Genomic DNA, 115,343 nt, shown 5'->3' with positions numbered 1-115,343 from the left:
GATAATTGATTACTCGAAAAATTAATGCCGGAGAAACCTTTTTCCCTGATAACCGTGTAGAAAAATTTCCACAACCCTTTTTCTACAGGCTCACTACAATATTCTTAAGAATCAACAGGAGCACCCGCGTATGAGACTCTCGGTCGAACGCCTCACAAAAATCAGCGAACAGGACAGGCATGATTTGGCCTATATCTGGCCACACCAGAATTTCGACGCGCTGGAACGCGACCTGAACCATGAACATCGTCTGTTCGCCGCCCGTTTTAACGACCGTTTGCTGGCGGGCGTTATTGTTGAAATCGACAGTAACAGCGACAGCGCGGAACTGACCGACCTGCAGGTCAGAACCTCCACCCGGCGGCATGGTGTCGGCAAGTATCTGGTAGAAGAAGTGCTACGTGCCTGCCCCGACGTTAAGGAGTGGTGGCTAGACGCCGCCGACCATGCGCTAGTCAGCGAAGCGGTGATGGACACCTTCATGCAGTCCTGCGGATTCTATCCAGTATCCGGCGGCTGGGAATATGTGGTGAAAAGTAACGAAGAAAAATAGTGGCAAGCAGTACGTCATCTGACGGTAAAAACAAAACGACCGGGCGGCTTGCGGCTGTCCCGGTCGTTTACGGTGAATAATGCGTTAGTAGCTATGCAGCGTTACGCTTCAATGGCCGCGCGCAATTTCTTCATGGCGTTCTTTTCCAACTGACGCACGCGTTCAGCGGACACGCCGTAATGATCAGCCAATTCCTGCAACGTAGACTTATTGTCATCATCCAGCCAGCGAGCACGGATGATATGCTGGCTGCGTTCGTCCAACCCTTCCAGCGCATAGGTCAACTTGTCCGCCGCATGGGTTTCCCAGTTGTCCTCTTCAATGCCATCAGCAAAGTCGGAAGATTTATCCTGCAGGTACAACATCGGCGCCATCGGCTGGTTTGGCTGTGCGTCGTCTTCCGGCGTTGGATCAAACGTCATGTCCTGCGCGGCCATGCGGGATTCCATTTCACGGACATCCTTGCTGGTCACACCCAGTTCACGCGCCACCAATTCCACTTCGTCCTGATTAAACCAGCCCAGACGCTGCTTGGTTTTACGCAGGTTGAAGAACAGCTTACGCTGCGCCTTGGTGGTCGCCACCTTGACAATACGCCAGTTACGCAACACGTATTCGTGAATTTCGGCCTTGATCCAGTGCACAGCGAACGATACCAGACGAACACCAACATCCGGATTAAAACGGCGCACCGCTTTCATCAGACCGATGTTACCTTCCTGAATCAGGTCAGCCTGCGGCAGGCCATATCCAGAATAGTTACGGGCAACATGAATCACAAAACGCAGGTGTGAAAGAATCAGCTGCTTAGCGGCATCCAGATCCCCGTGATAATGCAGCCGTTCTGCCAGCGCCCGCTCTTCCTCTGCCGTCAGCATCGGATAGGCATTGGCGGCACGGATGTACCCTTCCAGACTGCCCTGGGGAACTAAGGCGAAAGTTTGCATATCTTTGGTCATTCCACCCCTCTCATAGATCATTCAAATCGTTACGCATCATCAAACAGCATACCGATAATTGCTGCACTTTCTGTGCCGTCATCGACACCTGTATCTAAAAACCGGTTCAATACGGGTTAGAGTGTGATTGACTGCACAAGTTCCACCATTTTTATCCATCTTATTTTACATATCAAGATGGGGATGTTGTGGCATACGGGCTGGCTAAAGGAAATCAAGCAAGGAAGGCATGTTGCAAGAACATCAATATAAAACAGCAGTAATATGAAAATCCCTGTATTACCGATGCATTACGCTTCCCTCGCCAGTGCACCACACCACCGAGGGAAGAGTATACCAGAAAACATCCAGCCCGGACGGCAATGCAGATTATTCCGGTGTAAAACGGCGTAAATGTTGTACTGTCGCCAGCCAGGCGGCCAGCCAGCCAATCATCACGGCGATGAGAATCAGCAGTAACGTCTCATCCCAGCCCAGACCGCGTACCGTAAACGTGGTGCCAAATACTGCTGCTACCTGCGTCACCGCGCCGGACAGTTTCCACACCAGCGCTTGCGACAAAATCAGCGACAAGATAGCGCCGCAAAACCCCAGCAGCGCGCCACCATGCAGGAACGGTCGCAGAATGAAGCCATCAGTAGCACCGATCAGTTTCATCACATTGATGGTTTCGCGGCGGCTGAAAATACTTAACCGCACGCTGTTACCGATCACCAGAAATACCGCCGCGACCATCAGAATCCCAATGGTAGCCGCTATCTGGCCCACCAGCCCGGTCAACGCGACCAGACGAGAGAACCAGCTGTCGTCCATGCGGACTTCAGCCACGCCCTGAACGGCAGCGATGCGATCGCGCAGGGTGTTGAGCGTCTGGTTGTTCTGAAAACTCAGTTTGGGCGAGACGACCGCCACCGCAGGTAGCGGATTCTCCTCCAGCATATCCAGCGCGCCGCCAAAGCCAGACCAGTTGCGGAACTCGCCCATCGCCTCGTTGCGGGACAGGTAATTAACCTTGTCTACGCCTTCTTCCGCCTTGATCTTGCCAATCACCGCCTCGGCGGCGTTGTCGTCCAACGACTTGTCCAGATAGACCGTCAATTGCGGGGTGGGATACCACTGCGACGCCGCCTGACTGACGTTTTTCCACACCAGATAACAGATGCTGGGCAGCGTGAGCGAAATGGCGATCACCATGATAGTCAATAGCGTCGCCAATGGCTGACGCAGCATATCACGCAGCGTATTAGCCCAGGCATAGCGCCACTGCTCCTGCCAGCCACCTTGCAGAGAACGGGTTTTGCTTCCGGCTCGCTGTGCACGAGAATTATTCGCCATCGTGACCTCCCAACATGCGCCCTTGCGACAATGTCAGCACCCGGTAATGGCGGCGGGCGATAAGCCCGGTATCGTGCGTGGCCATCAACACTGTGACACCCACGCGATTAAACTCTTCAAACAGGCGCAAAATACCCTCGGACAGTGCATCATCCAGGTTACCGGTCGGCTCGTCCGCCAGCAGCACCGCCGGTTTGTTCACCACCGCCCGAGCGATGCCTACACGCTGCTGCTCACCGCCGGAAAGCTGAATCGGGTAACTGCGTGCTTTGTCGAGCAGCCCGACTTTATCCAGCGCCGCCGACACCCTACGACGGATATCTTCGACGCTGGCACCGGCAATAATCAGCGGCATAGCGACGTTTTCATACACCGTGCGATCCATCAGCAAATGATGATCCTGAAAGATCATGCCGATCTGCCGACGCAAAAACGGCACCTCACTCTTTTTCAGACGGCTGATGTCGTGACCGCCGAACAGGATGTGGCCCGCACTTGGGCGCTCAATCCCGCAAATCAGTTTCAGCAGGGTACTTTTCCCCGCGCCAGAGTGACCGGTCAGAAATACCATCTCGGCCGGGCGGATATGAAAGTCCACCCCTTGTAACGCCTGGCGGCCGCCGAGATACGCCTTACTGACCTGCTCAAACCGAATCATCCGTTTTAATCCTCACGGGCAAACAGGGCTTCAATAAAATCATCCGCCTTGAACGGCCTTAAGTCATCGATACTTTCCCCCACCCCGATGTAACGGATGGGGATACCAAACTGATCGGCGATGGCGAAGATCACCCCGCCTTTGGCGGTGCCGTCCAGTTTGGTCAGCGTAATGCCGCTCAGCCCAACCGCTTCATTAAACAGTTTGGCCTGACTGACGGCGTTCTGACCGGTGCTGGCGTCCAGCGTCAGCATTACTTCGTGTGGCGCATTTTCGTCCAACTTCTTCATCACGCGCACGATCTTCTTCAGTTCTTCCATCAGGTGCGATTTATTCTGCAAACGCCCGGCGGTATCGGCGATCAGTACGTCGACGCCACGCGCTTTAGCAGCCTGTAACGCATCGAAAATCACCGAGGCGGAGTCCGCACCGGTATGCTGCGCCACCACCGGCACATTATTGCGCTGGCCCCACACCTGCAACTGCTCCACCGCCGCTGCACGGAAGGTATCGCCCGCAGCCAGCATCACCGACTTGCCCTGCGCCTGATACTGCCGCGCCAGCTTGCCGATGGTAGTGGTTTTACCCACGCCGTTGACGCCCACCATCAAAATGACGAACGGCGTCTTGCTCTCTATATCCAGCGGCGCATCCACTTTCGCCAAAATGTCGCTCATTTCCGTTTTCAGCAACGCGATCAACGCCTCGGCGTCTTTCAGTTGCTTACGGCTGGCATGTTCGGTCAGCCGGTCGATAATTTTACGGGTAGTTTCCACCCCGACGTCGGCGATAAGCAGTTGCTCTTCCAGCTCGTCAAACAGTTCGTCGTCAATTTTCTTGCCGCGAAACAGCCCGACAAATCCCGACCCCAGATTCTGGCGGGTTTTCACCAAACTGCGCTTCAACCGGGCGAAAAAGCCCTCTTTGGTTGGACGTTCCTGCTCCTGCGACACCACCGCAGCAACCGGGGTAACCACTGCTTCAGGCTCCGGCTCGGGCTCAACATCGGCTTCCGCTTCCGTGTTTGCCTGCTCGTCAATAGCAGGAATAACAGGCTCCACTACAGTTTCCGGCTGTTCAATCGGCGTCGGTGAGATCTCTGCCGTGTCTTCAATAATCGGCTGCGCCGCTGGCAACAACGCTTCCTCGGTTTCAGCCTGCGCAGTTTCAGCCAACGTATTATGCGGCACCGGCTGTTCCGGCACGTCACCGTGCGAGTGCGGCACCAATTCCGGGGCAACGGACGTTGCATCATCCGCCTGCGACGTTGTTTCCGGTGACGGTTGCGGTTGTTCGGTTTTATCCTCGTCCTGGCGTCCTAAACCCAGCCAGGAAAAAAATCCGCGCTTTTTCTCTTTCGCCATCGTGTAATTGCGCTCCTGCCACCCAGTGCGGCTAATCAGTAACCAATAGAAGTCAATAAAACAACGAGTTTAACACTTTCCCGCCGCCAGCAACACGCGCCGGACCACCCGCGAGAGCGACAATCTCCGTAACCAGGTGTGTCAAACCCAGGCTATATCCAGTGATTTGAGCGATTTTTCCGCGCCGTCTCCCATTAGCGGCATCTTTACATTTGCTACACGGGTCGGCACCGTTAGAATAACGCTTCATCAAATCCGGCGGGCCACCGCCGGTACTTCATTTCAGTAAAATACAGGCTATGGCAAAACATCAAGCGACATCCGCTCCCGGCCAAATCCGCATCATTGGCGGTCAGTGGCGCGGCAGAAAACTCCCCGTTCCGGACAGCCCCGGTTTGCGCCCCACCACCGACCGCGTACGCGAAACCTTGTTTAACTGGCTGGCACCGGTGATTGCGCAATCTCGCTGTCTGGACTGTTTTGCTGGCAGCGGCGCGCTGGGGCTGGAAGCACTGTCACGTTATGCCGCTCACGCCACACTGCTGGAAGCCGAACGCAACGTGGCGCGTCAGTTGACACAAAACCTGTCGCTGTTGCGCGCCGACAACGCCGAGGTGGTGAATGCCGATACGCTGCAATGGCTGGCTAAACCGGCTCCGGCACAGCCTTACGACGTGATATTTCTCGACCCGCCGTTTCGCCGCGGTCTGTTGGATGACACGCTGCGGTTGCTGGAAACCGGCGGCTGGCTGGCAGAAGAAACCTGGATCTATATTGAAACCGAAGCGGAAAACCGCACGCTAGCCATCCCATCCACCTGGACATTACATCGGGAAAAAACCGCAGGGCAGGTTTCCTACCGCCTTTATATCCGTCACGCACCCGACGCTACGCCAGGAGGCAGCGATGAGCATCTGGATTAACCTTGGCCGACTATTGATGTTGGGGGTATGGGGATTTTTGGTTATGAACCTCATTCATCCGTTTCCCCGCCCGCTGAATATTTTCATGATCCTGGCGATGGGATTCATGCTACTGATGCATGGCGTGCAGTTCCTGCTGCTCAAAGCGAGCCAGCCTAAAGACGCACCGCCGCTCAGCGGGCTGCTGCAATTGCGCATCTTTCTATTTGGGGTATTTGAATTGCTGGACTGGCAGCGTAAACAACCGACGCCACCGCGCAGGCGGCGTTAAGCGGCACCTACGTAATCCAGGAAAGCGGCGGCGCGATACCGCACAGCGCCGCCGGGCAGGTCAGGGCTTTTTACCCAGTAGGGAAGGGAAATGGGTCACGTTGTCGCCCAGTTCTGAAATACGTGCGCTATCGCGTTCACGCCCGGTCACAGCATCAATACGAATGACCGCCTGCAACGGAATATAGCTGCGGTCAACACCGGCAAACTCCGTTTTCAGTTTTTCTGTGGTCGGGTCAACCAGCACGGCGGATGGGTTGTCGAAAACAAAGTCGGCGATTTCAATAAATCCGAACAGATTGCTCTGCACCAGCTCACGCACATACAACTGATAGTTCTTGCCGTTATTCATGAACTGAATGCGGTAAAGTACGGGTTCATTGCTCATTAAAGATTCGTCTCCTCCGACAAACGCCGGGTAGTATTATTCCGTCACAAAAACTGGCCGCTAACATAGCATGAAGCCTGGCTACCCGCAGCTCCACGCAGGCAGAGAAAGATGGCCAGAACGGCTCCGCACCCGTTCTCCCCAGGAACCGCCGACTATACTTAGGCTGGCTGCACCCGATTCACCCCAATTAAGGATGCTGTATGCTTTGGTCTTTTATTGCCGTATTTTTTTCCGGCTGGCTGTATGTCGATGCCAGTTACCGTGGTCCAGCCTGGCAGCGTTGGCTGTTTAAACCCGTCACCCTGCTGCTGATGATGCTGATGGTCTGGCAAACGCCAATGCTCGGCATTCCCGGTTATCTGGTCGTGTTGGGGCTGGCGGCGACGCTGGTCGGCGATGCGCTGATGCAGCTCTCCGGCGATCGACTGCGCTTTGCGCTGTCGGCCTATCTGGCATCGCACCTGCTCTACACCATCAGCTTTTTCGCCTCCCGGCCATCACTGGGGTTTTTCTGGCCACTACCGCTGGCACTGATGATTCTATCAGCGTTGCTACTGGCACTGCTGTGGTCGCGGCTGGAAGCGGAACGCCTGACAGTCACCGCGTTGGTGCTGGTGACCGCCATCATGACGTGGGTAGCGGGAGAACACTACTTCGCACTGGGAAACGAATCCAACTTCTCGCTACTTGCGGGTGCACTGCTGTTATTTGCCGGTCATGCCATCTGGCTGGTAAACCACTTTCGCGTGAACGTCCGTGCTCATCAGGCGCTGGTTGCTATCTGCTACTTTGGCGGTCACTTCCTGATAGTGCGTTCGCTTTATATCTAGCCACGATGGCCTTCCAGGTTGACCGGAGGGCCGTCAGCCGGTGGTCACGCGCCTTTGCGCAGCAGGTAACGATAAGGCAATTGCTCGGTCACCTGCGCCAGCAGCTCATGTTCCATGTAACGGCAAAAGCCGGGAATATCGCGGGTAGTTGCCGGATCATCGGCGATAATCAGCAGGGTTTGCCCTGCCTCCATTTGGCGCACCGCCTTGCGCACCATCATTACCGGTTCCGGGCAGCGTAACCCCTGAGCATCCAGAGTGCGGTCCGGATTAGCGAAAATATCGGTCATTCAGCATCTCATTACAATTTCGAACACTTGCGGCTTAGTTTACGCTTCCCGCAAAGGGGGGCAAGCCGTGCGGTTTGGCCAGTCATAATAAACGGCTCATCACGCGCACAGGCAGTGAATATCAAGGTAAACTCCAGGCTATCAGGCTGGTTTATCGCCCTACGATAGGCATCACTCTCCTCTTTCGTTGTGGTCAGTTAAGCCTTTGCGAATAACACGGATAACCGGGGCATCGCCTAACGATTGCAAAGCCACAACAACGCGGTATGATGCCGACACGTTAGCGTTAAAAAGACGCATATACCCTAAATAATTCCCGTTACAGCATGACAGCAACCGTATGAATTCCCAGTCACTGATGGCCTCAGTAAATGACCGGGATAAGACAGTGCGGCCAACACAGCAGCAACGGGAAGAATGGCGGGTATGACGGGGCAATTTGTCTGGGTTCCCTCACCCCAATAACCAAAAAAAGGTCACATTATGTTTCAGTTTTCCGCACAACAGCGGCTGACAGCGCTGTGCTGGCTATCCCTCTTTCATATTCTGGTGATTATCTCCAGCAACTATCTGGTTCAGCTGCCAATTACGCTTTTCGGCTTTCATACCACCTGGGGCGCATTTACTTTCCCATTCATTTTCCTGGCTTCCGACCTGACCGTCCGAATCTTCGGTGCCCCGCTGGCACGTCGCATTATTCTGACGGTCATGGTGCCAGCGTTGATCGCGTCATATCTGGTTTCATCCCTATTCTACAAGGGTGAATGGCAGGGATTTGGCGTGCTGAGCCAGGTCAATCCCATGGTCGCGCGTATCGCTGCCGCCAGCCTGATGGCCTATTTGCTGGGCCAGATTCTCGACGTGCACGTCTTCAACCGTCTTCGTCAACTCAAAGCCTGGTGGGCGGCACCTGCTGCTTCTGCGGTGCTGGGCAACCTTAGCGATACGGTAGCGTTCTTCTTCATCGCCTTCTATCGCAGTTCAGATCCGTTTATGGCTACACACTGGACGGAAATCGCTACGGTGGATTATTTCTTCAAGATCGCCATCAACCTGATTTTCTTCCTGCCGATGTACGGCGTACTGCTTAACATGTTGCTGCGCCGTCTGAGCCAGCCGGGGAGCAACGCGCCGTACCAGGATCAGACCGCCTGATGCGTCGTTTCCGCTCATAAGCAGGACGTCGGAATAACCGGAAAAATTGCCTTCCTCTACCTGATTCGGGAGCAAGACAGGGACTGTAATAACAAAACGCTTGTTTTTACGCCCCGAATCAGGTGCCATAGCGCCACATCTGTTTTTGTTCGTGATAAAGAAAGGATACCCATGCCAAATTTAGCGAAATATATCGGTATTGGTCTGCTGGCCGCCACGCTGGCCGCCTGCGACGGCAACAGCGATAAAAAAACCAACGCGTCGGCCGCCAGCCCCGCGGCGGAAAAAACCACAGAGCAGAACGTGTCTCTGCTCTCCGGCAAACTGACCTTTACCCTGCCAAACGGCCTGAGTGATCAGAGCGGTAAACTGGGTAATCAGAACAACAACATGCACGTCTATGCGGATCAGAGCGGCCAGAAAGCCATCATCGTGATTGTCGGTGATGACACGCCGTTAGACCTACCGGCACTGGGGCAACGTCTTGAAGAGCAGCAACGCGGGCGTGATGCCAGCCTTCAGGTGTTGGGTAACAAAACGGCCGAGATCAACGGCCATCAGATTCAACAACTGGACAGCGTTCTGACCAGCAATGGGCAGAAAGCGTTTTCATCCATCGTGCTGGCCAAAACAGACAATCGACTGCTGACACTGCAAATCACGCTGCCTGCGGATAACCTGCAACAAGCGCAAGCCGACGCGGGTAAGGTAATCAGCACACTGAAGCTGAACTGAATCACCGCACCGCTTCCCCCCGCCGCGCCGACACCGGCTGTCGGCGGGATTCTGCTCACACCGCGCTTACACCGCGCAGTCCACGCTGATATAGCCGCGCCGTCAGCAACAGCCCAACCAGCGCCAGAGCCGCCGCCGCCAGATAAATGGCATCAATATCGGTATAAGCCATCATGACACCAGCCGTCGGCCCCACTACGCCTAGCGACAAGTCAAGAAAGATGGTGTACGTCGCCAGTGCGCTACCCTGATTCTGTGCCGACACCGCCTTGACTGCCACCACACCCAGCGCCGGGAACACCAGCGAAAATCCGGCACCGGCGAAAAACGCGCCCGCTTCCGCCATCAGCGGATGCGATGCCAGCCATACCAACAGCAGACCGGCACCTTCGACAAGAAAGCACACCAGCGCAACTCGCAGGCCGCCAAAGCGGTTAATGACATTCGGGAACAACAACCGGGTGCCGACAAAGGCACAACTGAACAGGCTCAGAGTCAACGCGGCCCCCTCCCACTGACGACTGGCGTAAAACAGGGTGATAAATGTCGAGATCACGCCGAACCCGGCGGACGCCAGCGACAAAATCACGCCGTACAGCCAGACTTTGCCGAGCACTTCGCGGAACGGCAGCTTCTTACCTGGCGTCACCGTTACCGCCGGACGAGGCAACGCCAGCAGAATCGCCGAGCCAGCCACCAGCACGATCACGCCGGCCAGCAACCACAGCCCACCCAGATGATAAATCCATACCCCCAGCGGCGCGCCAATCGCCATCGCACCGTAGGTCGCCACGCCGTTCCACGAAATCACCCGGCCAATATGCAGCGACCCAACGACGCCGACGCCCCATAAAGTTGCGCCGGTGCCAGCGAAGCTCTGCCCAACACCCAGCACCAGACGGCCGACGCACAACAGCGCCAACGCCAACACCGGCGAACCGTCATTCCAGGCCGCCAGCGCATAAAATACGCCGCTCAGCAGCACACCAGACAGCCCGAACACCACCACCTGCTTCGGCCCTTTCTCATCCGCGTGGCGACCGGCTCGCGGGCGGCTGAGTAGAGTAGAAAAGTACTGCAGGCTGATCACCAAACCGGCCCAAAAGGCACTAAAACCAAGCTGTTCATGCACATAGCCCGGCAACACCGCCAACGGCAACCCAATGTTCAGATAGCTGGCAAAGTTAAACATCACAACAGACATGATGCGCAGGTTTAGACGTAAGCCGCCGGGAGAAGGCTTAGGCGGTGTAGATACAGGCGGTGTGGCAGCTGGCATGGAGAAATCGGCTCGCTTACGGGTCGCGTCGACGGGCGAACGCGGCGGACATGTTGAGATTCTGAGTATAAACAAGACACTTGCGTCTTTCAGCACCAATTATCGAGCGCCATCATCCGGCGTTAGCCGCTACACCTTTACGCTTATATAACAAGGCGGTATCTGCGTTATACTCAGCAGGATACGTCGTTCAGGAGAGACTGTATGCCTGTGAAGCCCAACCCGCCACGCCCGTCAACCGAACAGGGCACGCCATCCGGCGCTTCCCATCAACGGTTCAGGCATTTAGCAGGCTGGCTGCACCGTATCAGGTCAATGCCCGTTGTTGCCCACTTTATCCGCGCGGGAGATCGTTTTAACGACCGGATGGGCAATCAGTTTGGTGCCGCTATCACCTACTTTTCGTTTCTGTCACTGATTCCGATCCTGATGGTATCGTTCGCCACGGCAGGGTTTGTGCTGGCCTCCAACCCTGACCTGCTGACCGGCCTCATCAACCGTATCGTCAACAGCATCAGCGACCCGAGTCTCGCCCTCACCCTGAAGAACACCGTGAATACCGCAGTGCGACAGCGTACTACCGTCGGGCTGACGGGTCTGCTGATCGCGCTCTATTCCGGCGTAAACTGGATAGGCAACCTGCGGGAGGCGATTCATGCCCAGTCGCGTGATGTGTGGGAACGCCAGCCACACGAGGAAGAGAAAATCTATCTGCGCTACCTGTGGGATTTTCTGTCACTGATCGGGCTGCTGCTGGCGTTGGTGATCACGCTGTTTCTCACCTCAGTGGCCGGTAGCGCGCAGGCGACAATCGTGCGTGCTCTGGGGCTCGGCGGCATTGATTGGCTGCGCCCGGTGATGACGCTGATTGCGTTGTCTATCTCCATCTTCGCCAACTATCTGCTGTTTTTGTGGATATTGTGGGTACTGCCACGCCATAACCCTCGGCGTGGACCGCTGTTGCGCGGCACGCTGATGGCGGCTATCGGCTTCGAGGTACTGAAATTCGCCATGACCGTGGCACTGCCTCAACTGGCAACCTCACCTTCCGGGGCCGCATTTGGCTCCGTGATCGGCTTGATGACGTTTTTCTATTTCTTTGCCCGCCTGACGCTATTCTGTGCCGCCTGGATCGCCACGGCGGACCCAAAAGCAGTTCTCAACACGCAGACGCCGCTGTCCGGTGCCTGACACTTACAGCCTATCAACAGGAGCAACCATGCCTTTCGTCAACATTCGTATCACTAAAGACGGTGCCACCGCTGAACAAAAAAAGCAGTTGATTGCTGGCGTAACCCAGCTGCTGGTGGATACGTTGGGAAAAAATCCGGCCACTACTGTGGTCATCATTGATGAAGTGGAAACCGACAACTGGGGCATTGGTGGACAGAGCGTGACCGAACGCCGCCAGCAGGCTTCATAACCGGAAACACAACGTATCAATCAGCAACTGTCCCCTAAGGATCGGGATTACAACTGGTTTTCCCGATCCACATCATGAAAAAATAAAACATCGTTTCATCACTATTGACTCCATGCCGTGTAATGTTGAGACTGGCGCTAGTTTCCTTTGGTTCACCTTCTCTTTTTACAGGTCAGCTGTCATGACGACGAAGAACATTGCAATTATTGGCGAGTGCATGATTGAACTGTCACAGAAAGGCGCGGATCTTAACCGCGGTTTTGGTGGCGATACCCTCAACACTGCCGTCTACATCTCCCGTCAGGTAAAACCGGATGCGCTTGGTGTGCATTATGTCACCGCACTGGGTACTGATTCCTTCAGTAGTGAAATGATGGCTGCCTGGCAAAAGGAAGGGGTCAAAACCGACCTGATCCAACGTCTGGACAACAAACTGCCGGGGCTGTATTTCATCGAAACCGATGCCACCGGCGAGCGTACCTTCTATTACTGGCGTAATGACGCCGCGGCCCGTTACTGGCTGGAAAGCCCAGATGCCGAAACCATCGGCCAACAACTGGCGCAGTTCGATTACATCTACCTGAGCGGCATCAGTCTGGCGATTCTGAATCAAAACAGCCGTGAGCGCCTGCTGACAGTGCTGCGTGCCTGCCGCGCTAACGGCGGCAAGGTGATTTTCGACAACAACTATCGCCCGCGCTTGTGGCAAAGCAAAGAAGAAACCCGTCAATCGTACAGCGATATGCTGGCCTGCACGGATATCGCGTTCCTGACGTTGGACGACGAAGATATGCTGTGGGGCGAACTGCCGGTAGACGAGGTGCTGAAACGCACTCATGGTGCTGGGGTGACGGAAGTGGTCATCAAACGCGGCGCGGACGCCTGCCTGGTGTCGATCCAGGGCGAACCGCTGCTGGAAGTCCCGGCGGTAAGGCTGCCTAAAGAAAAAGTCGTCGATACCACTGCCGCAGGTGACTCATTTAGCGCCGGTTACCTGTCTGTGCGCCTGAACGGCGGTAGTGCCGAGGATGCTGCCAAACGCGGTCACCTTACCGCCAGCACCGTGATTCAGTATCGCGGCGCGATTATTCCGCTGGAAGCCATGCCTGCCTAAACAGCGCCATAGCTGACGCAATAAAAAACGCCGGTTCAGTCTGTCATGCTGAACCGGCGTTGTTGTTTTTGTCGGTGCGATCGATATCGCCGTCTCAACGCACCGTGCCCGCAGGCACACGGCAAGCTGGCGTTAACGCACCGCCGAAGTTTCGTCCTGCGACGCTTTGGCGGCGTCCGGTGCGACGGCAGCGGCGCCGTTATCCGGCTGCATGATACTCATGTACGTTTCCCGCAACGCTTCCACACTGGTTTCCGGCTCGCCCTGCGGCTGTAGCATCACCAACGTTGCTTCCTGAGACAACTGCTGATGCAGTTCCTGATTCAGCATCTCCAGCGTGACAGAAGACAGGTAGTTCTGGCGCAGTTTCTGATACTGTTCCGGCGCAATGTCCACTACCCCGTTTTTCTGCGAACGCAGTCGCTGATCCATCAGAATATCGGTACTGGCGCGGGCATACGTGGCAAACAGCTTGCTCAGTTCTTCCGTTTTACGCGCCATCAGCGTGTCAAATTCTGCCTGAGACAACCCTTTATCCCGCAACGTCCTCAGCTCCTTGCTCAGAAACGTTATGCCGACCTGCGCCGATTCGCTGGTAACATTATCCAGATGGATAGCACACTGGGCGCGGCCATACACCACATTACAATCAAAACGCACATTGGTGTCTTTCAGCGGGCTTTTGGTCAGCACCTGCTGCATATGCCAGAACAGCGCTTCACGCGCTAAATCGCTATGCCAGTAACGAGCCAGCGCCTGAGAGTCGCGGATAGGCTGCCACGGCATGTCCCACACCAGCGACAGGATGTCCTGCTTTACGCTGCTGTCCATCAAACTGACTGGCGTCGACGGCATGGCGGACAATACCGGCAACGGAGAAGGCGTCACCCGCTTACCCTGCAATGGCGAGAACACGCGGTCGATTTGCTCGGCGATAGCGCGACTGTCAACGTTACCCACCACATACAGCGTCATGGCATCCGGTGTGTACCAGGTTTTGTAGTATTTGCTCAGCTGTTCGGCATTCACTGAGGCTTTAAGCGATTGCCCCGGCGCATACGACAGCAGTGACGACCCTTTCAGGCGGTAACGCCACCCTGCCTCTTGCGGATTGGTGGGCGCGTTAGCTACCGGGTCAAGCATCTTCGTCGCCGCCGCGATGCGTTTATCATCAATCTGCAACTGGCCTGCGGTGTCCGCCAGCCAGCTCAGTGCATCTTTCAACAAGTCAGGCCGGTTATTCGGCAAGCTCAGATTGTAAGAGGTAAAGTCATACGATGTGGTAGCCGGAGGCAATGGTCGTGTTTCGCTCTCAGACTGTTGCCACAGCGAGGGTAGCTGCCCGGCGGAAAAGGTGTCGCGCGGCAACAATGCCAGGCGCGGAATAAAATGGGAAAACCCCGTCTGTTGCGCATTTTCCGTCAATGAACCGGTGTTAATCATCAGCCGTAGTTCAATCCGGTCGCTGGGACGCTGGGGTGTAGCAAGAAGCTGCCAGCTAAAGCCGTTATCCAGCTTGCCCTGTTGCCAGGCGGGATCGGGTTGTAGTGCTTCAGCCTGCACGTTACCGACGGCAGCCGCCAGCAACACTCCACCAACAAAAAGGCCAAATTTGGTGCCTTGCATGTGAACCCCTACTTTAATCACGAACCAATACAGTATGTTTTTGTGGATTCAGGCGGCATCATCCTGCCGCCTTACGTGTTATACCCCAAATAATTCAAGCTGCAGGATAAGACACTCACGCTTTAAGCAACGTATTGTCCTTCAAGGATAAGACGCCTACGCGCCTTGTAACGCGGCAACCGGGTAAGTGAGGGCAGCCAACGCACCTGCAACTGAAGTATGGCGGTTATATTCGCCTCACAAAAAAAGAGAAGCGAAGTGTACCATCCCGTTAGACAGCGTGCTTTTGTCTATGTCACTGAACAACGTGAAATAAAGAATAAAAAAGTTAAAGACGCCTAAAATCTAGCACAGAATGGATAAGAATTACCCACAGCCCGCGAAGCGAACTGTGGGTAACAAGCAGGAGGGAATGCGTTATCAGGACGGACGAGACTCCGCCGCCGGGCCGTCATTACGACCGGACAGCACATCGTTCATCTTCTTGCTATCAAGCTCTTTACACAGCTTGGCCACTACGACTGTCGCTACGCCGTTACCAACTAGGTTAGTCAGCGCACGAGCTTCGGACATAAAGCGGTCGATGCCCAGAATCAGCGCCAGACCAGCAAGCGGCAGGTGTCCTACAGCGGAAATGGTGGCTGCCAGCACGATAAAGCCGCTACCGGTCACGCCCGCCGCCCCTTTGGACGACAGCAACAGTACCACCAGCAGGGTGATCTGATGCCAGATATCCATGTGGCTGTTGGTCGCCTGAGCGATAAATACCGCTGCCATAGTCAGGTAAATCGAGGTGCCATCCAGGTTGAAGGAGTAGCCGGTCGGAATCACCAGACCCACCACCGATTTCTTACAACCCAGTTTTTCCATCTTCTCAAGCATACGCGGCAGCGCGGACTCGGAAGAGGACGTCCCCAGAACGATTAGCAGTTCTTCACGAATGTAGCGAACAAACTTGAAGATGCTGAAACCAGTAGCTCTGGCGATAGATCCCAGTACCAGCACCACAAACAGGATACAGGTAATGTAGAAGCAGATAATCAACTGCCCCAATTGCACCAGTGAGCCGACACCATACTTACCGATGGTGAAGGCCATCGCACCAAATGCCCCCAACGGTGCCAGACGCATGATCATGTTGATGATGCCGAAAATCACTTGGGAGAAACTTTCGATCACATCGAAAATCAGCACGCCCTTGTCACCCAGACGGTGCAGCGCAAAACCGAACATCACCGCAAACAACAGCACCTGCAGGATGTTACCGCTGGCGAAAGCACCAATCACGCTGGAAGGAATCACATCCATCAAGAACGGCACCACGCCTTGCTTACCAGCTTCAGTCGCGTAATTTGCCACTGCCGCCGCGTTCAGCGACGCCGGATCCACGTTCATACCCGCGCCAGGTTGCAGCACGTTCACCACCACCAGACCGATGATCAACGCCAGCGTACTGACAATCTCAAAATAGAGCAGTGCTACCGCACCGGTACGCCCGACGGCTTTCATACTCTCCATCCCGGCGATCCCGGTGACGACAGTACAAAAGATCACAGGCGCGATCACCATTTTGATTAATTTCACAAATCCGTCGCCCAGGGGTTTCATCTGCTCACCCAATGCAGGGTAGAAATGCCCCAGTAATATCCCGATGGTAATGGCTACAAGTACCTGAAAGTAGAGACTTTTAAATATTGATTTTTTCATAGTGTGACGTCCTTTGATGGGAAAACACACGGGGGACAAAGAACGATAAAGTTGCCGCCTGTGCTTGCGCCGGAAAATAACACCCTGATAACAGAGTGAATACTTTTATAACTTTAGTTTGTGAACATCCGGTTAAAAACAAGAGCTGAATCGCTTCAACAGATTCTTCCCAAAAAACATTGCATTAATTTATCGATAACATCACGCATGAATGACGCGCTTCAAACCTCTCAACAAGCCGCGCCATTCCTCTATTCTGCGCTGATTCATAAGAATTTTTTGTGAATGAGATCACGAGTAACAATCTGGTTAACAAAGCGTAAAACACACTATGTCTGATGGGTAAAAATAGGGGAAATGGCGAGGACGATGCCCTCGCCATGTGTATGTACCGCAGGATGCGGTTATTTACCGCGTGCCAGAGTGGCCAGCAACCGCAGGCTGGACGAGTAGTAATCCTCCGATGCGCCAGGCAGGTCGCTGAGTCCGTCTGCGTTGCCCATCGTCAGGTCACGCACCGCCAGCAAGCCGCCCTGCATATTGTAGGGTGCGGTGTTATTGCTTAGTACATCGATCCAGGCCGGTGTCGTCAGACGGGAATAGTTACGCCAGTACAGTTGGAACGGCACCAGCGCCGTCGTTTTGGCATCGTACCAATACAGGTACAGCGGAATACGGATAGCATCGTAACTGAAACGCGATGGCCAGGCCGTTGCCGGTGCCATTGACCCGTCTGCGTTCAGCGCTACCCAGTCCGTCGGTAATCCGACCTGACCGAAACGCATTTCTCCGACCAGTGACAGGCTATCGTCAATCAGCTTCCGCCACACCTGAAGATGGCTGCGGTTAGCAAAGTCGCGCCAGGCCGGGAACAGGAAATATGACGGGTTAAGGACAACATAACTGTTCTTGTTGAAGCCATAGGCCCCAGGCAACATCACGGTGCGGTCCGCAAACTGAATGATATCGTTGGCGATAATGGCTTTCTGGATACTGTCCGACGCCTGCAGGTATCGGTTGTCCTGCCATTTATTTCCTGCTTTTAACAACGCCCAGGCGATCAGCACATCACCATCCGAGGCGTTGTTTTTATCCACTACCGGGTTGGCCGCCGACGGGTCGTAACGCCAGTAGAACAAACCGCTGGTCGTGTTCTGCAAGTGGCTTTGCGTCCAGTTCCACAGGCTATCGAACGCACGCCGATCACCGTAATACACCGCCATCAGCATGGCGAATCCCTGGCCTTCGGTATGGCTGACATTCTTGTTGCCGGTATCCTGAATACGGCCATCTGCGGTCATGAAACGGCTTTTGTAGATTTCCCAGCCGTTTGCCGCCGTTGCCGATGCACTGAACAGTACTATCAGCATCAATGCCCAACAACGCCACATTGGCTTGACCATTACGCCTCCGGCTTAGTGTTGGTAACGGAACAACAGGGTGGATTCATTGCCGGTTTCTTCGCAGGACAACGGCACCGACTCGACGCCGCCCTGCTCACGCAGCCAGCGGCTATACAGCCCTTGCAACACCGCCGCCATCGCCATACGCCATCTGACGCTGCCCGGCGTATTCACGGCAACGGGCAACGCCAGATGATAAATCTCCAGTCGATCTTCATACGGGCGCAGGTCCACGCATCCCCAATGAAACTGCGACAGCACCCGGTTGATCTCCTGTTCCAGATCCATCACCGTTACCGCCTCTGACAACGGATAGCGCTCGGCCAGTTGCCCGCCCATGTGGCGTAAAAATGCCAACCCTTCCTGTTCACCGGCGTTATCCATCATCCCGTTGACGATCACCCCGAACAGATCCACCCAACCGGGTGACAATTGCTGCTGGCGATAATAATTCAATGCTTGCTGTTGCAAGTCACTCATGCTTATTTGCCTCCGAGCCCGTAGCGGAAATAGAGCTGGGCCGTGGTTTCGTTATAGTTGCCAAAAGTGTCATAGCCCATCTGTCCGCCAACGGTCACGTCTTTGGTGACGCGATAATCCGCGCCGACATGCACGTTATAGCCAATGCCGCTCTTGCTGTCGCCTGCGTAGCGGGATTCTGTTGACCCACCTCGCGCCACCGCATTTTCCAGCAGTGTTTGCAGATTCGGGTCATTCGGGAAATACGCACTGCCGTCACGCGAGTAGGATTGATACCCCACCGTCACACCCGCCTTGACGCTCAGGTCGTCGTATTTCTGGCTCCACTCAACCGGCAACGACAACGACACATAGTTCTGCGGGCTAAAATAGCCGCCCTGACCGTAGCTGTAATAACTGAGGTCCTGAGAGAAGTTCATCCAGCCCAGGTTTACACCGACTTTCAGTTCACGATCGTTACTGTGGATTGGACGAACATAAACCCCCGTATTCGCCATCGCGCCGGTGTTGTTCTTCACATTTTCGCCAAGATAACTGTACAGGCCGCCACCGCCATAAAGACCGATATCGCCATTATCATAGCTCAACATCACGTTGCCGCCGTTCTTGGTGACTTGCCCCCAGCGCTTGCCGGTCAGTTGGTCACGACTACCAACGTAAGACAGCAGGCTATCTGTCACCGCACGGCGTTCACCGGTCACTATCAGCGTCAGGAAATCGGTCAACTTAGGTGACCATTGTGCACCACCCACCAGCGTATTCAGCTCCTGACCCAACGGCGTACTGCCAAGGTCAACCTTATAATTCTTGCCGATCAACGCCAGATTCAGTTCTGCACCGGACATCCGCTGCTGCTTGATAGCACTAGCACCATTAGGACCAGACAACCCTAATGCAGCCTGAGCTTCCGGATTTTGAGACTGGAATAACGACTGAACGCCAAAAGTCTTCAGGCCGTTGCCATCCACAGAACCGGCATTCATGGTAACGGGGGTGACACCGAAATTGATGCGCGAGCTGCCAAACAGGCCGCTCGACCAGGTTAGTGGCGCTTTCGCTTCGGTAAATCGGCTCAACCCCGAATCGCCATCGCGGGCGCGAATCTGTACCCCAGCCTGCACCCAACCGCCGGTATCCCGCTCCAGATCGGCCATCATGCCGTTAATCTGTGTCAGCGTAGCGGCCTGTTGCTGTGAGGCGGAAGCGCCTGTTGCCACCGTGGTGTCGCCACTGGCAACGCCGTTACGCTGCTGCCACGGCATCACACTGCCATAGGAGGAAGGGCTGCCAGCAACGCGAGTAACCGCCGACGTCGAACGATCGATGAACGGGTTGTCCGTCATCGCCAGTCCGCCAATCGTCGGCGTGCTTCCTGGTGCAACCCCCGCCATCCCCACTGCTTTTGAGCGGGCGGCTCTCAGGTAAGCCAGCGCCTGATCGCGATTCCCCTCGGCGTCCGCGATCCGGGCCAGCAGCAACAAGCGCTCCGGCGTCTGCTCACCCTGCAAACCGGTAGACAGCGCATGTGCCTTTGCCGTGTCATGGCGTTCCAGCGCCACATTAATGGCACCGACACGCGCGTCCTGCGTCGGGGTATCGTGCAACAATAGGTAGTCGTAAACGTCTGCCGCTTCTTTGTTCATCTTGCCGGACTGGTATAGCCGGGCCATGGCGAACATCAGATCGGTATTTTTCGGATCGCGCTGCAACGCACGGGCCAGCTTGTCGTAAGCCTGCGCATACTGCTGGTTTTCGCGCAGACGGTCGGCCTCGCGCACCACGAAACCGGTACGCAAGCCATCCAGCTGCGTCGCACTACTGCGCGCCACCAGCTCCGGGCGGCTCAACCACGACTGCGCTTCATCGCTCAGCCCGGCCTGATTCAGTACCCCAATCTGGTCAGCGTAATCGCCCGCGCTGCCCTGCACGCCACGTTGCATACTGTTACGCACCACCGCTACCGCAGCGGCGGTTTCGCCAGCCGCCGCCAGCGACTGAGCCAGTTTGCCTGCATCAGCCGGGTTTTCCGGCGGTGCCACCGACAATGCCCGCAGGGTGTTGGCCGCGGCGGCGTTCTCGCCCCGCGACAAATACACTTGTGCGGTCGCCATTTGCAGATTGAAATTGACCCGCTGCGCCAGGCTCCGGGTGTCTTCATTCTGGTTATGCGGCGGAATGCGTGACAGCAACGTGCTGGCCTGCTGCCAGGCATTATTTTCGCTGGCGAACAATGCCGCGGCGTACAGGTCATCCGCACTGGCACCCGCACGGAACAACGGTTGCATGACCGAGGTAGCGGCAGCCGTATTACCCTGCTGCTGGTAAATCCGGGCCAGATCAAGCTTCAGCCAACCATCGTTCGGGAAACGCGCCATGCCTTGCTGCAACAGACCGATGGCGCGGACGGTATCGCCCGCCGCCAGTGCCTGTTTGGCTTCACTGCGCACCGGCGAGCTGGTCGCAACCGGGCGCGGTGCCATGCTACGCCGCACGATCTCCGGCAAGGCCGCGAACAGCGTATTGGCCTCGGCAGTGCGGTTCTGCTCGCGCAGCACGTAAAACAGCCCTTCTTTGGCGCTGCGGTTGTCGGCATCCGTTTGCAGAATGTCGCGGTACAAGCGTTCCGCTTGTGAGAAATTGTTGGTGCGGCGCAACACATCGGCCCGGAACAGTTTCGCCGTCAGTCCTTTGTCGCCACCGGCCTGCGCCAGCGGCTCGCTCAGGGTCAGCGCCTGCGACGTATCGCCATTTTTCATCGCCTGCTGGGCATTCGCCAACTGAGCGTAGAAACGCGCGTCTTCCGCCTGCTGCTGACGCTGCGTACTGTTCTCGCCGCCTTGCCGCGCCGCCCGCTCCAGATAAGATGCCGCAGCGGAAAAATCACCGCGCCGCTGGGCAGCGTACCCCATCCCCGCCAGGGCATCCGCGTCTTCCGGGTTCGCCTTCAACACCTGGCTGAAAGCGGTCTGTGCGCTGGAAAGGTCACCGCTGTTGAGCGCGGTAAAGCCTTTGTCTTTCTCGCTGCCGCCCACGTTCTTGCGGTAATAGTCCATCACCGTCGTGTCCTGCGGGTGCCGCTGCTGGTAGAGCTGATAGAGCGGCGCATCGTCTGCTTTCGGCCCCAGCCACAGCAACGCCTGCCGCATCCCCTGATCGGCATCGGCGCTGCCAGACGCCAGCCCACTGAGGATTTGCACCCCTTCGCGACGGGTCGGCTCCTGATAGGTCAGCGCCTTACCGAGCGCCACGGCGGCATTGGTGTCCTGCGGGTGCGCCGCTGCAAATTCACGCAGGTGGTCAATCGCCTGCGGCAACAGCGTGCGGTCGCCCGCCATCGTCAAATAATATTCCGCAGCAATGCTGGCGGGCGGCTGGGTGCCACTGAACAGATTGCGCCAGGTTTGCAGCGAGGCGCTGATATTGCCACTGCGCGCCTGCTGACGCGCCAGCGCCAGTTGCGCCTGCGGAATGGTCGCGGCCTGACGGGCGTTGTCCAGCGCCTGCAACAGTGGGTCCTGCGGCGATGCCTTGCTCAGGCGTTCGCGCCATTTGGCCGCGTCGGCACTGTCGCCGCTGTTCTGGGCATACAGCGCCATCAGATAAAGCGCGCGCGGGTTGTTGGCATCCACCAGCAGGATTTTCTGCAATGCATCACGCGCCAGGTCGTCGTGAGAGCGCTGATGCCAGTAATCTGCCTGTTCAAACAGCGCCTGAAGCGCCGGATTTGTCTGCGCCGCCAGCGCAGAAGCGGATAGCACGCCGCCGACCACTACCCCGGTGAGAGACAGTGACTGACGGATGCGGGCTGTTAATGTTGTCATCTTCATTGGTGGTTCGCTTATTTTTTATCCACACCCGCATCGCGTCGGGTTGACAGCCGTTTCTCCGCCAACCGTCGGAGAATTGACGCCAGACTAAGCCCTACGGCCGCCGCCAGCAGCAACGCCGCCAGCGCCAGCAACACCGAGTGCTGATTGGCGTACCAGACAATCATCATGTACCAGGGCATTTCGCCGCTGGGGAACTGCGGACCGACCCGGAAACTGCGCACACCGTTTTCATCGGTGATGATGGCGGTATCGCCCCGCACCGCGGCGTTGATGTTCGGCGAGTTCAGATCGCCATACAACCGCAATAACTGTTCATCACCACTGCCGGTGGCAACCACCACCACACGCGCGGGGTTCCACGGCGATCGGTAGCTGAGGAAACCGCGCCAGGCCTCGTTGGATGAAAAATAGCGGTCCGCATCCCGCGGTGCGCGGTCCCAATCACCGGTCAACAGGGTGCGAGCACGTTCCCATGTACCCGGCGCTTTCACGCCGAAGGTGTGGCTGTTCACCGTGTAGGGCGAGCCAGACAGCAGGTTCTGATTGAACGCGGTCTGCGGCTGCGTGGTCACCGCCAATACGTCGCTATTCTCAAGCTTCTGGCGATCCGCCGCGTTGGTCGGCAAGCCGAACATCACGCGGTTGTGATTGAGACTCACACCGGTGGCATCGCTGGCGCGTCCGGCCAGATCCAGCAACAAGCCGATTTCAGCATCGCTGGGCTTTTCCGGCAGCAGCATCACCGTCTGGGCATAATCCGCCTGACGGGTAAACGGAAACGCTGCACCAACGAAATAGGACAGATTTGGCAGCAGGGTGAAATGGCGCGTGCGGCTCAGATCGATAGACGTGCTGTCGGCAATCTGGCTCTTGATGTTGTTGTTGAGCAACACACTGCACGGCGCGTCGTCTTTCGCACGAATATTGAAATAGAGCTGGAACTGGTTATAGCCATAAATCAGGTACGGCTCGACCTTCAGCGTATAGCTTTCCTGACGGGTATCGCCGCCCATTTCACGCCACAGTTGCTGCAACACGCCGATTTTGTTCACCGTCAGGTTGCGCAGAAAGGTGCCGTTGAGCATCACGTTCAGGTATGAGCGGCTTTCGTCAATCCAGCTTTCCGACGGAAAACGGTAGTCGACTTTCACCGGAATGGTGTCGCCGTCCCACAGGAACAAGTCCGGCGCAGCGCGGAAGTTGATGCGCAACGCCTCATGCCACAGCCCGCTGACTGTCATGCTTTGATCGGCGCGCAACAGTTCGCTTAACCGCACCGGCCGGTCGGTGTTGATCCAGCGCGGCGCGTCGTAGGCGCGGCGGAACGGTATGGTCTGCTGCGCCACCGCAAGGGTTGACGCATCGCCAGTGAGTGGCTGGCTGACCAGACGGTACGCCGCCTGTCGCAACTGCTCGTCATCCTTGCCTATAACCAGCATCAGCTTGTAAACCGGGTTTACCGGGTTATCAATCAGTTGCAGCGTGGGGCCGGTCACCTCCGGCAGCGTTAGCGTGCCCACTTTGTCCCCAGGACGGCCAAACACCATGCCGCTCTTCTCGGGTAATGCGTCGCGTATCACCGGGAAAGTCACGCCGTAGCCATCCATGCGCATCCCCAGCCAGGAGGCCACCAGCGATGCCGCACTGACCTGCTCAGGGGTGACGTCGGCCGGGAATACCATCGGCACGGTGGCGGGCGTCATCTGCAACGGGTCGATAAACGGACGCGGGAAATTCTCCAGCCGGGTGCCGATATCCAGTTGCTGACCTTCCAGATTCAGGGTGGTGGTCGGCAGAATCGTCAGGTTGTAACGGGTCGCGCTATCGCGTTCGCACAGCAGGCGATCGGCGTCATTGATGCGAAAACTCAGGTTGTTGCTGGATACCACCATCGCGGCGGGAATATCCAGCTGAAACAGGGTGCTGTCGCCAGTGGCAGCGTTGAGCGGCACGGTGCCGAGCGGCTGACCGTTCAACATCAGTTGCATCGAGGTATTCAATGCCGCCAGTTCAGGCGACACCCGTAGTGCCAGATCCAGACGCGCGTTGGTCACCACCTGATCGCCCGGCAGGGTGAAAATCACCCCAGCCTGTGCCTGACCGCCTGCCAGCGTGATCCCATGCGTTTGCCCCATCTGTGCCACGGAGACGCTGCTAGCCAGCGGCTGGTAACCCGCCATCGGCTCGCCAGCAGGTGCCGGTAGCAGCATCGAAGGCGTGGTCTGCAACGGTGACACAGCAACATCAGGGGCCGACGGCACCGCGGCAGGCGTCGCCATCGGCGGTATCACTGGCGACGTTATCGGTGGCATCGGCGGCAACGCCGTGCTCGGGGCCGCCGCAGAGTCCGTGACCGGTGCGGCTTCGCTCGTCACTGGTTGTGGGTTGCCGCCACCAGGGCTAAGCATGGCAGGCAGCGGTTCATCCGCCGCATCACCCGCAGCAAACGCCCCGGCGCCGCCCAGCGCTAACACGCTACCCACACACAGGGACAGCAGCGCTTTCATAAAACGTGGCGTCATCATGCTGCGACGTCCTCCTTCTTCAGGTTCGCTTTTCTACCGCGACCTCGCAAACTCATCCAGAAGAACGCACAGACTGTACGAACCACAGCCCACAGCGAACGCAAAGGGCGATCCTGCGGCCAGGGGTTATTCATCCAGGCATCCGCACGCGACAACACGACTCGCACCAGTGCCCGACGCTGGGCTAATGGAATATCGACGAACTGCAGACGAATGTTGTCGTCATCCGCCGCCACCAACTGCACTGACAGGCAAATTTCGCTGGATTGCAGCAACAGTTCAACGGCTTCGATTTCATCGGTTTTATGACGCTGATCCGGCGCTTTAAGCTGCACCCCACCCATCGACAGGTTGACGGTGGTCGTGCGGGACGCAATACCACTGGCGTAATGGATAATGGCGGGGACATCCACATCAATGCGGATGGTTTTACGTACTTGTTTAGTTTCCCGTGCCACCGCAATCGCCGCCAGCAGGGTTAGCAAACTGAACAATGCCCACACCACGTTCAGCACGATCACATAGGGGTCAACGTTGAAATAATCATGCGCTGCGATACGGGTAATACCGGCCAGAACGCCAGCCCCCAACAAAACAGCAGCAACGATGTGCGGCCGCACAATGCGGAAATCAAAGAAACCTTCATCAAGCAGGCCGCCTTTATCGGTCACATTGAACTTGCCGCGCTTCGGCGAAAACAAGGTAATCAGCGTCGGGAATACCAGATGGAACGCCATCACCGTTTCGTAAATCTCGCCCCAGAAGCTGTACCGGAAACGCCCGTTCATACGCGAGTTGAGGTACATCGATATCATCAGATGCGGCAGCGCATAGGCAAAGATCATCGCGGCAGAGGCATGAATGATATTGAGGTTGAACAGCAGGTAGGCCAGCGGCGCGGTCAGAAACACCACTCGCGGCAGACCAAACTGGAAATGCAGCATGGCATTGAGGTAACACAAGCGCTGCGGCCAGCTCAGCCCGCGCCCCAACAGCGGATTATCGACCCGGAAAATCTGCGTCATGCCTCGTGCCCAGCGGATACGCTGGATCACGTGCAATACCAGCCGCTCGGTCGCCAGCCCCGCCGCCAGCGGAATCGACAGAAACGCGGATTTCCAGCCTTTTCGCTGCATCTTGATGGCGGTATGCGCGTCTTCCGTCACGGTTTCCACCGCAAAACCACCGATCTCATCCAGTGCAGTACGACGAATCACCGCGCAGGAGCCGCAAAAAAAGGCCGCGTTCCACAGGTCATTACCTTGCTGCACCGGCCCGTAAAACAGCGCACCTTCATTTGGCATATCACGCGCCGCACGCAGGTTGCGTTCGAACGGGTCCGGCGAATAGAAGTAGTGCGGTGTCTGCAACAGCGCCAGCTTCGGGTCCGACAGGAACGGGCCAACCGTGGCTTGCAAGAAAATGCGCTTGGCAACGTGGTCGCAGTCAAATACGCAGATTAATTCACCCTGCGTCAGTTTTAGCGCGTGGTTGAGGTTACCGGCCTTGGCGTGCGCGTTGTTATCGCGGGTAATGTAGCCAATGCCAACCTGCGAGGCGAAAACGGCAAACTCGCTGCGCCTGCCGTCATCCAGCAGATAAACCTTCATTTTGTCGCGCGGATAGTCGATACACTGCGCCGCCAGTACCGTATCCCGCACCACATCCAGGCTTTCGTTATAGGTCGGGATATAGATATCCACCGTCGGCCATAGCTGGGTGTCTTCCGGCATCGGCTCAATCACGCGCTCCAGCGGCCAGACCGTCTGGAGAAAGCCCAATAACAGAATCACCCAGACATAGAACTCGGCGATAAATAACCCGATGCCAAGAATAGCTTCAATTTCAGAATTGAAATGCAGGGTTTCCGTTGCGCGCCAGTATATATAGCGTGTCGAGGTCAATATCGACATCACCACCAGCACGACCGTAATTTCCCGGCGCTTATTCAGCCCCAGTAAAAACATCAGCGCTATGCTGATTAGACCAAATATGTATTGTTTTTCACTGTCCATCGGCGTGATAACAATCACCGCCGCAACCGGTAGTAATAACAACAACAACGTTAAAAACAGGATTTTTTTCATCGATTATCCTGATATTTAATGGATAGGAAACGTCCGCGCGAGCATGACTCACGCTGAAAAAAACAGCCAAAGAATGTCAATGTGGTACAGGCTGAGACTGACCAGCCACTTAAGTGGCCGGAACAGCCTGATAAGCTGGAAAATCGGCGTGAACTTCTCCGTTGCCAATTCTGATATCCAGCAAAGCCGCAACGCGTTTTCCGATAAGCTCAATATCAAACGCAGCGGCAGAAACCGGGCTGAAATCAAAAATGGAGCGTTGGGAGGCATTGGCTTCAGCGACACTCTCATCCCGGTGTACGCTGCCAATCAGTTTGTCCGGCATACGCTGCTGAACAAACGACGAAACCTGGCTGCTGATAGCACGACGGTTATCCGTCTGGTTCAGCAGCAGGTAGTAACCTTTTTTCCGGTTCAGTCGCTGACCGGTCAGTTTGTTGTCTTCGATATGCGGCATCAGCGACAACGATGCCGTATCTGCCATCATCACCACCAGATGCAGGTCAGCCAACTCCGTCATGGCTTTCAGCGCCGGACTCGGTCCAGGTGGAAAATCCGCCACGATCACCAACCCCGGATAGTTCATCACCGAGCTGAGGCCGCGTTTGAGAAACTGCGGATCGCTGACCAGATTATGCTCAAACGCCAACCGTTGTTCTTCGGTGACGTTGCCGTAAGGCAGCACGAAAATATTATCGTCAGTGGTCAGAATGGACTGGCTCCAGTCTGCCGTTTCGTCGGACCTGGCGACATAACCGCGCTCATCACCAAGCGGTACGCCAAAATGCAAGCGCAACGCATTCTGCACATCGAAATCAATCGCCAGCACCTTGCTGCCACCGCGGGCCAGCGCATAGGCCAGATTAGCCGCCATGGTGGTTTTGCCGACGCCACCTTTCGGAGAACACACACAAACTAACGGCATAACGCAATCTTCTCCAACAAGGGTTTCAACAACATAGTCTTGGATCCCGAATGAATTTCATCATGACGGTGGTGTCTGAATAGCTGGCGGAACCGACCAGCGTCGGAGGCAACGTCCGCCTCGCTCGCCGCCGCAAACCTCAGCGAATGCGAGCGCACCGCGTCAGGCGGCACCGCATCTATAGTCTGGTTCGCCGGTTGCAGCGTTGGGGCCGATGGTGGTGTCAATGCCGATGATGGTGTCAATGCCGATGATGGTGTCAACACGGCCGATTGCGGCATCGGAACCGGGGCAGCTTCAGCTGTCGGCAGCGAGGCGGCAACAGCATTAAACAGGGAATGCTGATGGCTCCCGGAAGGGTTAGCGTTCACGCCGGATAATGGCACGGCGTGACGAGGCACCGCCGAAGACGACGTAGCCGCGGATAAAGCATGTTGGCTCACCGGCACAGGCTGCGCGATACTCACTGGCTGAGCAGCAAATAACGTGTCGTCGCCAGCCTGATTGCGCAACAGCTGTTTCATAATGGGCCAGACTACAGTCTCAGATTGCAATACCTGTCCGGACATGTCCCTGAAATCAATATCTTTTATCTGGGCTTTGTCCTTAAAGCGCTGCATATCATCATAACTTTTCATCTAACTTACATTTCCCTGGAAAAGGGTGACGGCAAATATGGCGCTGGGCAACAGCGCAAAAAACAATCTTTTCGGATTAGTCTTATACCGATATTTGTGACGAAGGTAAATTACTCTGGGAAAATAAACAAACCATCCATAAGTAAACCCTTTCATCTCTAACTATCTGAAAAAACATCATTCACCCGGCTGAAATTTCACTATATAGATAGTTAACCAGCGGGCAATAACAGCAGAAATTAATGGATGGCATCGGATGATAAATAGAGCGGCGTGAAGATAGCGCAGTGTACGCCTGAAATCCATGATTAAATATTCACCAAATTGTTAAAATAAATTAATTGTTCGAGCTTCTCTGACTCCTCCTGCGTATCTGCCCTTGTTTTTACCAGCATCCCGCCCGGGCCGACATTTGTGCCTTGGCAATGGGATAAGGCCGGTTTCACAGTCTTATCCCGCCACGTCAGAGCTGACGAGCCAATCGCAACGACCATAACCGCGCGCCAAAGACATTAACCAACAGCCCCAGCATGACCAGCAACGCGCCCAATAGCTGCCCGGTCGATAGACTTTCGCCCAGCAACAACGCTGCACTAAGGATACCGACCACCGGCACCAGCAGCGACAGCGGTGCCACCCGCCAGGTTTCATAACGCGACAGCAGGTTACCCCAGATGGCGTACCCAATCAGCGTGGAAATAAACGACAGATACATCAGCGCCAGCACAGTAGATAAGCGAATAGACGTCAGGCTGGCGACGATGGTGTCACCACCTTCGAACAGCCAGGAACAGAGCAGGAACGGGCCAACCGGAATCAGCGCACTCCACACCACCAGCGACATGGCGTTCACCGGGTGGTGGCGCATAATCTGCTTGTTGCAGATGTTGCCACAGGCCCAGGAGGCCGCCGCCGCCAGCGTCAGCAACAACGTGGTCAGCGTCATACCCGGCGACGAGGCGTTCGCTGTATTACTCTGCGCCAGCACCACCATACCCAACGCCGCGACCAGCACGCCCAGCCATTGATTCCACTGCAACCGTTCGCTCAACCACCAGGCACCCAGCATCAGGGTAAAGAATGCCTGCGCCTGGAGTACCAGCGACGCCACGCCCACCGGCATCCCCATTTTGATGGCACAGAACAGAAAGGCGAACTGCCCGAAACTGATGGTCATGCCGTATGCCGCCAGCCAGCGCAGCGGCAACGCGGGGCGCGGCACCAGCAGGATAGCGGGCAGCGCCACCAGCAAAAAGCGCAGCCCGGCCAGTAGAAACGGCGGCATGTCATGCAGGCCGATTTTCATCACCACAAAATTAATGCCCCACACCACCACCACGCACAACGCCAGCAACCGATCTTTTATTGTCATTTTTTACCCTGTCGTTAAGAACCACACCTACTGATTAACCTACTGGTAAATCGGTACTGCCGACAGACACAGTTGCGCGCAATAACAGGTAATACAGAGCGCCGGTGTACAATCACGATATCCGGTTTCATCACGATATCCGGTTACAACCGCCACATCCGGTTTAAGAGAGACATCACGCCTGCCCCTTCCTTATCTCCGCACAAACGGTGTACGACAGATTGCCTGTCGCCTACGCTTCAACGTAACCTGTCGGCATCACTGCTGAATTCAGGGCTTCCCGATGTCAGACACCCCCCGCTACCGCCAGATTGCCGATCACTTCATTCGGGCCATCCAGAGCGGCACCCTGCCTGCCCATCACCGGCTCCCGTCGGTGCGGGCGCTGGCGCAGCAGCATGGCACCAGCGCCACCACGGCGATGAAAGTGCTGCGCACGCTGGAAAATGAGCATTTCGCCCTCGCACGGCCCAAATCTGGCTTTTTTGTCGCCGACACGCGCCGCAGCAACGCCATGACGGCGGTCCCACAGCCGGTCGCGCTGCCGGTGCTCGACGAACAAACCGAATTGCACCTGTCGCTGGTCGGCACCGAATGCCGGGTGCGGCTCGATTTGGCTAACGGTGATAACGCGCTCTATCCGCTGAAAAAGATGGGGCAGCTCATCCGTCAGGCCAGTTACACCAATCCGATGATGCTGGGCAACGACGTCAAAGGCAGCGGCTATTTGCCGCTAAAAGAAGAGATCGCCCGGCGGGCGTTGGATTACGGTTGCCATCTGCATCCCGACGATATTTTGATCACCAACGGTTGTATCGAGGCGCTGTCGCTGTCATTGCGGGCGGTGACCCGTAGCGGCGACGCGGTGGCGGTGCAGTCGCCCTGCTATTTCGTGCTGTTGCAGATGTTGCGCAATCTGGGGTTACGGGTAGTGGAAGTCGGGCAAGACACCAGCGGGCATATGGATGTGGACCAACTGGAGTCGCTGTTCAGCCAGCGTCAGGTGAGCGCGTTCATCTCGCTGACCAACATCAACAATCCGCTCGGCACCAGCTTGCCGGATACCTACAAGCGCCGTATCGCCGACGCAGCGGACCGGCACGGCATCGCGTTGATTGAAGACGATACCTTCGCCGATACCGCTTTCGGCGAACAACGGCCGTTTCCATTACGCGCGTTCAGCCCCAATGTGCTGCTGTGCAACGGCTTCTCCAAGACGGTCGGCCCTGGCATCCGCATCGGCTGGGTCAGCAGCGCACACTGGCAGCGCAAACTCGCCGCCCTCAAATTCACCTCCACCATGGGCACGTCGCTGACACCGCAGGTGGCGCTGGCCGAACTGTTGCGCAACGGCGGTTACGACGCTCACTTGCGCAAACTACGCCGCGAACTGGCGCGCCAGGTTGCCCGGCTGCGTCAGGCGGTGCTGCATGACTTCCCGGCAGGCACTCAAGTCTCGCAACCGGAAGGCGGCTACGCCATCTGGGTCACGCTGCCGCCGGGCTGCTGCTCATCGCGCGATCTGTTTTCCCGCGCCCGGCAGCAGGGCATCGGCATCGCGCCGGGGCACATTTTCGCCACCGACCGGCGTTACGACCACTGCCTGCGGCTCAACGCTGGTTTCGGCTGGAATGAAGAGGTACACGAGGCTATTCAACTGCTGGCGCGTTGGGTGCGGGAGAGCAAGTCAGAGGCGTAATGCGGCAAAGGTTGCTATGTACAGGGAAATGGAGCCTGGAAACTGCGCTCGGTGACGGATCTGGACGAGATGTTTACCAAAAATAACGGATAACGGCTAAAAACACTCAGCCGATGCTGCGTATAAAAAAACAGCCCCGATTTTAGCCGGGGCTGTTTTTATTTCACCACCAGCGTCAGCTTACCTGACTGTCTTCCTGTTCCACCGCAAAGCAGGCGACCAGTTGCTCGCCGTGCGGTTTCAGTTGCGGCTGCAACTGGGTGCAGGTGCCGAAACGGTGCTGGCAGCGGGCGTTGAAGGCGCAGCCCGGCGGCGGACTGAGCGGGCTTGGCAGCTCGCCGGTCAGCTTGATGCGTTCGCGGCGGGCATCCGGGTTCAGGCGCGGCGTGGCGGACAACAGCGCCTGGGTATACGGGTGGCGCGGGTTGCTGAAAATGGCGTCTTTGCTGCCTTTCTCCACGCAGCGGCCCAGATACATCACCATCACTTCATCAGCAATGTGCTCCACCACCGACAGATCGTGGGAGATGAATACGTAAGACAGCCCCAAATCCTGCTGCAAATCCATCATCAGGTTCAGTACCTGCGCGCGTACCGACACGTCCAGCGCGGACACCGGTTCGTCGGCGATCACCACGTCCGGGTCCAGCATCAGACCGCGGGCGATGGCGATACGCTGGCGCTGGCCGCCGGAAAACATGTGTGGATAGCGGTCGTAGTGCTCGGTTTTCAGGCCCACTTTCGCCATCATCGCCAGCGCTTTTTCACGGCGTTCCGCCTTGGTGAGATCGGTGTTGATCACCAGCGGTTCTTCCAGAATCTGACCTACCTTCTTGCGCGGGTTGAGCGACGCGTAGGGGTTCTGGAACACGATCTGAATTTTCTGCCGACGCAGCTTCTGCGCCGCCGGGTCCGGCTTGAGCAGGTCCTGCCCTTGATAGTACAGCTCGCCGTGCGACGGGGTTTCAATCATGGTCAGCAGGCGGCCCAGCGTCGACTTGCCGCAACCGGACTCGCCCACCACCGCCAGCGTCTTGCCGCGCTCCAGCGTAAAGGACACGCCGTCCAGCGCTTTCACCAGTCGCTCCGGTGCGAACAGCCCTTTTTTCACCGGGTAGTGTTTTTTCAAATCAATCGCTTCGAGCAGGTACGGCTGCCCGGCGGCATTCATGGTCTGGCTCATACGGTTGGCCTCCCCGCATCATCCAGCGGTGTATGACATTTCACCTGACGACCGGGGATATCCCGCATCTCAGGCTCTTCCTGACGGCAACGATCGCTGGCGTACGGGCAGCGCGGATTGAGCAAACAACCGTTCGGCCGGTCATACTTGCCCGGCACCACGCCAGGCAGCGACGCCAGGCGGGACTTGTCCACCGCGAATTCCGGCAGCGCACGCAGCAGCGCCTGGGTATAGGGGTGACGTGGAGCGCGGAAAATGTCCGCCGCTTTGCCAGATTCCACCACCTGCCCGGCGTACATCACGATGATGTGGTGCGCCGCTTCCGCCACCAGCGCCAGATCGTGGGTAATCAGGATCAGCGCCATGTTCTCTTTCTGCTGCAACTCCAGCAGCAGTTCGATGATTTGCGCCTGAATGGTCACGTCCAGCGCCGTCGTCGGTTCGTCGGCGATCAACAGCTTCGGTCGGCAGGCAATCGCCATCGCGATCATCACGCGCTGGCTCATCCCACCCGACAGTTGGTGCGGATACACATCCAGCCGCGATTCCGGGTCAGGAATCCCCACCTGATTCAACAGGTCGATCGCCCGCTGACGACGGGTTTTACGGTTACCGCCCTGATGCACCTTGATGGCTTCCATAATCTGGAAACCCACGGTGTAGCAGGGGTTGAGGCTGGTCATCGGGTCCTGGAAGATCATCGCCACTTCCGCCCCCACCAGTTGACGCCGTTCCTTGTCGGACAGCGTCTGCAGGTCGCGCTGGTTGAACTCCAGCCGGTCGGCCATCACCTTGCCGGGGAAATCAATCAACCCCATGATCGCCAGCGAACTGACGGATTTGCCGGAGCCGGACTCGCCGACGATGCCGACCACCTGCCCTTGCTCCACCTGATAGCTGATGCGGTCTACCGCGCGAAACGGCAGCCCCTCGTCGCCAAAGTGCACCGACAGTTTTTCTACGTTGAGTAACGCCATCTCTTTACCTCTATCACTGCTTGCTCTGTCACTGCTTGAGTTTGGGGTCGAGAGCATCACGCAGGCCGTCCCCCATCAGGTTAAATGCCAATACCGTCAGCAGAATCGCCAGACCGGGGAACGTCACCACCCACCAGGCGCTCTGCGCAAACTGCAGCACGTCGGAGAGCATGGTGCCCCATTCCGGTGTGGGCGGCTGTGCGCCCATGCCGAGGAACCCAAGCGCGGCCATGTCGAGAATGGCGTTGGAAAAACCCATCGATGCCTGGACGATCAACGGCGCCAGACAGTTAGGGAAAATGTTGACGAACATCTGGCGCAGCGGACCGGCGCCCGCCACGCGCGAAGCGGTGACGTAGTCGCGGTTGACTTCCACCAGTACTGCGGCGCGAGTCAGGCGCACATAGTGCGGCAGTGACACGAAGGTCAACGCCAGCGACGCATTGACGATGGACGGCCCGAAAATCGCCACCAGCACCAGCGCCAGCAGCAGGCTCGGCAGCGCCAGCATGATATCCACCAGACGCATGATGGCAGCATCGACCGCACCGCCGAAGTAACCGGCAACCAGACCGAAGACGACGCCGAGAACCAGCGACATCACCACCACCAGGCAACCCACCAGCAGCGACAGACGTGCGCCGTACATCAGGCGCGACAGCACATCGCGGCCCACATCGTCAGTTCCCAGAATGTACTGCCAGCTGCCGCCTTCCTGCCAGACCGGCGGTTTCAGCAGTGCATCGCGGAACTGCTCAGCCGGTGAATGCGGTGCCAGCACGCTGGCACCAACCGCCACCACCAGCATCAGAATGATGTAAACCAGGCCGACCACGGCCCCTTTGTTACGTTTGAAATAGTGCCAGAACTCCTGCAACGGGGTCATCGGCTTTGGCGCAGTCGTCGCTGCGGATTCGGTAACGTGAGTCATCTCCGCTTCCCCTTATTTCTTATGCCGGATACGCGGATTCACCACGCCGTAGAGCACATCTACCAGCAGGTTCACCAGAATAATCATGGTAGCGACCAGCAATACCCCGCTCTGCACCACCGGATAGTCACGGCGCTGCAACGCATCGATCAGCCAGCGGCCCAGCCCCGGCCAGGAGAAAATGGTTTCGGTCAGGATCGCCCCGGCCAGCATGGTGCCCACCTGTAAACCGATCACCGTCACCACTGGCAGCATGGCGTTGCGTAACGCATGAACCACAATCACCCGCAGGCGACTCAGCCCCTTGGCGCGCGCGGTACGGATATAGTCCTCGCCCAGCACTTCCAGCATCGCCGAGCGCGTCATACGCACAATCACCGCCAGCGGAATGGTGCCGAGCACAATCGCCGGAAGTACCATGTGCATCACGGCATCTTTGAAGTCGCCTTCCGCACCCCAGATTAAGGTGTCTACCAACATAAAGCCGGTTAACGGCAGGGAATCATCCAGAAATAAGGTGTCGCCCACCCGGCCAGATACCGGCGTCAGGTTCAACTGCACCGATACCAGCATGATCAGCATCATGCCCCACCAGAAAATCGGCATGGAGTAGCCGGTCAGCGCCACGCTGACTGCGGTATGGTCGAACATGGAACCGCGCTTGACCGCCGCCAGCACCCCGACAGGAATACCGACGATCACCGCGAAAATCATCGCGCAGACGCCCAGTTCCAGCGTGGCTTTGAACCGCGGCACAAACTCATCCCAGACCGGTATGCGGCTCTTCAGGGACATGCCCAGATCGCCATGCAGCACACCGTTGATGTAGTGGAAGTATTGCTCCCAGAGAGGCTTGTCCAGCCCCAGTTCCGCCATCAGTTGCGCGTGGCGCTCCGGAGAAATACCGCGCTCTCCTGCCATGATCATCACCGGGTCGCCGGGGATCAGGTGCACGAAAGCGAAAGTCAGTAGGGTAATACCGATAAACGTTGGGATAACCAGCCCCAAACGACGGAGTATGAACTGCAACATATCCCGAACTCTCTGTGCTTTCTCTTATTAGAGATAAAGGGCCCGATGGTGCTCGCCATCGAACCTGACATTGCTCACTGCGTTAAAACGGGCGTTGAAGCGCTCCCCTGCCGTTCTCCTACAGAAGAAACAACAGGGGCGATAGCGCTGCCATCGCCCATAAAGGTGACGTGATAAGTAATTAATCTACTGATACGTGATTGAAGCTGTGCACGCCGCGTGGCTCGATAACGTAGCCTTTGACGTTTTTACGAATCGGCTCATACACGGTGGAATGCGCCACGATCAATGCCGGAGCCTGATCGTGCATCACCACCTGAGCCTGTTTGTACAGTTCAATACGTTTAGCTTGATCGGACACCGCACGGGCCGGTTGAATCAGGTCTTCAAACGGCTTGTAGCACCACTTGGAGTAGTTGGAGCCTTTCTTCGCCGCGTCGCAGCTGAACAACGTCGCCAGGAAGTTATCCGGATCCCCATTGTCGCCGGTCCAGCCCATCAGCACGGTCTGGTGTTCACCGGCTTTGGCGCGTTTGAGATACTCACCCCACTCGTAGGTGACGATCTTGGCTTTCACGCCCACTTTCGCCCAGTCAGCCTGAATCATCTCCGCCATGCGGCGGGCATTCGGGTTGTACGGACGCTGTACCGGCATCGCCCACAGGTCGATTTCAAAACCGTTTTCCAGACCCGCTTCCTTCAGCAACGCCTTGGCTTTGGCCGGATCGTAAGCGTAATCCTTAACGTCGTCGTTATAGCCCCACATGGTCGGCGGAATCAGGTTTTTCGCAGCCTGACCGGCACCCTGATAAACCGCGTCGATGATCGCCTGCTTGTTCACCGCGTAAGTCAGCGCCTGACGCACTTTCACGTTATCCAGCGGTTTCTTCTCGACGTTGAACGACAGGTAACCCACGTTCAGGCCCGGCTTCTGCAACAGTTCGATGTTTTTGTCCTGCTTCATGCTGGCCAGGTCCGCCGGGTTCGGGTACGGCATCACCTGACATTCGTCTTTCTGCAACTTGGCATAACGCACGGAAGCATCCGGGGTAATGGAGAAGACCAAACGGTCGATACCCGGCTTGGTGCCCCAGAAGCTGTCAAAACGCTTATAGAGAATGCGGGAATCTTTCTGATACTGCTGCAACTGGAACGGACCGGTGCCGATCGGATCCAGGTCGATTTTCTCCGGCGTACCGGCTTTCAACATTTTGTCGCCGTACTCGGCGGACATGATGGAGGCAAAGTCCATCGCCAGGTCGGCCAGGAACGGCGCTTCAGCGTGGGTCAGTTGGAAGCGGACGGTATAGTCATCCACTTTCTCGATTTTGCTGATCAGGTCATTCATCCCCATGCCTTCAAAGTATTCGTAGCTGCCGCCGGAAACTTTGTGGAACGGGTGGTTGGCATCCAACTGACGCTGGAAGGAGAACAGCACGTCGTCAGCGTTGAAGGTACGGCTCGGTTTGAATTCTTTACTGTCCTGCCACTTCACACCTTTACGCAGATGGAAGGTATAGGTTTTACCGTCGGCGCTGATATCCCATTTTTCGGCCAGACCCGGCTCGATTTCGGTAGTACCGTTCTTGAATTCGACCAGACGGTTGTAAATAGGAATGGAGCTGGCGTCAAAAGTCGTGCCGGATGTGAACAGCTGTGGGTTAAAACCTTCCGGGGAACCTTCTGAGCAATACACCAGGGTTTTTGCCTGTACACCGGCAGCAATAGACAGCGCCAGCAAACCAAGGCTGAGTTTCAGCACCCTTGATTTCATCAGGGATTTAGCCATTACATGAACTCCATTGTGGATGTTGTGTGTCAGTCAGACCTGTTGTTGTCATCGCGATTGTCGTCGTCATGACGGTTGTCATTGCAACATGGCTATCGCGATTGGGGTTATCGCGATGGTTTTTATCGCGGTGGTCTGTACTTTTTTTGTTTCAGCCCGAGGAACGTGTCCAGAGACTGATGTAATAGTAAACAGGGAGAGACAACAGTGCGGGACAAGCAGGAAAACCCCCACTAGCCCTGTCAGATCAACCATAATGATTCCAGGTACTCTGCTGCCCTCCTCCTTGTGACGCCCACAATGTGTCAACAGATCACAATCGCGTCAATATAACCTGTTAGGATTTACAAACAGAAACCACAAAATCATCATGGTATAAAATTAGCTTAAATCGCCACTTTATTGGTGATAAAGTCCGAAAAATGACAATAAAGCAACAGGTAACACCACAAGAACACCATCATGTAATAATTATCACCACATAAGAACTCATAGGAAAATCCTCTCGAATGGTGAATTACTGCACAATAAAGCGTGTTAAAAAGGTTAAAATCAGGTGAAAATACTGACAAAACCCTGATAGGGATGATGTATTCCTATCATCCGTGTTACCCGTTCTGTAACTATTTGCGCACTATAAAAAAACTTTATACCACCGCAGCAAAAGCACCGAGCACATCGGTCGGATGACCGTCGTACCGCGCTCGCTGGTTTCTTCCCCGCCGCTCACAGTATGGCAGAAAATGGCGATGCTGCCGGATAGCAACGATCTCGCCGACATAATCCCAGTTTCAATCATTACATCTCCCTGGAATTTTATTTATATAACTTTTTAAATTTTATTTTTTATTTATCCCTGCCGTGGTAATTTCACATGACTAAAACCAATTACACAGCTAAAACTAACCCGCCTATCTAAATAATCTCACCACAACACTCACAAATTAATTTTAATTACAAAACTTCGAATTAAGTTATTTAAAAGCGAATTGCAGTGGGCTTCACAATTCCCCCATATTTGTAGTGAATGGCTATTATTTTTAACATTTCCTCATGCTAGATTACCTAAAGAACATGCTGGAATAAAAATAACATCGCCTTTTCCCTTTGATGGTGTGTCGCATGGCTGTTGCGCTTTGCGCTCATAACACAATTTTCCACGTCTTGCAGAGCAAGCTTCTTATCTCTGTCCTATGCCGCTACAACAGGGTGAATATAATGAAAAACATTGAAACTGAAATCATGAGTGATAACACACTCGCCACCGCCTCACCATCAAGCTTACTGGAAAGCTTAAATAAAACTCGCATTGGTGCCGTGCCCTTTATTCTTTTTCTGGTCATTTCCACTGTCGTATTTATTGCGGCCTATGCCAGTTTTTTGCCTAAAAACATGATCGGCGGATTCGCCGTTATTATGACCATGGGATTCCTGCTGGCGCATATCGGCCAGCGTATTCCAGTATTGAAAGAAATCGGCGGCCCGGCGATTCTCTGCCTGATGGTGCCGTCCATTCTGGTGTATTTTCATCTGTTTAACGCCAACACGCTGGATACCGTCAAGCTGTTGATGAAAGACGCCAATTTCCTCTACTTCGTCATCGCCAGTCTGGTGGTGGGCAGCATCCTCGGTATGAACCGCGTCATCCTGATTCAGGGCATGATCCGCATGTTCATTCCGCTGGTGGTAGGCACCGCCACCGCGGTGGTGACCGGCCTGCTGGTGGGTAAACTGTTTGGCTACAGCTTCTATCACACCTTCTTCTTCATCATCGTGCCGATTATCGGCGGCGGCATCGGCGAAGGCATTCTGCCGCTGTCACTGGCCTATTCCGCCATCCTCGGTCAGGCTCCAGACGTGTACGTCGCCCAGTTAGTGCCTGCTGCCGTTGTCGGTAACATTTTTGCCATCGTCTGCGCGGGTGTACTGGCGCGCATCGGCGTATGGCGCAGTGACCTGAACGGTAACGGTAATCTGGTGCGTAACGAAACCGATAACGCGCTGTTTGCGGTGAAAGACACGCCGAAAACGGTAGATTTCCATCTGATGGGGGGTGGTCTGCTGCTGATCTGTACCTTCTTCATCGTTGGCGGGTTGTTTGAAAAAGTGCTGCATATCCCCGGCCCGGTACTGATGATTCTGATCGCGGTGCTGTGCAAATACGGCCGTGTTATCCCGTCCAGCATGGAAACCGGTGCCAACAGCTTCTACAAGTTTGTATCCAGTTCGCTGGTGTGGCCGTTGATGATCGGCCTGGGCATGTTGTACGTGCCGCTGGAAAGCGTGGTAGCGGTGTTCTCCGTCGGCTACGTGGTGGTGTGCGGTTCCGTGGTGCTCTCAATGGCGTTGATCAGCTTCTTCATCGCGCCGTACCTGAAGATGTACCCGGTTGAAGCCTCCATCGTGACCAGTTGCCACAGTGGTCTGGGTGGCACCGGCGACGTGGCGATCCTGTCCGCATCCAACCGTATGTCGCTGATGCCGTTCGCACAAATCGCCACCCGTATCGGCGGTGCCTCCACCGTGATCGCCGCCACCCTGCTGCTCGGTTGGTTGGTGTAATACGCCAAGCGGTTCATACGAAAAAGGCCACGGATACCGTGGCCTTTTTCGTTTTAGCGTTATTCGCAGTACTGTCGCAACGCGTCCTGCTTTTCTGGCAGCAACCGGTAAAGGTAGACCGGGCGGCCGGTGGAACCGTAGAGAATGTTGGTGTCGAGAATGCCGGTATCCGCAAGATAGATCAGGTATTTACGGCAGGATACGCGGGAAATACCAATGGCGTTAGCCAGCATTTCGGTGGAAAACTCCGCCCCCTGATTGCCCTCAACCCATTCGCAAACGGTGCGCAGCGTCAGGCTGGTCAGCCCTTTCGGCAGCTTCTTGCGCTCCACCGTCGGGGTGCCGCTGGTGCGACGAATCAGGTTATCGATGTCCGACTGCGCGACAAACTCACGGTGTTTGAGCAGGTTAGCCTCTTCCCGATAGGCGGTCAGCGCCTGTTCGAAGCGGGCGAACTGGAATGGCTTGATCAGATAATCCACCACACCGTAATGCAGCGCTTTCTTGATGGTATACACGTCGCTGGCCGATGAAATGATGATCACGTCCGTGTGTTCGCTGAATTCACGAATCGTGGGCAGCAAATCCAAACCGTTATCCTGCTGCATATAGATATCCAGCAGCACCAGATCGATCTCGCAGTCAGGTTGCATCAGCAGATTTCGCGCCTGCTGCAACGTCGGCACCGTCGCGTAGCAGCTAAACCCGGAAATCTGATTCAGATAACACTTATTCAACTCCGCCACCATGGCGTCGTCATCGACGATCAGTACATTTATCATGGTCAAACTGCCTTAATCATGGTCAAACTGCCTTGCTTGATAAGGGATATTCACAAAAAACTGGGTGTAAACGTCCGGTTCGGATTCAAAATCGATGGTTCCACCGATTTTTTCCAGACTCTGCCGAGTGAGGTACAGGCCGATACCGCGTCCGGTGCCTTTGGTGGAAAATCCCTCCTGATAAATACGCTGCTGAATATCCAGCGCAATACCCGGACCATCGTCACTCACCGTACAGTGTAACTGCCCATCCTGATGATGGAAGGTCACGGCGATCTCGCGGTTTTCCAGACCGGACAAGGCATCCATCGCGTTTTCGATCAGATTGCCCAGCACGGTGATCAGCTCATTGGTGGCCTGAGAATCGTCAGTATCCGGCAACAGACTGTCTTCGCTGATGGACAGCGTAACACCCAAATCCCGCGCCCGATTGATTTTACCCAACAGGAACCCGGCAATCACCGGAGATTTAACTTTTCGGATAATCGAACCGATTTCCGCCTGATAATTATTGGCGGTTTTTAAAATATATTCTTCCAGTTGCGGGTAATATTTTAAATGTAACATCCCGAGAATCACATGCAGCTTGTTCATAAACTCGTGTGACTGGGCGCGCAGGGCGTCGGCGTAATACGACATCCCGGTCAGGCGCTGCAACAGCTGGCTGACTTCCGTTTTATCGCGGAAAGTGGCGATGGCACCGATAATATCGCCCTTCACCACCACCGGCACAGTGTTGATCAGCAACAGATTGCCGTTGAAATTGATTTCCTCATCCTGTCGCGGTGCACCGGTTTCCAGCACCTTTTCCAGATTCATCAGCGCTGGCCAACGGCTGATGGTGCTGCCGATCGCCAGCGTTTCGCCAGACCCATGCTGGCTAAACAACCGCTTGGCTTCGTCGTTGATGATGGTGACACGCAGGTCGGTATCCACCGCGATCACCCCTTCTTTGATTTGCTTGAGCATCGCGTTGCGTTGCTCGAACAGATTGGAAATTTCGAACGGTTCGAAACCCAGCATGATGCGTTTGAGGGTTTTCACCAGAAAATAGGTGCCGAGCAGGCCAACCAGCGCCCCGAACAGGATGGTCCAGGGAATGATCCAGCGGTTTTCGTTAATCACCGACTGCACGCTGGAGAGCGAAATCCCCACCGCCACGACCCCGAGCTGCTGGTTATTTTCGTCAAACACCGGCGTGAATACACGCAGCGCCGGGTCCAGCACCCCGCGGTTCACCGCCGTATTCTCCAGCCCCAGCAGCGCCGGATAGAGGTCATCACCGATAAAATGGCGACCAATCTGCTCAGGTTCAGGGTGGGAATGACGGATACCGTCCATGTCGGTAACGATGACGAATAACAGGTGGTTACGGCTTTTCACGTCCTCGGAGAAACGCTGTACCAGCATCGGATTGCCAATACCTTTCAGGTCATCCACCACGATCGGCGAATTAGCCACGGTGCGGGCAATGGCGAAGGCTTTATCTTTGAGGTGAGTTTCGGTCAGTTCGGTAATGCGGAAAAACAGCAGTGCATAAACCACCAGCAGCACCGAGCCAATCACCGCCGACACCATCAGAATGATCGACGTGCCTAGTTTCAGCGGTGTCTTTTTTTTACTCATCTCTCGCTCCGGAATTCGCATCATCGATCCCACTATCTTAACCTGTTCGCACTATTTCTGCGCCATTTCCACACAGAGAACAAAACCGCCGCCCATATCCGGCGGCGGCGAATCAAACAGATAGGCAAAAGACGATCACCACATCCCCAGCACTTATTACCACATCCCCAAAACCTTCCACCACAGGCTGCCGATGCCCAGCCAGATGGGAATGACCACCAGGCCAGTCAGGAAACCAATCTTCCACCAGGAACCCAGCGACAGGTAACCGCAACCGAACATGATAGGAGCCGGGCCGCCGGAGTAGTGTGTGGTCGCCATAAACAGGTTGCTGAACGCGGCAAACGCCAGCACCGTCAGTACCGGCGGCGCACCCGCTGCAATGGCGATCGACACGAAAATGGCATACATAGCACTGATATGTGCTACCGCGCTAGCCATGAAATAGTGGCTGTAGTAGTACACCAGCAGCAGCAGGCCCACCATCGGCAGCCAGTGCATCCCGGCGACAGCGTGACCAGCGATGCCACCCAGCCAGGCGATCAGCCCCATCTTGTTCAGTTGGGTCGCCAGCATCATCAGCACGGCGAACCACACCACGGTGTGCCAGGCCTCTTTCTCACCGGTTACGTCTTCCCAGCTCAACGCGCGGGTCAACAGCAACACGCTCAGGCCGCCCAAGGCGGTCAGAGTCGCGTCGATATTCAGCGTTGACCCCAACACCCAGAACACCACCAGCCCCAGGAACACGCACAACACGATCCATTCGTTGCGACTCATCGGCCCCATTTCGTGCAGGCGAGTCTTAGCCATCTCACGCATTTCCGGGGTTTTCTTCAGTTCCGGCGGGTAAAAACGGTAGAGCACCAGCGGGATGACGATCAACGACAGCAGCCCCGGCACCAGCGTTGCCGCCGCCCATTCAGTCCAGGTCAGGTGAACACCGAACTGGGTCGCCAGTTTGCTGATCAGCGGGTTACCAGCCATCGACGTCATGAACATCGCCGAGGTGATGGCGTTACACTGGAAAATGGTCTGTACCAGAAACGAGCCGATACGCCGTTGGGTGCCCTGCTCCGGCGTTGAACCGTAAGCTTCGGCGATAGAGCGGAACAGCGGGGTGATAATGCCACCACAGCGTGCGGAGGTTGACGGCATCGCCGGAGAAAACAACAGGTCGGTAAACACCAGACCATACGCTAACCCCAGGCTGCTGTTGCCGAGCTTGCTGATGAACAGAAACCCGATGCGGCGGCCGAAACCGGTTTTAATGAAGCTGCGCGAGATGAAAAAGGCGCAGGCAATCATCCAGATGGTGGGGTCGCTAAACCCAACCAGTACATCCTTAACCGACAGCAAGCCGAGCGCCGAGACGGCGGTGATGCTAAAAATAGCAATGGCCCCAAGGGGGTAAGGGGAGAGAATCAAACCGATAACCGTAGCAATAAATATTGCCAACAGGTGCCAGGCGGTAGGATTAACGCCTTCAGGAACGGGAACAAACCAAAATATAACGGCTATGCCGAGGATAATAAGAAGCTTAACTAACCTGCTGTTATTTGCAGACATACTAACACCACTCAAGATTAAAACGAAATCAGCCGCTTTTACCGGAAGTCCCGTGTTACGAGTGGAGGAGTTGTTTTATTTCTTCATCACCCTTATTTCGCCGTCCGACTATGCGGATAGCGAGTTTTCCGGCGCGCCATCACCATCTTTCATGGCGGGATACAGCCTGACAAACACAACGGGTACAGCATCAGCAAAAAAAAGACGAGAAAACGAAAAGAACAGGGTGCTTTTCTCGTCCCATCAAAATCAAGTGAAGTGATCAACGGGGAAAATAGTATTATAAAAGTGGAATAATCCACTGTTATTTTAATTACTAAACAGGTTTAATAATTTACCCTTTAAAATAAAAACGCCATTTCAAAAATAAATAATTTCGTCGTGAGATAACAAATTTAAAACATGAAATTAACGATGATGTTAATAACAATCCATTAATGAATACTGTTTTCATCACCGTTATTTATTGGTTAATTTGATTCTATTCGGGCAGGAAATAAAATAATTCTGAAGTGTTTTTCGGTATTTTCCCGTTAAATGCGGGAAATAGTCATTAGAAACTCATGTAAACCATCGCCAGCAGCCGGTGACTGGCTGAGAAAAGCGGGACAAGATGTTAAAAAAATGCCCGCGAGTCTCTCGCGGGCGGTCGATGATGGCCGGTTAAGCCTGCTCATCCTGCGCCTTCTCGTGAAGCGCAGGCGCACGGCGGCCAATGGCGATTCGCTGTGGTTGCAGCGCCTGCGGCACGTCACGAATCAGGTCAATGTGCAGCAGCCCGTGCTGAAACTGTGCGTCAGACACATGCAGGTGTTCAGCCAGCGTGAAACTCAGCGAGAACGGCTTGAACACCAGCCCCTGATGCAGGTACTGCGCCTTTTTCTCCGGCAGCGTCAGCGAACCTTTCACGGTCAGGCGCTGCCCTTCCACTTCAATATCCAGCTCTGACTGACGAAATCCAGCCAGCGCCAGCGTAATACGGTAATGGTTGTCATCGACTTTTTCGATGTTGTACGGCGGGAATTCCACCGCTTCCTGAGTGCCCATGGTGCTGGCAAGTTTGTCAAAGCCAATCCACTGACGCAGCAGGGGGGATAAATCGTAGTTGCGCATACTCATAACTCCTTCTGTGAAGCGAGATAACGGTTTCCGGCAGTAGCCGGATCGTCCCCATTCGGCGGACGAACAGATGCAGTCACTCAGAGAAACCTCTGAGATCGGTTCACGCATTGCCGCGGCGTCACACGCCAACGGCATCACGCTTATTTGATTTCGATACGACGCGGTTTCAGCGTTTCCGGGATTACCCGTTGCAGGTCGATGAACAACAAACCGTTTTCCAGGTTGGCACCGTTAATCTGAATGTGTTCCGCCAGCTGGAATTTGCGTTCGAAATTGCGCTCGGCAATGCCCTGATAAAGGTAATTGCGCGGGGTGGCGTCGCCGCTGTGCGATCCTTTGACAATCAGCATGTTGTCGTGCGCGGTGATCTCCAGTTCGCTTTCAGCGAAACCGGCCACGGCAATCGCAATGCGGTACTGGTTTTCGTCAACTAATTCAACGTTATACGGGGGATATCCACCATTTCCCTGGCTCTGACCTGCTTCCAGCAGATTAAACAGACGATCAAAACCAATAGCGGAGCGATACAGCGGGGAAAAATCGGGGTTACGCATAAACTGCCTCCTAACATGCAGCGAGGTCGAAAGATAACCGCCTTCCATTCGGACAGGCGTCAGGTACGGAGGAAAAACCCTGTCGGCGTATTTCCATCCTGTCTGATATCAATATGGTGACCCACCTCCGCTTTTCAACACGGCGAAGGAAAATTCTCTTATTCTTTCCCAGGTTCGGGTGTAATCACATACACTGGACAGCAAGCACAATTTGCTAAAATATCTGAAGGCCGTAACCCATATGCAGGACGATGCACACACCCTCAACCACGTAACCGGGAACACTCTCCTCAGGGTAGCATGATGACCATACTGAAAAATGCCTCATTGTCGTTCGTACTGTCAGGCGGGATACTGGTGACATGCAGTGGCTGTTCCAGCGTAATGACGCACTCAGGCGGCGAGCAGGGGTACTATTCCGGCACCAAATCCAGCATGACGACACTAAAAGACGAGGACACCAGTTGGGCGATGATGCCGATGGTCGCACTGGATGTGCCCTTTTCCGCCATGCTGGATACGCTGCTGTTGCCCTATGACTATTACCGCGTCCACAGCGACCACCACAACACCTCAGCCCGTGACCGTCTGGAAGAATACGAACGCCGTAAACAGGCTGACGAACCACCACCGATGATGATCCCCGTCTCGGCCAATAACGCCCGTCAGTGACTGTCCGCCTGACGACGGTGGATGAGGGTCATGGGGATCACCGCTTTATGTGGCTGTGCATCGCCGTTCAACGCCTGCTGCATCGCGGCAAACGCCTGTTCCGTCCAGGCGTCCTCGTTTTGACGCATCGACCAGAGCGTATTCGGTAAAAATCCCAACATCGCGTGTTCATCAAAGGTGCCGATATGAATGTGTGCCGGAATATAGCCATAGCGCTCGCGCACCACGCTCAGCATCCCTTCCAGCACTGGCAATGACGACGCAATGAACGCCGGTGGTGGCGCATCATGCTGGCGTAAGAACTGCTCCATCATCAGCATACCGTCTTCACGGCGGTTATGACTGGCCTCCAGCACCGCCGGGGTCAGCCCGGCCTGCTGTACCGACTGGTGATACCCGCGCAGACGGTCACGAATCGCTGGTTGTTGCACGTCGCCAGCCATAAAAAACAGTGGCGCAGCAGGCTGAGCGGCCAGCATCGCTTCCGTCAGCGCCACTCCGCCCTGTAGGTTGTCACTCATTACCAGCGGCAGTTGCTCGATGTCGAAGTCACGGTCCAGCAGCACCAGCGGCTTTTTTACCACCTTCGCGTGATGCTGAGCCGACTGTAGCGACGACGGCACCACGAATAACCCGTCGACATTACGTTGCAACAGTGCCTCTACCAGTCGGTTTTCATACTGCGGGTCACTGTAAGAACAGCTGATCATCAGTTGATAGCCCACCTCACGGCAGCGGGTTTCGAGCTTTTCAGCCAGCGTTGAAAAGAATAGGTTGGAGAGGCGGGGCACGATCAGCCCCAGCGTGTCGGTTTTGTTCAGCTTCAGGCTGCGGGCGACGTGATTGACGGTGTAACCGTACTCGGTCACGTACTGGTGGATGCGTTGCTGGGTTTTGGCGCTAATCCGATACTGTTCCGCTTTTCCATTCAGCACCAAACGTACCGTGGTCACGGACAACTTCAAGGCACTGGCAATCTGCTCAACTGTTTTCGCCATGAAACAGAATATCCCTGTGAGAACTGAAAAGAGCCAGTGTAACGGAATAACTAACTCGACGCAGCTAAAGCGCGGCCGACCCTGGCCGCGATCAATAAATCACACCTCTTTGGTCATATCCCGACGCGATGTTTCCGGTGCTTTCCAGGCAGCGAACGCCGCCACCAGCGCCGCTACCGTGACGTAAGTCGCCACCAGCGTCCAGGATTCGTTATCCAGCGACGTCAGCCCCTTGGCGATAAACGGGGTGAAACCACCTGCGACAATCGCCCCCAACTGAGCGCCAATGGACGCGCCGCTATAACGCACTTTCGGGCCGAACAGTTCGGTAAAGAACGCCGGTTGCACCGAGTTGATGGAGTTATGGGCGATGTTGATCAGCAGGATGTACCCCAGCACCATCAGCCCAAAGGAGCCGCTTTCCAGCAGATAGAAGAACGGGAATGCCATGGCTGCTGCACACAACGCGCCAAAGATATAGATCGGACGGCGGCCCACCCGGTCAGACAACGCGCCAAACAACGCGTGCATCGGGAACGCCAGCACGCAGGTCGCCATGATCACGTTAAGCATGGTCTGCTTGGGCACACCCAGTTGTACCGTAGCGTAGGACACGGCGAACACCGTCGCCAGGAAGAACGGCACGCTTTCTGCAAAACGCAGCACCATAATCAGGCAGACGCTGCGCCACTGTTTACGCAGCACTTCCACCACCGGACTTTGACGACGCACCGACGCGCTCTCACGCGCCTGCTGTTGCTGAACCTGCTGGAATACCGGCGTTTCATCCACCTTGCGGCGCATATACAACCCCACCAGCACCAGCGCCACGCTCAGCATGAACGGCACACGCCAGCCCCACGACATCAATTGGTCTTCCGGCAGCGTTGACACAATGGCGAATATGGCCGTCGCCAGCAGTTGTCCGGAAAAACCACCGGTCTGCGGGATGGAGCCAAGTAGGCCGCGACGGTTCGCAGGCGCACTTTCCACCACCATCAGCATCGCGCCGCCCCACTCGCCGCCCACCAGAAAGCCCTGCACGAAACGCAGCACCACCAGCAACACCGGTGCCCAAACGCCAATCTGGTGATACGTGGGCAGGCAGCCGATCAGAAAGGTCGATAACCCCATACCGCCAAGGGTAATCAGCAGCGTCAGTTTACGCCCCAGGGTGTCGCCCATGTGGCCGAAGAAGATACCGCCCAGTGGGCGAGCAATAAACCCTACGCCAAAGGTGGCGAACGACGCCAACATTGCCGTGAGCGGGCTGACGGTGGGAAAGAACAGTTTGCCAAACACCAGCGCGCTCGCCAGTCCGTAGAGCAGGAAATCGTAAAACTCGATGGTGTTGCCAATCCAACTGGAGATCACCACGCGGCGGATATTGGATTTATTGTGCATCGCCTGGTGTTGGGATAATTCCACGGAAATCGACATGATGTTCCTCGCTTTATGTTTTTATCGCCCTTCAGGCAAAACCATCCGGACGCCGCCGAACCCGGAGGTCGGCGGGGGGTGTAGGGTACAGGTTTTTTTGAGTGCTACAACGACTACCCGCTGAATATCAGCGTGCAATAAACGATATTTTTTCGATTCCAGGTGTAGGTCACATGTAACGTGTCGCCATCAGCAATAATGGCGGGATAAGAAAACTCGCCGGGCTCCTGCTCAAGGTCGATATGATTTTCCCAGTGTTCGCCGTTATCGACGGAACAGACCACCGTCAGCGGATAGCGGTGACACCAGTTGCCGGTCACCGGGTTGTAGACCAGCACCAGACGGCCCGCCCCCAAATGCGCCAGATCGACACCACTGTTGTTGTTCGGCAGGTCGATGGCATAAGCCTCGCACCAGTGGCGACCATAGTCGTCCGAATCGCTGCGGTACAGCGCGCCGCGTGTGCTGCGCATCAGTACGTGCACCCGCCCCGGTGCTGACTCCCAGGCCGTCGGCTGAATCACGCCATCCCACTGGAACACCCGCGTCAGGTCATTTTCCCACAGCGCCGCCTGCTCCAGCCCTTGCCACAACGCTCCGTCACCGCCATCACCGGCGGAGTGATGAGTCAGGGGGATGGGCACGGCCTGCCAGCGCTGTCCCTGATCGCTGCTGAGATCCACGAAGGCATCCCAGTGGCGGTCGTCCTCGACAGACGCAGGAGCCAGCCACTCGCCGTTGGACATCACCAACAGCTTGTTCTTCACCGGCCCGCGCGGCGCGCTGTCGCCGGGCACCAACGCACGCGGTGCAGACCAGTTCGCGCCGTCATCCGTCGATACCCTCATCCGGGTCTGCCAGTGGTGCACATCCGCGCCCACTTTATAGAACAACCACAGCGTACCCGCCTGCCAATGCAGCACCGGATTCCAGTGCGCCAGCCCGTCTTCCCACGCTATCCGCACCGGTGGCAACCAGCGCCCTTGCTCGGCGCAGGCCAGCCAGATTGCGGTGTCACCGCTGCCTTCCTTTTCGCCACCAAACCAGGCCACCCGCAGCCGCCCATCCGGCAAGGCCACCACGGTCGACGCGTGGCAGTTGCCGAAATAGTCATGCTCTTCAGGCAGGATGAATTGCTGTGTTGTCATTGTCAGCGTCATCAGGGTGTCCTTGGGGTTAGCGGTGCAGTGCCGGGAGCTGAGTCTCCAGCGTCTGGCCCAGCCGGATCATGCTCTCAATCGCCTGCGGGAAAAAACTCTCACCGTAGGCGGTGCTGTTACGCACCCGGCAAACGTGGGTCGAGAAATTACCACATTGCTGCTGATAGAACTTGGCGCAGGCCGGATAATCAAGAAACTCCGCCAGCGCCGCCGTACCGAGATAATCCGCCAGTTGCTGCGCCGCCTGCGGGTGCGTTCGCCAGTGCTCGAACAGCCATACGTACAGCTGCGGATGGAAGTTGGCCATCACCCCGCTGTAAGCCTGACAACCAGCCTGCAACGACGCCAGCAACGTCTGGCTGTTGGCATTGGCCAGATGCAGGCGCGTGCCCTGCGCCAATTGCAGACGGCGGCGAATGGTCGGCAAATCACAGCAGGTGTCTTTGATGAAGGTGTAGCGCCCGCTGCGCGCGCACCAGGCGACCGTCTCGTCAGACAGCAGCCGCTTGTAGGGATAAGGGCACTCATAGATGCCCAAATCCACCTGTGCGGGCAGTTGCGCCGTCAATGCCTGCAACCGAGCCAGCGCCTGTCCGTCCGGCTCGCCTGCCAGCGCCAGTCGGTTACTGATCAGGATCACGCCGTCCACGCCGGTTTCCGCCACGCCATTTAGCTGATCCACCTGCTGGCTGAACGCGCAGGCGGTGTGGCCCGAGGCCACTACCGGCACCCGGCCATCCACCTGCGCCACGATAAAGCGCACCAGTTCGCGGGTTTCCGCATCGCTTAAGAAAAACATCTCGCTGGACTGACAGGCAGCGAACAGCCCGTGCACCCCGGCATCCAGATACCACTCCACCAGCCGCGCCAGCGAGGCGTAGTCGATTTCGCCACGCGCATCGAACGGGGTGAGCATCACCGGCCAGATGCCGGTGTATTGGTTTTCATCGCTGAAGGATGAGTTGTCGTCAGTCATGATTTACTCCGCCAGCAACCGGTGAGCATCGCCCGCCGTCCATACCTGGATATGCTGCGTCAGTGCCTGAGCGACCAAAGCTTTCAGCACCTCGGCAAGCTTATCCTCGTCCACATACGCCACCGTCAGGTGGTTGCTCTGGTGACCCGCCATCAGGTCGTCGCGGGTAACGCCATCCAGCACCGCGTTGAGCAGCGGCCACTCGTAGTTGGTGGCGCGGCGGCGGCGTTCAAACTCATCCGTTGGCAATTCCACCGCCGTGCCGGTGCCGATATGCATTATCACCTGCGTGCCTTCGTAATGCGCCCGCGCCCAGACAAACCGCCCCGCTTTGCCCTGCCCGGCGATGGTGGAACCGCCGTACGGGAAGAACATCGGCGGCTGGCGATAGCCGGTGGCACCCGCGATACCGCCTTTGAGGTGAGCAAACGGCACCGCGCCGGAAATTTCCAAATCCCAGTAGAAGACGCCCTGATACTCACTTCCCCAGCGAATATCGTGCAGTGTGGTTTCCGCCGGTAACCCCAGCCCGTGCAACAGGTGCCACAGCATCACCTGCGGAATGGCGCTGCCCATGTCCACTTCATTGATACAAGGGATAGCGATATCGGGGCGAATCGGCTCGCCCTGCTCATCCGGCAGCGGGAAGCGCTCTGCGTTGCCGATCGCCCCTTCGGCGAAATCGGACGCGGCGCAGCTATCTTTCAACCCCTGCTGATATTGCACCCCGACCGCCGCCAGCCCGAAGCGCTGCACGACGCGCGCCATCGCAATCATCATCGCGCACTGCTCCAGCACCTGAGCCCGCGTAAGCTGGCGGCTGCCGTCATCGCCGAACTCAAAGCGCATACCACGCTGCTCATACCACGCCAGGCAGTTTTCCCGCAGGGCGGGCGACACCTTCGCCATCTCCACCAGCAACGCCGACTGGGACAACGACTCGATCGGCATACCGATGTTCACCATCGCCTGCTGTGGGAACACGCCATTGATCATCCCCATGCAGAAGGTATCGAACAGCCCGATAATCGCCTTATGCCGCAGAATATATTCCCCCACCTGACGGCCAACCTGACCAGCAAGCGTCGCCAGCACCGGGTGAGACGCGGCTATCGGGCGCAGGTAGTCAGTCTTGTGGCTGACTGCGCCGTCGCGCAACCAGGTCGCCAGCCCCTGCCGGAACGCGTCATCCGCAAAGGTTTCCGACCACAGCCGGGAATACGAGCGCCCCAGGCTGGTCAGGCAGCCCGCCATGCACAACATGCCCACCAGCCCCGGCCAGGTGCCGTCGAAATTAGCCAGCAGCAATACCGGGCCGCGGTGATGCACCAGCGACGGCGCGATATGATGGGAATACTGCCAGGCGGTCAACAGCACGATCACCGGCGCGTCGGGGTCGAGCGCGGCGAACACATCGCTGCCTTCCCGCTGGCTGCTGATGAAACCGTGCCCGCGAGCGCTATCCACCGCATGAGCACGCGTCATGCGGTATCCCAGTTGTTCCAGCGCGCTCTGTAGGCGGCTTTCAAACTGTTGCTGGGTCGGCCAGCAGGTCAGGTTGGCGGATTCCCGCAGATCCGCGTTGGTAACCAGCACAACCTCACGTTCGCCGACGGAAAGCCGACGGGGTGAAACGGGAAGAGTCAGTGTCAACATAATGTACTCCTGGTGTCCTCTCCGGACGGTGCCGGAAGAAAATTCGGCTATCAGTGACGGCGCATCTGTTGTTGGGCGGTCTGCTGGTAGTCATACATCTGTAAATAAATCTGGTATTTGGCGTCGTGAAACGACTGATTGCCCCAGTCGGCGCGAATAAGCGGGCCGGGCTGCACCAGCGCCTGTGCCGCGTGCGGCAGTGAGGGATACGCGCCGCAGGCCACCGCCCCCAGCAACGCCGCGCCGAGCGTAACGGCGTCTTCTTCGCTCGCCAGCTGAATATCGCAGCCGGTGATGGCGGCGTATTCCCGCAGCCACAGCGGGTTTTTGGTGGCACCGCCGCACATCGTTAGCCGGGTAATATGATGACCGGCCTGATTCAACGCCTCGATAATGTGGCGGGTGCCATAGGCAATCGCCTGTAGCGTTGCCAGATACAGCCGCGCCAGCGCGTCCGGCCCTTGTTCCAGAGTCAGCCCCATCACCATGCCGCGCGCATTCGGATTGGCACGCGGCGAGCGGTTGCCGTGGTGATCCGCCAGCACATGCAAATGACGAGTCGGCAGCGGCTCGCGCTGTTCCAGCAACGCCACCCACTCATTCAGCAGCGCATACGGGCTACAGCGCTGTTGTTCCGCCTGCGCGAGCAGTTCCGGCCACTGCACGTGCTGGCGTAGTGTCCATTCCACCAGTGCGCCTGCCGCACTCTGTCCGCCTTCGTTGAGCCACCACTGCGGCAACATCGCCCCCCAGTACGGCCCCCACACGCCGGGCACCTCGACCGGCTGACGACTGACCAGCATATGGCAGTTAGACGTACCGCTAATGATGGCGAGGCGGCCCTGTGGTTCGCTGCCCACCAGCGCCAACCCACCGGCGTGCGCGTCGATGATGCCACCGGCGACCACCACGTTTTCTGGCAATCCCCAGTCACGCGCCACATCAACGGCCAGCGTTCCGGCTGCCTCGCCCAATTGCAGGATGCGCGGCGGGATTTTCTGCGGCAAATCAGCCAGCCCAACCGTCTGCAACAGGCGGTCGCTAAAGCGGTTTTCATGCGCCAGATAGTTCCACTTGCAGGTCAGGGTACAGACGCTGGCGGCGTCCGTACCGGTGGCGCGCCACACCAGATAATCAGCAAGGTCGAAAAATCGCCACACCTGTTGATAACGTGCCGGGAAATGGCGCTTTAACCACAGGATCTTGGGCAGCTCCATCTCGATGCTGACCTCGCCGCCCACATAGCGCAGCGCGTCGTCGCCGGTGGCGTTGATGTCGGTGGTTTCGGCGGCGGCGCGGTGATCCATCCACATGATGATGTCCCGCTGTGGGTCGTTCTGTTCAGCCACCGATATCGGCTGCCCCTGCGACCCGACCGCCACCAGCGAGCAGGTGGCGTCAAAACCGATGGCACGCACCTGCGCAGGCGCTACCGCTACCGCTGCCATGCCCAGCACTTCACGTATGCAAGCGCCGACCGCCTGCCAGATATCCGCCGACGATTGCTCTACCACGTGCGTGCGAGGATGAAACTGTTCGATGGGCCGCACCGCAAACGCCAGGCGCTGACCATTGCCGTCAAACACCCCGGCCCTGACGCTGGCCGACCCGACATCCACACCGATGAAGCAATCGCTTTTCATGCTGAAATCTCTTTGCTAAGTCGAGTTAGCAATGTATTTGAAGCACAGAACCGGTGACAATGTTTTTTGCTGCAAACTGTGAGGCGGATCGGTGAATAAAAAGTAATCGTTTGAAAGGAAACAGTTTTATTAGGTAATCAAAGTCGCGGATCGCTGGACACCACCAGAGAACGGTGGAAAAGGGGGGGAAGCCACAGGCGGCGAGCCAATCTGGGTGCGCCGCCCGTCAGAAAAAACGTCGACGTTAGTACATGACCGTCACCACAAAAATCTGGTTGTAGCCATCAATATTCCGCAGGTAGGCGATGCGATCACCCTTCGGCGAAAACACCACCGCATCCGCCACCGGCGGCGTGTCGCTGCGCACGGTCTGGCGAATCAACCGACCGGTTGCTACCTCACACAGCATCACGCTGTTGTCGCCAATGAACGCCAGGTATTTACCGTCCGGATGCCAGCTGAACGCCGACTGCACCGGCCAGTCACTCTGCGTCACCTGACGGGGCTCACCGCCATTCGGCGATACCGTCCACAACTGCGCCACACCGCGATCATCTTTCATCAGAAACGCGATTTGGTTGCCGTCCGGCGAACTGCGCAGCCAGTGACGCGGTTGATTGACCACACCGGGATGTAGCCTGTCGGCAGTGAAGGTGAGACGCCGCTGGCGCACGCCGACAGGTGGAGCAGGCAAGCGCTCATCGGTGCCACCCAATGGCCGCTCACCGGGGCGGGCGTAATCCTCCAGCCGTTCAGGTAGATCAACGATAAACACTTCCGACACCTTCTCACCGCCAGTGGACAGCGTATCGCCGATAAACGCCAGCGCCCAACGCTGACGCGCGCCGTCCGGGCGCAGATAACCTGCCGCCCCCACCCAGCCTTCTTCGTAAGCGCGGTTGATGTCATCGCTGCCGGGGCGCGGTTGCGGCGTGGTGTCGCTGACCAGCACGCAAAAATGGCTGCCGTCATGCTCACGCGGATGATGGTGCGGTGCGACCACCGGATGCAGTGGCACCGCTACCCCGACATTGCGCAGATCCCGTGCCGGGTCACGCTCGTGCAGCACATGATCGTTGTAGGTGAAGCTCAGCCGACTGCCGTCCGGGCTGAACACATGCACATGGGAACCGCCGCGCAACGCACCGGCCAGATAGGGTGCCGTCAACACGCAGGCATCCAGCGTTGTGGCCTGCTGGCGGTCGTCATCCGCTATCACCACGCCACGGCGGTGATGGAAATCGTACTGCCAGTGCTCATCCGGGTGCTCCGGGCCGTGGATAAACACATAACGTTGCGGCATCACCGGGCTACCGGTTGCCACGCCAACATGCGCGCCTTGCCCGGCACGATAAAGCACCTCGCACTGACGGGTTTCCACGTTGACGCGTTCAATGGTCAATCCTGTGAATGAAGATCCATGCGGCCGAACGTCATAAATCAACCATTTGCCATCACATGACCAGACATTTATATTGGTCAACTGATGTGAAAAAGCATTACGTGTTATTTGACTGTCTTCATTCTTCACAGATTTTTCGCCTTCTTGACGTAACTTGGCATATCCTAAAAAATCGTTCAAAAAACAACAAAATTATTATAAATCATTGTGTTGTTTTCTATTCCTGACTGTATTTCCCATCAAAAAAATAGAAAGATATCTTCAACAACCTCCGTTTTCCACGAAGGCTAACAGGGCGTAACCTTTCCGTTATCGAAAGGACATACGCCTTTCAACACAATTATCAGGTTATCGAAAAAGGAAAGAGACATGAAAAACATCAAAACCATCGCTATCGCCGCAGCCCTTGCCACCGTATCTTTTGGTTCTTTCGCCGCCCAGAGCGTCAACTATGAGCAGGCCCAGCAACTGGAAAAAATCGGTTCCGTTTCCGCCACCGCCAACGATTTGAGCTCGCTGCAAGCTAAACTGGCGCATCAGGCTGAGTCTGCCGGTGCTTCCGCTTACACCATCACCTATGCTGGTGGTGACAATGTCCTGCGCGGCAACGCGGTGATCTACAAATAATCATCACCCTCGTATTCATCATTACCCCTCAACCCCGGTGCCTGTGTCCCCCCCGGGGTTTTTTCATTTCTGGCGAAATTCACGCCTACTTATCCCCGCTGAACAGATGATCGTACACATGCTGGAGATGGCGCTCCATGCTGGCGCGCGCCTGGGCCGGGTCACGCGCGACGATGGCGTCAGCAATATCGGCGTGGTCCTGATTCATGGTGCGGGGAAAATCGGGGTCGGCGTAGAGCGTTTCCAGCCGCACAAACCGGCTGCTCTGGCGTTTGTTCCACAGGTACTCCATCATGTCCTGCAGCACTTCATTACCGGACATTTCACTGATCAACAGGTGGAAGCGTTTGTCTTCGTGCAGAAACTGCGCGTCGTTGACGTGCAGGTGTGACAGATCGCGGGTGATGTCCTGTAGCGCGGCGCGCTGATCGTCGCTGGCATGAACCGCCGCCAGTTCCGCCATCATCGCTTCGTAGACCTGGCGCGCCTGAATAAATGCCCGCAGGCTAAATTCGTCTTCCGGCTGTGCGGCGGTCGGTGCCTCCGGCAGCGGATCGTTAACGTACACCCCATTCCCGGTGCGAATCTCTACCCACCCCGTGATTTCCAACGCAATCAATGCTTCGCGGATGGATGAGCGACTCACGCCCAGCTGTTTTGCCAGCTCACGCTCCGAGGGCAGTAACTGTCCGGCCGCAAACTGGCCGCCTCGAATGCAGTTAATCAGCAAATTGGATATCTGCCGGTAAAGCCGCTCAACTTTTAGTGTGGGTAGCACCATATCCCCTCCGGATCCCCCGTCAGCCGTGTCCTGCCAACCTGAGCCCTGTCAACGCCTGTCCTGTTAACGAATAGCCCGCAGCTTACCATAGCCACTAAAACGCCAGAAAACTAAATACGGCGCTATCCTTCGCATATCGCCCACAGACAACAGCGCCACGTCAACGCCGCCAACCGGGCTGTCGCCTGGCACTAACGTGATCTACATCACAGAAAATTGGCCGCAGGTGGTGAATAGTGAATCGGTCTGGTGGCCTGACCACCAGACCGATTATTATCCGATCCCGATGATTACTCAAGTCGATAACTTTAAGGAGCAACTTTATGGAACACACCTGGCGCTGGTACGGCCCCAACGATCCGGTGTCGCTGGATGATGCCCGCCAGGCGGGCGCGACCGGCATCGTCACCGCCCTGCATCACATCCCGAATGGCGAAGTGTGGAGCGTTGAAGAGATCAAGAAGCGCCAGGCGATACTGGCGGAAAAAGGGCTCACCTGGTCGGTGGTGGAAAGCGTGCCGGTGCACGAAGCCATCAAAACCCAGACCGGCGACTATCGCCGCTACATCGCCAACTATCAGCAGTCACTGCGTAATCTGGGTGCCTGCGGTATTGATACCGTGTGCTACAACTTTATGCCGGTACTGGACTGGACCCGTACCGACCTGGAATACCCGCTGCCGGACGGTTCCCGGGCGTTGCGTTTTGACCACACCGCCTTCGCCGCTTTCGAACTACACCTGCTCCAGCGCCCAGGCGCTGCCGCCGACTACACCGACGACGAGCAACGCCAGGCCGCTGCCTATTTCGCCGCCATGACCGACGCCGACAAAAACAAGCTGACCCGCAATATCATTGCCGGTCTGCCGGGTGCTGAAGAAGGGTATACGCTGGAACAGTTCCGCGCCCAATTGGCACAGTACGACGGTATCGACAAAGCGAAACTGCGTGAGCACATGGCCGAGTTCCTGCGAGCGATTGTGCCAGTGGCAGAAGAAGCCGGTATCGTGCTAGCAGTCCACCCGGACGATCCACCGCGCCCGATTCTCGGCCTGCCGCGCATCGTGTCCACCATTGAGGACATGCAGTGGCTGAAAGACACCGTGGACAGCATCCATAACGGTTTCACTATGTGCACCGGGTCTTACGGCGTGCGGGCGGACAACGATCTGGTGAAGATGATCGAAACCTTCGCCGACCGCATCCACTTCACCCATTTGCGCGCGACCTGCCGCGAAGACAACCCGAAAAGCTTCCACGAAGCCGCGCACCTGCATGGCGATGTGGACATGGTGAAAGTGGTAAAAGCGATTCTGGCGGAAGAACACCACCGCCGTCAGCAGGGCAATATGCGCGCTATTCCGATGCGCCCTGACCACGGCCACCAGATGCTGGATGACCTGAAGAAAAAAACCAACCCCGGCTATTCCGCCATCGGGCGGTTAAAAGGGCTGGCGGAAGTGCGCGGCGTCGAACTGGCGATCAAACAGACGTTTTTTAACGACTGACCCGCACACTCCCCTGCATGTCTGGCCCGCACGGGTCAGACATTCAACACAAACTTCTCGATAGCGTAAGCTACGCCGTCTTCACTGTTAGATTTGGTGACAAACTGGCTTGCCGCTTTGACGGTGTCGATGGCATTACCCATCGCCACTCCCAGCCCGGCGAACTCAATCATCGCCAGGTCGTTTTCCTGATCGCCCAGCGCCATTACCTCATCACGCTCCAGGCCAAGGTGCTGCGCCAGCATTTTCACCCCTTCGCCCTTGTTAACGCGCTTGTCCAGAATCTCCAGGTAGAAAGCGGCGCTTTTCATGATGGTGTAACGCGTGAAATCTTCGCGCGGAATGCGGGCGATAGCGGCATCCAGCACCTCGGGTTCGTCAATCATCATCACTTTCGGGAATCGCAGACTGGGGTCCATTTCTTCTACCGCCCGGTATTTCAGCGGCATACTGGTCAGATGGGACTCATGCACCGTGTAAGCGCTGATGTCTTTGTTGGCGGTGTAAACATAATTGAAATCAAGCGCATGGAAGTGCACACCCAGCTCACGTGACAACGCCTCGAAATGGCGGTAATCCTCAAAGCTTAGCGTCGTCTGTGCCACGCATTCGCCTGTCGCTGTGCGTTGCACCAACGCGCCATTATTGGTGATGCAGTAATGCCCATCCTGTTGCAGGCCCAGCTGTTTCAGATAGCGCTCGACACCGATAAACGGACGCCCCGTAGCCAGCGCGACATAAACCCCTTTTTCACGTGCAGCGGCAATCGCCTGCTGCACCGCTGGCGAGATTTGATTTTCCGGCGTCAGTAGCGTGCCATCCATATCAATCGCAATCAGTTTTATCGCCATGAATTTCCCCAGTAATGAGTTCAACTCTCTGTATGCTAGCGCGATTTCGTCGGGCGAAGCCAGCAAAACGCCGCGCTGGAACAGAAAGCCGCCCTCTCTGGAGAAGGCCAGCGCAGTAGCAGGCACTACTGGGTGCACGTGTTCCCTATTCACGGGTCGATACCATGCAAAAGGGCATAGCCATTGGCTATGCCCTTATCCACCTGCTCACCGCCCCTTATCAGAACTGTCGGGCGGCTTATTCCTCTTCGTCACGCAGCGGCACAATCAGCATGTCGATGTGCACGGTATTGATCAGCTGGCGCGCGGACGACATCAATTTGCTCCAGAAATCCTGATGATGACCACACAGCACCAGGTCGACATCATATTTGCGGATGGCGTCAACCAGTACCTGGCCCAGATCACCGCTACCACTCAATGTTTCCGAAATGGGATAGCCAGCATTCTCCGCCAGTTCTCTCAGGGCATTCTGGGTTTCTTCAGAAATACGTTGCTGCATGTCGCCCAGATTGACATCGATCAGCCCGGTGTAGAGATCGGAGTAATTCACGTCAACATGGATCAAAGAGACTTTGGCATCATACGGTCGCGCCATGGAAACCGCTTTTTCCACTAACACCTTACTTTCCGGTGACAGGTCGACCGCGATAAGGATGTGTTTGTAAGCCATGATAAGCTCCTTCCGTAATCACTAACTGATGGGTCAGCAGATATTTCTCCTGCCAGTCTGATAACCGATGGCTGTAATGAGCATAGCACCCCGCTAATTCAAGGTTATGTTCAACAGATCACAACGCTACATATTTTGTAATGGCCCTACGGATGCGAATTAACCACTTACCCTGAAGCAACCGCCATCTGCGCCGATAAGATTCATACCCGTCATACTTCAAGTTGCAGGTGCGTTGTTCAACACGCTCGCGTGTTGTCCCGCAACGCGAATATCTTGGGTATATATCGGTGGAACATCCCGTTATCGCTACAGTGTAGTTGAAAAGTCCACAACACCGGGGCGGAAAGCCGGTGTCAGATCAAAAGAAGTCGTGATGTTTTTTGTGCTCAGGAACCTTACGTCAGATATGGAAAAAAAACGCAAGGCTCTTCTACAATGAAATTGAGAGGAACCCTGTAGGATCCTCTCCTGGCAAGGATACAGCGGTGAAGAAGAACATCTGGGCAACTCGCCATGGTCTGGCTGCCCCATAACATCGCGTGAATAACGTGTGGCATACATACCCACAGATGTGATGTCGGCAGGACTCGACACACAACAGCATCTGATGGGTCATAATCCGGGAGGGGAGCATGATGATTAGTACATTTGCGCTTTTCTGGGCTTTATGTGTCGTCTGTGTCATCAATATGGCGCGATATTATTCTTCGTTACGAGTGCTGCTGCTGATATTGAGAGACTGTGATCCGCTGCTGTACCAGTATGTGGATGGAGGCGGTTTTTTTACCTCCCACGGTCAACCCAGTAAACAGCTGCGGTTGGTTCGCTACATCTACGCACAACGTTATCTTGATCATCACGACCCTGAGTTCATCCGTCGATGTGCGCGGGTACGAGGTCAGTTCCTGCTGACTTCCGCCTTGTGCGGGCTGGTTGTAGTCAGTCTTATTGGCTTGATCATCTGGCACTAAAGCGGCCCGGCGGCATAAACCGGTCGTGTTTCTATCCACTCCACTACTCATGCACTGACAGCAAAAAGGCGGCCCGATGGCCGCCTTTCTTATACTCGCACTCGCTACGGTGTTATCACCGCGCTGATTCAGATCAACTTCAGCGACAGCCAGTACAGCACACCGGACAACACCATTGAGACTGGCAGGGTAAACACCCAGGCCAGCAGAATGCTTTTCACGGTTTTCCCCTGCACACCGCCGCCGTCCACAATCATGGTCCCCGCCACGGCGGACGAAAGGACGTGAGTCGTGGACACCGGCATACCGGTATAGCTGGCGATACCGATGGACATCGCCGCCGTCACCTGCGCCGACACGCCCTGCGCATAGGTCATGCCTTTTCGGCCAATCTTCTCGCCGATGGTCACCGCTACGCGTTTCCAACCCACCATGGTGCCGAGTGACAACGCCAGCGCTACCGCCACGATAATCCACAGCGGCGCATATTCCACCGTGTACAGCAGGTCGCTACGCAGGTTGTTGAGCAGACGTTTGTCGTCGGACGAGGTTTCCGGCAGCTTGACGACGCGATCCATCGTATCGGCAATGCACATCAACAAGCGACGAGCGCGGGCGCGGTCGTCCGCAGCCAGTTCATCGTAGCTTTTGACGTTATTCAACAGCACCTGCACGCGGTCGATGGCGATCATCGCGCGGGAGGTATCACAGTGAAAATCAGGTTTGTTGCCGGTGGACGGAATCACATTTTCCGGTGCGGGAATCACCGGGTGCGACAGGTCGATCACATGCTCCAGCGCCGCGCCATGAGACTGATAGTACGTCTGCAAGTTCACCACCGCGTCACGGGTGCGGCTGATATCGTAACCCGAAGCATTCATGTTCAGCATAAACCCAGCCGGTGCCACGCCAATTAACACCAGCATAATCAGGCCGATGCCTTTCTGACCGTCATTCGCGCCATGCGAGAAGCTCACGCCCACCGCAGACAAGATCAGCGCGGTACGCGTCCAGAACGGCGGCTTGCGCTTACCATCCTGTTTTTCGCGCTCGGCTGGCGTCAGGTGAACACGCTGGCGCTTCTTATTACCGCTCCAGTAACGACGCAGCAGATACACCATCAACCCGGCGATGATCATGCCGACCACCGGTGAAACCAGCAGCGACAGGAAAATACTGACCATTTTGGGAATATTGAGCGCATCCACCACCGACGTATGGGTCACCAACGCATTGGTCAGACCGATACCAATGATGGAACCAATCAGCGTATGCGAACTGGAAGCCGGCAGCCCGAAATACCAGGTGCCCAGGTTCCAGATGATCGCCGCCAGCAGCATGGAAAACACCATCGCCAGCCCGTGAGTGGAACTCACATTTAGCAGCAAATCGGTCGGCAACAGGTGAACAATGGCGTATGCAACGCTCAGCCCGCCCAGCAATACCCCGAGAAAGTTGAAAACCCCGGCCATGACAACCGCCAGTTGGGCACGCATCGCTCGGGTATAGATAACAGTGGCTACCGCGTTGGCGGTATCGTGAAAGCCGTTGATAGCTTCGTAGAACAGAACGAACAGCAGGGCGAGAACCAGCATCAGACCGGTGTGGAAATCAAGCCCGGCAAATAAATGTAGCATAAGTGTTAGGCCATGTAGTGGTCATGAACGCGGCGCATTATCGGCGACAAGCGGAAACGGGAAAAGCAAAATATGACATTATTTTGACTTAATTTACGCCATTCTTGCCGGTGGCAATGATTTAGTTAATTAAAATCAAGGCATTATTGTTTTCATCCCTCTACATACTTTGTTACCTGCAAAACAGCGGCGGCACGGCATGACACAAGGGTCAAGGCGCACCCAGGCGATGACCGGCGTCGGGACATCGCCTATAATCGGCCGCCCTGTGGGGCGATGACATGGCGGAACAACGGGAGAGCAATGTGGAACAGTTTGACGTAATCATCATTGGCGCGGGCGCGGCCGGGCTGTTCTGCGCGGCACAGGCTGGCCAGAAAGGGCTGCGGGTGCTGCTGGTGGATAACGGCAAAAAACCGGGACGCAAGATTCTGATGTCCGGCGGCGGACGCTGCAACTTCACCAATATGTACGCCGAACCGGCGGCCTACCTGTCGAACAACCCGCACTTTTGTAAATCCGCCCTCGCCCGCTATACCCAATGGGATTTCATCAGCCTGGTAAACCGCCACGGCATCGCGTACCACGAAAAAACCCTCGGCCAACTGTTCTGCGACGATTCCGCCCAACAGATTGTCGATATGCTGATGAAAGAGTGCGAAGCCGGTAAGGTGACACTGCGCCTGCGCAGTGAGGTGCTGTCGGTGGAAAAAACCGAGCGATTCCTGGTGAAGCTCAATACCGGTTTGGTTCAAGCGGCGGCGCTGGTTGTCGCCACCGGCGGGCTGTCGATGCCGGGGCTGGGTGCCACACCGTTCGGCTACCAATTGGCGGCGCAATTCGGCCTCAACGTACTGCCGACCCGCGCCGCACTGGTGCCGTTTACCCTGCACAAACCGCTGCTGGAGCAATTACAAACGCTCTCCGGCGTATCCGTACCGGCGGTGGTCACGGCCGAAAACGGCACCACCTTCCGCGAAAATATTCTGTTTACTCACCGCGGCCTGTCCGGCCCGGCTATTTTGCAACTGTCCAGCTACTGGCAGCCGGGGGAATTTGTCACCATCAATCTGTTGCCCAACCTTGATGTAACCGAAAGCCTTAACAGCGAACGTCTGGCGCACCCGAATCAGAGCCTGAAAAACACACTGGCGCAATGGTTGCCGAAACGGCTGGTGGAATGCCTACAGGCGCTGGGACAGTTACCGGACGTCACGTTAAAACAGCTCAACAAACCGCAGCAGGTCGAGGTAGAAACCACGCTGCAACAGTGGCGGGTACAGCCTAACGGCACCGAAGGCTATCGCACGGCGGAAGTGACGATCGGCGGCGTCGATACCCGCGAGTTGTCGTCAAAAACGATGGAAGCCAGCAACATACCAGGGTTGTACTTCATTGGCGAAGTGGTGGACGTTACCGGCTGGCTCGGCGGTTACAACTTCCAGTGGGCCTGGAGCTCCGCCTGGGCGTGCGCGCAGGCGTTGGGGTAACGACGGACGTCAACATAGCAACCGGCTCCTTTCATCCGTCCATCTTCCTCAAAAAAACAAAGCCGCCCGAAAGCGGCCATTGAACACAGAGATAATTGTTGCTGATGATAACGGCAAACCGGTTATCAGTTGTACAGTTCAGCTACGCCGCGCATCTGGTTTTCACCGGAAGTGGCGGAGATGATGCGGAATGATTTGGCACCGGCTGCCTGAGCTTTTTCAGACAGGCTGGCTTGCAGACCATCCAACGTAGCGGCAGTGGCGCTGACAGAGCCGACGGACAGGCTGGCGGACTGCTGTACTTCAGTTGCTGCAAAAGTGCCGAAAGAAACGGTAGCCAGAGCGATAACTGCAACAATATTTTTGATAGCTTTCATGGTCAATATCCTTCACGTTGAATTCGGTTAGTTTCTTTAGTGAAAGCGTCTTCGCTTTCGATGGAAGTGATAATAGACCTGTTGCCGCGACGTTAAAATCGGGTTTATTTGCAGATATCTTTCAAAAAATATGAATAAAAAATAATCATCAATTGCCTGTCACCCGCAGACCTCGCCGCGGGTGACAGACGCGCCGGTTATTGCAGTTCGACCCACAGCGGGTGGTGATCGGAACCCTGATTTTCGGTATCCGCCCAGCAACGGCGTACCCTCAACCCCAGAGATGGCGTCAGCAGGCAGTGATCGATACGGCCGCCGACATTCGGGTGGGTGGAACCGCTACTCTCCGGTTGACCGGCGGCAACCCAGGCATCCATCAACCCACGGTGACGCACCAACCGCCCGTGATGCGGCGACACCGGCCCAACCAGACGGCTGTACTCCTCGCTGTCTGGCAAGCAGTTCAAGTCACCCATCAGGATCATCTCCTGCGGCATCAACGGCATCCGGCCCTCGGTCCAGCCCGCAGCCGGGTCAGGATGACCGCCGCACCAGGCACCGCCTTCGTCCGGAGCGCGGGCGAACAATGCCAGCATCGCCTCCACCTGCGGCAACCGGGTATCGGCGCACAGGTGACTCAGGTGGGTGTTATAGACACGGATCGCCCCGGCACCGGTGTCGACAACCGTTTCCAGCACGCCTTGCTGAATAGAGTGTTGAGTCAGGGTGCCGAATTTCGGCAGCGGAAAATTGCGGCTGGAGAGAATCGTCCAGCGGGATAGCGTGAGGGTGCCGAACTGGCGACGACGATTGACGACCCGGCCATCCGCCGCCACGGTGCTGGCATCCATGTCCAGATTCGCACCGTAAACCCAATGGTATTCTCCCAGTAGCGCTGCCAGCTCCGCTGGTTGATCCGTCATGCCGGAACGTTGCCAGAAGCGTTCCACTTCCTGCATACAGATGATATCCGCACCGCGCACTTCATCCGCGATGCGAGCCAAATCGTAGCGACCATCGCGGCCAAGACCGTACTGAATGTTGTAGCTGACAATGTGCATAAGGCAACCTGTTGGTAAGTGGACGTTAACCTGCCGTCCGGCAGGCGAAAACCGTATTGGCTGGCAGCACGACGCTTGCATCGGGCAGTCGGTTGCCGTCGGCGTCAAACAACAGCAGGGTATCCACCGACAGCGACACCCCAACTGACATTCCCGCGTCGTACTGCGCTGTTGAACCGGCTACCAGCGCCTGCAACGGGCCGAGCGGTGTGTACAGGCGGTACAGGATTTCCCGCCCCATCGGCTCGACGTGTTCGATGCGCCCAGGCAGCAGGCCGATGCCGGGTGGTGTCAGGGTGACGTCTTCCGGCCGGATGCCGAGCGTCAGCGCGCCGTGATACGTCGATGACAGCCCCCAGCGTGCCTCACCCACCGTCAATTGATAGCCGTTGGCCTGCCCCGGCAGCAGGCAGATAGGCGGCGAACCGATAAAGCTGGCGACAAAGGTATTGGCGGGCTGGCGGTAGAGCTGTTGCGGGGTGCCAATCTGCTCCACCCGCCCCCGATTCATACAAATAATGCGGTTGGCAAGCGTCATGGCTTCCAGCTGATCGTGCGTCACCATCAGCGTGGTGGCGCGCGAGCGGGCGTGAATCGCTTTTAGCTCGGTGCGCATCGTCATGCGCAAGGTGGCGTCAAGGTTGGACAACGGCTCGTCCAGCAGCAACAGCGACGGCCGCTTCACCAACGCTCGCGCCAGCGCCACCCGCTGCTGCTGGCCGCCGGACAGCGCCGCCGGTTTGCGATCCAGCAATTCCGTTACCTGCACCAGCGCTGCTGCGTCCCGTACCCGCTGGTCGCGCTCGTCGCGTTCAGCAGGCTTGAAACGCAGCGGAAACGCGATGTTGTCGTACACGTTCAGGTGCGGGTACAGCGCGTAAGACTGGAACACCACACCAACGTTGCGGTCGCGCGCATCCACGCCGTTCACCCGCTGGCCGTCGAACAAGATATGCCCTTGCGTCGGCGCATACAGCCCAGCCAGTAGAAACAGCGTGGTAGATTTGCCGCAGCCAGACGGCCCGAGGATCGCCACAAATTCGCCGTCAGCCAGCGTCAGGTTAACCGGGTGCAGCACTGGTGTATCGCCCCAGGCTTTGGTGACGCCATCAAGCACAATTTCCGCCATAATCTCAGCCTTTGATTCCACCGACGCTCATTTGCGTCAGGTATTTTTGGGTTAACAGGTACAGCGCCAGCACCGGAAGGATGTAGATGACGCCCACGGCGGCAATCAGCCCGGAATCCGCGCCCATGCTGTCTTGCGATGCCCAGAACAGGTACAGGCTCATGGTCATCCTGCCGCTATCTATCAGCAGGGTGCGCACAAAAATGTACTCCTCCCAGCCGCGCAGAAAGGCAAAGGTGGCGATGGCGATAATGCCGCCGGTCACCTGCGGCAGCACCACCAGTCGGAAGGCCTGAAAGCGACTGGCCCCGTCGGTAATCGCGCTCATTTCGATATCCCACGACACGCCGTCGAAAAAATTTTTCATTACGAAGATGGCGAACGGCAGCTCAAGCGCGCACATCACCAACATTACGCCCCACAGGCTGTTGAGCAGCCCCATCCAATAGAGCTGGATAAAGATCGCCACCGTCAGCGCCATCACCGGAAAGGCGTGCAACAGCAGCAGTACCTTCAGCACCCCTTCGCGCCGTCGGAAACCGAGCCGGGACAAGGCATAAGCCGCAGGCACCGCCAGCAACGTCACCAGTAGCGTGTGACCAGCGGCGAACAACAGCGAGTTGCCAAGCGCGGTCCAGACAGACGGCAACATACCGTTCTGCATACCGGTGGACTGCACATCCGGGTTCCACAGAAAACGGTAGTTGTGCCAGGTGAGCAATGGCGCAACCCACAAGCCGAACACCAGCAACGCCGCCAGCCCGACCAACCACCGTAAACGTCGGGCGCGCGGTTCGGTACGCACCCGCCAGGCGACGGCGAGCAGCAATCCATACGCCAGCGCCGCGATCGTCAGCAACCGCCACAACACCGGATACTCGCTGCCATCCCGATGGGTAAACGAAATAGCCAGCAGCCACAGATACGGGGTCACTATCGGTATCGATACCAGCGTCAGAAACAGCACCACGCTCACCAGAAAACCCACCCGGTTCCAGCGCGAGCGCGCTGCCTGACGCGCCCAGTCAACTGCAATCATCGTCGTCATCGCATCACCTCAATTCGCGGAGGGGTAAACTGTGCGCGCATGTTCATCATCCGCCACTGCAACAGCGTCAGCGCCACGCCGAACACCATCAGCCCCAGCGCCAGCATGGCACCGTAGCCATAAGCACCGGACTCGAAGGCGCGCCGGTAAATGTAGAGCGCGTAGGTGGTGGTGTCGTACACCGGGCCGCCACCGGTAATCAGCAGGATGTACTCGTAGGTCACCAGCAGCGACAGTGCCTGATACAACGCAATGAAGCACACAGGGCTTTTCAGCGCCGGTAGCACCACATGACGAATCACCGACCACTCCCCAGCACCGTCCACCCGCGCGGCGTACCACAGGTGGGCAGGAATGGCACGAATGGTAGAAGCGAGAATCACCATCGCAAACGATGCCCCCACCAGGCCGTTCGCCACCACAATCAGTATCATGGGATGGTCGTTACGCAGATTGAGCGGCGGCAACCCGAACACGCCGACCACCACCTGATTGATCAGGCTATGGGGTGACGAGTCTGCCGCCCAGATCCACAACAGCGCGTACAGTACCGACGGTGAAATCCGTGGCAAAAACCAGATGCCGCGAAACAACACCCCTAATGCGGTCGGCACCGCGGTGGTGGCAATCGCCAGCACGATGCCTAACCCGAGGTTGAACAGCAGCAGCGTACTGGCGACGTACACCAGCGTGGTCAGCAAGATAGCGGGCAGGCGCTTATCCGACACCAGCAACCGCATCAGGTTGTCAGTACTCAAGGTGCTGATCTGCACATTGCTGCCCATATCGCTAAAGGCAATCACCAGATTGAGCAGCATCGGCGCGACAAAAAACACCGCCAGCACCGAGATAGCAGGCGCCAGCCAGCGCGCAGGGTGCACGCCAGTCGGGCGATTCGGGAACGTCACAGACATACGCGACCTCGTTCGTCAGCGCCGGAGACACAGGCTCCGGCCGTGTCTCATTGCAGGCTATCCACGATTTCCACGTCCTTGCCCAATTGGGTTTCCAGCTCGTCGGCGATAAAGTCCACCGCCTGTGCTGGGGTCATGCGCTTGGTTTCCACCGCCTGCAAGCCTTTGAACAGCACCCGGTTATAGTCGCCAAAGCGGGCGTGATTCGGCACAAAAGTAATGTTTTTCATCATTTTACCGGCCTCGCTTAACGCCCAATTGTCGGTGTATTGCGGCATTGCAGCCTGGGCATGACTGATAGCGGTATGGTAGGAACTGACAGCGTGGCGGTTGTTGTAGTACGGCAGGCTGGCGATAGCCACCAACTGTGCGGCCAGATCCTTGTACTGACTCTTGTTGCTGACCACGTAGGCGATAGGGTGTGACAGGTTGGCGGGCTTGCCGCCTTTCACCAAAGCCGGTGCCGCTATCCAGCCGATTTTGTGGGTGTACCCCGCTTTATCAGCAGGCCACGCCGGGCCAAAGCTATCGTTAACCTGCCAGGCCATTGCCCAAATGCCCTGATGGAACAGGAAGGCTTTTTCCTGCTTGAACGCGGTCTGGATGCTGTCCCAGCTCATGGCGGTGTTATCGGTCGGCGTCACCCCCGCCGCCACATTGCGGGCGTACCAGCTCAGCGCGGCCTCAACTTCTTTCTTCGCAAACAACAACTTGCCGGTTTTCTCATCCATGAACTTCGCGCCACAGGCGGCGAACACCATCAGATAATCGATGCCGACATTCGGGCGATGCAGCATACCAATAGGCGCAACGTGATGGTCTACCACCTCTTTCGCCAGCGCCGTCAGGTCATCCATAGTGAACTCGCCACTGTCCACGCGGGCGGGCAGGCTATCGATAAACGTTTCGTCTTTGCCAATCTTGCGCAGCATGTCCTTGTTATAGAAAAACATGCGGATTTCGGCATCCTGCGGCACGCCGTACACCTTGCCCTGATACTTCATCGCCTCCCACAACATCGGCAGGATATCGGCGTACACCCACGGATTCGCCTTGATCTGCCCGTCCATCGGCATGGCGTAACCGTTGCGGGCAAATTCGCCGATCCACTCGTGCGGCAGCAACACAATGTCCGGCCCCTGATTAACGCCAAAGGCTTTCAGCGTATCCAGCGCCAAATCGTCCCAGCCCTGCACCGCGCTGGCATGGGTATCGATAACGATTTTGCGATCGACCCCCGCTGCGGCGAACTGCTGGTTGAGCACCCCAGCCGCCTCCTCAATGTTGACGATGCGCATCGGCGCATTGCGGTCATTCAGGGTCCAAAGCTTGAGTTTGATGACATCCGCCACCGCCGCGTGGGCTATCAGCCCGCTCACCAGTAACGCCGACAGGGATAACGAAAGAAGTTTACGCACGGGCACCGTCCTGTTATTGAGGTTGACGAATTAATTAAGTAACTTAATTATATTGCAGACGTGTGAAGGAAACCGGACAGAACCGGGACAACGGATACCGATGGAAAAGCGAGAACTCACTGCCACCCACCGCAAACTGCTGGGATTGCTGCGCCGTTCGGGCAGCTTGTCGCGCAGCGCGCTGGCCGCCGCCAGCGGCCTGACCACCGCCGCCGTCAGCATGATGACGCGGGATATGCTCAACGTAGGTTTGTTGGAAGAGAGCGACCGGGCGCAGGGGCGGCGCGGTCCGCCGCAAATCAACCTGCGACCAGCGGCGCACGCGGGTTATGTGCTGGGGGTGTACGCGGAATATGACCTGATTTGCCTGATCCTGATGGATTACGCCGGGCGGTGCGTGGCGGAAACCACGCTGCGCGGCGATTTCCGGGTTGTCGATTCCGTGGCGGATACGCTGACCGACGCCATCCACACCCTGCTTAGCACTCAACCGCAGGCACGCGAGCGGCTGCTGGCCGTCAGCCTGGCGTTACCCGCCCGCTTCGACGGCGGTGCCATGCCAGTGTGGATCGCCCCCGGTCTGGCGGCCTGGCGCGGGGTGGATATCGCCCGACAACTCAGCGACCGGCTCGGCTGCCCGGTGCTGGTGGAAAACGACGCCAACTGCGCCGCCATCGGCGAGCTGCATTTTGGGTCCGCCACCCCGGACGACAGCTTTTTTTACCTGTATATCGGCAAGGGCATTGGCGGTGCGTTGATCCTCAATGGCGAACTGCATCGGGGCAGGCAAGGCAACGCTGGGGAGATTGGCGCGCTGCGTACCCGCGCGCAATCACGCCCGTCGTTTGACGATCTACACGCCTGCCTGCAAGCGGCAGGTGAGCCGCTGCCCGCCACCGCCGCCGATGCGAACTGGCAGACACTGGTGACCTCACCCGCCGCAGAGCGGTGGATTCAACGCGCCGCAGGCGAACTGTACCGGCTGCTCTATACCGTCACCGCCCTGCTCGACCCGCCCAGCCTCTACCTCGGCGGCACACTGCCTGCACCGTTCATGGCCGGATTGCAGGCCGCCGTCATGGCTCAGACACCGACGCAGGACGACGACGCACCACTGACGCTCCCACCACTGCGCCTCTCGACGCTACCGACACAAAACAGCGCCGCCTTCGGTGCGGCCGCGCTGGCGCTTCACCAATGCTAAAAACAACAAAGCCGCCCGAAGGCGGCCATTACTCACTCGGACACCTTCGGCTGAGCTACCGCTTTCCCGGATGAAACAGACCGGATAGTCCCAATATAACCGGTGCCCATGAGTACCCCGATGATGATCACCACCATCCCCGTTATTTGCACTGACTCAATGGATTTCCCCATCATAAAGCTGATGACCAGTGTGAAAACCGGCATCAGGTTGGTCGTCACCGAAGCTTTTTCCGGCCCCAGTTGCTGGCATCCTTTCACCCAGAAATAATAGGCCAGCACCGTTCCAGCAATAGCCATATAAGCCAACAACGTATAGGAAAGCCGGGATATCGACAGGTAATCGTAATTGATATCCTGCGTCAGCGCCGCCGACACCAACATAAACGCGGTGCCGAATAAAATTGTCCAACGGGTTGCCTGCACGGGTGGAACATGTGCAATCAACTTTTTCGTCAGCACGGCGTATAACCCACCACAGACGCAAGACACAGCCAACCAGATATCCCCGCTGTTATACCGCAGAGCAGCCACATTCCCTTTGGCGATAACCAAAAATACACCGAACAACCCAAGCATCAATCCGATATATTGAAGTAATGTGACTTTAACATTTAGCAATAGCCGGGAAAAAAGAATACTCGCTAACGGCATATTTGCCATAATTAGCGCCCCATTAATCGCTGATGTCGATTTCATTCCCACAAATATTGTATAGTTAAAACAAAAAACCCCGAGAAAACCCAACACTGCGAACGACAGCATATCCTTTATTGTCAGCGCAATATTCTTTCCTCTAAAAAAGAAAAAGGTCAGTGAAAAAATAACTGATGCAATAACAAATCGAATCATAGACGAGATGATCGGCGGCAAATTGGCGTCCAGCTCCGCAATCACATTAAAGTTACTACCCCAGAAAAATACGGAAAAAATAACCATTATCCATATGTGATTATTTGCTGTATGCATATTAAATCCTGTAGAAAATAAGAGCCTCACACCGGTGAGTTGTTCATTATTGTCTTTAACCGGGAATTTGTCTTCAACCAGAAATATACCCGTCACACTTCAAGTTGCAGGCCACCTATTGGCTACAAAGAAAAATAGCGAACGACGGCTCAAATAACAAAGCCGCCCGAAGGCGGCCATTGCGTTGCGTGATACTGGTGTTAGCGAATATCGATGGGATTAGTTGTACAGTTCAGCCACGCCGCGCACCTGGTTTTCACCGGAGGTAGCGGAGGTGATGCGGAATGATTTAGCACCGGCCGCCTGGGCTTTTTCAGACAGGCTGGCCTGAAAGCTGTCCAGTGTAGCGGCAGTGGCGCCGACGGAGCGCCATCCCGCGTTACTTCGGCAGGCGCGCCACCATCTCGCCCCAGGTGGTGAAGGTCTGGCAGGAGAAAATCGGGTGAGTGCCGTTATACAGCGGGTTGATAAGCCCGGCAAAGCCGCCGTCCGGCCCCCGGATATCAATGCGGCACCACGGCCAGCTCGCCAGCGGCAGCGCAAAGCTCACCTCGTCACGCCCCAGTTCATGGCGCGCAATCACCGTTCCGCCCGCTACGCATTCCGCCACATAGCCCGGCCGATCGTTTTCGATGACGAGGGTCGCCTGAACCGTGCGCGCCCCGACATTCTGCCCCGGCAACACATCGCCGTCGTCAAACCGGAAGCGCAGGCCGCACTGCCGGTCGATGTACACCCGGCCTTGCCGTAATCCGTGCAGAATGGCGTCGCCGCTCAGGCCGTGGGCAAACACCAGCGTCGTTGGGTCGCCGTACACCGAAGGCTGGGTTGCGCCGTCATAACGTTCGTCCGGGCGCAGATGACAATCGCTGCCGCCGACGGCGGCAATGCGCCAGCCGCCGTTCCACAACGTGCTCAGAACCTGCAACGCCCGTTCGGTGGCGGCGGCCGATGTCGGCCAGGTCGGGTCGCAACACACTTCCAGCGTGTTGATGCGCGCCAGCGGCATCGCCGCATACTGCCAGTGCCACGGCGGCATCATCGGATGGTTGATGCTGATGTTGCCGTCGCCCGTCACATTCAGCGACAGCCCCTGACGGATCAGCGTTTCCGGTGCCATATCCCCGTCATCCGGCGTCAGTACCCGCCGTGGACCATGCACATTGAAATGACCGATATCGGTGGTCACCTCCAGCGCAGGCAGAAACAGGGTACGGCCTCCCGTCGGCAGTGCCGGATGGCAGAGGTTATGCTCGGTCAGGAACAAAAAATCGAGCCGATGCTCTTGCGCCAGCGTCACCGCCGCCGCCAGGCTGTTATGCCCATCAGACAGCCGGGTGTGGGCGTGCAAATCGCCGCGATACCAGCGGGACGCCGGTTCGAAACAGGCGGAATAGTCAAAGCACACCTGATGGTCGCCGCGCAGCGCCACCGTCAGCAGCGTTTCATCTGGCGGCGGCAACGGCGGATTGAACGCCACCGTGATCTGGTAATCCGCCTGCGTCGGATGACTTGCCTGAGCCGGAATGCTGCACAGCACCAGCCGCCACGCCCCCGGCAGCAATGGTCCCGGTATGCCGCCCAACGGCAACGCACGCTGAGCATCGATAGCCACCGACTTAACGGTCGGCTCAATCAGCAGGTTGGCACGCAATTGCTGGCGGGCGTCGTAGACAAACGCATACAGGTAGCTTTTGTTGCGGTTATGCGCGGTCAGCGTCAGGCAGCCGACCCCCTCCGGCACGGTAAACTCCACATGCCCGCGCCCTGTCGTCAGGCAACCAGCAAGGGTCAGCTCCGGCTTATTCATGGAGGCGGTCCAGCGCTTTTTGCGCTTTACGGGCCGCCTCGGTCAATACCTGCTGTGCTGGTTTGTTTTCGATTTCCACCTGATCGGCAGCCACGGTCAGCGCATCCAGAATTTTGCCTTTGGTCGGGTCGATGAAATCCATACTGGCGGATTTCGCCTGCTGCACTGGCACCGCCGCCTGCGGGTTAGCGGCGACGTATTTCTGGTAGTCCGCGTCCTGCAATACGCTTTCGCGCACCGGAATATACCCGGTGAACATCGACCAGCGGGCGGTATTGACCGCACTGGTGTAAAAACGCATAAAGGCAAAAGCCCCCTTCGCCGCCGCGTCCGGCGTGCCGACAGGCATCACGAAAATCAGCGCGCCTGCCTGCGGTGCAGACGGATGGCTCCCCCAGCCCGGTTGGGGCAACGCCGCCAGCCGCTGGAAGTCGAGATCGCCCTGGTCGCCGGACGAACCGGTATACCCCAGCGCCCGGTCTTTCATCACGTCATCAATGGTTTTGTACCAGTATTCCCAGCCCTGACCACCGTGATAAATGCGCATGATGTGCTCTTCATGAATCCACCGGCGGAAGCTGTCCCACACCTCTACCCACGCCGGGGAGTCGATCAACACCTTTTTACCGTCGTCGCTGAGAATGCGCCCACCGTTGGACAGCGCCGCGTCAATCAGGTTACCCGGCCCCCACATCGGCTCCCAGCCGTAATAACGGGTATTGCCGTCAGCCTCTTTTTGGGTGACCGCCGTCGCTACTTTCGCCAGCCCCTGCCAGGTTTTCAGGTCATCCGGCGTAAAACCGTGCTGCGCCAGCACCGCCTTGTTGTAGTAAAGCACCTGGGTGGTGCCATAAGCGGGCAGGCCGTAAACGCTACCGTCCGGCTGGGTAACCTGACGGCGGAATGCGCCGATAAAATCGGTGAAATGGAAGCTGTCATCCATGTATGGACGGAGATCACGCAGCAACTTGCGCTCCGCCAGCGCCGTTCCCTGCGAGGCGTTCAACAGCGCGAACGCCGGGGCGTTTTTCGCCGCCATGCCTGCCTGTAGTTTTTGCCAGGTTTCATCGTAATTACCCTGCAACGCGCCTTTCACCACAAATTGATCCTGACTGCGGTTAAATTCGTCGATCAACGTCAGCATCATCTTTTGTGGCTTGGTGCCGCCGGAATACCAGAAGCTCACTTCAGTTGCAGCCTGCGCCTGCGCGGTCAGCAGCAGCGCGCACAACGCGCCGCTTACATATCGCCACCCTTTACATACGGTCATCATTATTCTTTCACTCCATTATCGGAAAAGCCGGACAGGATAATTCGTTGGCACAACAGGAATAAAAACAACATCGGCATCACCACAATGGCGCTGGCCGCCATAATATTCGACCAGTTAAATCCGTAGTCGCCTCCGGAAATAAAATACTGCCGAATGCCAATGGAAATTAAATTCAGCGACGGTGACGTAATCACCAGACTGGGCCACATGTAGCTGTTGTAATTGGTGATGAAAATGAGCAGGAATAACGTAGCCAGCACCGGTTTCATTTGCGGCAACACAATGGTGCGCAGCAACATCCATTCACCGGCACCGTCAATACGCGCCGCTTCCATTAATGACGGATGAATCTTTTTCAGTGCCTGATGTAAATAAAACACCCCCATTGCACTGACCGCGTTGGAAAAAATCAGGCCGAGATGGGTATCCAGCAAATGCAATTTAGCCAGAATGATGTAACAGGGAATATAGGTCACCGCACCAGGCAACATATAACAGGCCATCACCACGCCATACAGCAAACGGCTGGTTTTACCGCGCCACTGAACCACGGCGTAGGCAAACAGCAGGCTGTTGACCACCACCAGCAGCGACGTCAGCAACGCCACCGTCAGGCTGTTGTACATAAACAGCCCGAAATGCGTCTCGCGCCATACCGCGGCGAATGAGGAAAAGTCGGGATGCGACGGCAATAGTTGCAGCGGATGGCGGAAAATCTCGTCATTGGTTTTCAGCGCGCCGGACAACATCCACACAAACGGGAATACCATCAACAGACCGGCCATCACCAGTAGCAGATGTTTCAACACCCCCCGTCCGCGAAAAACCGGGCGACGGGCGGTAGTGGACATCACCGGCTCGGCCAGTGTGATCAGCGATGACACCATACCCAGGCTCCTTAGAAATAGACCCAGCGGCGGGCAATCAGGGTGTTGACCAACGACAATGACCCCGCCAACAGCAGGATCATCACCGCGGTGGCTGCTGCCGGTCCCATGCTGAACTGCTGGAACGCCTGCTGGTAAAACAGGTACATCAGCGTGCGGGTGCTATTGCCGGGGCCGCCCTGCGTCAACATTTGAAATTGATCGAATGCCTGAACGGCATTCACCAGATTGACGATCAACAGGAAAAAGGTGGTGGGGGAAATCAGCGGCAAGGTGATGGTTAACAGGCGTGTGGCACGGCTGCCGCCGTCCAGCCGCGCAGCCTCGTATAGCTCGGCGGGAATGCGGTTGAGCGCGCTGATGAAGAACATCATCGTCCAGCCGATGCCCTGCCATACCGTGACCGCCACCACCGCCAGCATGGCGCTGCCCGGCCGCTCCAGCCAGGGGACACCCGCTACGCCGAACAGCCCGAGCAGTTGGTTCGCCAGCCCGGCGCGAGAGTCGAACACCCATGACCACACCACGGAAACCGCGACTGTCGGGGTAATCCACGGAGAAAAGATCATCGCCTGATAACAGCGTTGCCCGCGACATCGGCGGTGCAGTAGCAGCGCGAATCCCAGCCCCAGTACCACCACCGGCATCACCACCGCGATGGCGAACACCAGCGTATTCACCAGCGCGCCGGAAAAATCATCGCTCTGCAGCAGGTCGCGATAATTATCCACACCGACGAGATGATAATCCGGCGAAATATAATCCCAGTCGGTAAGGCTGATATAGAGGCTGCAAAAAAAAGGAATCACCCAGAATAGCAATAACGGGATCAGCAGCGGGGCAATAAACCCAACGCAAATAAACCCTGAGCCACCAAACCCACCTAGGTTAAATAGCGCCGGTATTTTCCTGGCTTTCATGACCTCTCCGTAATTACACGCTGGTGTTAAACCGCTAAGCCTAAAAGCGCTCTGTGACAACAGACCGGCAAAAAAAAGACAGTTTCATGATGTGGACTTTCTTTTTTCACTTCACGCTATCCAAAATGAAAGTGATGCCGTTCACAGCATTCCCCGGCCCAAGAAGATATTTTCTCTTCAATAAACTTATTTACAGGCTGAAAAAAAACCCACGATTTTGACATAGAAAAAATATTCTTCCCGCTACCACCATCGCTTAGCCTTGCGGTAGCCAAAAGGCATGTATCCGAGGATCAATTATGTTATTCACACGCAAAACCGTCGCCGGGCTGTTGTTGTCGGCGTTACCCTGGCTGAGCGCACAGGCGGAAACCACGCCGTCAGGCTGGACGCTGGAAAAAGTGGTGGAAATCAGCCGCCACGGTGTACGCCCGCCGACGGAAGGCAACGTCAAAACCATTCAGGACGGCACCGGGCGCAACTGGCCTACCTGGCTGACCCATTACGGTGAGCTGACCGGTCACGGTTATGCGGCGGCGGTACTGAAAGGGCAGTACGAAGGGCAGTACCTACGCCAGCACGGGCTGCTGACCCAAAACTGCCCGGCGTCCGACGACGTGTTTGTTTGGGCCAGCCCACTGCAACGCACGCAGGAAACCGCAATGGCGCTGATGGATGGCGTATTCCCCGGTTGTGGCGTGGTCATTCGCGGCCCGGAGAGTGAAGACAACGACCCGCTGTTCCATGCCGAAACCGCTGGCGTGCCCGTGGACCAGGAGCAGGTGAAGGCCGATCTGCAAAAAGCGATGCAGGGCAAAAGCGCCGGACAGATTCAGGCGGAATGGCAACCGGCGATCGATCGCCTGAAACAGGCAGTCTGCCTGCCGGATAAACCCTGCCCGGCGTTCAGCACCACATGGGACGTGAAAGAGAGCAAAAAAGGGAATATCTCGCTGCATGGGCCGGAAGCGCTGGCCAACATGGCGGAAACCATCCGGCTGGCCTATAGCAACAACAACCCGCTCGGTCAGGTGGCATTCGGCAACGCCAGAACCGCCGCTGCGGTCGGCGCGTTAATGCCGCTGCTGACCGCCAACTACGATTTCACCAACGACTTGCCTTACGTGGCACGGCGCGGCGGTTCGATACTGATGAATCAGATAGCTCTGGCGCTCAACCCGGAGCACCAGGCCGACGCCCCACCCGACGCCAAATGGCTGCTGTACGTCGCGCACGACACCAACATCGCCAAACTGCGCGCCATGCTGGGCTTCACCTGGCAAATGGGCGACTACCCGCGCGGCAATATCCCGCCCGCAGGCAGCCTGATCTTCGAACGCTGGCGCAATCCGCAGTCCGGCCAACGCTTCGTGCGTATCTACTTCCAGGCACAATCGCTGGACCAGATCCGCGGGCTGACCGCATTGGATAACGACCATCCGCCGCTGCGCAGCGAATTCTCGATGAACGGCTGCCAGAAAACCGATGTCGGCACCCTGTGTCCGTACGATGCCGTGATGAAACGCCTCAACGGCGCGGTGGATCGCACCGCGCTGCTGCCGGTGCGCTATACGCTGTAATCACGATACCCATCACGGGCGAACCCTGCCCGTGATCACCGGCGACAGGCAGCCACCATCGCCGCTACCGGCACAATCTGCTGCGCCACTGTCGGGAAAGCTGGCGGCCGCCATAGCAAAAACCTGTTGTGCTACTCGACCACTTCCGGGCTTGCCGAGCTGGCGGCATCCTGCGGCGCAGATGGAAGCGCGTTAGCGGCCAGAAACAACAACCCCAGCAACCCCAAAATAGCGATGAGTCCATCACGGCCGTACCACTGCATCAGCGAACCGCTCACCAGTGGACCGCTGAAACTGCCGACGCCCCACAGCACGCCGAACAAGGCGTTGATCGCCACCAAATCGACGCCGCTGAACTGCTTGCCCGCCCGCACCAGCGACAGGGTGTAAATACTGCCTGCCACCGCGCCCAACAGGAAGACGTTAACCCACACCCAGCCGGCGCCGTAGCTGAACGGCAGACCGGCTAGCATCAGCACAAACAGCACCCCGCAGGCCAAATGCACCCGCAGCGTACCCAGCTTGTCAGAAACCCAGCCCAGCGGCACCTGCAACAACGCATCGCCGATAAACAGTACCGTCACCAGCAGCACCGCCAGCGACTCCTCGTAACCGTGCGCCATGCCGTACAGCGGCAACATCGACAGCACCGCGCCGTCGAAAAAGGCGAAGGCAAACACTGCCGCCGCCAACGCTGGCGCGGCCAACAGCAGCGAAAACAGGTTATGTTGTCGATGGGCGCTCAGCGCCAGTCCGGAAAAAGAGGAGCCTGGCACCATCAGCAGGCATACGCCATGCAGCGCCAGAATCAGCAATAACCCGGTCGGGTCGTCCAAACCGGTGAGGGAAATCAGCAGCGGCCCCAGCAGTTGCAGGCCGGTAAACGCGGTGGCGTACAATCCCACCAGCACACCCCGGCGGTGCTCGGCGGTATGACCGCTGACCCAGGACTCGCCGATGACGATAATCAGCCCACAGCAAAATCCCATCAGAAAACGCGGCACAGCCAGCAGCACAACGCTGTCGAGATAGAACGACAGCGCCAGGCTGACGCCCATGCCCCATGTCGACAGCGCCAGCAGGCGACCCACCGGCAAACGCATCGCCACCGGTGCCGCGACCCAGGAAGAGACGAAGACACCTATCGCCGGTAAGGCGGACATCATGCCTGTCAGCGCAGAGCCGTATCCCAGCGCGGTCAATTTCAGCGTGACCAGCGGGATAGAATACCCCTGAACCAAGCCCACCAACGAGGCGCTGGTCATTACTACCACAATCGCCAGTTGATGCGCGCGGCGCGATGTCGACATGCCGTTTCTCCGTCCTTTCGTGATTTATCTGGTGAACTACTGTCACCTAATTACCGAATTTTACCTATACCGGATTCCGGTGCTGAAACCAACGCCAATAGGCATTATCACCACAAAGCGATGAGAGTAAATTTCTTTATTTATCAAAAAACTAAACCATCACTGCGATATTTGAATGATTTTTCAACCGTCTTAAGTCTCTCTTAATGCTCCCCCGTTAGCATGACACCATCACATCCAGAGGCGACCCCGAGAATCCCTGTGCCATTCAGGAGTAAGACATGAGCTTTTACCAGCAACTGCAATCTGCAACCTCAACATCGCAACAACTGATGATGTCTGCTCCGGTCATTGACGCCTGCCGTCAGGGCACCCTCACCAGGGAGATGTACATCGCCTTTCTGACGCAGATTTATCACCATGTCAGTTATACCGTACCGCTGCTGATGGCCGCGAGTGGCCGTCTTCCCCGGCATCAGGCGTGGGTACGTGAGGCCATTGAGGAATACATTGACGCCGAGTACGACCACAAGGCCTCGATTCGCCACAGGATTCGTGCCTGCGGTGGCAAAACGGAAACCCTGAACCAGAACGCCTCCACTCAGTGGATTGAACTGATGGCGGCGTACCTCTATGACCAAATCCAGCGTGACAACCCGATGAGCATCTTCGGCCTGATACACGTGCTGGAAGGTATCCAGGCCCATATCGCGCCCGATATGGTCGAACAGCCAGAAGTCCAACAACGTTGGTCTGTTAGCTTGCAAACACAAGACCCGGCGGATAAAACAGACCCGAACGTCTTCGCTGAACTGATGGACAACATCAGTGACTCGGCCGACCAGACCGCGATCATCCATGCCGCTCACGTGGTTTACCAGCTGTACGGCGATATGCTGCACAGCCTCACGGAGCACTAATACCATGAAGCTAAAAAATAAACGTATTCTTCTGACGGGTGCCAGTAGCAGTACCGGCCAGGAACTGGCATTGTCACTGGCGGCCAGAGGTGCCAGGCTATATCTGGTCGGCCGTAATGAAAAGGTGCTACTGGCATTACAGAATCGGTTACCTGACCCCAGCCATCACAATATTTTGCTGGCGGACCTGAGTGATGAACAGGATCGCGACGCGCTGGCGGAGTGTTTTCCGGATAATGTCAGACTGGACGTGCTGATTAACAACACGGATACATCGACCTTCGGCCTGTTTGAAGAACAGAGTCAGGATGCCATTCGTCGGCAGCTCGCCCTTAATACCGAAGCACCGATATTACTGACCCACGCCTTGCTCGGCTGCATTAGCACACCCGGCATCATCATGAATATCGGCTCCACCCTGGATGGGATCGGCTATCCTGGATACAGTGCCTATTGCGCCAGTAAATTTGCCCTGCGCGGATTCAGTGAAGCACTGCACCGCGAATTGTCATCTAAAGGGATTAAAGTACTGCATCTGGCTCCCAGATCCATCCATACCGGACGCGACGCCCCGAAGACCAATGCCCTGGTTCACGCGCTGGGTTATCACAGCGACAAACCAGCCTGGGTGGCGGAACAGGTCGTCAACGCATTGGAGCAGGAAACGGTACGCCGTTGGCTGGGTTGGCCAGAAAAATTGTTCGTGCGGCTTAATGCGCTGGTGCCTGCCGTGGTGGATAGGGCCATCCGTCGCCAGCTTGCCGCTATTCAGCATTATGCAAAGACGCAGAAAAAATAGGGAAATCAAACATGGTCTTCCGGGTACACATGGCTATGCACCCACTTACTATGACTCGATCACCACGCATTCGATCACCAAGGCTCCTCCAGGCAACAATGCTATTGCTCGGTGGGCTGTTGGCGATACACATGGGCTATGCCAGCGCGATGTCGATGGATATCCACCGGCAATGGTCTGTTTGCCAGTACAAGACGTTGCCATCCCGTAAAGACGAGTGTTTTGCTGCCTTGAGCCAGCAGGCGCAGGAACAGGTGGAAAACCACCCTGACCGCGCGGATTATCTGATCTGGTCGGCAATGGTCGACAGCAGTTGGGCTGGCGTCAAAGACGGTATGGATGCACTCAATCTGGCCGGGCAAGCCAAAAGTACGCTGGAAAAAGCCATCGCCCTTGACCCCAATGCACTGAATGGCGCGGCTTACACCATCCTTGGCGTGCTCTACTATCAGGTGCCAGGTTGGCCGCTGGGGTTTGGTGATGACAAAAAAGCGGAGAAGTACCTGAAAATTGCGTTGAAAATAAATCCTGCCAACATTGATGCAAACTTCTTCTATGGCGATTTTTTGCTGAAAGCAGGACGCAAAAACGAAGCCAGACAATATCTGACCACCGCACTGAATGCCTCCCCCCGCTCAGGACGTGAAATCGCCGATCTGGGCCGCCATGTGGAAGCAGAAAAAGCACTGGCACAACTGAAACACTAATAGCCCCCTCCCCGCCATAAGCAGGTCCTCAACATGGCGGGAATCCACTGCCTATCCATGTTGTTTTTTTCACCTTTTATCGTCGCTCTCTGATTAAAACCCCTAATATTTTCGTAATGAAACTGATCACCAGCCCATCAATATGTAAAAAAGAGTAAAAGAGTAGAGAAATCACTTATCATTGATAAAAAGGTAATATTAAACAAAATATTAGTGAATCAGACGGGGAAAAGTGCTCACAATAAACCCGCATCCTGACAAGATAAAACATCAGAGAAACCAGGGCTGAAGCAGGACGTGGCATGACTATGCCTAAAAAACGCGGAAAGCGGTGAAAAAACAGCCACACTGAACAACAAAAACAAAAAAACTCGCTATCCAGTGGATGCGAGTTTCATGTTAACGATAACCGGGTTTTATCGTTGTAAAATTTGGTCGGTGAGAGAGGATTCGAACCTCCGACCCCTTCGTCCCGAACGAAGTGCGCTACCAGGCTGCGCCACTCACCGAGTGCGGGGCGCATATTACTGCGCCCCTACTATAGCGTCAATCCCTTTTTCATAAAAGCCAACAGGTTGGCGACAAAGTATCCGGCAGGGTAGAACAACATCGTTTTTACTGCCTGAACCGGTGTTGTCCCGCACCGCTGACAACGGCGTTACTCACGCCCTGACGCATTGCACCAGTTATTTTTTTCCTGAATGCCGCCATCCGGCGAGGTATAGCCCAGGCACCCCAGCATGGAGTCGAAAATCTCCTCATGACGCAGCACCTTTCCTTGTTGCTGTTGCGCCCGCAGTTGCTCAAACGCCTGCTGATTACGCGGCTGTGCCAGATACTGGTCCGAGGCCCATAACATAACCGGCGAACGGAACTGCTCCGGCGGTGCCAGCTGGCGCGGCGTACCATGCAAATGGTAGTTATCATCGATCGATTCACCGTGATCAGAGGAATACACCAGCAGCGCCTTCTTATCGCGCAACTGGTCAATGACCCGTTTGATGAAGGCATCGGTATACAACACGCTGTTATCAAAGGCATTGATTAACTGCTCCCTGGAGCAGGAGGCATCCACGCCCATACATTCCGGCTGATAACGGGCATAGCTGCGCGGATAGCGCATTGAATACAGATAGTGGGAGCCTTTGGTGTGCAGCACCACCAGATGCTTGCCGTTAGGGTAGCGCATCAGCGACTGTGACATTTCATCAACCAGCAGCATGTCGTCTACCGCTTTACCTTCATTACGCTTTTCTGAGGCAATCATTTCACGAAAGGCGTAATTGTCGGCCTGTATGTTGTTATAGAACCAGACTTCACTTTGCATCGCGAACAGCTCGGACGTGAACCCCAGCGACTTCATGACGGCAAAGATATTTTTTTCCCGCAATGTACGTTGCGGATTATCGGAAGTGCCGCCTTCCCGCACGAACATGCAACGCATCGACAGTTTGGTAGAGGTGTCGCAGGACTGACCGCGAAACGCCAGCAAATTCTTTTCCTTCGCCAGTTGCGGCGTAGTATCGCGCTCGTAGCCCAGCAGCCCCAGATGGTCCCAGCGAGTGGTTTCACCGATGATAAAGACGACGTAAGTGTCATCGATTCCTGCCGGTGCCTGATAAGTGAACTGCTTGCTGGGATCAATCAGCTCATCGTCATCCTGATTTTCATCATAACGGGCATAGGCAAACAAGCCGAAGGCCGACAACCAGTTGGCCGGAAGATAAGAATGAGCCACCACCCCGCCGTAACTTGGCAAATCCTGATTGGACAGTTTCTCCGCCGACGTATTCATCCGATCCAGATAGCGTAACGGTAACCACACCAGTGCGGCGGACACCACCAGACCCAATACCGCGACACGTCGATGCCCCTGGGTACGTAATTGTTCAATCAGTGTTTGTTGCAGGCGGTTTTTCCAGATAACAATCAAAGGCGGAATACTGAGCGACACCACCCACAACACAAAAAACAGCCCGATCACCTCTTTGGATAAATCAATATCCGTGGTCATTACCGCGGCGATAATGCCATAACCAATCACAACATTAAAAAAAGTCATGTAGTAGCTGGCGGCCACTGAAATCAATACCAGCAATGACGCAACCACACGAAAAAATCGACGTCCGCCAAGCGACAGCAATCGCATCAGGAAAAAGGTAAACAGAACACAAGCCATCGATTCCACCAGCAGGGGAATATATTTGGCGACTGGATTTTCGGTAAAAAACGGGAATGCATCTACACGCCGGTAAAAAACCGGAAGATTCAAAAAAAAGCCAATATAAATTGCCAATAACCAGGACAATTTAGATTGTGACAACGCCAGCAGGGATTTCATTCCAAACCATACTCCAGAGGTAAAAACATCCTGTAAACAGACCTATGGGATGTTTGAAAGTTCAGGCGCTATCAGCACATTCCGTTTTTTCTTATGCCATCATCTCCAGATAACCGAGAAAACTTTACACAAACCGTTCAGTATCCTTTAAGCAATCTGATTACCCCTTCAGCTAATAAGTGCCCCCTAAAAGAAAAAGTAAAAACCCTTATTAGATACGCTTATTTATTTTAAAGATCGTCGCGCTGGTTTCCTGTGTTATTCCTATTTTCTTTTTTGCCGCGTTGACTATTTTCCCCGTTCAATTCATCACGCTGGTTATTATCTGAAGCGTACCGTTATTTCATATCAGGCCGATTATTCCGTCATGATTTAACGCCTTGCTCCTTGAGCCATGCCAATTGCCGGACGATATCGGGGTGGTGCAGAAAGTCGCGAATGCGTTGCGCCCGCCGGACGCCAATACCGGAAAATTGCTGCCATTCGTCGATAGAGCGCTGCTGCAATTGCTCAAAGGATGCGCCATCCAGTGCGTGTCGAGCAGGGGATGGCACCGGGAGCCCTAGCGCCAGTAACCAATTTCGTAACGGCTGGCGGCGCGCTTGCTGAAACTGGCGGTGAATCCGCTCTGCCTGCTGTTCGCCGAAATCACCCGCCGCTGCCAGCTGAGCCGGTTCAAACGCCAGCCAGGACACCACATCGACCAGCGCACCGCGCTGTGTCAGTCGTTGCCAGGTGGCTTCGCTGATGCCACCAAGCGACAACCCGTTCCGCCCGCCCAGCCATACCAGCCGAGCCAGAAATTGTGGCTGGCATTCCCGGCTCCATTGCAAACAACTGAACACATCAAAGGGCGACACCGGCGGGACAGCTATCGCTTCACGTACCGCGCCGCGCCATACCACAGCATCCAACCGGGGAATTCCCAATCCCGCCAGACTAATGCTGACCCTATCCCCCGGCAGCACATCCCATTTTCGCCAACGGGATACCGAACCGAGATTGACCCGGCTAACGGTTTTGTCATCCAGTACCACCGGTTGCAGCTGCAACACCACAGTCATTCTGCCGGTACGTCCCACGTCAATATCGACACCGGTGACCTCCGTCACCCGGTTCACCAACGGATATTTCCAGGCTACCGCCCACTCCGCCGGGGTGTCTTGCCAGTAACGTCCGGCGGGTTCCTGCGCCTGACGCACCACTACGCCATCCGTCACAAACGGCAACGGCGCACGATACCAGCGCTCACGCCACTGCGCCGCCGTCTCCAGCGAAGAAATCGGCTGCGTGTAATCCGCCGTCAGCCCAAACCCCAACTCCCGTAATTTAGCCAGCCTCGTCGGCATATCCGCCGGGCCGTCCGGCCAGGCCCAGATAAATACTCCAATGCGTGACAGCAGCGGCGAAGGCTGTTTTCGCCGCATTTCACCCGCCACCTGCGCTCGTGCATTGATACCACCGACCTGCTGCTGACGATGGTCCGTCACCTGCAAATACAATTCACCCTGGAAAACCTGACGGCCAGATACACCGGGAAGATGCTGTGGCACCGTATTCATCTGGTTCACCTTGTCGGTCCAGTCCTCGCCCTGGCGGCCATTACCGCGACTGATGGCGGTCACCAGCTTCCCGTGTTCGTATACCAGCGTCACCGCCACACCATCGATCTTGGGCTGCACCCACAAATCATGATGTTGCGCGAACCACTGCTTCAGTTCGGCCGGTTCTGACAGTTTTTTCAGGCCAGTGTGCGCCACCGGATGCTGCCGTTTGCCAGTGCCAGGCAGCGCAATCGCAAAACGCCCGGCATCCGTCTGAAAACAGACTTGCCAGGTCGCCAGCGTTTGACGCAGTTGATCGTAAACCTGATCGTCCACCGGGCTTTGGCCCTGTTCATAATACGCGTTGTCCCACTGCGTCAGTTGCTGCCCAAGTTGCGTGATCTCCTGTTCAGCCCGCACCGATGACCACGCCGGACAAGACGCCGCTTCAGTCATCCCGCTCACAACAAACAGCACCGCTGCCAACATGTGTTGATATCGCATCGCTTTTCCTCCCTGAGCGAAAACCAGGACATTAATGCGCAGGCGGTCCGGGAATACGAGTGCGAAAATAAGGGAATGCGAAGCATCCCGCACGACATCACGCGAGTTGCTGCAACCGATATAAAAGCAGGAAAGCAGGCCACAAAACGAAAAGAGACGGGGTGACATAAGGCGGGCAGAGATTCAGGCTGTATTTCACCACGCGACGGTTCACACAGCGGCGTGTATAATGCGAGAAAATGCGCGACTGGGCGCATCTCTCCTTTCATCTTTATCAGACACAGAATTCACTATGGCTCAAGGCACGTTATACATTGTTTCCGCCCCCAGCGGTGCGGGGAAATCCAGTTTGATCCAGGCGTTGCTGAAAACGCAGCCGTTGTATGACACCCAGGTTTCCATTTCGCACACCACCCGTGCGATACGGCCCGGCGAAGTCCACGGTGAACACTACTTTTTTGTGCCAGTAGATGAATTCAAGCGAATGATTGGGGAGGATGATTTTCTGGAATATGCCGAAGTTTTCGGCAATTATTACGGAACGTCCCGCGCGGCCATCGAGCAGGTATTATCCACCGGCGTCGATGTCTTTCTGGATATCGACTGGCAGGGTGCCCGCCAGATCCGTGAGCGTATGCCGCAAGCCCGCAGCATCTTTATTCTGCCGCCTTCACAGGAAGAACTGGAGCGACGCCTGCGCGGTCGTGGTCAGGATAGTGAAGAGGTCATCGCCCGCCGGATGAAACAGGCGGTGGCGGAAATGAGTCATTACGCCGAATACGATTATCTGATTGTGAATGATGATTTCGATCTGGCGCTGCTTGATCTGAAAACCATCATTCGCGCCGAACGCCTGCGTCTGAGCCGCCAGAAAGTTCGACATGACGCTTTAATCACCAAACTATTGGCAGACTGACGGCACTTTCAGTATGATGCCCAGTCATTTTATTTCCCCACTGGAGTACACACTATGGCACGCGTAACTGTTCAGGACGCTGTAGAAAAAATTGGTAACCGTTTTGACCTGGTGCTGGTCGCAGCTCGTCGCGCTCGTCAGATCCAGGTGGGTGGCAAAGATCCGCTGGTTCCGGAAGAAAACGATAAGTACACCGTTATCGCTCTGCGCGAGATCGAAGAAGGTCTGATCAACGGCCAGATTCTGGATACCCGTGAACGCCAGGAACAGCAGGAACAGGAAGCAGCGGAAATTCAGGCAGTTACTGCTATCGCTGAAGGTCGTCGTTAATTCGAATTCGGTCGCGAGTCGCCCTTGTATCTGTTTGAAAGCCTCAATCTGCTGATTCAGCGTTATCTGCCGGAAGACCAGATAAAGCGTCTCAAGCAGGCTTATCTTGTTGCACGTGATGCTCACGAGGGTCAGACACGCTCCAGCGGTGAGCCTTATATCACCCATCCCGTAGCGGTGGCCTGCATTCTGGCCGAAATGCGTCTCGACTACGAAACGCTGATGGCCGCCCTGCTGCATGATGTCATCGAAGATACGCCCGCCACCTATCAGGATATGGAACAGCTGTTCGGTAAAAGCGTAGCCGAACTGGTGGAAGGCGTATCCAAGCTGGATAAGCTGAAATTCCGCGACAAGAAAGAGGCGCAGGCGGAAAACTTCCGCAAAATGATCATGGCGATGGTGCAGGACATCCGCGTCATTCTGATCAAACTGGCCGACCGCACCCACAACATGCGTACACTGGGATCGCTGCGTCCGGACAAACGTCGGCGCATCGCTCGTGAAACGCTGGAAATCTACAGCCCGCTCGCGCATCGTCTCGGTATTCATCATCTGAAAACCGAACTGGAAGAGCTGGGGTTTGAAGCGCTCTACCCCAACCGCTACCGCGTCATCAAAGAGGTGGTAAAAGCCGCCCGCGGTAACCGCAAAGAGATGATTCAGAAGATCCTTTCCGAGATTGAAGGGCGTCTGAAGGAAGCGGGCATCAGCTGTCGCGTCAGCGGTCGCGAAAAGCATCTGTACTCTATTTACTGCAAGATGCACCTGAAAGAGCAGCGCTTTCACTCGATCATGGATATCTATGCCTTTCGGGTGATCGTCCGGGAAGTGGATACCTGTTATCGCGTGTTGGGTCAGGTGCACAGCCTGTACAAGCCGCGCCCCGGTCGGGTGAAAGACTACATCGCTATTCCCAAGGCCAACGGCTATCAGTCGCTCCATACTTCCCTTATCGGGCCGCATGGCGTGCCGGTTGAAGTCCAGATCCGCACCGAGGATATGGACCAGATGGCGGAAATGGGGGTCGCTGCACACTGGGCTTACAAAGAAGGCGAAAGCAGCAGTACTACGGCGCAGGTACGTGCCCAGCGTTGGATGCAAAGCCTGCTGGAACTGCAACAGAGTGCCGGTAGCTCGTTCGAATTCATCGAAAGCGTCAAATCCGATCTGTTTCCGGACGAAATTTACGTCTTCACGCCGGAAGGCCGCATCGTCGAACTGCCCGCCGGCGCAACGCCGGTGGACTTCGCCTATGCGGTACACACCGACATCGGCCATGCCTGCGTGGGTGCCCGCGTCGATCGTCAGCCGTACCCACTGTCTCAGGCGTTATCCAGTGGGCAGACGATAGAAATCATCACCGCGCCGGGTGCCCGCCCGAACGCCGCCTGGCTCAACTTTGTGGTCAGTTCCAAAGCCCGCGCCAAAATCCGTCAGATGCTAAAAAACCTCAAACGTGACGATTCCGTCAGTCTGGGGCGTCGTCTGATTAATCACGCACTGGGCAGCGGCCGTAAACTGTCCGACATTCCGGAGCAGAATATTCAGCGGGAGCTGGAGCGCATGAAGCTCGCCTCGCTGGACGACCTGCTGGCGGAAATCGGTCTGGGCAACGCCATGAGCGTGGTAGTGGCGCGTAATCTGCTGGAAGAACATACCGAAAACGGTGCCGCCGGTATCCGCAAACTCCCTATCAAGGGCGCTGATGGTGTGCTGATCACTTTCGCCAAGTGCTGCCGCCCGATTCCCGGTGACCCGATCATCGCTCACGTCAGCCCCGGTAAAGGGCTGGTGATTCACCACGAGTCCTGCCGCAACATCCGTGGCTACCAGAAAGAGCCAGAGAAATTCATGGCGGTAGAGTGGGATGAGGTGACCGAGCAGGAGTTCATGACGGAAATCAAGGTCGACATGTTCAACCATCAGGGGGCGCTAGCCAACCTGACAGCGGCGATAAGCTCGTCAAACTCCAATATTCAAAGTATCAATACTGAAGAACGGGATGGCCGGGTATACAGCGCCTTTATCCGCCTTACGACGCGCGACCGTATTCATCTTGCAAATATTATGCGCAAGATCCGCGTGATGCCGGACGTGATTAAAGTCAACCGTAACCGAAATTAGCCTGTTATGACCCCAGAACGTTATACACGCATCTGTGAAATGCTTAATAACCGTCAGCCCGACCTGACCCTGTGCATGGAGCAGGTGCACAAACCTCACAACGTATCCGCCGTTATTCGTACCGCCGATGCAGTGGGTGTACATCAGGTGCACGCTGTGTGGCCCACTAACCGCATGAGAACGTTGGTATCTACCGCGGCGGGTAGCAATAGTTGGGTGCAGGTCAAAACCCACCGGACTATTCAAGATGCGGTCAGCCATCTGAAAACGCAGGGGATGCAAATTCTGGCGACCAATCTATCCGCCAGCGCGGTCGACTTCCGCGAAGTGGATTACACACGTCCTACCTGCATCCTGCTCGGGCAGGAAAAAACCGGCATCTCCCCCGATGCGCTAGCGCTCGCTGATCAGGACATCATCATTCCGATGATCGGTATGGTGCAATCCCTGAATGTCTCGGTGGCATCCGCCTTGATTCTGTATGAAGCGCAGCGTCAACGTCAGTTGGCCGGTATGTACCAGCGCGAACACAGTCCGCTGGATGAGGAAGAACAGCAGCGACTGCTGTTTGAAGGCGGCTACCCGGTACTGGCCCGCGTCGCCAGACGCAAAGGGTTGTCGCGCCCGTTCATCGACAACACCGGCCAGGTGATTGCCGACGCGCCCTGGTGGGCAGCGATGCAATCCACGGAGCAATAATGGACAGCCGCCTGCTGCATACCCAGCCGTTGAGCACCCTTGCCGGCGTCGGGGCCAGCCAGGCGGAAAAACTGGCCCGCCTCGGTCTGGAAACCGTGCAGGATTTGCTGTTGCACCTGCCGCTGCGTTACGAAGACCGCACCCACCTTTATCTGATTAACGATTTGCTGCCAGGCATGTACGCCACCGTAGAAGGCGAAGTCTTGCGCAGCGATATCAGCTTCGGTCGCCGCCGGATGTTGACCTGCCAGATCAGCGACGGTAGCGGTATGCTGACACTGCGCTTCTTTAACTTTAATGCGGCCATGAAAAACAGCCTGTCGCCGGGCCAACGTGTACTGGCGTATGGTGAAGTAAAACGCGGTAAGCTGGGCGGTGAAATGATCCATCCGGAATACCGGGTGCAAGGTGAAAGCACCACCGTTGAACTGCAAGAAACACTGACACCGGTATACCCCACCACCGAAGGCATACGGCAGGCGACGCTGCGCAAACTGACCGATCAGGCGCTGGAGCTGCTGAATACCCACCCGATTGACGAACTGCTGCCTCAGGAGATGCGCCACGGGTTAATCAGCCTGCCGGATGCATTGCGCACCTTGCACCGCCCACCGCCAGATGTACAGCTGGCCGAACTGGAGCAAGGCAAACATCCGGCTCAGCAACGGCTGGTCATGGAGGAACTGCTGGCGCACCACCTGAGCATGTTGGCGGTGCGAGCTGGTGCGCAACGTCATCATGCACTGGCGCTTGCCTCCAAAGATAACCTGAAACAGCAGTTGCTGGCCGCGCTGCCGTTCAGCCCCACCGGTGCGCAGCAGCGCGTGGTGGCGGAAATCGAACAGGATATGAACAAGCCTTTCCCGATGATGCGTCTGGTGCAGGGCGATGTGGGTTCTGGCAAAACGCTGGTGGCGGCGCTGACAGCGCTGCGAGCCATCGCTCACGGCAAACAGGTGGCGCTGATGGCACCGACAGAATTGCTGGCTGAACAGCACGCCGCCAACTTCCGCCGCTGGTTTGAACCGCTGGGTATCGAAGTCGGCTGGCTGGCGGGCAAACAAAAAGGCAAGGCGCGGCAGGCCCAGCAAGAGGCTATCGCCAGCGGTCTGGTATCCATGGTGATTGGCACTCATGCCATTTTTCAACAACAGGTACAATTCAACGGCCTGGCACTGGTGATCATTGATGAGCAACATCGCTTCGGTGTGCATCAGCGACTGGCGCTATGGGAAAAAGGTGAAGAGCAGGGATTCCATCCCCACCAGTTGATCATGACCGCCACACCGATTCCCCGCACGCTGGCGATGACAGCCTATGCCGATCTGGATACCTCGGTAATCGATGAACTGCCGCCGGGCCGCACACCGGTTACCACCGTCGCCATTCCGGATACCCGGCGTGATGACATCATCCAGCGGGTGCGTAACGCCTGCCTGCAAGAGGGACGCCAGGCGTACTGGGTCTGCACCCTGATCGAAGAGTCCGAGCTGCTGGAAGCGCAAGCGGCCGAAGCCACCTGTCAGGAATTAAAAGCAGCGTTGCCCGACCTGACTATCGGGTTGGTGCACGGCCGGATGAAAGCACAGGAAAAGCAGGCCGTCATGGAGGCGTTCAAAACCAACCAACTGCATCTGCTGGTCGCCACCACGGTGATTGAAGTCGGGGTAGATGTACCGAATGCCAGCCTGATGATCATCGAAAACCCGGAGCGACTCGGTCTGGCACAGTTGCACCAGTTGCGCGGTCGCGTCGGCCGCGGTGCGGTCGCCTCCCACTGTGTACTGCTGTACAAAACGCCATTGAGTAAAACGGCTCAGATACGGTTACAGGTCTTGCGTGACAGCAATGACGGCTTCGTGATCGCCCAGCGTGATCTGGAAATTCGCGGGCCGGGCGAACTGCTGGGAACCCGTCAGACCGGCAACGCCGCCTTCAGGGTAGCGGATTTATTGCGGGATCAGGCATTGATTCCGCAAGTTCAGCGGGTATCTCGTCATATTCATGAACACTATCCGGAACACGCCAGAGCGTTGATCGACCGCTGGCTGCCGGAACGCACCCGTTATACCAACGCCTGAGGACGACTCCAGCATCGTGGTTCCCGCCGCCTCGTTTCGGGCTTGCATTTATCCCCATAGTTAACAAGGTATTATGGCCCGTCGTATTCCGGCGATAAGAAAACCGCATTCCGCAATCGATTGCTTTTACAGAGAAGATGATTAAAATGCGCTTTTGCCGTTCAGGAGCGCCGCCCTATCATGAGTCTTTCCACCACTGAGCTACCTCAGGCCGATGCCGCCACCCCGGCGAACAGTGAGCTGATTTACCGTCTGGAGGACCGGCCTCCTTTACCGCAAACCCTGTTTGCCGCCTGCCAGCACCTGTTAGCGATGTTTGTCGCGGTGATTACCCCGGCGCTGCTAATCTGTCAGGCGCTGGGCTTACCCGCGCAGGATACCCAGCACATCATCAGCATGTCGCTGTTCGCTTCCGGCCTGGCTTCTATTCTGCAAATCAAGACCTGGGGGCCGGTGGGTTCCGGATTACTGTCCATTCAGGGCACCAGCTTTAACTTCGTTACCCCGTTAATCATGGGCGGTATGGCGCTGAAAAACGGTGGGGCAGATGTGCCGACAATGATGGCGGCGCTATTTGGCACCCTGATGGTCGCTTCCTGCACGGAAATCCTGCTGTCGCGCGTGCTGCATCTGGCTCGTCGCATCATCACACCGTTGGTTTCCGGCATCGTCGTCATGATCATCGGCCTGTCGCTGATTCAGGTCGGCCTGACCTCGATCGGCGGCGGTTTTGCCGCTATGAGCAACCACACCTTTGGTGCGCCGAAGAACCTGCTGCTGGCAGCCGTCGTGCTGGTGGTGATCATTCTGCTCAATCGTCAGCGCAACCCTTACCTGCGCGTAGCATCGCTGGTAATCGCGATGGCCGTTGGTTATCTGGCAGCCTGGCTGATGGGTATGCTGCCGGAGAGCGCTGGTGCGCCCACCCAGTCGCTGATTAACGTGCCGACGCCGTTGTACTACGGTCTTGGCTTTGACTGGAATCTGCTAATCCCACTGATGCTGGTGTTCATGGTGACCTCACTGGAAACCATCGGCGACATCACCGCTACCTCCGATGTGTCTGAACAGCCGGTCAGCGGCCCACTGTACATGAAACGTCTGAAAGGCGGCGTGCTGGCTAATGGCCTGAATTCCTGTCTGTCCGCGGTGTTCAATACCTTCCCCAACTCCTGCTTTGGTCAGAACAACGGCGTGATTCAGCTGACCGGTGTCGCCAGCCGCTATGTCGGTTTCGTGGTAGCGCTGATGCTGATTGTGCTGGGCTTGTTCCCGGCGGTGAGCGGTTTTGTACAGCACATCCCTGAACCGGTGCTGGGCGGTGCGACCATCGTGATGTTCGGCACCATCGCTGCATCCGGGGTGCGTATTGTGTCCCGCGAGCCGCTTAATCGCCGCGCCATCATGATCATCGCGCTGTCGCTGGCCGTCGGTCTGGGCGTTTCCCAGCAGCCGCTGATTTTGCAATTCGCGCCGGAATGGCTGAAAACGCTGCTGTCGTCAGGCATTGCTGCGGGCGGTATCACAGCAATCGTGTTGAATCTGGTCTTTCCTCACGAAAAAGAGTAAGCCGCGCTTCCAGAAATTTTTCGTCTTACGTGATAATAAGGGCCGATGGCGGTATACCCTAAATAATTCGAGTTTCAGGCAGGTGGCAAGGGAAGGAGTCCCGATGAGCTTACTCAGGTAAGTGATTCGGGTGACTGAGCGCAGCCAACGCACCTGCAACTTGAAGTATAACGGGTATAACATCGGCCCTTATTTATTGTCTGTAATAAGTTACCTGTTGAGATGGCTGGATAATTACGGCATAACACGATCATCCCTTGCGAATGGCGCGGACTTAAGCAATGAAATTTATTGGGAAACTTCTTCTCACACTGCTGTTATTGGCGCTACTGGCTGTGGTGGTGCTGTATGTACTGGCTCAGACGGAATGGGGTGCCAGACATATCAGTCAGTGGGTTAATCAACGTACCGAATACCAGGTGTCATTCAGAAAGATGGCGCATGACTGGTCCTCCCCTGGACGCATTCAATTGCTGGACGTTCGTTTCGGCCATAAAAACCAACCGGTTACCCTGGTCGCACAAAGCGTATCGGTGGGATTCAGTGTGCGTCAGATTACCAATCCGCGTCATTTTTCCAGCCTGATGCTGGAGGGCGGCACGCTCAACATGGGCCAGACCGGTTTTACACTGCCGATTGAAGCCGATGTTCTGCAACTGAAAGCCATGGCGTTACATGCACAAGATGGCGACTGGCGCTTACGAGGCGAGCAGGTGACCGGCGGTATTACCCCGTGGCAGCCGGAACCCGGCTATTTGCTGGGTAAGAAGGCCGCATTCCAGCTCAGCGTGCATTCTCTACTCCTCAACGACCTGCCTGCCAGCAAGGTTCTGGTGCAAGGGCAGTTTAACGACCAGCAACTGACGCTGGAAAACTTCGGTGCCGATGTGGCACGAGGCGAACTGACAGGCAATGCTTCCCGTGCGGAGGATGGCAGCTGGCTCGTTAAGAACCTGCGGTTGAGCAATGTCCGGTTGCAAACCCAGCAGTCGATGGCGGATTTTTGGCAACCGATAACCCGCCTGCCAGCGGTAACCGTCAATCGCTTTGACCTGATCGATGCTCGTATCGAAGGGCAAAACTGGGCATTCACCGATCTGGACGTCACCCTGCAAAACGTGACTTTTCGACAGAATGACTGGCAAAGCGACGATGGCTCGCTGTCATTCAATGCCACCGATATCGTCAATGGCAACATGCATCTGGTCGACCCGATCGTCAGTCTGGATTTGTCAAAGCAGGGCGTGAACATCAAACAGTTCTCGACCCGTTGGGAAGGTGGACTGCTACGCACCAACGGCAACTGGCTACGCAGCAATCAGCGGCTGACGCTGGATGAGTTAGTGGTGGCCGGTATGGAATATACGCTGCCGACGGACTGGCGTCAGCGCTGGCAGCAAACGTTACCCAACTGGCTGGCGGAAGTGGAGGTTCGAAAATTCAGCGCCAACCACAACCTGCTGATCGATATCAATCCGGCGTTTCCCTTCCAGCTTACCGCGCTGGATGGCTTCGGCAACAATCTGTTACTCGCGCGCAACCACCAGTGGGGCGTATGGCAAGGTTCGTTAAACCTGAACGCCAGTGACGCTACCTTCAATAAGGTGGATGTTCGCCGTCCGTCGCTGGCGTTGAACGCCAATGACAACCAAATCACACTGACGGACCTGAGCGCCTTTACCCAAAGTGGTTTGCTGGAAGCCAAAGCGGTGATTGCGCAACAGCCAGCCCGAACTTTTACACTGGATCTGACTGGCAAAGCCGTAGCGTTTGATGCTTTGACCCGCTGGGGTTGGCCCGCCCCGGCCACTACGCCCACAGGCAACACTAACTTGCAGTTACACCTGAACGGCCGACTGGACGCAGCAAGCCCACTGAAACCTACCCTCAGCGGTACGTTGCAAGGCATTGACAGCGCCGGGCACACCATCAGCCAGGCAATGCATCAGGGAACGGTAGCAGACAGTGCCCCCGTCATGTCGACGCCACCGGCTGCACCCGAGCCAGCCACACAGCCTTAAACACAGAATAAACGACATAAAACAAACAGCCACCGTTATGGTGGCTGTTGTATATCTAATGCATGGGCTAGCGAATAGCTGAGCCACCCTGCTCCAGTAATTCATCTGGATCCGGCGGCAGTACAATGTAAACGCCCTCAAATACCGCGCCTTTTTTATCGTTGCCAAACAGTTCCACCTGCAACTGCACCCGCGCTTTGCGCCCGCGGGCCAGCCGGTCCAGATCACCGCTCAGCGACCCCAGGTCCGCCACCGCACTGGGGCGACCGGTCACCGGTGTGCTGTAGCGAATATGCGCATCAGCCAGAATTATCGTGCCACCCAGTTGCCGCTCTCGCAGCAGTAGCCAGATCAACCCCCACCCGGTAAGCGTCGCTAGCGAAAACATACTACCGGCGAACAGCGTATGGTGCGGGTTCTGATTTCCCGCTTCCGGCATGGTGGTAATAAATTTTTGTCCGGTGTACTGACTGATGCGCACACCCATTTTTTCGCTGAGAGGAATATGGTTGTACCACGCCTGCTGTAACTGACCACACCAGTCCGGGCGATGCAGAATGTCATCCAGCGTCGCCACTGGTTTAATCATCAAAAAGTGGCGTACCGGCGTGGTCATCGGTGTGGTGATTTCCCCCTGATTGACAAAGCCAAGGCGGGAGAAGAACGCCATCGCATCCTCGCGAGCACTGCACACCACCCGTTTCACGCCTTCCTGGCGCGCCACCGACTCCAGCGCCATCGCCATTAGCGTTCCCAGGCCTTTACGCTGTGTATCAGGATGCACCGCCAAAAATCGGATCGACGCTTCATTCTCGGCATTAATAGAGAGGCGCCCCACCGCGACCAGCTTGCCGTGCCCGTCAACAATGGTTTGATGATGCGCCAGCGCATCATAGGCATCCCGTTCGGAACCAAGCGGCTGATGCAGTGGTTTACGCAACATTTCCCAGCGGAACTGGTAATAGGCATCCAGCTCTTCGGCGCTTTCAGGCACTCTCAGGTAATACATAACCGCCCCTCTCACGCATTATTAATGCAAGCTAGACCTGCAACCAGAACGTTACAGGCCCATCATTTACCAGAGATACTTTCATGTCAGCAGCAAAACGACCGGTTTCCGTCGTTAACCCGTGCTCCTGGCACTGGCCGACAAAATACTGATACAACCGATCCGCTTCGGCAGGTGCCGCGCCGCGGGAAAAACTGGGGCGCATACCCTTTTGTGTATCTGCCGCCAGCGTAAACTGCGACACCACCAGCAGACTACCGCCGACTTGCTGAACGTTCAGATTCATCTTGCCGTTGTCATCGCTGAAAATCCGATAGCCGATCACCTTTTCACACAAACGAACCGCTTTCTGTTCGTCATCACCTTGCTCAACGCCCAGCAATACCAGCAATCCGTGATCAATTTCCCCGATTACCGAACCCTCTACCGCCACACTTGCGCTGGATACCCGCTGAATTAATGCGATCATAACAACCTTACGACTCCTGCTTAAAAACCTGGCTGGCAAAAAAATCCGGCACGACCTGCCGATCGCTAACCAAAATCGAGCGGATACCTAATGCGTTCGCCGCGTCCACATTGGCAGCATTGTCGTCAAAAAAGAGTGCGTCATGGGCATCAACGCCTTCTTCACGCAGAACATGCTGGTAAATTGTCGTCTCCGGTTTACGCTGGCCGATATCCTGGGACAGATAAAGCCGGTCTACAGCTTGCTGAACTTCCGGATATTCGTCCGGCCAGAATTGACAGTGCAAGCGATTGGTATTGGAGAGTATTACCACGCGATGCCCTTCCTGCCGCAAACGATGCATGATATCGATCACATCTTTGCGTACACCAATGAAAATGGCCTGCCAACCGGTCGAGAACTGTTCAAAACTGAGCGTCATACCCAGCTCATGGCTCAAACGCGACGCAAACTCCTCGTCGCTGATTTCACCGCGTTCATGCTGTTCAAAGGTATGCCCCATAACAAAGCGCTCACGCAGAGTCGCCAGCGGTGCGCCGCTCAGCGTGCTCCATACCCCTAAAACACGATTGAAATCAATATCTATAACCACATTACCCAAATCAAAAATGTACAGCATGTGTCCTCCAGATTGGCCTGCAAGGTTTTCACTGTAGCGAGAAAAATTCGTACTGAACAGGGAGGATAAGCCGGATCATAATAAGGTCAAAAATGGTGCAGATGCGGTCCAGACCGGATACCAGACGCGCAGAAAAAAATAAAGGCCCCAAAATGGGGCCTTATCGCAAGGCAACTCAATTTATTTGAGTATAAATCACTCAAAAACAGTGAATTACTCTTCTTTTGCGCTGCGGCTGGCGCGACGACGATCGTTTTCCGTCAGGTGACGTTTACGCAGACGGATAGAGGTCGGCGTCACTTCAACCAGTTCATCGTCATCGATGAACTCCAGTGCCTGCTCCAGTGACATTTTCACCGCTGGCACCAGCACGGTCGCTTCGTCAGTACCGGAAGCACGCATGTTGGTCAGCTTCTTACCGGTCAGGCAGTTAACCGTCAGGTCGTTGGAACGGGTATGAATACCGATGATCTGGCCTTCATACACTTCAGCACCGTGGCCCAGGAACAGCTTACCGCGGTCCTGCAAGCTGAACAGAGCATAGGCAACCGCTTTACCCTGACCGTTGGAGATCAGTACGCCGTTCTGACGCTGACCGATTTCACCCGGACGGATGTCATCGTAGTGACTGAAGGTGGAGTACAGCAGACCGGTCCCGGAGGTCATGGTCATGAATTCGGTACGGAAGCCGATCAGACCACGGCTTGGGATCACGTAATCCAGACGCACGCGACCTTTGCCGTCCGGAATCATGTCACGCATTTCGCCTTTGCGCAGACCCAACGCTTCCATCACCGAGCCTTGATGTTGCTCTTCGATATCCACGGTCACCTGCTCGAACGGCTCCTGACGACGACCATCAATGGTACGGAAGATAACTTTCGGGCGAGATACCGCCAGTTCGAAACCTTCACGACGCATGTTCTCGATCAGTACAGACAGGTGCAATTCACCACGGCCGGATACACGGAACGCGTCCGGGTCTTCCGTTTCTTCCACACGCAGCGCCACGTTGTGCACCAGTTCTTTGCGCAGGCGGTCCAGAATCTGACGAGACGTGACGTATTTGCCTTCCTTGCCGCAGAACGGCGAGGTGTTAACGCAGAAATACATGGTAACGGTCGGTTCATCCACCGACAGTGCCGGTAACGCTTCCACACAAGATGTTTCGCAGATAGTGTCGGAAATGTTCAGCTCGCCCAGACCGGTGATGGCGATGATGTCGCCAGCTTCAGCCAGTGAGCTTTCGATACGCTGCAGACCCAGATGGCCCAGCACCTGGTTAACTTTACCGTTACGTACCTTACCTTCGCTGTCGATGATGCTGACCTGTTGGTTCGGTTTCACCACGCCGCGTTTAATGCGGCCAATGCCGATAACGCCAACATAGTTGTTGTAATCCAGCTGGGAGATCTGCATCTGGAACGGGCCGTTAAGGTCAACGTTCGGCGCTTCAACGTGCTTCACGATGGCTTCGAACAGCGGCGTCATGTCTTCCGCCATGTCGTTATGATCCAGACCGGCGATACCGTTCAGTGCGGACGCATAAACGATCGGGAAGTCCAGTTGCTCATCGGTGGCACCCAGGTTCACAAACAGGTCGAAAACCTGATCGACAACCCAGTCAGGACGCGCGCCGGGGCGGTCAACCTTATTAATGACAACGATCGGCTTCAGGCCATAGGCAAAAGCTTTCTGGGTCACGAAACGCGTCTGCGGCATCGGGCCGTCCATCGCGTCGACCAGCAGCAGTACAGAGTCCACCATGGACATCACTCGCTCTACCTCGCCGCCGAAGTCGGCGTGTCCTGGGGTATCCACGATGTTGATGCGGTAGTCGTTCCAGTTGATGGCGGTGTTTTTGGCGAGGATGGTAATTCCGCGCTCTTTTTCCAAATCATTGGAGTCCATAACACGTTCGGTGGCTTCGTTACGCTCACCCAACGTACCGGACTGTTGCAGCAGCTTGTCAACCAGGGTTGTTTTTCCATGGTCAACGTGCGCAATAATAGCGATGTTACGCAAATTTTCGATCACAGCTTTGCCTCAGGCATTTTAGAAATAGCGCGCTATTGTACACGTATTAATCGAGCGACTGAACAAGATCACAATCATCTTCCACAAACAACCTGCGAATTACGGGTCTGTGATCCCTTTCACGGTGCAATAAAGCAGCACTCCTTAAACGAGAGAGCACCAATTGAGTGCAATCACACCAAAATGGTGCACCACATTAGTGCGTTTAACTATCTTGGTGCAGTGGAGAAGGACACAAAAAACCAGCAGGAATGCCTGTTAGAACCATTCATAAAAGTTGGCACAGTTTTAGCTATAACCTTTGTACGGTAACAACATCATTCCACAACGATATTCGTTCCACGACGATAAATGACACAATCGGGAGAACCAAGTATGTCAGTAGAACACGTTTTGACGATGCTGAATGAACATGAGGTGAAGTTTGTTGACCTTCGCTTCACGGACACCAAAGGTAAAGAGCAGCACGTCACTATTCCGGCCCACCAGGTTAATGCTGACTTCTTCGAAGACGGCAAAATGTTTGATGGTTCCTCGATTGGCGGCTGGAAAGGTATCAACGAATCCGACATGGTGTTAATGCCGGACGCGACTACTGCGGTTCTGGATCCGTTCTTCGAAGAATCGACCCTGATCATCCGTTGTGACATCCTGGAACCGGGCACCATGCAGGGCTACGACCGCGACCCGCGTTCCATCGCCAAGCGCGCAGAAGACTTCCTGCGTTCTTCTGGCATCGCCGACACCGTACTGTTCGGGCCTGAGCCAGAATTCTTCCTGTTCGACGACGTTCGTTTTGGCAGCAACATCTCCGGTTCTCATGTTGCTATCGACGACATCGAAGGTGCCTGGAACTCCAGCACCAAATACGAAGGCGGCAACAAAGGCCACCGTCCGGCAGTAAAAGGCGGTTACTTCCCGGTTCCGCCGGTAGACTCTGCGCAGGATCTGCGTTCCGCCATGTGTCTGACCATGGAGCAGATGGGCCTGGTAGTTGAAGCTCACCACCACGAAGTGGCAACCGCCGGTCAGAACGAAGTGGCTACCCGCTTCAACACCATGACCAAGAAAGCCGACGAAATCCAGATCTACAAATATGTCGTGCACAACGTGGCGCACGCCTTCGGCAAAACCGCAACCTTCATGCCGAAACCGATGTTCGGTGATAACGGTTCCGGTATGCACTGCCACATGTCTCTGGCTAAAGACGGTGCCAACCTGTTCTCCGGCGACAAATACGGCGGCCTGTCTGAAACCGCGCTGTACTACATCGGCGGTGTGATCAAGCACGCTAAAGCTATCAACGCGCTGTCCAACCCGACCACCAACTCCTACAAACGTCTGGTTCCGGGTTACGAAGCACCGGTCATGCTGGCTTACTCTGCCCGTAACCGTTCTGCCTCTATCCGTATTCCGGTGGTATCCAGCCCGAAAGCACGCCGTATCGAAGTGCGCTTCCCGGACCCGGCTGCTAACCCGTACCTGTGCTTCGCTGCACTGCTGATGGCTGGCCTCGATGGCATCATCAACAAGATCCACCCAGGCGATGCGATGGACAAGAACCTGTACGATTTGCCGCCAGAAGAAGCGAAAGAGATCCCGACCGTAGCAGGCTCTCTGGAAGAAGCGCTGAACGCCCTGAATGCAGACCGCGAATTCCTGACCCGCGGCGGCGTATTCACCGACGACGCGATCGATGCTTACATCGAACTGCGTATCGCTGAAAACGACCGTGTTCGCATGACGCCGCACCCGGTTGAGTTCGAACTGTACTACAGCGTGTAATCCCTGCGCTTGGACGGCAGGACCAAGAAAATGATGTTCACCTTGCCGTCCGATAACTGTTTTCTTTTTATGTTTATTTTTGTTGCCGTGGAAACTTTTCAGCCCATCTTCGGATGGGCTTTTTTCTCCACAATACATCTTACAGTTGCTACTTAAACTACAATCCAGAATAGTGTGCACTAAAATGGTGCGGGAGTCTGCGTTATGGCAACAGGCACGCTGCCCGATGCTGGGCAGATCCTTAATTCTTTAATAAACAGCATCTTATTGCTAGATAAAGATCTAGCTATTCACTATTCCAACCCAGCGGCGCAACAACTTCTGGCCCAAAGCTCACGCAAGCTCTCTGGAACGCCACTGCCGGAGCTGCTCGGTTACTTTTCACTGAATCTCGACCTGATGCGGGAAAGCCTCGACTCAGGACAAGGCTTCACCGATAACGAAGTCACCATCGTGGTGGATGGCCGGGCGCATATCATGTCGCTGACAGCACAGCGCATCCAGCATGATTTTATCCTGCTGGAAATGGCACCGATGGACAACCAACGCCGCCTCAGCCAGGAACAACTGCAACACGCTCAACAACAGGCAGCACGCGATCTGGTACGCGGTCTGGCGCATGAAATCAAGAACCCGCTCGGCGGCTTGCGCGGTGCAGCACAGTTACTGTCCAAAGCATTGCCGGACCCGGCGCTGATGGAATACACCAAGGTCATTATCGAACAGGCTGATCGCTTGCGTAACCTGGTTGACCGTCTACTTGGCCCGCAACAGCCCGGCCTGCACGTCACGCAAAGTATTCATCAAGTAGCCGAACGTGTATTCCAGTTGGTGTCGATGGAAAAAGCGGACAACGTGACGCTGGTGCGTGACTACGACCCCAGCCTGCCGGAACTGATGCACGACCCAGACCAGATAGAACAAGTGCTGCTGAACATCACCCGTAATGCCATGCAGGCGCTGGGTGAAGAAGGCGGCACCATCACCATTCGTACCCGCACGGCATTTCAGTTGACGCTGCATGGCGTGCGTTACCGTCTGGTCGCCCGTATCGATATTGAAGACGATGGTCCCGGCGTGCCTGCTCATCTGCAAGATACGCTGTTCTATCCGATGGTGAGCGGCCGCGAAGGTGGCACCGGGCTGGGTTTGTCGATTGCCCGTAACCTTATCGATCAACATTCCGGAAAAATTGAATTTAACAGTTGGCCAGGTCATACCGAATTCTCGGTTTATCTGCCTATTCGCCAGTGAGGTTCACGATGCAACGAGGGATAGTCTGGATTGTCGATGACGATAGCTCCATCCGTTGGGTGCTTGAACGTGCGCTTACCGGGGCGGGCTTAACCTGCGCAACCTTTGACAACGGCACTCAGGCATTAAATGCGCTGACCACCCAAACACCGGATGTCCTGCTGTCCGATATCCGGATGCCCGGTATGGACGGATTGGCGTTGTTACAGCAGATTAAACAGCGCCACCCGATGCTGCCAGTCATCATTATGACAGCCCATTCCGACCTGGACGCAGCAGTCAGCGCCTATCAGCAAGGGGCGTTCGATTACCTGCCCAAACCGTTTGATATCGACGAAGCCGTGGCGCTGGTTGAACGCGCCATCAGTCATTATATGGAACAGCAACAACCGGTGCGCAGTCAGCCGATTAGCGGGCCGACTACCGACATTATCGGCGAAGCGCCAGCCATGCAGGACGTGTTCAGGATTATCGGGCGGCTTTCCCGTTCGTCGATCAGCGTGCTGATCAATGGCGAATCCGGCACCGGTAAAGAACTGGTCGCCCATGCGCTGCACCGCCATAGCCCGCGGGCCAAAGCGCCATTTATCGCGCTGAATATGGCGGCTATTCCCAAAGATCTGATTGAATCGGAACTGTTTGGTCATGAGAAAGGCGCATTTACCGGTGCTAATCAGATTCGACAAGGCCGTTTTGAACAGGCTGACGGCGGCACGCTGTTTCTTGATGAAATCGGCGACATGCCGCTGGATGTGCAAACCCGCCTGCTGCGCGTACTGGCCGATGGTCAGTTCTATCGCGTCGGCGGCTATGCCGCAGTGAAGGTGGACGTGCGTATTATCGCCGCCACCCACCAGAATCTGGAATTACGGGTTCAGGAAGGTAAATTCCGCGAAGACCTGTTCCACCGTCTGAACGTAATTCGAGTCCATTTGCCGCCACTGCGTGAGCGTCGGGAAGATATTCCGCGTCTGGCGCGTTATTTCTTGCAGGCAACGGCTAAAGAACTGGGTGTCGAACCGAAAAACCTGCATCCGGAAACCGAAGCGGCGCTCACCCGTCTGCCCTGGCCGGGCAACGTGCGTCAGTTGGAAAATACCTGCCGCTGGCTGACCGTAATGGCCGCTGGACAGGAAGTCTTGATTCAGGATCTGCCGCCGGAACTGTTTGAAACCACCGCGCCGGACGCCACCGTGCATGTCATGCCCGACAGCTGGGCGACGCTGCTGGCACAGTGGGCCGATCGGGCGCTGCGATCCGGTCATCAAAACCTGCTGGCTGAAGCGCAACCAGAAATGGAACGCACGCTGCTGACAACGGCGTTACGCCATACACAAGGGCACAAACAGGAGGCCGCAAGGCTACTCGGCTGGGGGCGAAATACCCTGACACGTAAACTGAAAGAATTGGGCATGGAATAACGCGAATTTATCGTGTTATCCACCATCAATCATTACCTTGTAGCGGTGATAAAAAGTACGATGTAACGTACAAATTTGCCGCTATTTTATACTTTACTTGCGCCGCGCCAGCAGTATGATCATGTCGCTGACTGGAGAGGGTAACCATGCTGGAATCCATTTTTTCTGCCGTGACGCACGGCGCTGAAATCAGCAGTGCGGTGGGTCACTCATCGCAAACTGCGATTGCGGCCGTGCTGTGCGCTGCATTTATCAGTTTCTTCAGCTAGAACTACGCTGACAGAAAAACGAAAACAGCCAGTCATATCGACTGGCTGTTTTCTTTCATCCTTCCCGATTAGATGACCCGAGAGAACTGACGTTCGCGCATCTTGCTACGCAGATACACGTCGAAACACATGCAGATATTGCGGATCAACAGACGTCCTTTGGGCGTTACCTGAATACGATCTGACAGAATATCCACCAAACCGTCTTGCGCCATTGGTGCCAGCAACGCCAGGTCTTCGCGGAAATACTCGCCAAACGACAAACCATACGCCTGCTCAATCGCGGCAAATTCCAACTGAAAATGACAGATCAACGCCTTGATTACGTCACGGCGTAGACAATCATCACGAGTCAGGGCCAAACCACGCCACAATGCGTGACCATGCTGTTCAACGTCAGCATAGTACAGCTTCAGTTCTTTCTGGTTCTGGGCGTAGCTGTCGCCAATCATGCTGATGGCGGATACCCCCAGCCCCAGTAAATCGGTATCGCCCTGGGTAGTGTACCCCTGGAAATTGCGATGCAGTTTTCCTTCACGTTGCGCCACCGCCAGCTCGTCATCCGGCCGGGCAAAGTGATCCATCCCGATAAACTGGTAGCCCGCCGTGGTCAGGCTTTGAATGGTCTGCTGCAAGATCGCCAGCTTTTGTTCTGCATCCGGTAGGTCAGCCTCTTTGATCTTACGCTGGGCGGCAAACAGACTGGGTAAATGTGCATAGTTGAATACGCTGAGGCGGTCCGGACGCAGCTCCGCCACCCGCTGTAGGGTAAAGGCAAAGCTGTCTGGCGTCTGTTTTGGCAAACCGTAAATCAGGTCGATATTGGTGGAGGCGAACCCCAGCGCTTTAGCCCGCTCTATCAGCGCAAAAATAAAGGCTTCATCCTGCTCGCGATTGACCAGGCGCTGCACCTCTTTATTGAAGTCCTGCACCCCCATACTGAGGCGATTGAACCCTTCAGCGCGCAAATGATCGAGCACATCCAGTTCGATTTCACGCGGGTCTACTTCCAGCGACATCTCTGCCTGCTCAGCAAAGTGAAAATGCTGGCGCAGCAGCCCCATCAGGCGGCTAATCTGCGTTTTGTTCAGGAAAGTCGGCGTTCCACCGCCCCAATGCATCTGAGTAACAACGCGGTCGGCAAACAAAGGCGCACGCTGACGGATTTCCAGCGCCAGCCGGTCAAGATACTCATCCGCCTTGTGCAACTGACGAGTCACCAGCTTATTGCAGCCGCAGAAGTAGCACAAACGGTGGCAAAACGGGATATGCAGATACAGCGACAGCGGCCGGTTAGGGTAGCGGGCTACAGCCTGAGCAAACGCGGCGTTGTCGTAACTGTCGCTGAATTCCAGCGCGGTAGGATAGGAAGTGTAGCGCGGCCCCGAATAATTGTATTTCTGGATCAGGGATAAATCCCAGTCAATGGATTGTTCGGACATGCTGCTCACTCCTTCCGGTAACCGGTCCTCGCCGCTCGGCGCGGAGGCAGCCGACGCTGCCCCGACGATACGGCACGCTGTAATCTGTCTTTCCGTTTCGACAGGCACCACAGTTTAACCAACAGACCGCCCAAAAAACACAGAACCAATAAGGTTATGAGCAGAAACAGCGCTTTCAGCATCAATAGCCGTCTTTTGGATTATTGCGGCGGAGCAGTTGCAGCATATCCTCTTCCTGCTCTTCGTCTTCCTCGTCATCGTCCAGACTGATGCCTAATTGCTCCATCAGAATATCGATACGATCCAGCGTCTCATCCAGCCAGGACTGTTCTTTGGCCGACAGCGTTTCACCTTTCTCTAGTCTGTCCAGCAACTCATCAAGGCGCGGATCATTCTCCAGCATTTCCAGCTCTTCCTGCGGTAAAAGGCGAGCGGGTTTCTCTTTCGCCACTGCCGCTGCTTTTACCGCTACGCTTGCGCCTTCCGGCAACAACGACACTGGTTTTTTGCTGCCAATACGCGGGTCTTTCAGCTTGTCGGAAGCGGAGTTTTGCTGGCGATCACCAGACGGCTTGGTGCGGCTGCCCGCAACATGACCACGGTGCTTTTTCTGGCGTTTGCGCTCGCGAGCTTCCAGATCCAACTGCTCACGGCTTTTTCTTTTGATCTTCGGTGTGGCGGCTTTGTGTCCCGCCCCTTTGGATGGTTGTTTCATAGCGTCAATCTCGGGTTCAGATGAGCAGATATAAGGAGAATTGCGGCGGAATCTAGCAGAAAGCATACCAATAAAAAAGTGCTCCAAGAGCTGTGTGCTGGTTTTATTTTTTTCAGTCTGTTAAGACGGTAACACCGTGACAAAAACAGATAAACGCCGCCTTTCTTATCGGTTGCAGGTATAATCAACCACATAAAACCGTGATCCAGACAGAGACGCAAACTGTGACCCAACAATACAACTACCATGTGACCCATTTCGTCACCAGCGCGCCGGACATTCGTCATCTTCCTGCCGACAGCGGTATTGAAGTCGCTTTTGCCGGCCGCTCCAACGCAGGCAAATCCAGCGCGCTCAATACGCTGACCAACCAGAAAAGCTTGGCTCGCACCAGTAAGACACCGGGCCGGACCCAGCTTATCAACCTGTTTGAAGTAGCCGATGGTGTTCGCCTGGTTGACTTGCCTGGTTATGGTTACGCCGAAGTGCCAGAAGAGATGAAACGCAAATGGCAACGTGCGCTTGGTGAATACCTGCAAAAACGCAACAGCCTGAAAGGGCTGGTGGTACTCATGGATATCCGCCACCCGCTTAAGGATCTGGACCAGCAGATGCTGGAGTGGGCCGTTGATGTCGGCTTACCGGTGCTGGTGCTGCTGACTAAAGCCGACAAACTGGCTCAGGGTGCCCGCAAATCCCAGTTGAATATGGTGCGGGAAGCGGTGCTGCCGCTCATGGGGGATATTCAGGTTGAAGCGTTTTCTTCGCTGAAAAAAACCGGTGTAGATAAATTACGCCAAAAATTAGATAGCTGGTTCAGTACGTTACCATCAGCAGAGTTGCAATCTCAGCCAGAATCAGACCAGTAATACACCAACCAAAACCTTTCCAACAACATGACTATCCCAATGGCTACCGGCTGAGCACTCGCCGGTAACATAGGTTTTCATTATCTGATTTATCAACATTCAGACAATAAAAAACGCCCCGGTCAGAAACCCGACCGGGGCGGCTAACATTCAGCCAAATCCGATTACGTGAAGTAAAAGGTCTGAAAGATAGAACATCTTACCTCTGTACCCTACGTGTTTAACTCTACCCCATTTCCTTTCTGGAAAAAAGATTTTTTTGTTGTTTAATTTCATAAAAAGCGGTGATGGATTAAACAAACTCAAACCGGGTCACACAATCCTGTAGTTTAATTACAGGATTGATTAGGATTCAGCTGAAAAAACCAACAGAAAAAAGAAAGGCGATATTTCTTATGGCATTCATGACAAAAACCCGCATAACACCCAGAACCATTCTGACCCGCCTCTTTCAGCAAACAGCTTAATGGGCCTGATCCCAGTTACTGCCAGTGCCGATATCCACCTGCAAGGGCACGTCAAGTTGCATACAGCCTTCCATCAGATTGCGAATCTTCGCACTGACTTCGTCCAAAACGGATTTATGCACTTCAAATACCAATTCATCGTGTACCTGCATTAGCATCGTCACCAACGGTTTTTCCTGTTGCAGCCAGGCATCAATGGCGATCATCGCTTTTTTGATGATATCCGCTGCGGTGCCCTGCATCGGCGCGTTAATGGCTGCCCGCTCCGCCGCCTTACGGCTATTGGCGTTGCGGGAATGAATATCCGGCAAATAAAGACGGCGACCATCCAGCGTAGACACATATCCCTGATCTGCCGCCTGCTGACGCGTGCGCTCCATATACTCCAACACCCCTGGATAACGCTCAAAGTAGAGGTTCATATATTTTTGCGCTTCATTACGAGGAATAGCTAACTGACGGGACAGGCCAAATGCGCTCATGCCATAGATCAAACCAAAGTTGATGGCTTTGGCACTGCGACGCTGTTCGGTGGTCACCTTGTCGAGCGGCAGACTGAATACCTCGGCAGCCGTGGCGCGGTGAATATCCAGCCCCTGGGAAAACGCCCCCAGCAATCCGGCATCCCGTGACAAATGCGCCATGATGCGTAATTCAATCTGCGAGTAATCCGCCGCCAGGATGCAGTATCCTTCCTGTGCAATAAACGCCTGACGGATACGTCGCCCTTCTTCATTACGCACCGGAATATTTTGCAGGTTGGGATCACTGGAAGAAAGACGCCCAGTTGCCGTTACCGCCTGGTGGTAAGAAGTGTGCACCCGTTTGGTCAGCGGATTGATCATCTGTGGCAGTTTATCCGTGTAAGTAGATTTCAGTTTCGCCAGTCCGCGATACTCCAAAATCAACTTCGGCAGTGGATAATTCAGCGCCAGTTCGGCCAACACCTCTTCATTAGTGGAAGGTGCGCCTTTCGGGGTTTTCTTGATAACCGGCAATTGCTGTTTTTCGTACAGAATAGCCCCTAACTGTTTGGTGGAAGACAGATTAAAGACTTCTCCTGCCAGTTCATGCGCCTGCGCTTCCAACTCCGTCAGACGTTGCGTCAGCTCTCGCGAATGCTCCGCCAGAATAGTGGTATCAATCAGCACCCCAGTGCGCTCCATGCGCGATAACACCGGCACCAGCGGCATATCGATATTCTGGAACACCTTGCGCAGTTCCTGCTGCGGTTCCAGCTTCGCCCATAACGTTTCATGCAAGCGCAACGTGACATCGGCATCTTCCGCCGCATAAACCGCCGCCTGTTCCAGCGGGATTTGGTTAAACGTCAGCTGGTTTTTGCCTTTACCGGCGATCTCTTCAAAGGTAATGGTCTTATGCTGCAAATAGCGCTCTGACAGGCTGTCCATGTCATGACGGCCAGCCACACTGTCAAGAACGTAGGACTCCAGCATGGTATCAAACACAATCCCGCGCAGATCAATGCCGTAACGAGCCATCACGCCTTTATCGAATTTCAGGTTTTGCCCGATCTTGCGAATACCATCATCTTCCAACAGCGGTTTTAGCTGAGTCAGTACCCAATCAAGACTTAACTGTGTCGGCGCGTCGAGATAGTCGTGACCCAATGGCAGATAAGCGGCTTCGCCTGGCTTGATTGCTAATGAAATCCCGACCAGGTTAGCGGTGAGGGTATCAAGACCATCTGTTTCGGTATCGAATGAGAACAAACCAGCAGCGTTGATTCGTGCAAGCCAGTCCTGGAATGTCTGTTCATCCAGAATGGTGACATAACCATCCTGGGGTAATACGCTGGATGAATCTTTAGGCTCATCTTCAGCTTCGGTCTTAACAAATGGCACAGCAGCCGGACTCTTCCTGCCACCTTGCAACCACTTACCCTCTTCCACGTCTGCTAGCCAGCGTTTGAATTCATAGCGGGCGAATAATTCACACAGCTCCGCTACATCCGGCGTATTAACAGTGAGCTGCTCACACTCTTGTTCCAGCTCAACATCAGTTTTAATCGTAGCCAATTGATAAGAGAGGTAAGCCACCTCTTTGCTCTGTTCCAGCTTGGCCGCCATCGTCTTGGCACCACGAAAAGTCAGACCGGCAATCTTATCCAGATTGGCGTACAGGGTATCGAGCCCACCTAATCCCTGTAGTAACGCCTGTGCGGTTTTTTCACCCACACCCGGTACACCAGGAATGTTGTCGGAGGAGTCTCCCATCAGAGCAAGAAAATCGATAATCAGAGAGGGAGGAATACCGTATTTGGCACACACCTCATCCGGCCCCAGAATAGTGTTATTCATGGTGTTGATCAGCGTGATATTCGGCGTCACCAGCTGCGCCATATCCTTATCGCCGGTGCTGATCAGAACCGGTTTACCCGCACGTTCCGCTTGCTGGGCCAGTGTTCCAATCACATCGTCAGCCTCAACGCCGGAAACCGCGAGCAGCGGCAATCCCATTGCTTTTACCATGCGATGTAACGGTTCAATCTGAGCACGTAGGTCATCCGGCATCGGTGGCCGGTGAGATTTGTAGTGTTCAAACAAGTCATCACGAAATGTCTTACCCTTCGCGTCAAACACCACCGCGACATGGCTGGGATGGTATTGCTGCAACAGACTACGCAGCATGTTGAGCACACCATACATCGCGCCGGTCGGCTCTCCGAGGCTATTGGTCAACGGAGGAAAGGCATGATAGGCGCGGTAAAGGTACGAGGAACCGTCAACCAGAATGAGGGGATTATCTGCTATTTGAACCATGATATTTCGCGATCGTTGTTTTCTGACATGAAGTTAAGGATGCCATAGCTGGCAGTGAGAGACGAATATTAACGCGCACTCATTATGCTTTTTGCACAACGCCTCGCAAAAAATCTGTGGATAACTTTGTGCATAGAAATTAAAAGATAGTTAACAGAGATATAAAAAAGAGTGAGACATAATCTTGATTTATTTTAAATCAATGGATTACATAAAAAACCTTGATAGACTAGTTATATCAAGGTGATGCTATTGGTGTGGATATATATGAAATCAAAATGTTTACCGACCAGCCAAATTGTCCAGACATGATCAGTAACACCGAAGCAAAAAAAACGCCACACGCGGTAAAGCATGTGGCGCATAGAAAAAACAGAAAGCTTATTTCTGAGAGAGCAGGAATTTCACTACATCAGCATATTGTTTGACGTAGTTGTCCATAGAGCTGGTATCCAGCCCATCGCTCTTGATCATGTATTTACCATTCACAAATACCGCTGGTACACCACGGAGTTGCAGGTCCGCTGCGGCTTTTTCCTGTTGGGCAACCAGAGACTTCACCACAAAGCTGTTCAGCGCGCTGTCATAGTCTTCCGCTTTCACACCTGCGGCTACAAACACCTGGCGAATATCTTCCGGTGTTTTCACTGTCTGGGTTTTCTGCACGGCATCAAACATGAGTGGGCTGACTTTATCTTCCACACCCAGAGCGATTGCCACCGCCCAAGCTTGAGTCAGATCTTTGCCTAACGGCCCCAAGAAATCGACATGATATTTGGTTAACTTAGCATCGGCTGGCAGCGCTTTCTGAATGGCGTCAGGAATGTGGTAAACCTGAGCAAACTGGTAACAATGCGGGCAATAAAATGAGAAGAATTCCAGCACCTGAGGGGATTGAGAAACCGGTTTATCCAGCGTGGCATACTGTTTGCCATCGGAAAAATCAGCTGCTGACGCACTGAACGCCAACACCATGCCAGCCAGCGCAAGCCATATTTTCTTCATATCAACGTTATCTCCATAAGTGTCAGTACATCGGTGCCAGTTGCAACGGTGGTTCCTGCAACAGCCTTACCTGTTCATTAAAAATGGTGGCCTGCTTTGCCCAGAAATCGGCTTCCTGCATCCATGGAAAACTACGAGGAAAAGCAGGGTCATGCCAACGACGGGCTACCCAGGCCAGATAGTGAACCATACGCATGGCACGTAGCGGTTCAATTAATGCCAGCTCCGCCTCATCAAAAGAGGCGAACTCACTATAGGCATCCAGCAAAATATCCAGCTGGATGCGCTGTTCCTGACGATCTCCATGCAACAGCATCCAGAGATCCTGTACCGCAGGGCCATTACGCGCATCGTCCAGATCAACAAATAAGGGGCCATCACGCCAAAGAATATTACCGGGATGACAGTCGCCGTGCAGCCGTCGGGCTTGCCAATTCGTATTCCAGCGCAGTTTCACGGCATCAATCAGCTGGGCTGTCGCCGTTAAAAACGGCACTTTTTGCGCGTCAGAAATCAGGGAACTGTCAGTTAACGTGACCAAGGGGTCATCAAGATATTCCTGTAACCCGACAGTAGGGCGAGTTGAAAACAGATTTCGGTTACCGGTCTGATGAATTCTCCCCAAATAACGCCCAACCTCTTCCAGTTGGTCGTCATTGTCCATTTCATACTGACGCCCACCAACGCTGGGAAACACGGCAAACCAGAAGCCATCATGCTCATGCAACGTGTTGCCCTGTAAGGCCAGCGGTGCCACCACCGGCACCTCATCAGCGAACAACTCGGCCGCAAAATGATGCTCTTCGCTAATCTGAGCAGCATTCCAACGTTGCGGCCGATAAAACTTCACCACATAACGTTTACGGTCTTCATCACTAAACTGATAAACCCGATTTTCATAGCTATTAAGCGCTGTCAGGCCGGAATCGACACGGATATCCACAGACCAGAGCGCATCCATGATGACGTCCGGCGACAGAGTATGAAAATTGAATACGGAATCATGCATGACAGTCATCACTCCGTAATATCGGACTATAGATAGCGCGATTAATCCTTGATAACGCCTCGGGCGCGGAGTAACGCTGTTTTGAAATCTTCTTCATAATCTTTCTGCAAGCCTGGAATCGGCTGTGCGCTATCTGCGTCACGCAATTTTAAATGATAAATAAGGATATCATCAGTCAAATCACTAAGCGCCCCCTCGAACCCGGCTTCCTGTGCAAGTTTTTGTAAAAATTGCACCAAATTCAAATCCGGCTCTTTTTGCCAGGCCGGGTGCAACAGTTCAATTAATTCATTTACACGATGGCATTTCATTATCACTACCTCAAACATTAATAACTGTTCATCTAGTATGGGGAAAGAGCTTGGCCTTGCGCCATACTTTTCCGACAATAACACATCAAGTCATTACGGGAGCCAATACGATGATAACAGGAGTGATTCTGGCTGGCGGTCAGTCGTCCCGCATGGGCGGAAACGATAAAGGGTTGATTGAACTGGAGGGCAAGCCGCTCTATCAGCACGTTCTTGAGCGTCTGAAGCCACAAGTAGATACCCTGCTTATCAACGCCAACCGCCATCAGGAACGTTATCAGCAAAGCGGTTATCCGGTGATCGGTGATATTAACCGTAACTTTTCTGGTCCGCTGGCTGGTATTTTCACCGGGTTGACCATCGCCAAAACAGACTGGGTCGTGTTTGCTCCCTGTGATGTGCCCGCATTACCCCTTGACCTGGTTTCCCGATTGCTACGGTTCAGTAATCATCACCTTGCCACCTATGCCACCGATGGCTCTCGCGAGCATCCGACATTATTGGCGATCCACACTTCACAGGCTGGAAAGCTAGAAGCTTATCTACATAACGGAGATCGAAAATTGATGCTATTTTTGCAGCAAATAGAGGCAAAAGCCGTCTCTTTTGCTGATCAACCGTTATCATTTCGAAATCTTAATACGCCAGAGGATCTGGCTTGCTGGCAGGAACCGTCCCATGACTGATATACCGCTTCTGGCTATTGCAGCTTACAGTGGTACAGGCAAAACCACCTTACTGAAGCAACTCATTCCATTGCTGAACACGATGAAGATTCGGGTGGGTATCATCAAACATACGCACCACGATATGGACGTCGATAAACCAGGTAAGGACAGTTATGAACTGCGTAAGGCCGGTGCTGACCAAACGCTGGTTGCCAGCAATACTCGCTGGGCATTGATGACCGAAACACCGGAGCAGCAGGAACCCGACCTACACTTCCTGGCCAGCAGGATGGACAGCTCAAAGCTGGATTTGATTCTGGTAGAAGGCTTCAAACACGAACCGATCGATAAAATCCTGCTTTACCGCCACGAGTCTGGGCGTGATATCAACGCGCTGCTCGATGCCGACACGCTGGCCGTGGCCTGTGATTCCGCATTAACGCTCGCCCTGCCCTGTCTCGATCTCAACCAGCCCGTGCAGATCGCCGCGTTTATCCGCGACTGGCTGCGAAGGAGAACGGATATAACCGGAGACTGAGTGCGTATTACGGGAAGTTTTCTCTGCCGA

Annotated in this window: 98 protein-coding genes, 1 tRNA gene and 1 pseudogene; 35 read left to right on the top strand and 65 right to left on the bottom strand. The window is 55.7% G+C overall.

Features of this window, described 5'->3' with window-relative positions:
* The first annotated feature begins 130 nt into the window (after positions 1–130).
* Positions 131–553: an aspartate 1-decarboxylase autocleavage activator PanM gene (panM, locus tag OB87_RS08315; RefSeq protein WP_033568976.1), complete on the top strand. Its 423-nt coding sequence runs from the start codon at positions 131–133 to the stop codon at positions 551–553.
* Between the two features lie 101 nt (positions 554–654).
* Here the strand turns inward: panM and rpoH are convergent, their stop codons facing one another.
* The 4 genes from rpoH to ftsY all read right to left on the bottom strand — a co-directional run bounded on the left by rpoH (position 655) and on the right by ftsY (position 4,869).
* Positions 655–1,512 (bottom strand): RNA polymerase sigma factor RpoH, encoded by an 858-nt coding sequence (gene rpoH / locus OB87_RS08310; protein WP_033568975.1) that lies wholly within the window; start codon positions 1,510–1,512, stop codon positions 655–657.
* 369 nt (positions 1,513–1,881) lie between these two features.
* The gene (gene ftsX / locus OB87_RS08305) at positions 1,882–2,847 is read right to left on the bottom strand and encodes a permease-like cell division protein FtsX (RefSeq protein WP_033568974.1); all 966 of its coding nucleotides are present in this window, start codon (positions 2,845–2,847) and stop codon (positions 1,882–1,884) included.
* Positions 2,837–3,505: a cell division ATP-binding protein FtsE gene (ftsE, locus tag OB87_RS08300; RefSeq protein ID WP_033568973.1), complete on the bottom strand. Its 669-nt coding sequence runs from the start codon at positions 3,503–3,505 to the stop codon at positions 2,837–2,839. The genes ftsX and ftsE overlap by 11 nt, the downstream gene beginning before the upstream one ends.
* A gap of 5 nt (positions 3,506–3,510) precedes the next feature.
* Entirely contained in the window at positions 3,511–4,869 is a 1,359-nt protein-coding gene (ftsY, locus tag OB87_RS08295; RefSeq protein WP_033568972.1) for a signal recognition particle-docking protein FtsY, read from the bottom strand.
* A gap of 299 nt (positions 4,870–5,168) precedes the next feature.
* Here ftsY and rsmD point away from each other — a divergent pair, with 299 nt between their 5' ends.
* Positions 5,169–5,792 carry a 16S rRNA (guanine(966)-N(2))-methyltransferase gene (gene rsmD, locus OB87_RS08290; protein WP_033568971.1) on the top strand — a complete coding sequence of 208 codons (624 nt, stop codon included), beginning with the start codon at positions 5,169–5,171 and terminating at the stop codon, positions 5,790–5,792.
* The gene (locus OB87_RS08285) at positions 5,782–6,063 is read left to right on the top strand and encodes a DUF1145 family protein (protein ID WP_033569045.1); all 282 of its coding nucleotides are present in this window, start codon (positions 5,782–5,784) and stop codon (positions 6,061–6,063) included. Before rsmD ends, OB87_RS08285 begins: the two co-directional genes overlap by 11 nt.
* 60 nt (positions 6,064–6,123) lie before the next feature.
* On the opposite strand, the gene OB87_RS08280 is transcribed toward OB87_RS08285, so the two are convergent.
* Complete coding sequence (locus tag OB87_RS08280) at positions 6,124–6,450, bottom strand: DUF1820 family protein (RefSeq protein WP_033568970.1); 327 nt, start codon at positions 6,448–6,450, stop codon at positions 6,124–6,126.
* A 203-nt stretch (positions 6,451–6,653) separates the two neighbouring features.
* Here OB87_RS08280 and OB87_RS08275 point away from each other — a divergent pair, with 203 nt between their 5' ends.
* Positions 6,654–7,283 carry a lysoplasmalogenase gene (locus tag OB87_RS08275; protein WP_033568969.1) on the top strand — a complete coding sequence of 210 codons (630 nt, stop codon included), beginning with the start codon at positions 6,654–6,656 and terminating at the stop codon, positions 7,281–7,283.
* A gap of 44 nt (positions 7,284–7,327) precedes the next feature.
* Here OB87_RS08275 and tusA read toward each other — a convergent pair whose 3' ends face one another.
* Positions 7,328–7,573 carry a sulfurtransferase TusA gene (tusA, locus tag OB87_RS08270; protein ID WP_033568968.1) on the bottom strand — a complete coding sequence of 82 codons (246 nt, stop codon included), beginning with the start codon at positions 7,571–7,573 and terminating at the stop codon, positions 7,328–7,330.
* Positions 7,574–8,056: 483 nt separating this feature from the next.
* On the opposite strand from tusA, the gene OB87_RS08265 reads away from it, so the two are divergent.
* Together OB87_RS08265 and OB87_RS08260 are read left to right on the top strand one after the other, a co-directional pair.
* Entirely contained in the window at positions 8,057–8,728 is a 672-nt protein-coding gene (locus OB87_RS08265; protein ID WP_033568967.1) for a 7-cyano-7-deazaguanine/7-aminomethyl-7-deazaguanine transporter, read from the top strand.
* Between the two features lie 171 nt (positions 8,729–8,899).
* A complete protein-coding gene (locus OB87_RS08260; protein ID WP_033568966.1) occupies positions 8,900–9,463 on the top strand; it encodes a DcrB family lipoprotein in 564 nt (187 codons plus the stop codon).
* A 55-nt stretch (positions 9,464–9,518) separates the two neighbouring features.
* Here the strand turns inward: OB87_RS08260 and OB87_RS08255 are convergent, their stop codons facing one another.
* Positions 9,519–10,742, bottom strand: a complete 1,224-nt coding sequence (locus tag OB87_RS08255; protein ID WP_033568965.1) for an MFS transporter — start codon at positions 10,740–10,742, stop codon at positions 9,519–9,521.
* 204 nt (positions 10,743–10,946) lie between these two features.
* Between OB87_RS08255 and yhjD the strand changes: the two genes are divergently transcribed.
* From yhjD to kdgK, 3 genes are all read left to right on the top strand, one after another.
* Positions 10,947–11,933: an inner membrane protein YhjD gene (yhjD, locus tag OB87_RS08250; RefSeq protein ID WP_033568964.1), complete on the top strand. Its 987-nt coding sequence runs from the start codon at positions 10,947–10,949 to the stop codon at positions 11,931–11,933.
* A 28-nt stretch (positions 11,934–11,961) separates the two neighbouring features.
* A complete protein-coding gene (locus OB87_RS08245; RefSeq protein ID WP_015848366.1) occupies positions 11,962–12,165 on the top strand; it encodes a 2-hydroxymuconate tautomerase family protein in 204 nt (67 codons plus the stop codon).
* Between the two features lie 181 nt (positions 12,166–12,346).
* Positions 12,347–13,279, top strand: coding sequence for a 2-dehydro-3-deoxygluconokinase (gene kdgK / locus OB87_RS08240; protein ID WP_033568963.1), 933 nt, complete (start codon positions 12,347–12,349; stop codon positions 13,277–13,279).
* Positions 13,280–13,411: 132 nt separating this feature from the next.
* Here kdgK and OB87_RS08235 read toward each other — a convergent pair whose 3' ends face one another.
* From OB87_RS08235 to OB87_RS08190, 10 genes are all read right to left on the bottom strand, one after another.
* Positions 13,412–14,905: a M16 family metallopeptidase gene (locus OB87_RS08235; protein ID WP_033568962.1), complete on the bottom strand. Its 1,494-nt coding sequence runs from the start codon at positions 14,903–14,905 to the stop codon at positions 13,412–13,414.
* Positions 14,906–15,325: 420 nt separating this feature from the next.
* Positions 15,326–16,612: a dicarboxylate/amino acid:cation symporter gene (locus tag OB87_RS08230; RefSeq protein ID WP_033568961.1), complete on the bottom strand. Its 1,287-nt coding sequence runs from the start codon at positions 16,610–16,612 to the stop codon at positions 15,326–15,328.
* A gap of 404 nt (positions 16,613–17,016) precedes the next feature.
* Positions 17,017–18,015 (bottom strand): glycosyl hydrolase family 8, encoded by a 999-nt coding sequence (locus OB87_RS08225; RefSeq protein WP_033568960.1) that lies wholly within the window; start codon positions 18,013–18,015, stop codon positions 17,017–17,019.
* 12 nt (positions 18,016–18,027) lie between these two features.
* Positions 18,028–18,495, bottom strand: coding sequence for a cellulose biosynthesis protein BcsD (bcsD, locus tag OB87_RS08220; protein ID WP_033568959.1), 468 nt, complete (start codon positions 18,493–18,495; stop codon positions 18,028–18,030).
* Between the two features lie 2 nt (positions 18,496–18,497).
* Complete coding sequence (locus OB87_RS08215) at positions 18,498–22,322, bottom strand: cellulose biosynthesis protein BcsC (RefSeq protein WP_033568958.1); 3,825 nt, start codon at positions 22,320–22,322, stop codon at positions 18,498–18,500.
* An 11-nt stretch (positions 22,323–22,333) separates the two neighbouring features.
* Positions 22,334–24,850 (bottom strand): cellulose biosynthesis cyclic di-GMP-binding regulatory protein BcsB, encoded by a 2,517-nt coding sequence (gene bcsB / locus OB87_RS08210; RefSeq protein ID WP_033568957.1) that lies wholly within the window; start codon positions 24,848–24,850, stop codon positions 22,334–22,336.
* Positions 24,847–26,937: a UDP-forming cellulose synthase catalytic subunit gene (gene bcsA / locus OB87_RS08205; protein WP_050515675.1), complete on the bottom strand. Its 2,091-nt coding sequence runs from the start codon at positions 26,935–26,937 to the stop codon at positions 24,847–24,849. The genes bcsB and bcsA overlap by 4 nt, the downstream gene beginning before the upstream one ends.
* A gap of 109 nt (positions 26,938–27,046) precedes the next feature.
* Positions 27,047–27,862: a cellulose biosynthesis protein BcsQ gene (bcsQ, locus tag OB87_RS08200; RefSeq protein WP_033568956.1), complete on the bottom strand. Its 816-nt coding sequence runs from the start codon at positions 27,860–27,862 to the stop codon at positions 27,047–27,049.
* Entirely contained in the window at positions 27,853–28,500 is a 648-nt protein-coding gene (bcsO, locus tag OB87_RS08195; RefSeq protein ID WP_033568955.1) for a cellulose biosynthesis protein BcsO, read from the bottom strand. The genes bcsQ and bcsO overlap by 10 nt, the downstream gene beginning before the upstream one ends.
* A 463-nt stretch (positions 28,501–28,963) precedes the next feature.
* Positions 28,964–29,872: an EamA family transporter gene (locus OB87_RS08190; protein WP_033568954.1), complete on the bottom strand. Its 909-nt coding sequence runs from the start codon at positions 29,870–29,872 to the stop codon at positions 28,964–28,966.
* A gap of 283 nt (positions 29,873–30,155) precedes the next feature.
* On the opposite strand from OB87_RS08190, the gene OB87_RS08185 reads away from it, so the two are divergent.
* Positions 30,156–31,571 carry an aminotransferase-like domain-containing protein gene (locus OB87_RS08185; protein WP_033568953.1) on the top strand — a complete coding sequence of 472 codons (1,416 nt, stop codon included), beginning with the start codon at positions 30,156–30,158 and terminating at the stop codon, positions 31,569–31,571.
* 175 nt (positions 31,572–31,746) lie between these two features.
* Here OB87_RS08185 and dppF read toward each other — a convergent pair whose 3' ends face one another.
* The 5 genes from dppF to dppA all read right to left on the bottom strand — a co-directional run bounded on the left by dppF (position 31,747) and on the right by dppA (position 37,483).
* Positions 31,747–32,742 carry a dipeptide ABC transporter ATP-binding subunit DppF gene (dppF, locus tag OB87_RS08180; protein ID WP_395856664.1) on the bottom strand — a complete coding sequence of 332 codons (996 nt, stop codon included), beginning with the start codon at positions 32,740–32,742 and terminating at the stop codon, positions 31,747–31,749.
* Between the two features lie 8 nt (positions 32,743–32,750).
* Positions 32,751–33,731, bottom strand: coding sequence for a dipeptide ABC transporter ATP-binding protein (dppD, locus tag OB87_RS08175; protein WP_033568951.1), 981 nt, complete (start codon positions 33,729–33,731; stop codon positions 32,751–32,753).
* A gap of 28 nt (positions 33,732–33,759) precedes the next feature.
* Positions 33,760–34,662 carry a dipeptide ABC transporter permease DppC gene (gene dppC / locus OB87_RS08170; RefSeq protein WP_033568950.1) on the bottom strand — a complete coding sequence of 301 codons (903 nt, stop codon included), beginning with the start codon at positions 34,660–34,662 and terminating at the stop codon, positions 33,760–33,762.
* Positions 34,663–34,674: 12 nt separating this feature from the next.
* Positions 34,675–35,694 (bottom strand): dipeptide ABC transporter permease DppB, encoded by a 1,020-nt coding sequence (dppB, locus tag OB87_RS08165; protein WP_033568949.1) that lies wholly within the window; start codon positions 35,692–35,694, stop codon positions 34,675–34,677.
* 181 nt (positions 35,695–35,875) lie between these two features.
* Positions 35,876–37,483, bottom strand: coding sequence for a dipeptide ABC transporter periplasmic-binding protein DppA (gene dppA / locus OB87_RS08160; protein WP_033568948.1), 1,608 nt, complete (start codon positions 37,481–37,483; stop codon positions 35,876–35,878).
* Positions 37,484–38,701: 1,218 nt separating this feature from the next.
* On the opposite strand from dppA, the gene OB87_RS08155 reads away from it, so the two are divergent.
* Positions 38,702–40,045: a 2-hydroxycarboxylate transporter family protein gene (locus tag OB87_RS08155; RefSeq protein WP_033568947.1), complete on the top strand. Its 1,344-nt coding sequence runs from the start codon at positions 38,702–38,704 to the stop codon at positions 40,043–40,045.
* A gap of 59 nt (positions 40,046–40,104) precedes the next feature.
* Here the strand turns inward: OB87_RS08155 and dcuR are convergent, their stop codons facing one another.
* The 5 genes from dcuR to ibpA all read right to left on the bottom strand — a co-directional run bounded on the left by dcuR (position 40,105) and on the right by ibpA (position 45,698).
* Positions 40,105–40,827: a two-component system response regulator DcuR gene (gene dcuR, locus OB87_RS08150; RefSeq protein WP_013315799.1), complete on the bottom strand. Its 723-nt coding sequence runs from the start codon at positions 40,825–40,827 to the stop codon at positions 40,105–40,107.
* Positions 40,828–40,839: 12 nt separating this feature from the next.
* Positions 40,840–42,453, bottom strand: coding sequence for a sensor histidine kinase (locus OB87_RS08145; protein ID WP_033568946.1), 1,614 nt, complete (start codon positions 42,451–42,453; stop codon positions 40,840–40,842).
* A 156-nt stretch (positions 42,454–42,609) separates the two neighbouring features.
* Positions 42,610–44,022 (bottom strand): anion permease, encoded by a 1,413-nt coding sequence (locus OB87_RS08140; RefSeq protein WP_033568945.1) that lies wholly within the window; start codon positions 44,020–44,022, stop codon positions 42,610–42,612.
* 663 nt (positions 44,023–44,685) lie between these two features.
* Positions 44,686–45,135, bottom strand: a complete 450-nt coding sequence (gene ibpB / locus OB87_RS08135) for a small heat shock chaperone IbpB (RefSeq protein ID WP_033568944.1) — start codon at positions 45,133–45,135, stop codon at positions 44,686–44,688.
* Between the two features lie 149 nt (positions 45,136–45,284).
* Positions 45,285–45,698, bottom strand: coding sequence for a small heat shock chaperone IbpA (gene ibpA, locus OB87_RS08130; protein ID WP_013315795.1), 414 nt, complete (start codon positions 45,696–45,698; stop codon positions 45,285–45,287).
* Between the two features lie 300 nt (positions 45,699–45,998).
* Between ibpA and OB87_RS08125 the strand changes: the two genes are divergently transcribed.
* Positions 45,999–46,370, top strand: a complete 372-nt coding sequence (locus OB87_RS08125; RefSeq protein WP_050515674.1) for a YceK/YidQ family lipoprotein — start codon at positions 45,999–46,001, stop codon at positions 46,368–46,370.
* On the opposite strand, the gene OB87_RS08120 is transcribed toward OB87_RS08125, so the two are convergent.
* The 7 genes from OB87_RS08120 to OB87_RS08090 form a co-directional block, all read right to left on the bottom strand.
* Complete coding sequence (locus OB87_RS08120) at positions 46,364–47,368, bottom strand: LacI family DNA-binding transcriptional regulator (RefSeq protein WP_033568942.1); 1,005 nt, start codon at positions 47,366–47,368, stop codon at positions 46,364–46,366. The genes OB87_RS08125 and OB87_RS08120 overlap by 7 nt on opposite strands.
* Before the next feature lie 99 nt (positions 47,369–47,467).
* Positions 47,468–48,808, bottom strand: a complete 1,341-nt coding sequence (locus tag OB87_RS08115) for an MFS transporter (RefSeq protein ID WP_033568941.1) — start codon at positions 48,806–48,808, stop codon at positions 47,468–47,470.
* A gap of 113 nt (positions 48,809–48,921) precedes the next feature.
* A complete protein-coding gene (locus OB87_RS08110) occupies positions 48,922–49,968 on the bottom strand; it encodes a sialidase family protein (protein ID WP_033568940.1) in 1,047 nt (348 codons plus the stop codon).
* A gap of 16 nt (positions 49,969–49,984) precedes the next feature.
* Positions 49,985–50,944, bottom strand: coding sequence for a dihydrodipicolinate synthase family protein (locus OB87_RS08105; protein WP_033568939.1), 960 nt, complete (start codon positions 50,942–50,944; stop codon positions 49,985–49,987).
* A 3-nt stretch (positions 50,945–50,947) separates the two neighbouring features.
* Positions 50,948–52,600, bottom strand: coding sequence for a signal transduction protein (locus OB87_RS08100; RefSeq protein ID WP_033568938.1), 1,653 nt, complete (start codon positions 52,598–52,600; stop codon positions 50,948–50,950).
* Positions 52,601–52,650: 50 nt separating this feature from the next.
* Entirely contained in the window at positions 52,651–54,243 is a 1,593-nt protein-coding gene (locus tag OB87_RS08095) for an FGGY-family carbohydrate kinase (protein WP_033568937.1), read from the bottom strand.
* Between the two features lie 244 nt (positions 54,244–54,487).
* Positions 54,488–55,774, bottom strand: coding sequence for a DUF3748 domain-containing protein (locus tag OB87_RS08090; RefSeq protein WP_033568936.1), 1,287 nt, complete (start codon positions 55,772–55,774; stop codon positions 54,488–54,490).
* Between the two features lie 240 nt (positions 55,775–56,014).
* Between OB87_RS08090 and bhsA the strand changes: the two genes are divergently transcribed.
* Entirely contained in the window at positions 56,015–56,272 is a 258-nt protein-coding gene (bhsA, locus tag OB87_RS08085; RefSeq protein WP_033568935.1) for a multiple stress resistance protein BhsA, read from the top strand.
* A gap of 85 nt (positions 56,273–56,357) precedes the next feature.
* On the opposite strand, the gene OB87_RS08080 is transcribed toward bhsA, so the two are convergent.
* On the bottom strand, positions 56,358–57,053 hold the full coding sequence (locus tag OB87_RS08080; RefSeq protein WP_033568934.1) for a FadR/GntR family transcriptional regulator: 696 nt from the start codon (positions 57,051–57,053) through the stop codon (positions 56,358–56,360).
* Between the two features lie 323 nt (positions 57,054–57,376).
* Between OB87_RS08080 and uxuA the strand changes: the two genes are divergently transcribed.
* The gene (gene uxuA / locus OB87_RS08075) at positions 57,377–58,561 is read left to right on the top strand and encodes a mannonate dehydratase (protein ID WP_033568933.1); all 1,185 of its coding nucleotides are present in this window, start codon (positions 57,377–57,379) and stop codon (positions 58,559–58,561) included.
* 35 nt (positions 58,562–58,596) lie between these two features.
* Here the strand turns inward: uxuA and yidA are convergent, their stop codons facing one another.
* Complete coding sequence (yidA, locus tag OB87_RS08070) at positions 58,597–59,412, bottom strand: sugar-phosphatase (RefSeq protein WP_033568932.1); 816 nt, start codon at positions 59,410–59,412, stop codon at positions 58,597–58,599.
* Positions 59,413–59,650: 238 nt separating this feature from the next.
* Positions 59,651–60,085 carry a universal stress protein UspA gene (gene uspA, locus OB87_RS08065; protein ID WP_033568931.1) on the bottom strand — a complete coding sequence of 145 codons (435 nt, stop codon included), beginning with the start codon at positions 60,083–60,085 and terminating at the stop codon, positions 59,651–59,653.
* A gap of 638 nt (positions 60,086–60,723) precedes the next feature.
* On the opposite strand from uspA, the gene uspB reads away from it, so the two are divergent.
* Positions 60,724–61,059 carry a universal stress protein UspB gene (uspB, locus tag OB87_RS08060; protein ID WP_033569043.1) on the top strand — a complete coding sequence of 112 codons (336 nt, stop codon included), beginning with the start codon at positions 60,724–60,726 and terminating at the stop codon, positions 61,057–61,059.
* Between the two features lie 128 nt (positions 61,060–61,187).
* On the opposite strand, the gene pitA is transcribed toward uspB, so the two are convergent.
* On the bottom strand, positions 61,188–62,696 hold the full coding sequence (gene pitA, locus OB87_RS08055) for an inorganic phosphate transporter PitA (RefSeq protein WP_033568930.1): 1,509 nt from the start codon (positions 62,694–62,696) through the stop codon (positions 61,188–61,190).
* 305 nt (positions 62,697–63,001) lie between these two features.
* Here pitA and OB87_RS08050 point away from each other — a divergent pair, with 305 nt between their 5' ends.
* Positions 63,002–64,186 carry a BaiN/RdsA family NAD(P)/FAD-dependent oxidoreductase gene (locus OB87_RS08050; protein WP_033569042.1) on the top strand — a complete coding sequence of 395 codons (1,185 nt, stop codon included), beginning with the start codon at positions 63,002–63,004 and terminating at the stop codon, positions 64,184–64,186.
* 125 nt (positions 64,187–64,311) lie between these two features.
* Here the strand turns inward: OB87_RS08050 and OB87_RS08045 are convergent, their stop codons facing one another.
* The 6 genes from OB87_RS08045 to OB87_RS08020 form a co-directional block, all read right to left on the bottom strand.
* Positions 64,312–64,563, bottom strand: a complete 252-nt coding sequence (locus OB87_RS08045; protein WP_033568929.1) for a YdgH/BhsA/McbA family protein — start codon at positions 64,561–64,563, stop codon at positions 64,312–64,314.
* Between the two features lie 197 nt (positions 64,564–64,760).
* Positions 64,761–65,624: an endonuclease/exonuclease/phosphatase family protein gene (locus tag OB87_RS08040; protein WP_033568928.1), complete on the bottom strand. Its 864-nt coding sequence runs from the start codon at positions 65,622–65,624 to the stop codon at positions 64,761–64,763.
* Between the two features lie 25 nt (positions 65,625–65,649).
* On the bottom strand, positions 65,650–66,753 hold the full coding sequence (locus OB87_RS08035; RefSeq protein WP_033568927.1) for an ABC transporter ATP-binding protein: 1,104 nt from the start codon (positions 66,751–66,753) through the stop codon (positions 65,650–65,652).
* A 4-nt stretch (positions 66,754–66,757) separates the two neighbouring features.
* Positions 66,758–67,801: a carbohydrate ABC transporter permease gene (locus tag OB87_RS08030; RefSeq protein ID WP_033568926.1), complete on the bottom strand. Its 1,044-nt coding sequence runs from the start codon at positions 67,799–67,801 to the stop codon at positions 66,758–66,760.
* A complete protein-coding gene (locus OB87_RS08025; protein ID WP_050515673.1) occupies positions 67,798–68,715 on the bottom strand; it encodes a carbohydrate ABC transporter permease in 918 nt (305 codons plus the stop codon). Before OB87_RS08025 ends, OB87_RS08030 begins: the two co-directional genes overlap by 4 nt.
* A gap of 47 nt (positions 68,716–68,762) precedes the next feature.
* Positions 68,763–70,133 carry an ABC transporter substrate-binding protein gene (locus OB87_RS08020; protein WP_033568925.1) on the bottom strand — a complete coding sequence of 457 codons (1,371 nt, stop codon included), beginning with the start codon at positions 70,131–70,133 and terminating at the stop codon, positions 68,763–68,765.
* A 100-nt stretch (positions 70,134–70,233) separates the two neighbouring features.
* Between OB87_RS08020 and OB87_RS08015 the strand changes: the two genes are divergently transcribed.
* Positions 70,234–71,337 carry an ROK family transcriptional regulator gene (locus tag OB87_RS08015; protein WP_033568924.1) on the top strand — a complete coding sequence of 368 codons (1,104 nt, stop codon included), beginning with the start codon at positions 70,234–70,236 and terminating at the stop codon, positions 71,335–71,337.
* 32 nt (positions 71,338–71,369) lie between these two features.
* Here OB87_RS08015 and OB87_RS08010 read toward each other — a convergent pair whose 3' ends face one another.
* The 6 genes and pseudogenes from OB87_RS08010 to OB87_RS07990 all read right to left on the bottom strand — a co-directional run bounded on the left by OB87_RS08010 (position 71,370) and on the right by OB87_RS07990 (position 77,195).
* Positions 71,370–72,305: a DMT family transporter gene (locus tag OB87_RS08010; protein WP_033568923.1), complete on the bottom strand. Its 936-nt coding sequence runs from the start codon at positions 72,303–72,305 to the stop codon at positions 71,370–71,372.
* 219 nt (positions 72,306–72,524) lie between these two features.
* Positions 72,525–72,671: pseudogene (locus OB87_RS21020) on the bottom strand (DUF1471 domain-containing protein); the annotation flags it as partial.
* 13 nt (positions 72,672–72,684) lie between these two features.
* Positions 72,685–74,115, bottom strand: a complete 1,431-nt coding sequence (locus tag OB87_RS08005; protein ID WP_033568922.1) for a CehA/McbA family metallohydrolase — start codon at positions 74,113–74,115, stop codon at positions 72,685–72,687.
* Positions 74,108–75,388 carry an extracellular solute-binding protein gene (locus OB87_RS08000; RefSeq protein WP_033568921.1) on the bottom strand — a complete coding sequence of 427 codons (1,281 nt, stop codon included), beginning with the start codon at positions 75,386–75,388 and terminating at the stop codon, positions 74,108–74,110. The genes OB87_RS08005 and OB87_RS08000 overlap by 8 nt, the downstream gene beginning before the upstream one ends.
* Positions 75,388–76,275: a carbohydrate ABC transporter permease gene (locus OB87_RS07995; RefSeq protein ID WP_033568920.1), complete on the bottom strand. Its 888-nt coding sequence runs from the start codon at positions 76,273–76,275 to the stop codon at positions 75,388–75,390. Before OB87_RS07995 ends, OB87_RS08000 begins: the two co-directional genes overlap by 1 nt.
* Before the next feature lie 11 nt (positions 76,276–76,286).
* Positions 76,287–77,195 carry a carbohydrate ABC transporter permease gene (locus tag OB87_RS07990; protein WP_033568919.1) on the bottom strand — a complete coding sequence of 303 codons (909 nt, stop codon included), beginning with the start codon at positions 77,193–77,195 and terminating at the stop codon, positions 76,287–76,289.
* A gap of 299 nt (positions 77,196–77,494) precedes the next feature.
* Between OB87_RS07990 and OB87_RS07985 the strand changes: the two genes are divergently transcribed.
* Positions 77,495–78,775, top strand: a complete 1,281-nt coding sequence (locus tag OB87_RS07985; protein WP_033568918.1) for a histidine-type phosphatase — start codon at positions 77,495–77,497, stop codon at positions 78,773–78,775.
* A gap of 131 nt (positions 78,776–78,906) precedes the next feature.
* Here OB87_RS07985 and OB87_RS07980 read toward each other — a convergent pair whose 3' ends face one another.
* Positions 78,907–80,085 (bottom strand): MFS transporter, encoded by a 1,179-nt coding sequence (locus OB87_RS07980; RefSeq protein WP_033568917.1) that lies wholly within the window; start codon positions 80,083–80,085, stop codon positions 78,907–78,909.
* Positions 80,086–80,366: 281 nt separating this feature from the next.
* Here OB87_RS07980 and OB87_RS07975 point away from each other — a divergent pair, with 281 nt between their 5' ends.
* From OB87_RS07975 to OB87_RS07965, 3 genes are all read left to right on the top strand, one after another.
* Complete coding sequence (locus OB87_RS07975) at positions 80,367–81,005, top strand: iron-containing redox enzyme family protein (RefSeq protein WP_033568916.1); 639 nt, start codon at positions 80,367–80,369, stop codon at positions 81,003–81,005.
* Positions 81,006–81,009: 4 nt separating this feature from the next.
* Entirely contained in the window at positions 81,010–81,804 is a 795-nt protein-coding gene (locus tag OB87_RS07970) for an SDR family oxidoreductase (protein WP_033568915.1), read from the top strand.
* Between the two features lie 98 nt (positions 81,805–81,902).
* Complete coding sequence (locus OB87_RS07965) at positions 81,903–82,511, top strand: tetratricopeptide repeat protein (protein ID WP_033568914.1); 609 nt, start codon at positions 81,903–81,905, stop codon at positions 82,509–82,511.
* A 432-nt stretch (positions 82,512–82,943) separates the two neighbouring features.
* Here OB87_RS07965 and OB87_RS07960 read toward each other — a convergent pair.
* The 3 genes from OB87_RS07960 to ligB form a co-directional block, all read right to left on the bottom strand.
* Positions 82,944–83,020: transfer RNA gene (locus OB87_RS07960), tRNA-Pro, on the bottom strand.
* 149 nt (positions 83,021–83,169) lie between these two features.
* A complete protein-coding gene (gene eptB, locus OB87_RS07955; protein ID WP_033568913.1) occupies positions 83,170–84,852 on the bottom strand; it encodes a kdo(2)-lipid A phosphoethanolamine 7''-transferase in 1,683 nt (560 codons plus the stop codon).
* A 365-nt stretch (positions 84,853–85,217) separates the two neighbouring features.
* A complete protein-coding gene (gene ligB / locus OB87_RS07950; RefSeq protein ID WP_033568912.1) occupies positions 85,218–86,900 on the bottom strand; it encodes an NAD-dependent DNA ligase LigB in 1,683 nt (560 codons plus the stop codon).
* Between the two features lie 292 nt (positions 86,901–87,192).
* Here ligB and gmk point away from each other — a divergent pair, with 292 nt between their 5' ends.
* The 7 genes from gmk (at position 87,193) to OB87_RS07915 (ending at position 96,643) form a co-directional block, all read left to right on the top strand.
* On the top strand, positions 87,193–87,816 hold the full coding sequence (gmk, locus tag OB87_RS07945; RefSeq protein ID WP_033568911.1) for a guanylate kinase: 624 nt from the start codon (positions 87,193–87,195) through the stop codon (positions 87,814–87,816).
* A gap of 54 nt (positions 87,817–87,870) precedes the next feature.
* Positions 87,871–88,146 carry a DNA-directed RNA polymerase subunit omega gene (rpoZ, locus tag OB87_RS07940; RefSeq protein WP_012886708.1) on the top strand — a complete coding sequence of 92 codons (276 nt, stop codon included), beginning with the start codon at positions 87,871–87,873 and terminating at the stop codon, positions 88,144–88,146.
* 24 nt (positions 88,147–88,170) lie between these two features.
* Positions 88,171–90,273, top strand: coding sequence for a bifunctional GTP diphosphokinase/guanosine-3',5'-bis pyrophosphate 3'-pyrophosphohydrolase (gene spoT, locus OB87_RS07935; protein ID WP_033568910.1), 2,103 nt, complete (start codon positions 88,171–88,173; stop codon positions 90,271–90,273).
* 6 nt (positions 90,274–90,279) lie between these two features.
* Entirely contained in the window at positions 90,280–90,972 is a 693-nt protein-coding gene (gene trmH / locus OB87_RS07930; RefSeq protein WP_033568909.1) for a tRNA (guanosine(18)-2'-O)-methyltransferase TrmH, read from the top strand.
* Positions 90,972–93,053 carry an ATP-dependent DNA helicase RecG gene (gene recG / locus OB87_RS07925; RefSeq protein ID WP_033568908.1) on the top strand — a complete coding sequence of 694 codons (2,082 nt, stop codon included), beginning with the start codon at positions 90,972–90,974 and terminating at the stop codon, positions 93,051–93,053. The genes trmH and recG overlap by 1 nt, the downstream gene beginning before the upstream one ends.
* 180 nt (positions 93,054–93,233) lie before the next feature.
* The gene (locus tag OB87_RS07920; protein ID WP_033568907.1) at positions 93,234–94,622 is read left to right on the top strand and encodes a nucleobase:cation symporter-2 family protein; all 1,389 of its coding nucleotides are present in this window, start codon (positions 93,234–93,236) and stop codon (positions 94,620–94,622) included.
* 281 nt (positions 94,623–94,903) lie between these two features.
* Positions 94,904–96,643, top strand: coding sequence for an AsmA family protein (locus OB87_RS07915; RefSeq protein WP_033568906.1), 1,740 nt, complete (start codon positions 94,904–94,906; stop codon positions 96,641–96,643).
* Between the two features lie 67 nt (positions 96,644–96,710).
* Here the strand turns inward: OB87_RS07915 and fabY are convergent, their stop codons facing one another.
* The 4 genes from fabY to typA form a co-directional block, all read right to left on the bottom strand.
* The gene (gene fabY, locus OB87_RS07910; RefSeq protein WP_033568905.1) at positions 96,711–97,652 is read right to left on the bottom strand and encodes a fatty acid biosynthesis protein FabY; all 942 of its coding nucleotides are present in this window, start codon (positions 97,650–97,652) and stop codon (positions 96,711–96,713) included.
* A gap of 31 nt (positions 97,653–97,683) precedes the next feature.
* The gene (dtd, locus tag OB87_RS07905; protein WP_033568904.1) at positions 97,684–98,121 is read right to left on the bottom strand and encodes a D-aminoacyl-tRNA deacylase; all 438 of its coding nucleotides are present in this window, start codon (positions 98,119–98,121) and stop codon (positions 97,684–97,686) included.
* A gap of 7 nt (positions 98,122–98,128) precedes the next feature.
* Positions 98,129–98,740 (bottom strand): glucose-1-phosphatase, encoded by a 612-nt coding sequence (yihX, locus tag OB87_RS07900; protein ID WP_033568903.1) that lies wholly within the window; start codon positions 98,738–98,740, stop codon positions 98,129–98,131.
* Between the two features lie 213 nt (positions 98,741–98,953).
* Positions 98,954–100,777 (bottom strand): ribosome-dependent GTPase TypA, encoded by a 1,824-nt coding sequence (gene typA / locus OB87_RS07895; RefSeq protein ID WP_033568902.1) that lies wholly within the window; start codon positions 100,775–100,777, stop codon positions 98,954–98,956.
* A 375-nt stretch (positions 100,778–101,152) separates the two neighbouring features.
* On the opposite strand from typA, the gene glnA reads away from it, so the two are divergent.
* The 4 genes from glnA (at position 101,153) to OB87_RS20580 (ending at position 105,506) form a co-directional block, all read left to right on the top strand.
* Positions 101,153–102,562, top strand: coding sequence for a glutamate--ammonia ligase (gene glnA, locus OB87_RS07890; RefSeq protein ID WP_033568901.1), 1,410 nt, complete (start codon positions 101,153–101,155; stop codon positions 102,560–102,562).
* A 204-nt stretch (positions 102,563–102,766) separates the two neighbouring features.
* Positions 102,767–103,816, top strand: coding sequence for a nitrogen regulation protein NR(II) (gene glnL, locus OB87_RS07885; RefSeq protein ID WP_033568900.1), 1,050 nt, complete (start codon positions 102,767–102,769; stop codon positions 103,814–103,816).
* A gap of 8 nt (positions 103,817–103,824) precedes the next feature.
* Positions 103,825–105,237 carry a nitrogen regulation protein NR(I) gene (glnG, locus tag OB87_RS07880; protein ID WP_015848447.1) on the top strand — a complete coding sequence of 471 codons (1,413 nt, stop codon included), beginning with the start codon at positions 103,825–103,827 and terminating at the stop codon, positions 105,235–105,237.
* Between the two features lie 146 nt (positions 105,238–105,383).
* A complete protein-coding gene (locus tag OB87_RS20580) occupies positions 105,384–105,506 on the top strand; it encodes a YshB family small membrane protein (RefSeq protein ID WP_148042037.1) in 123 nt (40 codons plus the stop codon).
* Between the two features lie 68 nt (positions 105,507–105,574).
* Here OB87_RS20580 and hemN read toward each other — a convergent pair whose 3' ends face one another.
* Positions 105,575–106,948: an oxygen-independent coproporphyrinogen III oxidase gene (gene hemN, locus OB87_RS07875; RefSeq protein WP_033568899.1), complete on the bottom strand. Its 1,374-nt coding sequence runs from the start codon at positions 106,946–106,948 to the stop codon at positions 105,575–105,577.
* Between the two features lie 181 nt (positions 106,949–107,129).
* Positions 107,130–107,663, bottom strand: a complete 534-nt coding sequence (yihI, locus tag OB87_RS07870; protein WP_033568898.1) for a Der GTPase-activating protein YihI — start codon at positions 107,661–107,663, stop codon at positions 107,130–107,132.
* A gap of 224 nt (positions 107,664–107,887) precedes the next feature.
* Here yihI and yihA point away from each other — a divergent pair, with 224 nt between their 5' ends.
* Positions 107,888–108,532 (top strand): ribosome biogenesis GTP-binding protein YihA/YsxC, encoded by a 645-nt coding sequence (gene yihA / locus OB87_RS07865; protein ID WP_033568897.1) that lies wholly within the window; start codon positions 107,888–107,890, stop codon positions 108,530–108,532.
* 150 nt (positions 108,533–108,682) lie between these two features.
* Here the strand turns inward: yihA and OB87_RS21210 are convergent, their stop codons facing one another.
* From OB87_RS21210 to OB87_RS07845, 5 genes are all read right to left on the bottom strand, one after another.
* A complete protein-coding gene (locus OB87_RS21210; protein ID WP_071892919.1) occupies positions 108,683–108,730 on the bottom strand; it encodes a spot 42 RNA, inhibition of DNA synthesis in 48 nt (15 codons plus the stop codon).
* Between the two features lie 265 nt (positions 108,731–108,995).
* Entirely contained in the window at positions 108,996–111,782 is a 2,787-nt protein-coding gene (gene polA, locus OB87_RS07860; RefSeq protein ID WP_033568896.1) for a DNA polymerase I, read from the bottom strand.
* Positions 111,783–112,163: 381 nt separating this feature from the next.
* Complete coding sequence (gene dsbA, locus OB87_RS07855) at positions 112,164–112,787, bottom strand: thiol:disulfide interchange protein DsbA (protein ID WP_033568895.1); 624 nt, start codon at positions 112,785–112,787, stop codon at positions 112,164–112,166.
* Between the two features lie 22 nt (positions 112,788–112,809).
* The gene (locus OB87_RS07850; protein WP_033568894.1) at positions 112,810–113,796 is read right to left on the bottom strand and encodes a serine/threonine protein kinase; all 987 of its coding nucleotides are present in this window, start codon (positions 113,794–113,796) and stop codon (positions 112,810–112,812) included.
* Between the two features lie 41 nt (positions 113,797–113,837).
* On the bottom strand, positions 113,838–114,107 hold the full coding sequence (locus OB87_RS07845; RefSeq protein WP_016942702.1) for a YihD family protein: 270 nt from the start codon (positions 114,105–114,107) through the stop codon (positions 113,838–113,840).
* Positions 114,108–114,217: 110 nt separating this feature from the next.
* Between OB87_RS07845 and mobA the strand changes: the two genes are divergently transcribed.
* Together mobA and mobB are read left to right on the top strand one after the other, a co-directional pair.
* Positions 114,218–114,793, top strand: coding sequence for a molybdenum cofactor guanylyltransferase MobA (mobA, locus tag OB87_RS07840; protein WP_033568893.1), 576 nt, complete (start codon positions 114,218–114,220; stop codon positions 114,791–114,793).
* Entirely contained in the window at positions 114,786–115,313 is a 528-nt protein-coding gene (gene mobB / locus OB87_RS07835) for a molybdopterin-guanine dinucleotide biosynthesis protein MobB (RefSeq protein ID WP_033568892.1), read from the top strand. The genes mobA and mobB overlap by 8 nt, the downstream gene beginning before the upstream one ends.
* Positions 115,314–115,343 lie beyond the last annotated feature (30 nt).

It is taken from the genome of Dickeya undicola (genome assembly GCF_000784735.1).
GTDB lineage: Bacteria > Pseudomonadota > Gammaproteobacteria > Enterobacterales > Enterobacteriaceae > Dickeya > Dickeya undicola.
This window is presented reverse-complemented; position numbering and strand designations above follow the sequence as displayed.

Excerpts from the sequence above, each read along its gene's own strand:
- panM (WP_033568976.1), top strand. The coding sequence starts at position 131 with ATGAGACTCTCGGTCGAACGCCTCACAAAAATCAGCGAACAGGACAGG.
- rpoH (WP_033568975.1), bottom strand. The coding sequence starts at position 1,512 with ATGACCAAAGATATGCAAACTTTCGCCTTAGTTCCCCAGGGCAGTCTG.
- ftsX (WP_033568974.1), bottom strand. The coding sequence starts at position 2,847 with ATGGCGAATAATTCTCGTGCACAGCGAGCCGGAAGCAAAACCCGTTCT.
- ftsE (WP_033568973.1), bottom strand. The coding sequence starts at position 3,505 with ATGATTCGGTTTGAGCAGGTCAGTAAGGCGTATCTCGGCGGCCGCCAG.
- ftsY (WP_033568972.1), bottom strand. The coding sequence starts at position 4,869 with ATGGCGAAAGAGAAAAAGCGCGGATTTTTTTCCTGGCTGGGTTTAGGA.
- rsmD (WP_033568971.1), top strand. The coding sequence starts at position 5,169 with ATGGCAAAACATCAAGCGACATCCGCTCCCGGCCAAATCCGCATCATT.
- OB87_RS08280 (WP_033568970.1), bottom strand. The coding sequence starts at position 6,450 with ATGAGCAATGAACCCGTACTTTACCGCATTCAGTTCATGAATAACGGC.
- OB87_RS08275 (WP_033568969.1), top strand. The coding sequence starts at position 6,654 with ATGCTTTGGTCTTTTATTGCCGTATTTTTTTCCGGCTGGCTGTATGTC.
- tusA (WP_033568968.1), bottom strand. The coding sequence starts at position 7,573 with ATGACCGATATTTTCGCTAATCCGGACCGCACTCTGGATGCTCAGGGG.
- OB87_RS08265 (WP_033568967.1), top strand. The coding sequence starts at position 8,057 with ATGTTTCAGTTTTCCGCACAACAGCGGCTGACAGCGCTGTGCTGGCTA.
- OB87_RS08260 (WP_033568966.1), top strand. The coding sequence starts at position 8,900 with ATGCCAAATTTAGCGAAATATATCGGTATTGGTCTGCTGGCCGCCACG.
- OB87_RS08255 (WP_033568965.1), bottom strand. The coding sequence starts at position 10,742 with ATGCCAGCTGCCACACCGCCTGTATCTACACCGCCTAAGCCTTCTCCC.
- yhjD (WP_033568964.1), top strand. The coding sequence starts at position 10,947 with ATGCCTGTGAAGCCCAACCCGCCACGCCCGTCAACCGAACAGGGCACG.
- OB87_RS08245 (WP_015848366.1), top strand. The coding sequence starts at position 11,962 with ATGCCTTTCGTCAACATTCGTATCACTAAAGACGGTGCCACCGCTGAA.
- kdgK (WP_033568963.1), top strand. The coding sequence starts at position 12,347 with ATGACGACGAAGAACATTGCAATTATTGGCGAGTGCATGATTGAACTG.
- OB87_RS08235 (WP_033568962.1), bottom strand. The coding sequence starts at position 14,905 with ATGCAAGGCACCAAATTTGGCCTTTTTGTTGGTGGAGTGTTGCTGGCG.
- OB87_RS08230 (WP_033568961.1), bottom strand. The coding sequence starts at position 16,612 with ATGAAAAAATCAATATTTAAAAGTCTCTACTTTCAGGTACTTGTAGCC.
- OB87_RS08225 (WP_033568960.1), bottom strand. The coding sequence starts at position 18,015 with ATGGTCAAGCCAATGTGGCGTTGTTGGGCATTGATGCTGATAGTACTG.
- bcsD (WP_033568959.1), bottom strand. The coding sequence starts at position 18,495 with ATGAGTGACTTGCAACAGCAAGCATTGAATTATTATCGCCAGCAGCAA.
- OB87_RS08215 (WP_033568958.1), bottom strand. The coding sequence starts at position 22,322 with ATGAAGATGACAACATTAACAGCCCGCATCCGTCAGTCACTGTCTCTC.
- bcsB (WP_033568957.1), bottom strand. The coding sequence starts at position 24,850 with ATGATGACGCCACGTTTTATGAAAGCGCTGCTGTCCCTGTGTGTGGGT.
- bcsA (WP_050515675.1), bottom strand. The coding sequence starts at position 26,937 with ATGAAAAAAATCCTGTTTTTAACGTTGTTGTTGTTATTACTACCGGTT.
- bcsQ (WP_033568956.1), bottom strand. The coding sequence starts at position 27,862 with ATGCCGTTAGTTTGTGTGTGTTCTCCGAAAGGTGGCGTCGGCAAAACC.
- bcsO (WP_033568955.1), bottom strand. The coding sequence starts at position 28,500 with ATGAAAAGTTATGATGATATGCAGCGCTTTAAGGACAAAGCCCAGATA.
- OB87_RS08190 (WP_033568954.1), bottom strand. The coding sequence starts at position 29,872 with ATGACAATAAAAGATCGGTTGCTGGCGTTGTGCGTGGTGGTGGTGTGG.
- OB87_RS08185 (WP_033568953.1), top strand. The coding sequence starts at position 30,156 with ATGTCAGACACCCCCCGCTACCGCCAGATTGCCGATCACTTCATTCGG.
- dppF (WP_395856664.1), bottom strand. The coding sequence starts at position 32,742 with ATGAATGCCGCCGGGCAGCCGTACCTGCTCGAAGCGATTGATTTGAAA.
- dppD (WP_033568951.1), bottom strand. The coding sequence starts at position 33,731 with ATGGCGTTACTCAACGTAGAAAAACTGTCGGTGCACTTTGGCGACGAG.
- dppC (WP_033568950.1), bottom strand. The coding sequence starts at position 34,662 with ATGACTCACGTTACCGAATCCGCAGCGACGACTGCGCCAAAGCCGATG.
- dppB (WP_033568949.1), bottom strand. The coding sequence starts at position 35,694 with ATGTTGCAGTTCATACTCCGTCGTTTGGGGCTGGTTATCCCAACGTTT.
- dppA (WP_033568948.1), bottom strand. The coding sequence starts at position 37,483 with ATGGCTAAATCCCTGATGAAATCAAGGGTGCTGAAACTCAGCCTTGGT.
- OB87_RS08155 (WP_033568947.1), top strand. The coding sequence starts at position 38,702 with ATGAAAAACATTGAAACTGAAATCATGAGTGATAACACACTCGCCACC.
- dcuR (WP_013315799.1), bottom strand. The coding sequence starts at position 40,827 with ATGATAAATGTACTGATCGTCGATGACGACGCCATGGTGGCGGAGTTG.
- OB87_RS08145 (WP_033568946.1), bottom strand. The coding sequence starts at position 42,453 with ATGAGTAAAAAAAAGACACCGCTGAAACTAGGCACGTCGATCATTCTG.
- OB87_RS08140 (WP_033568945.1), bottom strand. The coding sequence starts at position 44,022 with ATGTCTGCAAATAACAGCAGGTTAGTTAAGCTTCTTATTATCCTCGGC.
- ibpB (WP_033568944.1), bottom strand. The coding sequence starts at position 45,135 with ATGCGCAACTACGATTTATCCCCCCTGCTGCGTCAGTGGATTGGCTTT.
- ibpA (WP_013315795.1), bottom strand. The coding sequence starts at position 45,698 with ATGCGTAACCCCGATTTTTCCCCGCTGTATCGCTCCGCTATTGGTTTT.
- OB87_RS08125 (WP_050515674.1), top strand. The coding sequence starts at position 45,999 with ATGATGACCATACTGAAAAATGCCTCATTGTCGTTCGTACTGTCAGGC.
- OB87_RS08120 (WP_033568942.1), bottom strand. The coding sequence starts at position 47,368 with ATGGCGAAAACAGTTGAGCAGATTGCCAGTGCCTTGAAGTTGTCCGTG.
- OB87_RS08115 (WP_033568941.1), bottom strand. The coding sequence starts at position 48,808 with ATGTCGATTTCCGTGGAATTATCCCAACACCAGGCGATGCACAATAAA.
- OB87_RS08110 (WP_033568940.1), bottom strand. The coding sequence starts at position 49,968 with ATGACGCTGACAATGACAACACAGCAATTCATCCTGCCTGAAGAGCAT.
- OB87_RS08105 (WP_033568939.1), bottom strand. The coding sequence starts at position 50,944 with ATGACTGACGACAACTCATCCTTCAGCGATGAAAACCAATACACCGGC.
- OB87_RS08100 (WP_033568938.1), bottom strand. The coding sequence starts at position 52,600 with ATGTTGACACTGACTCTTCCCGTTTCACCCCGTCGGCTTTCCGTCGGC.
- OB87_RS08095 (WP_033568937.1), bottom strand. The coding sequence starts at position 54,243 with ATGAAAAGCGATTGCTTCATCGGTGTGGATGTCGGGTCGGCCAGCGTC.
- bhsA (WP_033568935.1), top strand. The coding sequence starts at position 56,015 with ATGAAAAACATCAAAACCATCGCTATCGCCGCAGCCCTTGCCACCGTA.
- OB87_RS08080 (WP_033568934.1), bottom strand. The coding sequence starts at position 57,053 with ATGGTGCTACCCACACTAAAAGTTGAGCGGCTTTACCGGCAGATATCC.
- uxuA (WP_033568933.1), top strand. The coding sequence starts at position 57,377 with ATGGAACACACCTGGCGCTGGTACGGCCCCAACGATCCGGTGTCGCTG.
- yidA (WP_033568932.1), bottom strand. The coding sequence starts at position 59,412 with ATGGCGATAAAACTGATTGCGATTGATATGGATGGCACGCTACTGACG.
- uspA (WP_033568931.1), bottom strand. The coding sequence starts at position 60,085 with ATGGCTTACAAACACATCCTTATCGCGGTCGACCTGTCACCGGAAAGT.
- uspB (WP_033569043.1), top strand. The coding sequence starts at position 60,724 with ATGATTAGTACATTTGCGCTTTTCTGGGCTTTATGTGTCGTCTGTGTC.
- pitA (WP_033568930.1), bottom strand. The coding sequence starts at position 62,696 with ATGCTACATTTATTTGCCGGGCTTGATTTCCACACCGGTCTGATGCTG.
- OB87_RS08045 (WP_033568929.1), bottom strand. The coding sequence starts at position 64,563 with ATGAAAGCTATCAAAAATATTGTTGCAGTTATCGCTCTGGCTACCGTT.
- OB87_RS08040 (WP_033568928.1), bottom strand. The coding sequence starts at position 65,624 with ATGCACATTGTCAGCTACAACATTCAGTACGGTCTTGGCCGCGATGGT.
- OB87_RS08035 (WP_033568927.1), bottom strand. The coding sequence starts at position 66,753 with ATGGCGGAAATTGTGCTTGATGGCGTCACCAAAGCCTGGGGCGATACA.
- OB87_RS08030 (WP_033568926.1), bottom strand. The coding sequence starts at position 67,801 with ATGACGACGATGATTGCAGTTGACTGGGCGCGTCAGGCAGCGCGCTCG.
- OB87_RS08025 (WP_050515673.1), bottom strand. The coding sequence starts at position 68,715 with ATGTCTGTGACGTTCCCGAATCGCCCGACTGGCGTGCACCCTGCGCGC.
- OB87_RS08015 (WP_033568924.1), top strand. The coding sequence starts at position 70,234 with ATGGAAAAGCGAGAACTCACTGCCACCCACCGCAAACTGCTGGGATTG.
- OB87_RS08010 (WP_033568923.1), bottom strand. The coding sequence starts at position 72,305 with ATGCATACAGCAAATAATCACATATGGATAATGGTTATTTTTTCCGTA.
- OB87_RS08005 (WP_033568922.1), bottom strand. The coding sequence starts at position 74,115 with ATGAATAAGCCGGAGCTGACCCTTGCTGGTTGCCTGACGACAGGGCGC.
- OB87_RS08000 (WP_033568921.1), bottom strand. The coding sequence starts at position 75,388 with ATGATGACCGTATGTAAAGGGTGGCGATATGTAAGCGGCGCGTTGTGC.
- OB87_RS07995 (WP_033568920.1), bottom strand. The coding sequence starts at position 76,275 with ATGGTGTCATCGCTGATCACACTGGCCGAGCCGGTGATGTCCACTACC.
- OB87_RS07990 (WP_033568919.1), bottom strand. The coding sequence starts at position 77,195 with ATGAAAGCCAGGAAAATACCGGCGCTATTTAACCTAGGTGGGTTTGGT.
- OB87_RS07985 (WP_033568918.1), top strand. The coding sequence starts at position 77,495 with ATGTTATTCACACGCAAAACCGTCGCCGGGCTGTTGTTGTCGGCGTTA.
- OB87_RS07980 (WP_033568917.1), bottom strand. The coding sequence starts at position 80,085 with ATGTCGACATCGCGCCGCGCGCATCAACTGGCGATTGTGGTAGTAATG.
- OB87_RS07975 (WP_033568916.1), top strand. The coding sequence starts at position 80,367 with ATGAGCTTTTACCAGCAACTGCAATCTGCAACCTCAACATCGCAACAA.
- OB87_RS07970 (WP_033568915.1), top strand. The coding sequence starts at position 81,010 with ATGAAGCTAAAAAATAAACGTATTCTTCTGACGGGTGCCAGTAGCAGT.
- OB87_RS07965 (WP_033568914.1), top strand. The coding sequence starts at position 81,903 with ATGCTATTGCTCGGTGGGCTGTTGGCGATACACATGGGCTATGCCAGC.
- eptB (WP_033568913.1), bottom strand. The coding sequence starts at position 84,852 with ATGAAATCCCTGCTGGCGTTGTCACAATCTAAATTGTCCTGGTTATTG.
- ligB (WP_033568912.1), bottom strand. The coding sequence starts at position 86,900 with ATGCGATATCAACACATGTTGGCAGCGGTGCTGTTTGTTGTGAGCGGG.
- gmk (WP_033568911.1), top strand. The coding sequence starts at position 87,193 with ATGGCTCAAGGCACGTTATACATTGTTTCCGCCCCCAGCGGTGCGGGG.
- rpoZ (WP_012886708.1), top strand. The coding sequence starts at position 87,871 with ATGGCACGCGTAACTGTTCAGGACGCTGTAGAAAAAATTGGTAACCGT.
- trmH (WP_033568909.1), top strand. The coding sequence starts at position 90,280 with ATGACCCCAGAACGTTATACACGCATCTGTGAAATGCTTAATAACCGT.
- recG (WP_033568908.1), top strand. The coding sequence starts at position 90,972 with ATGGACAGCCGCCTGCTGCATACCCAGCCGTTGAGCACCCTTGCCGGC.
- OB87_RS07920 (WP_033568907.1), top strand. The coding sequence starts at position 93,234 with ATGAGTCTTTCCACCACTGAGCTACCTCAGGCCGATGCCGCCACCCCG.
- OB87_RS07915 (WP_033568906.1), top strand. The coding sequence starts at position 94,904 with ATGAAATTTATTGGGAAACTTCTTCTCACACTGCTGTTATTGGCGCTA.
- fabY (WP_033568905.1), bottom strand. The coding sequence starts at position 97,652 with ATGTATTACCTGAGAGTGCCTGAAAGCGCCGAAGAGCTGGATGCCTAT.
- dtd (WP_033568904.1), bottom strand. The coding sequence starts at position 98,121 with ATGATCGCATTAATTCAGCGGGTATCCAGCGCAAGTGTGGCGGTAGAG.
- yihX (WP_033568903.1), bottom strand. The coding sequence starts at position 98,740 with ATGCTGTACATTTTTGATTTGGGTAATGTGGTTATAGATATTGATTTC.
- glnA (WP_033568901.1), top strand. The coding sequence starts at position 101,153 with ATGTCAGTAGAACACGTTTTGACGATGCTGAATGAACATGAGGTGAAG.
- glnL (WP_033568900.1), top strand. The coding sequence starts at position 102,767 with ATGGCAACAGGCACGCTGCCCGATGCTGGGCAGATCCTTAATTCTTTA.
- glnG (WP_015848447.1), top strand. The coding sequence starts at position 103,825 with ATGCAACGAGGGATAGTCTGGATTGTCGATGACGATAGCTCCATCCGT.
- OB87_RS20580 (WP_148042037.1), top strand. The coding sequence starts at position 105,384 with ATGCTGGAATCCATTTTTTCTGCCGTGACGCACGGCGCTGAAATCAGC.
- hemN (WP_033568899.1), bottom strand. The coding sequence starts at position 106,948 with ATGTCCGAACAATCCATTGACTGGGATTTATCCCTGATCCAGAAATAC.
- yihI (WP_033568898.1), bottom strand. The coding sequence starts at position 107,663 with ATGAAACAACCATCCAAAGGGGCGGGACACAAAGCCGCCACACCGAAG.
- polA (WP_033568896.1), bottom strand. The coding sequence starts at position 111,782 with ATGGTTCAAATAGCAGATAATCCCCTCATTCTGGTTGACGGTTCCTCG.
- dsbA (WP_033568895.1), bottom strand. The coding sequence starts at position 112,787 with ATGAAGAAAATATGGCTTGCGCTGGCTGGCATGGTGTTGGCGTTCAGT.
- OB87_RS07850 (WP_033568894.1), bottom strand. The coding sequence starts at position 113,796 with ATGCATGATTCCGTATTCAATTTTCATACTCTGTCGCCGGACGTCATC.
- OB87_RS07845 (WP_016942702.1), bottom strand. The coding sequence starts at position 114,107 with ATGAAATGCCATCGTGTAAATGAATTAATTGAACTGTTGCACCCGGCC.
- mobA (WP_033568893.1), top strand. The coding sequence starts at position 114,218 with ATGATAACAGGAGTGATTCTGGCTGGCGGTCAGTCGTCCCGCATGGGC.
- mobB (WP_033568892.1), top strand. The coding sequence starts at position 114,786 with ATGACTGATATACCGCTTCTGGCTATTGCAGCTTACAGTGGTACAGGC.